109 protein-coding genes, 3 tRNA genes and 1 pseudogene (2 of these 113 running past the window's edge) are annotated in these 111,679 nt (G+C 67.7%); 36 read left to right on the forward strand and 77 right to left on the reverse strand.

The genetic code is table 11. The features are described 5' to 3' along the window. Both BLO63_RS04380 and BLO63_RS21055 read right to left on the reverse strand, forming a co-directional pair. Positions 1–1,377, reverse strand: partial view of an asparagine synthetase B family protein gene (locus BLO63_RS04380; protein WP_091437275.1) — the 5' portion only. It extends 495 nt beyond the left edge of the window; 1,377 of the gene's 1,872 nt are visible here — the first part of the coding sequence; it begins with the start codon at positions 1,375–1,377; the stop codon falls past the left edge of the window. A gap of 134 nt (positions 1,378–1,511) precedes the next feature. After that, entirely contained in the window at positions 1,512–1,667 is a 156-nt protein-coding gene (locus BLO63_RS21055) for a hypothetical protein (protein ID WP_162841755.1), read from the reverse strand. Between the two features lie 223 nt (positions 1,668–1,890). On the opposite strand from BLO63_RS21055, the gene BLO63_RS04385 reads away from it, so the two are divergent. The 6 genes from BLO63_RS04385 (at position 1,891) to BLO63_RS04410 (ending at position 5,953) form a co-directional block, all read left to right on the forward strand. After that, positions 1,891–2,442, forward strand: a complete 552-nt coding sequence (locus tag BLO63_RS04385; RefSeq protein ID WP_091437010.1) for a phage tail protein — start codon at positions 1,891–1,893, stop codon at positions 2,440–2,442. Positions 2,443–2,452: 10 nt separating this feature from the next. Beyond that, positions 2,453–2,992 (forward strand): phage tail protein, encoded by a 540-nt coding sequence (locus BLO63_RS04390; protein WP_091437012.1) that lies wholly within the window; start codon positions 2,453–2,455, stop codon positions 2,990–2,992. A gap of 9 nt (positions 2,993–3,001) precedes the next feature. Next, positions 3,002–3,562, forward strand: coding sequence for a phage tail protein (locus tag BLO63_RS04395; RefSeq protein ID WP_091437013.1), 561 nt, complete (start codon positions 3,002–3,004; stop codon positions 3,560–3,562). Positions 3,563–3,582: 20 nt separating this feature from the next. Next, positions 3,583–4,125, forward strand: a complete 543-nt coding sequence (locus BLO63_RS04400; protein WP_091437015.1) for a GNAT family N-acetyltransferase — start codon at positions 3,583–3,585, stop codon at positions 4,123–4,125. Positions 4,126–4,235: 110 nt separating this feature from the next. After that, entirely contained in the window at positions 4,236–4,493 is a 258-nt protein-coding gene (locus BLO63_RS04405; protein ID WP_091437016.1) for a hypothetical protein, read from the forward strand. 173 nt (positions 4,494–4,666) lie between these two features. Further along, positions 4,667–5,953 (forward strand): amidase, encoded by a 1,287-nt coding sequence (locus BLO63_RS04410; protein WP_162841756.1) that lies wholly within the window; start codon positions 4,667–4,669, stop codon positions 5,951–5,953. Between the two features lie 5 nt (positions 5,954–5,958). Here the strand turns inward: BLO63_RS04410 and BLO63_RS04415 are convergent, their stop codons facing one another. Genes BLO63_RS04415 through BLO63_RS04450 form a run of 8 tightly spaced genes read right to left on the reverse strand, consistent with a single transcriptional unit; the run spans position 5,959 to position 14,334 of the window. Then, positions 5,959–7,011: a threonine aldolase family protein gene (locus BLO63_RS04415; RefSeq protein ID WP_091437020.1), complete on the reverse strand. Its 1,053-nt coding sequence runs from the start codon at positions 7,009–7,011 to the stop codon at positions 5,959–5,961. A 47-nt stretch (positions 7,012–7,058) separates the two neighbouring features. Next, a complete protein-coding gene (locus BLO63_RS04420) occupies positions 7,059–8,594 on the reverse strand; it encodes a hydantoinase/oxoprolinase N-terminal domain-containing protein (RefSeq protein ID WP_091437022.1) in 1,536 nt (511 codons plus the stop codon). Continuing rightward, the gene (locus tag BLO63_RS04425) at positions 8,591–9,673 is read right to left on the reverse strand and encodes an S-methyl thiohydantoin desulfurase family protein (protein ID WP_205409247.1); all 1,083 of its coding nucleotides are present in this window, start codon (positions 9,671–9,673) and stop codon (positions 8,591–8,593) included. Before BLO63_RS04425 ends, BLO63_RS04420 begins: the two co-directional genes overlap by 4 nt. A 23-nt stretch (positions 9,674–9,696) precedes the next feature. Continuing rightward, positions 9,697–10,779: an ABC transporter ATP-binding protein gene (locus BLO63_RS04430; protein WP_091437025.1), complete on the reverse strand. Its 1,083-nt coding sequence runs from the start codon at positions 10,777–10,779 to the stop codon at positions 9,697–9,699. Positions 10,780–10,782: 3 nt separating this feature from the next. After that, positions 10,783–11,583: an ABC transporter permease gene (locus tag BLO63_RS04435; protein ID WP_205409248.1), complete on the reverse strand. Its 801-nt coding sequence runs from the start codon at positions 11,581–11,583 to the stop codon at positions 10,783–10,785. Further along, positions 11,580–12,458, reverse strand: coding sequence for an ABC transporter permease (locus BLO63_RS04440; protein WP_162841758.1), 879 nt, complete (start codon positions 12,456–12,458; stop codon positions 11,580–11,582). Before BLO63_RS04440 ends, BLO63_RS04435 begins: the two co-directional genes overlap by 4 nt. 5 nt (positions 12,459–12,463) lie before the next feature. Continuing rightward, the gene (locus BLO63_RS04445; RefSeq protein ID WP_162841759.1) at positions 12,464–13,195 is read right to left on the reverse strand and encodes an aspartate/glutamate racemase family protein; all 732 of its coding nucleotides are present in this window, start codon (positions 13,193–13,195) and stop codon (positions 12,464–12,466) included. 11 nt (positions 13,196–13,206) lie between these two features. Next, the gene (locus tag BLO63_RS04450) at positions 13,207–14,334 is read right to left on the reverse strand and encodes an ABC transporter substrate-binding protein (RefSeq protein WP_091437032.1); all 1,128 of its coding nucleotides are present in this window, start codon (positions 14,332–14,334) and stop codon (positions 13,207–13,209) included. A gap of 182 nt (positions 14,335–14,516) precedes the next feature. Here BLO63_RS04450 and BLO63_RS21260 point away from each other — a divergent pair, with 182 nt between their 5' ends. Next, entirely contained in the window at positions 14,517–15,542 is a 1,026-nt protein-coding gene (locus BLO63_RS21260; RefSeq protein WP_244517604.1) for a helix-turn-helix transcriptional regulator, read from the forward strand. A 148-nt stretch (positions 15,543–15,690) separates the two neighbouring features. Here BLO63_RS21260 and BLO63_RS04460 read toward each other — a convergent pair whose 3' ends face one another. From BLO63_RS04460 to BLO63_RS04490, 7 genes are all read right to left on the reverse strand, one after another. Next, entirely contained in the window at positions 15,691–17,916 is a 2,226-nt protein-coding gene (locus BLO63_RS04460; protein ID WP_091437034.1) for a fibronectin type III domain-containing protein, read from the reverse strand. Between the two features lie 290 nt (positions 17,917–18,206). After that, entirely contained in the window at positions 18,207–19,703 is a 1,497-nt protein-coding gene (locus tag BLO63_RS04465) for an HlyD family type I secretion periplasmic adaptor subunit (protein WP_091437035.1), read from the reverse strand. After that, positions 19,700–21,430: a type I secretion system permease/ATPase gene (locus BLO63_RS04470; protein ID WP_091437279.1), complete on the reverse strand. Its 1,731-nt coding sequence runs from the start codon at positions 21,428–21,430 to the stop codon at positions 19,700–19,702. The genes BLO63_RS04465 and BLO63_RS04470 overlap by 4 nt, the downstream gene beginning before the upstream one ends. A gap of 203 nt (positions 21,431–21,633) precedes the next feature. Beyond that, complete coding sequence (locus BLO63_RS04475) at positions 21,634–22,443, reverse strand: helix-turn-helix domain-containing protein (protein ID WP_244517606.1); 810 nt, start codon at positions 22,441–22,443, stop codon at positions 21,634–21,636. Next, positions 22,416–22,505: transfer RNA gene (locus tag BLO63_RS04480), tRNA-Ser, on the reverse strand. The genes BLO63_RS04475 and BLO63_RS04480 overlap by 28 nt, the downstream gene beginning before the upstream one ends. Positions 22,506–22,746: 241 nt before the next feature. Then, the gene (locus tag BLO63_RS04485; RefSeq protein WP_244517639.1) at positions 22,747–23,022 is read right to left on the reverse strand and encodes an Atu4866 domain-containing protein; all 276 of its coding nucleotides are present in this window, start codon (positions 23,020–23,022) and stop codon (positions 22,747–22,749) included. 98 nt (positions 23,023–23,120) lie between these two features. After that, positions 23,121–23,849: an SDR family oxidoreductase gene (locus BLO63_RS04490; protein ID WP_091437040.1), complete on the reverse strand. Its 729-nt coding sequence runs from the start codon at positions 23,847–23,849 to the stop codon at positions 23,121–23,123. 117 nt (positions 23,850–23,966) lie between these two features. Between BLO63_RS04490 and BLO63_RS04495 the strand changes: the two genes are divergently transcribed. After that, on the forward strand, positions 23,967–24,860 hold the full coding sequence (locus tag BLO63_RS04495) for a LysR family transcriptional regulator (protein WP_091437042.1): 894 nt from the start codon (positions 23,967–23,969) through the stop codon (positions 24,858–24,860). Between the two features lie 64 nt (positions 24,861–24,924). On the opposite strand, the gene BLO63_RS04500 is transcribed toward BLO63_RS04495, so the two are convergent. Continuing rightward, the gene (locus BLO63_RS04500; protein ID WP_091437044.1) at positions 24,925–25,692 is read right to left on the reverse strand and encodes a hypothetical protein; all 768 of its coding nucleotides are present in this window, start codon (positions 25,690–25,692) and stop codon (positions 24,925–24,927) included. A gap of 144 nt (positions 25,693–25,836) precedes the next feature. Continuing rightward, positions 25,837–26,112, reverse strand: coding sequence for a hypothetical protein (locus BLO63_RS04505; RefSeq protein ID WP_091437046.1), 276 nt, complete (start codon positions 26,110–26,112; stop codon positions 25,837–25,839). Positions 26,113–26,677: 565 nt separating this feature from the next. Between BLO63_RS04505 and BLO63_RS04510 the strand changes: the two genes are divergently transcribed. The 3 genes from BLO63_RS04510 to rimO all read left to right on the forward strand — a co-directional run bounded on the left by BLO63_RS04510 (position 26,678) and on the right by rimO (position 29,199). Beyond that, the gene (locus tag BLO63_RS04510; RefSeq protein ID WP_091437047.1) at positions 26,678–27,247 is read left to right on the forward strand and encodes a hypothetical protein; all 570 of its coding nucleotides are present in this window, start codon (positions 26,678–26,680) and stop codon (positions 27,245–27,247) included. Positions 27,248–27,397: 150 nt separating this feature from the next. Continuing rightward, entirely contained in the window at positions 27,398–27,727 is a 330-nt protein-coding gene (hmuQ, locus tag BLO63_RS04515) for a heme-degrading protein HmuQ (RefSeq protein WP_091437049.1), read from the forward strand. Positions 27,728–27,837: 110 nt separating this feature from the next. Next, entirely contained in the window at positions 27,838–29,199 is a 1,362-nt protein-coding gene (gene rimO, locus BLO63_RS04520) for a 30S ribosomal protein S12 methylthiotransferase RimO (protein ID WP_091437050.1), read from the forward strand. 25 nt (positions 29,200–29,224) lie between these two features. On the opposite strand, the gene BLO63_RS04525 is transcribed toward rimO, so the two are convergent. The 9 genes from BLO63_RS04525 to BLO63_RS04565 all read right to left on the reverse strand — a co-directional run bounded on the left by BLO63_RS04525 (position 29,225) and on the right by BLO63_RS04565 (position 39,320). Beyond that, entirely contained in the window at positions 29,225–29,989 is a 765-nt protein-coding gene (locus BLO63_RS04525) for a bestrophin-like domain (RefSeq protein WP_091437052.1), read from the reverse strand. A 16-nt stretch (positions 29,990–30,005) separates the two neighbouring features. Next, a complete protein-coding gene (locus tag BLO63_RS04530) occupies positions 30,006–31,223 on the reverse strand; it encodes an ArgE/DapE family deacylase (RefSeq protein ID WP_091437054.1) in 1,218 nt (405 codons plus the stop codon). Further along, positions 31,220–32,500: an allantoate amidohydrolase gene (locus BLO63_RS04535; protein ID WP_091437056.1), complete on the reverse strand. Its 1,281-nt coding sequence runs from the start codon at positions 32,498–32,500 to the stop codon at positions 31,220–31,222. Before BLO63_RS04535 ends, BLO63_RS04530 begins: the two co-directional genes overlap by 4 nt. A gap of 145 nt (positions 32,501–32,645) precedes the next feature. Continuing rightward, positions 32,646–33,725, reverse strand: a complete 1,080-nt coding sequence (locus tag BLO63_RS04540; RefSeq protein ID WP_091437058.1) for a BMP family ABC transporter substrate-binding protein — start codon at positions 33,723–33,725, stop codon at positions 32,646–32,648. A 98-nt stretch (positions 33,726–33,823) separates the two neighbouring features. Next, complete coding sequence (locus BLO63_RS04545; RefSeq protein WP_091437060.1) at positions 33,824–34,747, reverse strand: ABC transporter permease; 924 nt, start codon at positions 34,745–34,747, stop codon at positions 33,824–33,826. Next, entirely contained in the window at positions 34,740–35,816 is a 1,077-nt protein-coding gene (locus tag BLO63_RS04550; RefSeq protein WP_091437061.1) for an ABC transporter permease, read from the reverse strand. The genes BLO63_RS04545 and BLO63_RS04550 overlap by 8 nt, the downstream gene beginning before the upstream one ends. Beyond that, entirely contained in the window at positions 35,806–37,356 is a 1,551-nt protein-coding gene (locus BLO63_RS04555; RefSeq protein WP_091437281.1) for an ABC transporter ATP-binding protein, read from the reverse strand. Before BLO63_RS04555 ends, BLO63_RS04550 begins: the two co-directional genes overlap by 11 nt. A 208-nt stretch (positions 37,357–37,564) precedes the next feature. Then, positions 37,565–38,542 (reverse strand): quinone oxidoreductase family protein, encoded by a 978-nt coding sequence (locus BLO63_RS04560; protein ID WP_091437062.1) that lies wholly within the window; start codon positions 38,540–38,542, stop codon positions 37,565–37,567. A 46-nt stretch (positions 38,543–38,588) separates the two neighbouring features. Then, positions 38,589–39,320 (reverse strand): CDP-alcohol phosphatidyltransferase family protein, encoded by a 732-nt coding sequence (locus tag BLO63_RS04565; protein WP_091437064.1) that lies wholly within the window; start codon positions 39,318–39,320, stop codon positions 38,589–38,591. Positions 39,321–39,492: 172 nt separating this feature from the next. Between BLO63_RS04565 and BLO63_RS04570 the strand changes: the two genes are divergently transcribed. Continuing rightward, positions 39,493–40,704: a UbiH/UbiF family hydroxylase gene (locus BLO63_RS04570; protein ID WP_091437066.1), complete on the forward strand. Its 1,212-nt coding sequence runs from the start codon at positions 39,493–39,495 to the stop codon at positions 40,702–40,704. A 119-nt stretch (positions 40,705–40,823) separates the two neighbouring features. Here the strand turns inward: BLO63_RS04570 and BLO63_RS04575 are convergent, their stop codons facing one another. Continuing rightward, positions 40,824–41,786 carry an AEC family transporter gene (locus BLO63_RS04575; RefSeq protein WP_091437067.1) on the reverse strand — a complete coding sequence of 321 codons (963 nt, stop codon included), beginning with the start codon at positions 41,784–41,786 and terminating at the stop codon, positions 40,824–40,826. A 183-nt stretch (positions 41,787–41,969) separates the two neighbouring features. Here BLO63_RS04575 and hspQ point away from each other — a divergent pair, with 183 nt between their 5' ends. Next, complete coding sequence (gene hspQ / locus BLO63_RS04580) at positions 41,970–42,299, forward strand: heat shock protein HspQ (RefSeq protein ID WP_244517608.1); 330 nt, start codon at positions 41,970–41,972, stop codon at positions 42,297–42,299. Positions 42,300–42,402: 103 nt separating this feature from the next. Here the strand turns inward: hspQ and BLO63_RS04585 are convergent, their stop codons facing one another. Beyond that, positions 42,403–43,152, reverse strand: coding sequence for an invasion associated locus B family protein (locus BLO63_RS04585; protein WP_091437071.1), 750 nt, complete (start codon positions 43,150–43,152; stop codon positions 42,403–42,405). A gap of 341 nt (positions 43,153–43,493) precedes the next feature. Between BLO63_RS04585 and BLO63_RS04590 the strand changes: the two genes are divergently transcribed. After that, positions 43,494–45,194, forward strand: coding sequence for an extracellular solute-binding protein (locus BLO63_RS04590; protein ID WP_091437072.1), 1,701 nt, complete (start codon positions 43,494–43,496; stop codon positions 45,192–45,194). Positions 45,195–45,364: 170 nt separating this feature from the next. Further along, positions 45,365–45,673 carry a hypothetical protein gene (locus tag BLO63_RS04595; protein ID WP_091437074.1) on the forward strand — a complete coding sequence of 103 codons (309 nt, stop codon included), beginning with the start codon at positions 45,365–45,367 and terminating at the stop codon, positions 45,671–45,673. A gap of 224 nt (positions 45,674–45,897) precedes the next feature. On the opposite strand, the gene mfd is transcribed toward BLO63_RS04595, so the two are convergent. Then, a complete protein-coding gene (gene mfd, locus BLO63_RS04600) occupies positions 45,898–49,413 on the reverse strand; it encodes a transcription-repair coupling factor (protein ID WP_091437076.1) in 3,516 nt (1,171 codons plus the stop codon). A gap of 13 nt (positions 49,414–49,426) precedes the next feature. Next, a complete protein-coding gene (locus BLO63_RS04605) occupies positions 49,427–49,723 on the reverse strand; it encodes an FAD assembly factor SdhE (RefSeq protein WP_091437077.1) in 297 nt (98 codons plus the stop codon). A 159-nt stretch (positions 49,724–49,882) separates the two neighbouring features. Here BLO63_RS04605 and recG point away from each other — a divergent pair, with 159 nt between their 5' ends. From recG to mobA, 3 genes are all read left to right on the forward strand, one after another. Then, positions 49,883–51,964, forward strand: coding sequence for an ATP-dependent DNA helicase RecG (gene recG, locus BLO63_RS04610; protein ID WP_091437283.1), 2,082 nt, complete (start codon positions 49,883–49,885; stop codon positions 51,962–51,964). A gap of 106 nt (positions 51,965–52,070) precedes the next feature. Continuing rightward, on the forward strand, positions 52,071–52,412 hold the full coding sequence (locus BLO63_RS04615; RefSeq protein WP_244517612.1) for a YbaN family protein: 342 nt from the start codon (positions 52,071–52,073) through the stop codon (positions 52,410–52,412). Then, positions 52,409–53,026: a molybdenum cofactor guanylyltransferase MobA gene (mobA, locus tag BLO63_RS04620; RefSeq protein ID WP_091437080.1), complete on the forward strand. Its 618-nt coding sequence runs from the start codon at positions 52,409–52,411 to the stop codon at positions 53,024–53,026. The genes BLO63_RS04615 and mobA overlap by 4 nt, the downstream gene beginning before the upstream one ends. Here mobA and mobB read toward each other — a convergent pair. Further along, the gene (gene mobB, locus BLO63_RS04625; protein WP_091437082.1) at positions 53,011–53,547 is read right to left on the reverse strand and encodes a molybdopterin-guanine dinucleotide biosynthesis protein B; all 537 of its coding nucleotides are present in this window, start codon (positions 53,545–53,547) and stop codon (positions 53,011–53,013) included. The genes mobA and mobB overlap by 16 nt on opposite strands. 149 nt (positions 53,548–53,696) lie before the next feature. Here mobB and BLO63_RS04630 point away from each other — a divergent pair, with 149 nt between their 5' ends. Next, on the forward strand, positions 53,697–53,951 hold the full coding sequence (locus tag BLO63_RS04630) for a sulfurtransferase TusA family protein (RefSeq protein WP_091437084.1): 255 nt from the start codon (positions 53,697–53,699) through the stop codon (positions 53,949–53,951). Between the two features lie 2 nt (positions 53,952–53,953). Here the strand turns inward: BLO63_RS04630 and BLO63_RS04635 are convergent, their stop codons facing one another. After that, on the reverse strand, positions 53,954–54,244 hold the full coding sequence (locus BLO63_RS04635) for a DUF2218 domain-containing protein (RefSeq protein WP_091437086.1): 291 nt from the start codon (positions 54,242–54,244) through the stop codon (positions 53,954–53,956). Between BLO63_RS04635 and BLO63_RS04640 the strand changes: the two genes are divergently transcribed. After that, positions 54,243–54,962: an alpha/beta hydrolase family protein gene (locus BLO63_RS04640; RefSeq protein ID WP_244517614.1), complete on the forward strand. Its 720-nt coding sequence runs from the start codon at positions 54,243–54,245 to the stop codon at positions 54,960–54,962. The genes BLO63_RS04635 and BLO63_RS04640 overlap by 2 nt on opposite strands. A gap of 37 nt (positions 54,963–54,999) precedes the next feature. Here the strand turns inward: BLO63_RS04640 and BLO63_RS04645 are convergent, their stop codons facing one another. Both BLO63_RS04645 and BLO63_RS04650 read right to left on the reverse strand, forming a co-directional pair. Then, positions 55,000–55,485, reverse strand: coding sequence for a hypothetical protein (locus BLO63_RS04645; RefSeq protein WP_091437089.1), 486 nt, complete (start codon positions 55,483–55,485; stop codon positions 55,000–55,002). A gap of 48 nt (positions 55,486–55,533) precedes the next feature. Next, positions 55,534–55,610: transfer RNA gene (locus BLO63_RS04650), tRNA-Lys, on the reverse strand. Between the two features lie 230 nt (positions 55,611–55,840). Between BLO63_RS04650 and wrbA the strand changes: the two genes are divergently transcribed. Beyond that, positions 55,841–56,440: an NAD(P)H:quinone oxidoreductase gene (gene wrbA / locus BLO63_RS04655; protein WP_091437090.1), complete on the forward strand. Its 600-nt coding sequence runs from the start codon at positions 55,841–55,843 to the stop codon at positions 56,438–56,440. Between the two features lie 127 nt (positions 56,441–56,567). On the opposite strand, the gene tgt is transcribed toward wrbA, so the two are convergent. From tgt to gyrA, 7 genes are all read right to left on the reverse strand, one after another. Further along, positions 56,568–57,722 (reverse strand): tRNA guanosine(34) transglycosylase Tgt, encoded by a 1,155-nt coding sequence (gene tgt / locus BLO63_RS04660; RefSeq protein WP_091437092.1) that lies wholly within the window; start codon positions 57,720–57,722, stop codon positions 56,568–56,570. After that, positions 57,719–58,804: a tRNA preQ1(34) S-adenosylmethionine ribosyltransferase-isomerase QueA gene (gene queA / locus BLO63_RS04665; RefSeq protein ID WP_091437093.1), complete on the reverse strand. Its 1,086-nt coding sequence runs from the start codon at positions 58,802–58,804 to the stop codon at positions 57,719–57,721. The genes tgt and queA overlap by 4 nt, the downstream gene beginning before the upstream one ends. A gap of 78 nt (positions 58,805–58,882) precedes the next feature. Next, positions 58,883–59,341, reverse strand: a complete 459-nt coding sequence (locus tag BLO63_RS04670; protein WP_091437094.1) for a peptidylprolyl isomerase — start codon at positions 59,339–59,341, stop codon at positions 58,883–58,885. A gap of 36 nt (positions 59,342–59,377) precedes the next feature. Continuing rightward, complete coding sequence (locus BLO63_RS04675) at positions 59,378–59,944, reverse strand: peptidylprolyl isomerase (protein WP_091437096.1); 567 nt, start codon at positions 59,942–59,944, stop codon at positions 59,378–59,380. 40 nt (positions 59,945–59,984) lie between these two features. Further along, on the reverse strand, positions 59,985–60,494 hold the full coding sequence (gene coaD / locus BLO63_RS04680; RefSeq protein WP_205409249.1) for a pantetheine-phosphate adenylyltransferase: 510 nt from the start codon (positions 60,492–60,494) through the stop codon (positions 59,985–59,987). A gap of 78 nt (positions 60,495–60,572) precedes the next feature. Then, on the reverse strand, positions 60,573–61,622 hold the full coding sequence (locus BLO63_RS04685; RefSeq protein WP_244517615.1) for an alpha/beta hydrolase family protein: 1,050 nt from the start codon (positions 61,620–61,622) through the stop codon (positions 60,573–60,575). Between the two features lie 101 nt (positions 61,623–61,723). After that, complete coding sequence (gene gyrA / locus BLO63_RS04690; protein WP_205409250.1) at positions 61,724–64,528, reverse strand: DNA gyrase subunit A; 2,805 nt, start codon at positions 64,526–64,528, stop codon at positions 61,724–61,726. A gap of 291 nt (positions 64,529–64,819) precedes the next feature. Here gyrA and BLO63_RS04695 point away from each other — a divergent pair, with 291 nt between their 5' ends. Beyond that, on the forward strand, positions 64,820–65,446 hold the full coding sequence (locus tag BLO63_RS04695) for a MarC family protein (protein WP_091437101.1): 627 nt from the start codon (positions 64,820–64,822) through the stop codon (positions 65,444–65,446). Between the two features lie 33 nt (positions 65,447–65,479). Here BLO63_RS04695 and ssb read toward each other — a convergent pair whose 3' ends face one another. Further along, positions 65,480–66,052 (reverse strand): single-stranded DNA-binding protein, encoded by a 573-nt coding sequence (gene ssb, locus BLO63_RS04700; protein ID WP_091437287.1) that lies wholly within the window; start codon positions 66,050–66,052, stop codon positions 65,480–65,482. Positions 66,053–66,331: 279 nt separating this feature from the next. Between ssb and BLO63_RS21060 the strand changes: the two genes are divergently transcribed. Both BLO63_RS21060 and uvrA read left to right on the forward strand, forming a co-directional pair. Then, positions 66,332–66,487 carry a hypothetical protein gene (locus BLO63_RS21060; protein WP_162841760.1) on the forward strand — a complete coding sequence of 52 codons (156 nt, stop codon included), beginning with the start codon at positions 66,332–66,334 and terminating at the stop codon, positions 66,485–66,487. A gap of 97 nt (positions 66,488–66,584) precedes the next feature. Continuing rightward, the gene (uvrA, locus tag BLO63_RS04705; protein ID WP_091437102.1) at positions 66,585–69,488 is read left to right on the forward strand and encodes an excinuclease ABC subunit UvrA; all 2,904 of its coding nucleotides are present in this window, start codon (positions 66,585–66,587) and stop codon (positions 69,486–69,488) included. 135 nt (positions 69,489–69,623) lie between these two features. Here uvrA and BLO63_RS04710 read toward each other — a convergent pair whose 3' ends face one another. Next, positions 69,624–70,712, reverse strand: a complete 1,089-nt coding sequence (locus BLO63_RS04710) for a COX15/CtaA family protein (RefSeq protein WP_244517616.1) — start codon at positions 70,710–70,712, stop codon at positions 69,624–69,626. A 152-nt stretch (positions 70,713–70,864) separates the two neighbouring features. On the opposite strand from BLO63_RS04710, the gene BLO63_RS04715 reads away from it, so the two are divergent. After that, positions 70,865–71,107 (forward strand): DUF2842 domain-containing protein, encoded by a 243-nt coding sequence (locus BLO63_RS04715; protein WP_091437104.1) that lies wholly within the window; start codon positions 70,865–70,867, stop codon positions 71,105–71,107. A 113-nt stretch (positions 71,108–71,220) separates the two neighbouring features. On the opposite strand, the gene BLO63_RS04720 is transcribed toward BLO63_RS04715, so the two are convergent. Next, positions 71,221–72,678, reverse strand: coding sequence for a tyrosine-protein kinase family protein (locus tag BLO63_RS04720; RefSeq protein WP_244517617.1), 1,458 nt, complete (start codon positions 72,676–72,678; stop codon positions 71,221–71,223). 117 nt (positions 72,679–72,795) lie between these two features. Beyond that, positions 72,796–72,873, reverse strand: a tRNA-Pro gene (locus tag BLO63_RS04725). 133 nt (positions 72,874–73,006) lie between these two features. On the opposite strand from BLO63_RS04725, the gene BLO63_RS04730 reads away from it, so the two are divergent. After that, on the forward strand, positions 73,007–73,675 hold the full coding sequence (locus BLO63_RS04730; protein WP_091437105.1) for a nitroreductase family protein: 669 nt from the start codon (positions 73,007–73,009) through the stop codon (positions 73,673–73,675). On the opposite strand, the gene amaB is transcribed toward BLO63_RS04730, so the two are convergent. Continuing rightward, positions 73,648–75,189 (reverse strand): L-piperidine-6-carboxylate dehydrogenase, encoded by a 1,542-nt coding sequence (gene amaB / locus BLO63_RS04735; protein WP_091437107.1) that lies wholly within the window; start codon positions 75,187–75,189, stop codon positions 73,648–73,650. The two genes, BLO63_RS04730 and amaB, sit on opposite strands and share 28 nt — an antisense overlap. Positions 75,190–75,580: 391 nt before the next feature. Here amaB and BLO63_RS04740 point away from each other — a divergent pair, with 391 nt between their 5' ends. Further along, a complete protein-coding gene (locus BLO63_RS04740; protein ID WP_091437108.1) occupies positions 75,581–75,955 on the forward strand; it encodes a septal ring lytic transglycosylase RlpA family protein in 375 nt (124 codons plus the stop codon). An 844-nt stretch (positions 75,956–76,799) separates the two neighbouring features. Here the strand turns inward: BLO63_RS04740 and BLO63_RS21265 are convergent. The 6 genes and pseudogenes from BLO63_RS21265 to BLO63_RS04770 all read right to left on the reverse strand — a co-directional run. Then, positions 76,800–77,082 (reverse strand): annotated as a pseudogene (locus BLO63_RS21265) (MerR family transcriptional regulator); the annotation flags it as partial. Continuing rightward, positions 77,079–77,384 (reverse strand): integration host factor subunit alpha, encoded by a 306-nt coding sequence (locus tag BLO63_RS04750; protein WP_018390992.1) that lies wholly within the window; start codon positions 77,382–77,384, stop codon positions 77,079–77,081. The gene BLO63_RS04750 and the pseudogene BLO63_RS21265, both read right to left, overlap by 4 nt. Positions 77,385–77,482: 98 nt before the next feature. Then, on the reverse strand, positions 77,483–78,454 hold the full coding sequence (locus tag BLO63_RS04755) for a beta-ketoacyl-ACP synthase III (protein ID WP_091437112.1): 972 nt from the start codon (positions 78,452–78,454) through the stop codon (positions 77,483–77,485). Continuing rightward, a complete protein-coding gene (plsX, locus tag BLO63_RS04760) occupies positions 78,451–79,530 on the reverse strand; it encodes a phosphate acyltransferase PlsX (protein ID WP_091437114.1) in 1,080 nt (359 codons plus the stop codon). Before plsX ends, BLO63_RS04755 begins: the two co-directional genes overlap by 4 nt. Positions 79,531–79,651: 121 nt before the next feature. Further along, positions 79,652–80,191, reverse strand: coding sequence for a YceD family protein (locus BLO63_RS04765; RefSeq protein ID WP_091437115.1), 540 nt, complete (start codon positions 80,189–80,191; stop codon positions 79,652–79,654). Further along, positions 80,188–80,751 carry a ubiquinol-cytochrome C chaperone family protein gene (locus BLO63_RS04770; RefSeq protein ID WP_091437117.1) on the reverse strand — a complete coding sequence of 188 codons (564 nt, stop codon included), beginning with the start codon at positions 80,749–80,751 and terminating at the stop codon, positions 80,188–80,190. The genes BLO63_RS04765 and BLO63_RS04770 overlap by 4 nt, the downstream gene beginning before the upstream one ends. A 218-nt stretch (positions 80,752–80,969) precedes the next feature. On the opposite strand from BLO63_RS04770, the gene BLO63_RS04775 reads away from it, so the two are divergent. Further along, positions 80,970–81,506, forward strand: coding sequence for an outer membrane protein assembly factor BamE (locus BLO63_RS04775; RefSeq protein ID WP_091437118.1), 537 nt, complete (start codon positions 80,970–80,972; stop codon positions 81,504–81,506). A 20-nt stretch (positions 81,507–81,526) separates the two neighbouring features. Here the strand turns inward: BLO63_RS04775 and BLO63_RS04780 are convergent, their stop codons facing one another. The 9 genes from BLO63_RS04780 to glyA all read right to left on the reverse strand — a co-directional run bounded on the left by BLO63_RS04780 (position 81,527) and on the right by glyA (position 89,353). After that, the gene (locus BLO63_RS04780; protein ID WP_091437120.1) at positions 81,527–82,768 is read right to left on the reverse strand and encodes an NAD(P)/FAD-dependent oxidoreductase; all 1,242 of its coding nucleotides are present in this window, start codon (positions 82,766–82,768) and stop codon (positions 81,527–81,529) included. Positions 82,769–82,848: 80 nt separating this feature from the next. After that, on the reverse strand, positions 82,849–83,613 hold the full coding sequence (locus BLO63_RS04785; RefSeq protein ID WP_091437122.1) for an ABC transporter substrate-binding protein: 765 nt from the start codon (positions 83,611–83,613) through the stop codon (positions 82,849–82,851). Positions 83,614–83,721: 108 nt separating this feature from the next. Continuing rightward, on the reverse strand, positions 83,722–84,732 hold the full coding sequence (thiL, locus tag BLO63_RS04790; protein ID WP_091437124.1) for a thiamine-phosphate kinase: 1,011 nt from the start codon (positions 84,730–84,732) through the stop codon (positions 83,722–83,724). Positions 84,733–84,744: 12 nt separating this feature from the next. After that, positions 84,745–85,239, reverse strand: a complete 495-nt coding sequence (gene nusB / locus BLO63_RS04795) for a transcription antitermination factor NusB (protein ID WP_091437126.1) — start codon at positions 85,237–85,239, stop codon at positions 84,745–84,747. A gap of 5 nt (positions 85,240–85,244) precedes the next feature. After that, positions 85,245–85,739, reverse strand: a complete 495-nt coding sequence (ribH, locus tag BLO63_RS04800) for a 6,7-dimethyl-8-ribityllumazine synthase (RefSeq protein WP_091437128.1) — start codon at positions 85,737–85,739, stop codon at positions 85,245–85,247. 42 nt (positions 85,740–85,781) lie between these two features. Then, on the reverse strand, positions 85,782–86,372 hold the full coding sequence (locus BLO63_RS04805; protein ID WP_091437129.1) for a riboflavin synthase: 591 nt from the start codon (positions 86,370–86,372) through the stop codon (positions 85,782–85,784). Position 86,373: 1 nt separating this feature from the next. Beyond that, a complete protein-coding gene (ribD, locus tag BLO63_RS04810; protein ID WP_244517618.1) occupies positions 86,374–87,456 on the reverse strand; it encodes a bifunctional diaminohydroxyphosphoribosylaminopyrimidine deaminase/5-amino-6-(5-phosphoribosylamino)uracil reductase RibD in 1,083 nt (360 codons plus the stop codon). Between the two features lie 61 nt (positions 87,457–87,517). Continuing rightward, positions 87,518–88,036, reverse strand: coding sequence for a transcriptional regulator NrdR (gene nrdR, locus BLO63_RS04815; RefSeq protein WP_091437133.1), 519 nt, complete (start codon positions 88,034–88,036; stop codon positions 87,518–87,520). Positions 88,037–88,045: 9 nt separating this feature from the next. Next, positions 88,046–89,353, reverse strand: a complete 1,308-nt coding sequence (gene glyA, locus BLO63_RS04820; RefSeq protein ID WP_091437134.1) for a serine hydroxymethyltransferase — start codon at positions 89,351–89,353, stop codon at positions 88,046–88,048. Between the two features lie 243 nt (positions 89,354–89,596). Between glyA and BLO63_RS04825 the strand changes: the two genes are divergently transcribed. Further along, positions 89,597–90,628: a histone deacetylase family protein gene (locus BLO63_RS04825; RefSeq protein WP_091437136.1), complete on the forward strand. Its 1,032-nt coding sequence runs from the start codon at positions 89,597–89,599 to the stop codon at positions 90,626–90,628. 15 nt (positions 90,629–90,643) lie between these two features. On the opposite strand, the gene ldtR is transcribed toward BLO63_RS04825, so the two are convergent. The 3 genes from ldtR to BLO63_RS04840 all read right to left on the reverse strand — a co-directional run bounded on the left by ldtR (position 90,644) and on the right by BLO63_RS04840 (position 92,821). Beyond that, entirely contained in the window at positions 90,644–91,165 is a 522-nt protein-coding gene (gene ldtR / locus BLO63_RS04830) for a transcriptional regulator LdtR (protein ID WP_162841761.1), read from the reverse strand. Positions 91,166–91,302: 137 nt separating this feature from the next. Next, on the reverse strand, positions 91,303–91,734 hold the full coding sequence (locus BLO63_RS04835) for a DUF6163 family protein (protein ID WP_018390975.1): 432 nt from the start codon (positions 91,732–91,734) through the stop codon (positions 91,303–91,305). A gap of 25 nt (positions 91,735–91,759) precedes the next feature. Next, on the reverse strand, positions 91,760–92,821 hold the full coding sequence (locus tag BLO63_RS04840; protein WP_091437138.1) for an enoyl-CoA hydratase/isomerase family protein: 1,062 nt from the start codon (positions 92,819–92,821) through the stop codon (positions 91,760–91,762). 274 nt (positions 92,822–93,095) lie between these two features. Here BLO63_RS04840 and hemB point away from each other — a divergent pair, with 274 nt between their 5' ends. The 6 genes from hemB to BLO63_RS04870 all read left to right on the forward strand — a co-directional run bounded on the left by hemB (position 93,096) and on the right by BLO63_RS04870 (position 100,410). Beyond that, on the forward strand, positions 93,096–94,157 hold the full coding sequence (hemB, locus tag BLO63_RS04845; protein WP_091437140.1) for a porphobilinogen synthase: 1,062 nt from the start codon (positions 93,096–93,098) through the stop codon (positions 94,155–94,157). Between the two features lie 21 nt (positions 94,158–94,178). Next, entirely contained in the window at positions 94,179–95,525 is a 1,347-nt protein-coding gene (locus BLO63_RS04850) for a branched-chain amino acid ABC transporter permease (RefSeq protein ID WP_091437142.1), read from the forward strand. Positions 95,526–95,533: 8 nt separating this feature from the next. Continuing rightward, a complete protein-coding gene (locus BLO63_RS04855) occupies positions 95,534–96,760 on the forward strand; it encodes a threonine ammonia-lyase (protein WP_091437143.1) in 1,227 nt (408 codons plus the stop codon). Between the two features lie 105 nt (positions 96,761–96,865). After that, complete coding sequence (locus tag BLO63_RS04860; protein WP_091437145.1) at positions 96,866–97,381, forward strand: RDD family protein; 516 nt, start codon at positions 96,866–96,868, stop codon at positions 97,379–97,381. 99 nt (positions 97,382–97,480) lie between these two features. Then, positions 97,481–98,230 carry an arginyltransferase gene (locus tag BLO63_RS04865; protein ID WP_091437147.1) on the forward strand — a complete coding sequence of 250 codons (750 nt, stop codon included), beginning with the start codon at positions 97,481–97,483 and terminating at the stop codon, positions 98,228–98,230. 128 nt (positions 98,231–98,358) lie between these two features. Beyond that, entirely contained in the window at positions 98,359–100,410 is a 2,052-nt protein-coding gene (locus BLO63_RS04870) for a PhoX family protein (protein ID WP_091437149.1), read from the forward strand. 161 nt (positions 100,411–100,571) lie between these two features. On the opposite strand, the gene parC is transcribed toward BLO63_RS04870, so the two are convergent. From parC to rpoZ, 11 genes are all read right to left on the reverse strand, one after another. Then, the gene (gene parC / locus BLO63_RS04875; RefSeq protein ID WP_091437151.1) at positions 100,572–102,806 is read right to left on the reverse strand and encodes a DNA topoisomerase IV subunit A; all 2,235 of its coding nucleotides are present in this window, start codon (positions 102,804–102,806) and stop codon (positions 100,572–100,574) included. A 57-nt stretch (positions 102,807–102,863) separates the two neighbouring features. Then, a complete protein-coding gene (recO, locus tag BLO63_RS04880; RefSeq protein WP_091437153.1) occupies positions 102,864–103,592 on the reverse strand; it encodes a DNA repair protein RecO in 729 nt (242 codons plus the stop codon). A 9-nt stretch (positions 103,593–103,601) separates the two neighbouring features. Continuing rightward, positions 103,602–104,573: a GTPase Era gene (gene era / locus BLO63_RS04885; RefSeq protein WP_091437154.1), complete on the reverse strand. Its 972-nt coding sequence runs from the start codon at positions 104,571–104,573 to the stop codon at positions 103,602–103,604. Further along, positions 104,570–105,289, reverse strand: a complete 720-nt coding sequence (gene rnc / locus BLO63_RS04890; protein ID WP_091437156.1) for a ribonuclease III — start codon at positions 105,287–105,289, stop codon at positions 104,570–104,572. Before rnc ends, era begins: the two co-directional genes overlap by 4 nt. Then, positions 105,286–106,041, reverse strand: coding sequence for a signal peptidase I (lepB, locus tag BLO63_RS04895; protein ID WP_091437158.1), 756 nt, complete (start codon positions 106,039–106,041; stop codon positions 105,286–105,288). The genes rnc and lepB overlap by 4 nt, the downstream gene beginning before the upstream one ends. Before the next feature lie 131 nt (positions 106,042–106,172). Continuing rightward, positions 106,173–106,583: a holo-ACP synthase gene (gene acpS / locus BLO63_RS04900; protein WP_091437160.1), complete on the reverse strand. Its 411-nt coding sequence runs from the start codon at positions 106,581–106,583 to the stop codon at positions 106,173–106,175. A 13-nt stretch (positions 106,584–106,596) separates the two neighbouring features. After that, a complete protein-coding gene (locus BLO63_RS04905) occupies positions 106,597–107,373 on the reverse strand; it encodes a pyridoxine 5'-phosphate synthase (RefSeq protein ID WP_091437162.1) in 777 nt (258 codons plus the stop codon). Beyond that, positions 107,370–107,963, reverse strand: coding sequence for an orotate phosphoribosyltransferase (gene pyrE, locus BLO63_RS04910; RefSeq protein WP_091437163.1), 594 nt, complete (start codon positions 107,961–107,963; stop codon positions 107,370–107,372). The genes BLO63_RS04905 and pyrE overlap by 4 nt, the downstream gene beginning before the upstream one ends. An 80-nt stretch (positions 107,964–108,043) precedes the next feature. Next, the gene (locus BLO63_RS04915) at positions 108,044–108,232 is read right to left on the reverse strand and encodes a CsbD family protein (protein ID WP_091437165.1); all 189 of its coding nucleotides are present in this window, start codon (positions 108,230–108,232) and stop codon (positions 108,044–108,046) included. A 66-nt stretch (positions 108,233–108,298) separates the two neighbouring features. Beyond that, entirely contained in the window at positions 108,299–110,500 is a 2,202-nt protein-coding gene (locus BLO63_RS04920) for a RelA/SpoT family protein (protein WP_091437166.1), read from the reverse strand. A gap of 188 nt (positions 110,501–110,688) precedes the next feature. Further along, positions 110,689–111,078: a DNA-directed RNA polymerase subunit omega gene (gene rpoZ / locus BLO63_RS04925; RefSeq protein ID WP_018390957.1), complete on the reverse strand. Its 390-nt coding sequence runs from the start codon at positions 111,076–111,078 to the stop codon at positions 110,689–110,691. Positions 111,079–111,323: 245 nt separating this feature from the next. Between rpoZ and BLO63_RS04930 the strand changes: the two genes are divergently transcribed. Beyond that, positions 111,324–111,679 carry the 5' portion of a LabA-like NYN domain-containing protein gene (locus tag BLO63_RS04930; RefSeq protein ID WP_091437167.1) on the forward strand. It continues 262 nt past the right edge of the window, so 356 of the gene's 618 nt are visible here — the first part of the coding sequence; its start codon is at positions 111,324–111,326; the stop codon falls past the right edge of the window.

A 111,679-nucleotide genomic window follows, 5' to 3' on the forward strand; every position in this document is an offset into this window, starting at 1 on the left:
TCGTGCGAGGTTGCCGAGTTTGCAGGCCATGTCCATGGCACGCCCCTCCATGCCGGAGCGGTGAAGAAACGCGGGATGGATGGCGGAATAATCGAAAAGCCCCGGCGTCCCGCGCCCGACCGCGGCCCGCAGGCTGCGGCTGAAACGCGTCGGCAGCAGACTATCTGCCGCCTGCCCGGCAATGCCGAGCCAGGAGCGGCCACCACCGCGCCTGAGGTCGCGCACGGTTCGCAACGCGCCGAGCAGATCGCCACGTCGCAAGTGGCCCGCCAGTCGTTCGCCGCCATTATGGCTGATGGTCATATTACCCATCGCCCCCTGCAGAACGACATCGAGCCGCCGGCGCTTCGCCTCGCGGAAGATGCCGTTTATCCAGACGTTGTTGGAGGCGTTCAGCACCGGCCAGTCATTGCCCGCCTCGCGCAGATCCAGCGCGTCGAGCAGCGGCTCGGCGTCGTTGTCGATGCGCACATGCGTGATGTTTGGATAAAGCGTCGCCACCTCGGCGGCATAGGGCCATTCATCGGTAAAGCGGTTGCGGATGGCCGGTTGCGGATGGCGTGGAGCGGCGGTGAAGGCGGTCAGTTCCCGTCCCTGCGACGCCAGTTGCCGTGCGGCCAGCGCCGTGACGCTCGAACTGTCGAGCCCACCGGAGAGATTGCTGCCGATACGCTCGCCCGGGCCAATCCGGGCACGTACCGCTTCGTCAAGCGCCTCGCGCAACGCCTCTTCATAGTCTTCGTCGCAGGGCAGGTGGATCACCGGCAGCTCCTCCGGCCGCCACCAGCGCTCCAGCGTGGCCTCGCCCGCCACCCAGCGCACGACATGGCCGGGTGGCACCCGGTTGACCCCGCGAAAGAAGGTGCGCAGTGGCTCGCGCGGCAGCATGCAGAGCCAGGCCGCCATCTGGTCGCGGTCGATCTCGCGCGGCACGTCGGGGCAGGCGAACAGGCCACGCTGCTCGGTGGCGAACAGCAGGCGTCCGCGATCGGTCCAGAAGAACAGCGTGCGCAGGGCGCCGGGATCGGTGGCGAGGTAGAAGGTGCGCGCGTCCCTGTCCCAGATCGCGCAGGCATAGTCGCCGATGAGATGGGTGAAGCAGTCCCTGCCCCATCGATGATAGGCCGCGAGCAGGAGCGCGCCCGTATCGGTGGCCGCGGCGAGGCCGAGGCGGTTCAGGAGGGCGTCGCGGTTGTCCAGGCGGCCGTCGAAGCCGAGGATCGCCCGGCTGTCTTGCGCGGCAATCGCGTCCTCGCAGGCGGCGAGAGCACACTCTGTTGCGATCGTCGCAGAAGGGCCGCGCGCCGACCGCCTGAGGGCGGCGAGGCTACGATCGGCCGTTCCGGGCGCCAGATTCAGCCCGCCGCAAAATCCCATGAATGGAGCCTTGTGGCCGCCGGCGCCGCCCTTCAGGGCCACAACCGACGGCGCTGTCTCACGCCGCGCGCGAAATGGTCGATGCGCCGGGAACCCCGCCGAACGACGGTCATCATCACCTCCGGGTCGAGCCCCTAGGAGGTAACGGTCTCCTCCCCCGTGCCGGCTTCACTCACCTGCGCGCCGGCCATGGGCGCCACCTCGATCACCGGCGTCTCCCAGACGGGCTTCCCGACCGGCACTTTCCGAACGGCACCGGCATCGATGCCATCGCTCGCTTCGCTTCCCATTGCCGCTTACCTACTTGCTTCAGCTTCAACCCAAGGATGAAGCGGATCGTGCCGTGCCCCCGTGCGCGCGTCAAAGGGTTTTGCGCCGCAGAGTTGAGCAAATGAGCGAAATTTGGCACCCAAGCACCTATTTACAATTAAAGAGAGCAGCGCTAGCGTTTGACACAACTTAAGCGAGCACCCCTTGTAGCGGGGCGCCGCTTTTCAGTGGGGGCATGGAAGGATGGTAGAAGCGTATCTGGGTGAGGTTCGTTTTTTTGCTTTCAAGAAGGTGCCACGGGGTTGGGTGCGGGCGGAAGGTCAGGAACTCCTCATCAATAGTAATCAGGCGCTCTTCGCCTTGATCGGAGACGTCTATGGGGGCGATGGCAAGGTAACGTTCAAGCTGCCTGACCTGCGCGGCAGGGTTCCCCTCGGATTGGGCAGGGCGCTGTCCGGGAAAGAATACGAGCCGGGCAAAATGGGGGGCGACGAATCCGTTGTGCTCACCGCCCAAACCATGCCGGCACACCAGCATTACCTCGCCGCTTCCACCGACGTGGGCAAGTCGGCAAAGGCCACGGGTGCCACCATTGCTGCCGTCGATAATGATGGCATGACGCCGCCGAACGATCGTCTGCTTTATACCACGTCCTTCAACACAGCAGATCTGGTGAGCCTGAACCAAGCCTCGTTGTCGTCTACCGGCGGCGGCGCGTCTCACCCGAACATGCAGCCCTTCGCGGTCGGCAGCTATTGCATCTGTACCAACGGCGTTTGGCCCGATAGGTGGTGAGGAAGAAATCATGGAAAATTATTTTGGAGAGATTCGACTCTTCGCCGGCGATTACGCTCCGGACGGATGGCTGCTGTGCGACGGTCGCGTCTTAAGGATATCGGAATATGAAATACTCTTCAGCCTGATCGGCACCCTGTGGGGCGGGGACGGTAATCAGACCTTCAAGCTTCCGGATCTGAGGGGCCGGGTGGTCATCGGCAGCGGCACGGGTGTCGGCCTCGCCCCCCGCTCCATCGGCGAGGCGGGCGGCGAGGAAACGGTCAGGCTGTACGCGCACGCAATGCCTGGGCACACGCACGCGCTGAAGGTGTCCCAGGGGCCGGCGACAACCAACGTGCCCACCAACGCGGTCTTTGCGGCCACCCGTTCACCGACAGCACCGACTGGCAGGGAGGGCTTGGCCTATTGCAAGCAAGTTAATGACGACCGAACGCTCGCGGCCGAAACAATCACGTCAGTGGGCGGTGACCAACCCCATTTCAACGTTATGCCCAGCCTCGCGCTCAATTACATCATCGCGACGAGTGGCACCTATCCTTCGGAGTGAGGACGCCTCATGGAACCCTTTATCGGTGAAATCCGTCTCTTTGCCGGGACATATGCCCCCAAGGGCTGGGCAGAATGCGGGGGGCAAGAATTGACGGTGCGTGAGCACCCCACCCTTTTCTCCATTATTGGCAAAAAATATGGCGGTGACGGGCGGACGACCTTCGCTCTGCCGGATCTTCGCGGCTGCGCCGCCGTGGGCGCGGGCCAAGGCCCTGGCCTCTCCGCTTGGCCAGTTGGGTGGCGCGGAGGAGATGAAGACGTGACACTCGGCTTGCCGAACCTACCCTTACACACCCATAGCGTCGCGACCTACGCCAGCAACGCCGAGACGGATCTTGCCGAGGCCGGCGGCGACACGCTCTTTCTGTCGCGCTACAAGGTGAAAGGGCTCCCCAATCTCGCGGAGAACTTCCGGTCACCGAGCATAGGGGGGGATACCGTAAACGTGTACATGGCGGCCCAGAGCATCGGCGAAACCGGCGGCAGCCAGCCGCATGAAAACATGCAGCCCTACCTGACAATGCGCTACTGCATCGCCTTGGAAGGGGTCTATCCTCCGAAGCCATGAGACCTGCCGAGCGGCGCCCGATGCCAGACGACGTGTTCCGCATCGCCGGTGAGGAGGGGCTCACGCGCCACGGCCTCTCCCTCCGCCTTGAGACCCCCGAGGACGCGCCCTTCCTCGCCGCGCTGTTCGCCAGCGTGCGTGGGCCTGAATTCGAGGGCAATGGCTGGCCGGACGCGGTCCGGTCCGCTTTTCTGGCCGACCAGTTCCGCTTTCAGGTCGCCCATTACGCACGCTTCTACGCCGATGCGGACTTCCTGATCGTCCAGCGGCAGGGCTTCCCGATCGGCCGGCTCTATCTCCATCGCGGCCCGGGCGACCACCGCATTGTCGACATCAGCCTGCTGCCGGAGCTGCGCAACCAAGGCATTGGCGGCGCGTTGCTCGACATGGCCTGCGCCGAGGCCAGCCGCCTCGGACGGGTCGTCTCGCTCCATGTCGAGAAGAACAATCCCGCCCAGCGGCTCTATCGGCGTAAGGGGTTCACGCCGGCCGGCGAGAATGGCCCCTATTGGCTGATGATCCGCGCCCCGGCGCAGGATATGCCGGCCGAAGCCAAAGGCTAGGCCGGCGCCTGAGCCGACCTTTCCCCGGCAGGTTCTGGAACGATGCCCGCGCCTGCTCTATAGGGGGCGCCTGTGCCCTTCCCTAAAGGCATCTCGCGCGGAACCTTTTGATGATCGACCTGTTCGCCCTTTTCTCCGGTTTCGCCATTCTGTGCGTGTCCGCCCTCATCGCCTTCACGTTGCGACGGCTGGTGCCGGCGGTGCTTGTCATCACCGCCCTCGCGGTGGTGGCCGCTATGGCGGCGGTCGATTTCGGCCTGTTCGCGGAGCTGACGCCGCTGCTCGTCATCTATGGCAATGGCGCGCTGATGGGAGGCATAGGCGGGGCGCTCTACGCCCGCAAGCTTGCCGAGGCGCGCGAGGGATAGGCTCGGCCCCTCGCCCTTCGGTGGCGGCAACGCCGGCGGTTGTACCGTCGCTTTCCTGGCTGGGGTCCCGCGCCGCCCTGGTGACTGCAGTCCTCATTGCTGCCGCTCGGAGCCGGCCCTCATTATCGCGGCCCATAGTCGGAGCGCGCGCGATGGTCGGCCCTACATCCCTCATGGCGGTCCCCGCGCTGGCGCAGGGTTATCGCGCCGGCACCTTCACGCCGCTTGATGTCTGCCGTCAGGCGCTGGAGAGGCTGCGCGCGTGGGAACCGAGGCTCAACGCCTTCATCGATCCGATGCCGGATGAGGTGATGCGCCAGGCGGAGGAGGCAACACGCGAACTCGCCGCGGGTGAGGACAAGGGCCCGCTGCACGGCATTCCTGTCGCCATCAAGGACATCATCGACGTCGCGGGGATCGCGACCACCTATGCCACGAAAGCCGTCGCCCCAGTACCTGCCGCACGCGATGCCTCCTGCGTGCGCCAGCTCCGGCAGGCCGGCGCGATCCTCTTCGGCAAGACCAACCTGCTGGAATTCGCCTACGGCATCGCCCATCCCGCGTTCGGCCAAACCAACAACCCGTGCGACCCCTCCCGTACCGCCGGAGGTTCGAGCGGTGGATCGGCGGCGGCGGTCGCGGCGGGCATCGTGCCGCTAGCGCTGGGCACGGATACGGGCGGCTCGGTGCGCGCGCCGGCGGCCTATTGCGGGATCGTCGGACTCAAGCCCAGCTATGGCCTGCTGGCACTGGACGGCGTTTACCCCCTGTCGCCGAGCCTTGACCATCTCGGCATACTGGGCCGTAGCGCGGAGGACGTGGCACTCGCACTCGCCGCTCTGTCCCCATCGCCGTCCGGGGGAGCCGTGCCGCAGCGCCCGCGTCTCGGCTTGGTGCGCAACCAGTGGGAGCACCCGGCGGTCCAACCTGAGGTGCACGCCGCCATCGAGGCGGCGGCGGACCGTCTGCGCGAGGCCGGGGTGGAGATCGCCGAGATCGACCTTGCCGCACCGGAAGCGATGGCGGCGACCCTGCTCGACATCCTGCTGCCGGAGGCGGCGCGGGTGCATGCGGACATGTTTGATCGCGCGCAAGCCGGCTACGCGCCCGGCACCGCCGCGCAGATCCGCGCCGGCTTAAGCCTGCCGGCCGCGCGCTATCGCGCGGCGAAGGAACAGCAGCAACGGTGGACGGCGGAACTGGACGGCATCTTCGCGCAGGTCGATGCCCTCATCGCCCCGACCGTGCCGTTCGTCGCCCCGGATACCGACCCGGCGCTGAGCGCGGAGGGCGACGATGAGATCCTCACCCTCACCCACGCCAATCTCACCGGCGCGCCGAGCGTGTCGGTGCCCTGCCGGACCGAAGGCCGCCTGCCCGTCGGCCTGCAGTTCACCGGGCCGCGCGGGGGCGATTCCTCGCTGCTGGCTTTGGTGCGCCAACTGGCACCGCTGCTGTAACGTGGCTACGCCACGGCCACATGCAGCCGGGCGGCCGCGCGGATATCGGCCACAAGCTGTTCGACGCGCTGGGGCTCGGCATCCCAGGCGAACATGAAGCGCGCGCCACCGCCGATGAAGGTGTAGAAGCGCCAGCCGCGCGCGCGCAATTCCGCCAGCACTGGCTCCGGCGCCCGGATGAACACCGAGTTCGCCTCGACGGGGAACAGCAGTTCGACGCCCTCGATCGCGCCGACCGCCTCGGCAAGGCGCGCCGCGCAGGCATTGCCGTGTTCGGCGTTGCGCAGCCAGGCGCCGGTCTGCAGCAGGCCGATCCAGGGCGCGGAGAGGAAGCGCATCTTGGAGGCGAGCTGCCCTGCCTGCTTGCAGCGATAGTCGAAATCGGCGGCCAGCGTGCGGTCGAAGAAGATCACCGCCTCGCCGACCGCCATGCCGTTTTTGGTGCCGCCGAAGCACAGTACATCTACTCCGGCCTGCCATGTCATCTCGGCCGGCGCGCAGCCGAGGCTGGCGCAGGCGTGGGCGAAGCGCGCCCCGTCCATGTGCAGCTTCAGTTCCAGCTCGCGGCAGAGCGCGGCGATCGCCCGGATCTCGTCCAGGCTGTAGACCAACCCGGTCTCGGTCGGCTGGGTAATGGTTACCACGCGCGCCTTGGGGAAGTGGATGTCCGAGCGGCTGGTGGCAAGCGCGCGGATCATTTCCGGCGTCAGCTTGGAGGTGCCGGGCGGCGCGACCAGCAGCTTCGAGCCGTTGGAGAAGAACTCCGGCGCGCCGCATTCATCCGTTTCGACATGAGCCGAGGCGGCGCAGATCACGCTGTGAAACGACTGGCAGAGGGAGGCCAGTGCCAGCGAGTTGGCCGCCGTTCCATTGAAGACGAAGAACACGTCGCAATCGATCGCGAAGAGCTGGCGGAAGGCATCGGCCGCCTCGCTGGTCCATTCGTCCTCGCCATAGGCGACGCAGGAGCCGTCATTGGCGCGGGCCATGGCCGACCAGGCCTCCGGGCAGATGCCGGCATAATTGTCGCTGGCGAATTGCTGCGGTGACGGCGCCATGTCCTGTCCCTCCCCTTCACTCGTTTTGCCAAGCGCGGCGCGTGCGCTCATCCCGCCAGATCGCCGACGACACGAACCCGCACGCGCAGCGGATCGCCGGGAATGTACGACATCGGCGTGTCCTCGATATCGAGCACGCCGAGCGAGTCCGCCTCGGCGCCCGCCGCGATCGCGTGCGCGCGGGCGGCCGCCAGCGTCTCGGCGATCGCCGGCTCGCGCGCCACGCCGTAGAAGATGCGCTCGCACTCGCCGCTGACCTGCGACATCGCCGCGCCCACCGCATTGGCGACGCCGGCATGCTCGACCTTGACGACAGTAGAGACGCCGGGAAGGCGGTCCGGCACCAGAAAGGCACCGCCGCCCACCGCGATGACAGGCAGGTCGCCGGCGCTGGTCTTCATCCGGTCTACCAGCTCGGCGAGCCGGCGGGCGATCCAGCCGCGCGCCGCATCGGTGAGGGCGACGGGGACGTCCGCCAGCCGGCCGGCCTCGCCGAGCTCGATCAGCCCGAGCCGGACCCCGACATCGGTCAGGGTGAGCGTGTCGCCGCCGGTCACGCGAGCCTTCTCCAGCAGCCGGAAGCCGACGCTGTCGGGACCAATGGCGAAGGGCGCGTCGCGCACGATGGTGCCGCCGCCGAGCGCGACCGCTACCACGTCGGGCATGCGGAAGAAGGTGCGCACGCCGCCAATATCGACCTGGGTATTGGCCTGGCGCGGGAAGCCGGCGCGCAGCATGCCCGCATCGGTGGTGGTGCCGCCGACATCGAGCACGATCGCGTCGGCGAGCCCGGAGAGAAGATGGGCGCCGCGCATGCTGTTGGTCGGGCCGGAGGCGAAGCAGAGCACGGGAAAGCGCTCGGCCTCCTCGGCACGCATCACGGTGCCATCGTTCTGCGTGAGATAGAGCGGGCCTTCGAGCCCGGATTCCGCGATGGCCTGCCGGAACGCCGCCACCGTCTGCCGCGCCAGCCCGTGCAGGGCGCTGTTGAGGATGGTGGCGTTCTCGCGTTCGATCAGCCCGATGCGGCCGAGATGGCTGGAGAGGGTGACGGTCACATCGGGCGCGACCTCGGCGAGGATGGCAGCCGCCTCGGTCTCGCAATCGGCGATGAGCGGCGAGAACACGGCGGTGATCGCGGCGGCGGTCACGCCGCTGTCGCGGATCGCCTCCGCCGCCCGGCGCATGCCCTCGCGATCGAAGGCGGTGATGGGCCGACCGTCGAATTCATGGCCGCCCTCCAGCAGGAAGATCGGCCCGGCCACGGCGCGGTGCAGGTCTTCCGGCCAGTCGGCCAGCGGCGGGATCGAGGAGGCTGAAGGCAGGCCGATGCGGATGACGGCGACGCGCGACAGGCCGCGCCGTTCGATCACCGCATTGGTGAAGTGTGTGGTGCCGACCATCACGGCCCGCACATCCGGCAGCGCGCCCTGCGCGCCGCCGAGCACATGCGCCAGGGCGTTCTTCACCCCCGTTGTCACATCCGCCGTGGTCGGGGTCTTGATCGACCGCAGGATCGTGCTGCCGTCGAGCAGCACCGCGTCCGTATTGGTGCCGCCCACATCAATGCCGATGCGCTTCATCGGGCGAGTTCCTCGAACGGGCGGTAGTCGAAATCATAGCCGAAGGCGCGCGGGCCCACGACCGCCAGCCCCTCCGGGCTGCGCATGATCGGGTCGGCGGCGAGGACGACCACCGCGACGCGCTGGCCATAGCGGATCACCTCGGCCCCGATGGCCTCGGCCGTCTCCTCGTCGAGCACGGTAATGAGATCGGGCACGCTGGCGACCAGCGCGCCGTCGCATCGGGCGACGGAGAACTCGTTCTGGAAGTCGATCAGCATTTCCGTTCCGTGATGGGAGCCGCCGCCGGCGAGCCGCACCGTGCCGCGCACGAAGCCGCCTTCGGTCCGGCGCGAGACGTCCTCCACCTTGCCGGTGAAGCCGAGCCGGGCATGCGCGCCGTCGACAATCGCGGCCACCGGATCGCCGCCGGCCGCCCGGGCGGCCTGGATCGCGCGTCCAATGGCGATGGCGCGCGAGACCGAGCGCAGAATGGCGTGCGCCTTCACCTCGGCGCCGGAACGCGGCGCGGTGCAGGTGCCGGCGATCGAGCCGAGTTCCACCACGATGCGCCGGCCGATCCGCTCCACCCGCGTGGCACTCTCGGCGCGCGCGATCAGCACCTCATTGTCTCGGATGTCGGCGATGGCGAAGGGCGCGACCTCCAGCCCGCGAATGGCGAAGCTCGCCATCTGCGCTTCCGGAAAGGCGCGGCCCATCGTGTCAGCGTCCACCACCGGCAGGCCGAGTTCCATCCCCACCAGCATGGCGAAAAAGGCGTTCTCGCCGCCGATCTCGATCGACATGATGGCATCGAAAGGGGCGCCGGTATGCGCCTCCATCCGCCGCACGGCGCGGCAGATCGACTGCGGTTCCGGCAGCCGCTCCTTGGTCACCAGCGGCGCGCCCATGATGCACACCACCGCAACGCGGCCATCATCGGCCAATTCGTCGGGATCGACGAGGCGGATACGCCGGCCGCGCCGGTAGTCGGCCTGGGCGCACATGAGTTCGAGATGGGGATGGTTGCCCCCGCCCGTCCCGAGCACGCCCGCGCCGATGGCGAGCGCCTCCAGTTCGTCATAGTCGAGTTCACGCATGGAAGATGTGCCCTTGAAGGGGATCAGGCATCGACCAGCCAGACGGACTGGCTCGGCCATGAAAAGACGGCGTTGGCGCCCCGTTCGGGTGCCGGTAGCGCGGCGCTCTGATGCGCGGTGAGGCGCCGCCCGTCCGGCAGGCGGCCGACGATCTGCTGGTTCGCGCCGGAGAACATGATCTCCTCGACCCGCGCCTCGACGCGCCCATCATGGCTCTCGGGAGCGGCGGCACCGACGGCGATGGTCTCCGGCCGAACCACCAGCGCCACGGCCGCGCCGGCCGCCCGGCCGCCGCGCTGCGCCGGTGTGAGGAAGAGAGCGAGCGGCAGCCCCTGCGCCTCGACCCGGCCATCCGCGCCGAGCCGCGCCTCCAGCAGGTTGGCATTGCCGACAAAATCCGCGACGAAGCGCGTCGCCGGCCGGCGGTACAGGTTCTCCGGCGTGTCGAACTGCTCCAGCGCGCCGCCATTCATCACCGCGATGCGGTCGGAGAGCGTCAGCGCCTCGTCCTGGTCATGGGTGACAGCGACGAAGGTGAGGCCGAGGTCGCGATGAATGGTCTTCAGCTCAGCCTGCATCTGCCGGCGCAGCTTGAGGTCGAGCGCACCGAGCGGCTCGTCGAGGAGGAGGACGGCCGGGCGCACGATCAGCGCCCGCCCGAGCGCCACGCGCTGCGCCTGCCCGCCGGACATCTGGCTCACCCGTCGGTCGCCGAAGCCGCTGAGGTTGACGAGTTCGAGCATGGCCTCGACCCGTCGCTCGATCTCCGCCTTCGCCACCTTGCGCATGCGCAGCCCGAAGGCGAGATTCTGCGCCACCGTCCGGTGCGGGAACAGAGCGTAGTCCTGAAAGACCATCGCCGTGTCGCGCTCATAGGGCGCGGCGCCCACCACGGACACGCCGTCGATCAGCACATCGCCGGAACTCGGCGTAACGAAGCCGGAAATCATGCGCAGCAGGGTGGACTTGCCGCAGCCGGACGGGCCGAGAATGGTGACGAAGGCACCACGCGGTATCTCCATTGAGACCTCGCGCACGGCGGTGGACGCGCCATAGACCTTGCTGACGGCCCGCAGTTCCACGGCGTTGGGGGAAAGCTCAGTCATCGGTCACGGCTCACTTTCGCGCCGGCTCTGGCCGAGGATCCATATCTGGGCGGAGACGCTGACGGCGAGCGTCACCAGGATCACCACGGCGGAGAGCGCGTAGATCTTGGGGGAGATGACCTGCCGCAGCGAGGTCCAGATGGCGATGGGCAGGGTCTCGGTGAAGCCGGCCAGGAACCACGCGACGACGAACTCGCCAAAGGCGTCGGTGAAGGCCAGCAGCAGCACAGCGATGAGCGCCGGCGCGATCAGCGGCAATATGATCTCGCGGAAGGTGACGAACTCGTTGGCCCCGAGATTCATCGCCGCCTCGATATAGCTGCGCCGGAAGCCGAGGAAACGCGAATAGAGCATCAGCGTCGCATAGCTCGACGTCATCGTGGTGTGCGCGAGCACGATGGCCGGCTGGCCAACGAGATCGGGCGCGGCGCGGAAGAGGACGACCAGGCCGAGGCCGAGCACCAGCTGCGGCAGCACCACCGGCCCCAGCACGAGGCAGAGCACCAGCGACTTCATCCGCACCGGCCGCCAGGCCAGAACCATGGCGGCGGGCATGGCGAGCGCGGTGGAGAGCACCGCCGCCAGCAGCGCAAGCCGGATGCTGGTGAGCAGCGAACCGACCAGCCGCGCATCCCCGAGGCTGGCGGCGAACCAATCGGTGGTGAAGCCTTCGAGCGGCAGGCCGGGGATCGACTTCGCGTCGAAGGCGAACAGAACGATCACCACGATCGGCAGGTAGAGAAAGGCGTACAGCACCACCGAATAGGTCGGCAGCGCCCAGCCGAAGGAGAGGCGGTTCATCATGCCGCCTCCCCGCTGGCGCGCCGGATCCATTTCATCGACAGTGCCAGCGACGCGAAGACGAGAACCAGCAGCACCACCGCCATCGCCGCGCCGCTCGGCCAGTCCAGCCGGCGCTGGAACTCGTCCTGGATCACCTGCGAGAACATCAGCTGCTTGCCGCCGCCGAGCAGGGCCGGTGTCACGAACTCGCCGAGCCCGAAGACGAAGCAGAACACGGCGCCGACCACCAGGCCCGGCGCCGACAGCGGCAGGATCACCTCGAAGAAGGTGCGCGCCGGGCTGGCATTGAGGTCCATCGCCGCGTCGATCCAGCTGTCGTGAATGTTGCTGATGGCGGCGTAGAGCGGCAGCACATAGAGCGGCAGATAGGCGTAGATCAGCCCGATCGCCGTCGAGACCGGGGAATAGAGCAGGAAGCTGAGCGGCTCGTCGGTGAGCCCGAGCGCCATGATCATCTGGTTGATCACGCCGCGCTCGCCAAGCAGCAACCGCCAGGCGGCCACGCGCATGACGATGCTGACCCAGAACGGCGCGATGACCGCCACCAGCAGCAGCCCGCGCCACCGGCCGGCCTTCTTGGCGATGAAATAGGCGACGGGATAGGCGAGCACGGCGCAGACGACGGTGACAAAGGCCGCCGTCTCTGCCGAGAGCAGCAGCGCCCGCCAGATCGCCGGCCGGGCGAGGATCGCGGCGTAATTGTTGAAGGTGAAATCGGGAATCAGCCGGTAGTTCTCGCGGCGCCAGACGCTGAGTCCGACGATCAGCGCCACCGGGACGACGAAGAAGACGATCTGCCACAGCACCAGCGGCAGCAGGCCGGCGGTCGGCAGCAGCGCCGTGAGCGAGGTCCGCCGCCGCGGGGAGCCGGGCATGGCCATCACGCGAAATCGTATTCGGGGCGGGCGAAGGCCGGGGTGGGATAGGAGAGCTTGGACGGCTTCAGGCCGGTCGCCACCATCGCGCGGGCGAGATGCAGCGCCACCTTGCCGGGGTCGATCACCGGAATCGACACGCCGAAATGGCGGTGCAGCGCCTCTTCCACCACCTGCGCCATGTCGAAGCCGGTGCCGGTGCAGCCCATGACGAAGGCCTCCGCGCCGTCGCGCTCCACCGCGTCGATGCTCTCGGCGATGATATGGGCGAGGCAGCTTTCGTCCAGCGCCAGGACGCTGGCGCCGGCCGCCCGCACCGAGGCGAGGCTGCGCTCCAGCCCGTAGCGCGCGACGACCCGGCGGATGAGCGGGAACAGCGGCTTCTCGGTGATGAACACGGTGAAGCGGTTGGAGAGCATCGCCGCCATGTGCAGCGCGGCCTCCCCTTCGCCGACGATGGGGATCGAGACAAGCTCCCGCGCGCCCGACAGGCCCGGATCGGTGAAGCAGGCGATGGTGCAGGCGTCCACGCCGTCCGCCTCGGCCTCGCGGGCAAGCCGCATCACTTCAGGCGCGGCGAGCGCCGAATCGAACTCCGCCTCGATCGAGTTGGTGCCGCGCCCCAGCGGCACGGCTGAAATCTCGACGCCCTCGCCGGCGAAGGAGCGGTACTCGGCCTCGGCCTTGCCCACCAGTTCCTGGGAATCCAGCACCGGCACGATCACACGTATATGCATCGACCCGCGCCTCAGCCCATCTTGAAGGTTTGCCAGGCGTCCGCCCAGGCGTTTTCGTCGACCGGCGCCAGGCTCATCTGGCAGTTGGCGACCCATTCCTCCATCTTGTCGAGGCCGAGCGCCTTGACCTGCTCAGGCGTGAGCAGGTCCTTCACCTTGGCGTTGGTGACGGCGAACTTGTCGGCGCCCCAGGCCATCTGCTTCATCGCCTTGGCGCTGGTCATGTAGTCGAGATAGGCCATGGCCGAGGCGAGATGCTCGGTGCCGCGCACGATCTGCAGCGTCTCCATCCACATGGCGCCGCCCTGCTTGGGGATGGACAGCTCGACATCGGCACCGGCAAGGCGGGCCGTGGTCCGGACATTGTCGCTGGAAGAGCCCCAGACCATCCACGCCTCGCGGTTGATGAGGTCGGATTTCACCGTGCCCATGTCGGCCTGCAGCGCGCGCATGTTCGGCCGGAACGCGATCATCTTGTCGAGAATCTTCTGCAGCGCCTCGCCGGTGGCGTCCTCCGGCTTCTCCTGGCCGATCCACTTGCCGGTCATCCAGAGATAGAGCTCCGGCCAGTCGATGATCTCGACCCGTCCCTTCAGCGCGGGGTCCCAGGCGAGCGCGGCGTCGGATGCGGCGGCGGCGGAGATCTTGTCCGGCCAGTAGACGAAGCCGTTCACCCCGAAGCGGGTCGGGATGCTGTAGACCTTGCCGTCATAGATCGTCTCGGGACGGTTGCGGAAGGCGGGCAGCGTCTCGTCGAGCGAGGGTAGCTTGGCGGTGTCGATCGGCAGAGTGAGGCCGGCGGCGGCGAATTTTGAGGTCCACACCGCGTCCGGGTTGATGACGTCGAATTTGGTGGTGCCGGCCTGGACGAGGCTGAGCTGCGCGCCGTTGCTCTCGGCTTCCTTGATGTTCAGCTCGACGCCGGTGAGTTCGGTGAAGCCGCGCATCAGATCCGGGTCGTTATACCCGGCCCAGGCGAGCACGTTGAGGGGGCCGGTGAGCTTGGCCTCGCCGGCATAGGCGGGCCTGGCAAAATCGACCTGCGCCGCGATGGTCGCGAACATGGCGGCCTGCGCGCCGAGGCGCAGCACGTCGCGGCGGCTGGGCGAAAGGTGGGTGAGCAGGCGAGACCCGGACATGCGACCATTCCCTCTTGGAGCGGCGGATGACTACCATCGCAGCTCATCGGCGATGTATAAGGCGGGGGCTATCGGTTCTTCCATAGTGACCACAGTCACCGCCCGCCGCGCCGCTGCCCCGGCGTGCGGCCTTGGCACGGTTTCTGCTTCGACCGAGGGCCAACAACAGGGGGCAGGCCCGCATGGGATACCAAGGACGCGCGCACGATCTGCCGGCCGGTTTCGGCCGCGACATGGCGCGTGTGCTCTCCCGCATCGGCCGCGACGATTTCTATGAGAGCATGATCGACGCGGTCGCACCGCTGATCCCCTGCGATTTCTGGATCATGGCGCGGTACGAGACGGAGGCGAAGCCCCGTATCCTCTCGGAATCCGGCATGGCTCCCCGTGCCAAGTCCGCCTACACGGACAAGCTCTGGGAACTCGACCCGCTCGCCCGCGCGCCGTTCGCCGGCGAGGCCCACCGCGCCATCAGCCTGCGAACGCTATGTGCCGACGGCCCGCTCGATCGGACCTATGCCCGCTATCTCGACGTGGATCTCGGCATTGTCGACGAACTGGCGCTGCTGCTGCCGCTGAACGAGCGCAGCTTCATCGCCCTGTGCCTCGACCGCCACCGCGAGAACTTCCACGAGGGCGAACTGCGCCTTGCCTCTGAGATGCTCGACATCCTGCTGGAAATGCACCGTCAGCATGTCACGCGCACGGTGGAACTGCAGGTGGCGCGCACATCGGGGCTCTCGGGCGGCGCGCCGGCGGAGATACTGATCCTCACGGCCAGCGGCGCCTGCCTTTTCCAGTCCGAGGGCTGGACGCAGGCCGCCCGGCACGCCTTTGACCGCGACCAGCTGCCGGCGCATCTCGCCTCGACCGAGCGCCGCGTCATCCCCGCCAATGGCGGCTGGTGCCTGTTCCGCCCGGCCTGCGAGGGCACGGACGCGCTGCTGCATGATGTCGAGGTCTTCGTGCTGCGCAAGGAGGCGCCTGACTTCGGCAGCCGGCTTGACCGGCTGGCGCGGCTCTACGGTCTGACCGAGCGGCAGAAGCAGATCGTGCGGCTGTCCTTCGAGGGCCACCACAATGCCTCGATCGCACGGCAGCTCAACATCACCGTCGGCGGGGTGAAGAACCACAAGCTGCGGATCTACGACAAGCTCGACATCACCAGCGAGCGCGAACTGCTGCCGGCCTTCCTGATGGGCCTGTGACGGCGGCCGGCCCTGCGCGGCTTGCGACGCACCACGTTGCTCAATGCCGCCGCATGATCGTTCCGGGACCTTTTGTTCATACCGCAGCCCGTTATCGAGGGTCCGCAGGCGGCGCGCGGCCGCCTGCGGCTGTGTCGATGTCGGCGGTTCAGGCGAGGCCGTCCGACGCGTGCAGCACATTGGCGACGGAGACCGACTCCGCTGCGGCGTCATCGGCCGCATCGAGAAGGGCCTGCCATTCGGCCAGCGCCGACGCATCCTTGGCGGCGATGTCGTCGATCGACATGTCGGCCAGCGTCACGCCGTCAAGCGTATAGGTCTGGTTGTTGCCGGCGATGTCGATGACGACCGAGCCGTCGACTTCCGAGACCGAGAAGCTCTGGGCCGACATCCAGCCGAAATCGAGCGTATCGGTGCTCGGCTCGAAAGGCAGGACGGTGTCGGTGCCCCAGGCCCAGGTGATGGCAGTGGTGGTGCTGGCGCCGTCGCCGTCGTCGCCGTTTCCAGTATCGGTGTCACCGTCACCGTCGCCGTCTCCGGTGTCGGTGTCGCCTTCATCCGTATCACCGTCATCGGTGTCGGTGTCGCCATCGCCGTTTCCGGTATCGGTGTCACCGCCATCCGTGTCGCCATCACCGTCCGACGAACCGGAATCGGCGCTGTCGGTCACCGTCTTCAGGATCTCGGCGAAGGCATAGCTGTCCTGAACGATGCCGCTGCCCGTCGGCGAGACGTAGCCGGTGGCCGAGCCATTGTCGCGGCTGAGCGACCACATGGAGATGCCGGCGACCTTGTCATTGGCCTGGGCAAAGGCGACGAGCTGCTCGGCATCCTCCAGGGTGAACACTTCGGAGGTGACATCGTTGATGCCGATCATCACCGTGATGACGATCGGGCTGTCGAGGCCGATGGCCTCCATCTGGGCGAGGGTCGCGAGCGCGGCGGAAATCGCGTCGTTGCCCATGTCGCCCGTGTCGTAATACTCGCCATAGTCCATCGCCATGATGTTGACATTGGCGATCTCCACCCCCGCCGCCATGGCGGCGGTGAGCAGGTCGATGCCGTCTTGGGTCAGGCCGTCCGTGAGCACCGGCAGGGTGAACGAGATTTCCAGCTCGGGATTGGCCGCCTGCAACAGCGCCAGCGCCTCGTTGCGCATCGCGTTGGCCGCGTCATTGGCAATCGCCGATCCCTCGATGTCGAAGTCGAGCCGGGTGACGTGGTAGCGGTCGATGATCTCCTGATAGGCGGCGGCGAGAGCCTCGGCGCTGGAGAAGGTGAGCGCGCCCTCCCGACCGTTGGCGCCGCCCAGCGAGATCGTCACCTCGACCCCCCGCGCCTGCAGCGTCTCGATCTGCGACAGGATCGAGGTGCCGTTGGGCAGCGTGTCCGCGGCAATGGTGCCGGTGCCGCCCCAACCGAGCGTGTCCGTGCCCGAGGAGAGGACGAAGGCCAGTGTGACCGCGCTCAGCCGGGCGGCGTCGACGATCTCGACAAGGTTCTGGCTGCTGCTCAGCGACATGTCGATATAGGGCGAGAAGGTCTTGTCGCCCCCGCCCGTGCCCTCGGCGGCGGTGCTGACGCTGAGCACGTCGGAGGCCTGGGAGGCCCCCGCCTCGTCCACAGCGACGATGGTGAAGGCATAGGCGGTGGAGGGCTCCAGCCCCGTCACCTTGTAGTAGGTGGAGGAGGTCGTCGCGATCAGGACGCCGTCCTGATAGATCTGATAGGCGCTGACTGTGCCGACCCCGTTCACCTCGGCCGCATCCCACACCAGCACGGTGGTGGTGGCGGAGGTGCCGGCGGCGTAGAGATCCTCCGGTGCATCCGGCACCACGGGCGTGGTGTCCATGTAGCCGACCAGGGTCCAGACGGAGCTGCCGGCGGAGGGGTCTTCGCCCTGCGTCCACCATCCGGCCTGATACACCAGATTGCCGATGCTGACGCGGTCGCCGCCGGTGTAGATGTCGCTGGCCGACCAGGCAGCTGCATAGCCGGCATCGGGTTCCCCGCCGGTATCGCCCTCGCCGTCGGAATCGCCGTCGCCCCCCGCATCGCTGGGGTCGCCGCCGTCATCGGTGCCATCGCCGCTGCCCGCGGCCTCGAGCGCGGTCTGCCAGGCCATGAGGGCCGAGGCGTCCCGGGCGGTGATGTTGTCCAGCGTCAGATCGGCGAGCTTGACGCCTTCCAGCCGGTAGGTCTGGTTGTTGGAAGGAATGGAGATGACGACGTCGCCGCCGACTTCCGAGATGGTGAAATTGGTTGAGGAAAACCAGCCGAAATCGAGCACATCGGTGGCCGGGTCGAAGGCAAGCACCGTCGCCGTGCCCCACTGCCATGTAATCGTTGTCGTTGCACCGGAAACAGAAGACATAAAGACCTCTTGATCAGTAACATCACCCGCTGGGTCGGGCCGTCGGAAAGCCTGCCAATTCCAGCCCTCCCGATGCGCAGCCCACTTATGAATGCACCTTGCGCATCAACGTATCATGTCAAAAAGGTGGCTCGTCGGCCGTTTTCGATAGGTTATATTTTATAAGTGAAGAGCCCGCCAAATAATGGCGCTCACACTGCGCGCGACATACTCGTTTCTTGTCTTTGTAGTCAGAATAGCCGATTGCGCGGTTGGCATTCGCTCGCAGGTCCGGGACGCGGGGCGCGCCACTAATCCTCGCGGAACGCCCGCGCCATCTGGTCGGTCAGCGGCTTCGTCAGATAGCTCAGCGGCGTGCGCGCGCCGGTCACGACGAATACATCCGCCGGCATCCCCGGCACCAGCGTCTGCTCCGGGCGCAGCCGTGCCAGCTCGTTGGCATCGATGCCAACCTTCAGCGCATAATAGGGAGCGCCGGTCTGGGGATCGACCAGGCGATCGGGCGAGACGACGAGCAGCGTGCCGGACAGTTCCGGCGTGGAATGCTGGTCGAAGGCGGCAAGGCGGATGCGGGCCGGTTGCCCGGCGTGGATCCGGTCGACCGACGCCGGGTCCGCCCGCGCTTCCACAATCAGGCTCTCATTGTCCGGCACGATCTCCATCACCACGTCGCCCGGCTTGATGACACCGCCGATGGTGTGGAAGGCGAGGCCGTTCACCCGGCCGCTCACCGGCGCGCGGATGTCCGTGCGCGTGAGTTTGTCGATGGCGGCGATGCGCTCCTCGGTCTGCTCCTGCACATTGGCATCCGCCTCGCGCAGCTCGGTCAGCACCTTCTCGCGCGTGTCGCGCTCAAGCTCCAGGATCTGCAGCTGCAGCTGACCGATCCCCTGCTCGATGGCGGCCTTGTCGGCGACGCGTGCGGCGATGGCGCCTTCCAGCTCGGCCTGCTGGCGCTCCAGCGCCAGGAGCCGGGTGGTTGGCATCAACCCCCTCTCACTGAGCGCGCGCGCCGCCTCCAGCTCCCGGCCGATGAGATCGTGCTGGCGCAGCGCCGCCGCCCGCTGGGCCTCCAGGCCACCGATCTGCTCTCGGCTCTGGGCAATGCCGGCCTCCAGCCGCGCCACCTGCGCCTTCAGCGTCTCGCGCCGGGCCTGGAACAGCCGCTCCTGCCCGGTGAACACGCGGTCGGCGATTTCCGCCCCCGTCTCGGGTGGCGCGAGGCCGTCGGTTGGCACGGACGCGGCGACTGGCGGCACGGCATTCGCCCATTGCCGGTCCACCGCCACCATCGCATCGAGCATGGCGGGTCGCGTCATCGCTGGGGCATCGTCACGCTCGGCCTTGAGGCGGGCCTGCCGGGCGAGGGCCTCGTAGAGCCGGTTCTCGACGATTGCCCGTTCGGCGGCATGGCGGGTGGCGTCGAGGCGGACCAGCAGGTCGCCGGCCCTGACCGAGGCGCCATCGCGCACGGCCAACACGCTGATGATGCCGCCATCCAGATGCTGGACGGCGCGGGTCCTTCCCTCCGTGACCAGTATGCCGGAAGCGACCACCGCGCTTTGCAGCATGGCGAGGGCCGACCAGACGCCGAAGCCAAGGACGACGCCGACGCACACCGCGGCACCGAAGCGCAGAGGACCGGCAGGATCGGCCGGGTCTTCGCTTGCGCGGGGGCCGCGCGCGGCCCGTCGCCGCCGGCCGAACAGCGTCCACCGGGCGGAGGGCGCCGGAGACGGCTTGCCGGAGGACGGAGCCGGGCCGCTATTGGAGGGGTCGGTGCTCACGCGCCGCGCTCCGTCGCCAGAGCCGGCCGCGCCGCCGCGTCGACTGGGGGCTTCATCAGGTCGCGGAGGACCGCCTCCTTCGGACCGAGCGCGGCGATGCGTCCATCCTTCAGTACGAGCGCCCGGTCGCAGGCCGCGAGGCCGCTGGCGCGGTGAGTGATGACGATGACCGCCGCGCCGCGCTTGCGGGCCGCCAGCAACGCCGCCGTCAGCGCGGCATCGCCTTCCTGGTCGAGGCTGGCATTGGGTTCGTCGAGCACGATCAGGCAGGGGGCGCCATACAGGGCCCGGGCAAGCGCGATACGCTGGCGCTGGCCGCCTGACAGAGCCGCGCCGCCCGGACCGAGGCGGGTCATGTAGCCATCAGGCAGCTTCAGGATCATGGGGTGAGCCGCCGCCGCCTGGGCGGCGCGGACGATATCCTCGTCCCGCGCGCCGGGCTGGTGCCGGCTGATCGCCTCGCGCACGGTGCCGCCGATGAGCTCCACATCCTGCGGGAGATAGCCGATATGCCGGCCGAGCGTGTCGGCGTCCCACTGGTCGAGCGTGGCGCCGTCCAGCCGCACACTACCGCTCAGCGGGCGCCACAGCCCGACGATGAGGCGCGCGAGGGTGGACTTGCCTGAGGCGCTGGGCCCGAGAATGCCAAGGCCCTCGCCGGGTTCGACCTGGAAGCCGATGCCCTCCAGCACCGGGCGGCGGAGCCCGGGCGGCGCGGCTATGATGTTGGCGAGGGAAAGACGGCCGGTGGGCGTCGGCAGATCCATTTTCGGTCCGGCGCCGGCATCGAGGGCAAGCCGCCCCTCCAGTCGCGCCAGCGCGATCCGGGCGCCGGCCATGGCCTTCCACTGTGCCACGATCTGGTCGATGGGCGCCAGCGCCCGGCCCAGCATGATGGACGAGGCGATCATGATGCCCCCGGTCGCCGCCTGCTCGATGACCAGCACGGCGCCGACGGCCAACGTCGCCGACTGCAGAAAGAGCCGGAAGCCACGCGAGACGGCGGCGATGCGGGCGGCCGCATCACCGCCGGTGCGTTCGGTGGCCCGCGCGCGCGCCAGCGACCCGACCCAGAGCCCGGCCACATGGGGCCGCATACCCAGAGCCGTCACCGCCTCGGACGCGCGGCGGGAGGCTTCCAGCAGCGCGCTCGCCTGCGCCCCCTCCCCGGCCGCTCGGGCCATGGGCAGGCGCGTGAGGCGATCATTCAGGACGGCGAGCGAGACCACCACGGCGACGCCGAGCACACCCATAAGCCCGAGCGACCAGTGGAGAAGCCCCAGCACGACGAGATAGAGCGGCACCCAGGGCAGATCGAACAGCGCCAGCGGCGCGGGTCCGCCGAGAAAGCGGCGGATCGTGGCCAGGTCCGCGGTCGGCCGGCCCTCGGTCGCCTGCCCGTCGAAGGCGTCGGCAATCTCCCGGCGAAAGGCCCGCGCTGAGAACTTGGCCTCCAGCTGGTCGCCGAGACGTGCCAGAACCCGGCTGCGCGCATAGTCGATCATGCCGAAGGCGATGTAGAGCGCCGTCGCGATGAGACCGAGCACCCACAGGGTCGGCAGCGACCGGCTGACCAGCACCCGGTCATAGACCTGCAGCATGAACAGCGGGCCGGTGAGCATCAGCAGGTTGGTGACGCCACTGAAGAGCCCGACGCCGAGAAGGGCCTTCCGGCTGCCATCGAGGGCGGTGCCGGCCACGCTGCCGGGGGCACGGCGCGCCGTCATCGACGCGCCCTTGCCATCGGCCACGCAGCGCCCGTCTCGTGGCACCTCGAAGGGGTGAGCGCACTCATTCCTGGATGTTCGTCGCCTTGGTCAGCCAGGCAAAACTATGGCGTGCGCCGGCGGCGCGGAGCAAGGGCGCCAAGATCGCCGCGCCGCACGACAGCCGGTTATATTTCATAAGCGCCGCCCCGGCGCCGGCCGGCTCATTTCAGGTCGGTGAAGAGCTTGACCTCGTTGATGCCGACCGGATTCGTCTCGTCGCAGGGCTCAAAGGAGATCGACAGGAGCGTCTTGGGCCCAAAACGGCGGAAACAGATGTTCCATTCATGGCGAACGGCGGTGCCGACGACGATGTCGGTGTGCCGGTCGCTGACACCGCTGATCAGGGCCAGCTTGCCGGACAGGATGTCGCGCCGGATCGCCTCGTTCGCCAGCAGCGAGCCGGACTCGTCGACGAGATGGCGTGCAATCGACTTGCCCTGCAGCAGCGACATGCCCGGCCACTGAGCGAGATAACCGCGCGACGCCGCCATGAAGCGGATGCCGTCGAAATCGTACAGCGCCATGATGCCCGGCTGGCGCTGGGTGAACACGCGCTCCAGCGCGACCTCGCCAATGCGGGTGCCGGCGATCATGTCGTCGATCCGCCTCATCAGCTCGGCCGACGGCTTGTCGCGCCCGGTTTCCCAGTACGACACCGCCGCCTGCGACACCCCGAGAATATCCGCGAGGGCGAGCTGCTTGATGCCGACCAATCGACGCCAGGAGCGCAACCTCTGGGCGAAAAGAGTATCGTTTTCAGACATGTAGCCGGCAGTCCCCGCCGCGATCCCCAGTGCCCTCTCGCGGTAAGACCATGGCGGGGCCTGTCCCGGGGTGTCAATCCGCTTATGCGCTCTCGCGCTGAATTCCGTCGCCTGGCGCGGCGACGGGATCGGGGCGCGCGGGCGATGGCGCAAACGCCGTGCCCGCTCAGGGACTGAAATGGCGGAAGGGGTGGGATTCGAACCCACGGTGGGCTTGCACCCACGGCGGTTTTCAAGACCGCTGCCTTAAACCACTCGGCCACCCTTCCCTGCCGCGCCGCTCTGATCGAGCCGACGCGGGCGGCGCTCCGGCTGGGGGGGGGGGCACCGGAGAGGTGCCGGGCGCTCTCCACGTACCGGCAGGCGCCGCACCCGTCCAGGGCGGCGCTGGTGCCGGTGGAAGAACTGCCTCTCGACCCCGCGCGTGATCGCCGGCGAGCCATGCCCCACTCGGCGCCTGCTCGTCAAGCGGTCGTGCCACGCCACCACAGGGGAACAGGGCGCGCGCCGTCACTCCGCCCGGCGGAACACCATGCCGCCATGGTGCAGCGTGTCGGCGTCGACGAAGGTGCCGTCGGCAGTGAAGCCGGTGTCGTCCCAATAGTCGATATGGGTGCCGCGTACCTCGTAGCGGCCGCGATAGGCGCTCGGCCGGGAGCCGCGTGCCTCGTCATAGCGGCCATTGGGCAGAAGCTCATGCCTGATATGGCCGTCGGGCGTCACCCACATGCCGACATAGGGGTGGCTCTGGGCGGGTTGCGGCGGCGCCGCTTTGGTCGGGTTCATCGTGGGCTCGGCTCCGGCAAGGGGAGAGAAGAAGGAGGCGGCGAAAAGCGCGACAAGACACCCCCGGGCGCGGGGGAACGGGTTCATGGCCGGCCTCCTCAGCTGCTGGCGGTGGGACGGACGACGATCTCGCTGACATCGACATCATCCGGCTGCTCCAGCACGAAGCGCACCGCCCGGCCGATGGCGTCCGGGGTCAGGGCGATGGCGCGATAGGACTCCATCGCCTGCGCCGCGACGGGATCGGTGATGGTATCGGCCAGTTCGCTCTCGACCACGCCCGGATGGACGCAGGTGACGCGGATTTTCTGGTTCTCCTGCCGCAACCCGTCGGAGATGGCGCGCACGGCGTATTTCGTCGCGCAATAGACCGCCGCCGTCGGCACCACCGCGAGCGCGCCGATCGAGGCGATGTTGACGATGTGGCCGGTGCCGCGCGCCGTCATCTCAGGCAGCACGGCGGCGATCCCATGGAGCACGCCCCTGATGTTGACGTCGATCATCGCGTCCCATTCCGCCACCTTGAGTGAGGCCATGGGCGAAAGCGGCATGATGCCGGCATTGTTGATGAGCACGTCGATCCGCCCATAGTGCGCGCGGGCGGCCTCAGTGAAGGCGGCGACATCCGCCCGGTCGGTGACGTCGAGGTGGCGGGTCATCACCTCGGCGCCGAACGCGCCGCTGATCTCGGCCGCCAGCGCGTCGAGCCGCTCGGTGCGGCGCGCGCCCAGCGCCAGCCGGGCACCGGCCCGGCCGAGTTCGCGGGCGATGCCGGCGCCAATCCCGCTGGAAGCGCCGGTGATCAGAACCACTTTGTCGCGTGCCATCGCACTGCTCCTTTTTGATTGCTTACGCGTCGGTTTCGCGTTGGCAGGAAGGTAGCGAGCGGGCATTGTCGCGATAAGCGGTTCAAGCCAGGACACAGTGGAAAGTGTAGCTAATCAATGATGACGGATCTCAACGCACTGGCGGTGTTCACCCTGGTGGCGCAGGAGCGCAGCTTCCGTGCCGCCGCTGACCGTCTCGGCGTCACCCGCTCGGCGGTGAGCCAGACCATCGGGCGGTTGGAGGCCACGCTGGGCCTGGCGCTGGTGCGGCGCACCACCCGCAGCGTCAGCCTCACCGAGGCGGGCGAACGTCTCAATGCTGCGCTGGCGCCGGCCATGGCCGAGATCCATGCCGCGGTGGAGAGCACCGGCGACCTTACCGGACGGCCGCGCGGCCAGCTGCGGGTCGCCGTCTCCTCCATCGCCGAGCGGTTTCTCGCCGGACCGCTGCTGGCCGGCTTCGCCGCCGCATGTCCGGACGTGCAGATCGACATCACAGTGACGGATGAGGAGTTCGATATCGTCGCCGAGGGGTTCGATGCCGGGGTGCGGCTGGGCGAGGTGATCGAGCAGGACATGATCGCCGTGCCGGTTTCGGGCGAGCAGCGCCAGACCGTGGTCGGCGCGCCCGGCTATTTCGCCCGCGCCGGCGCGCCCATCCATCCGCGCGCGCTCGTCTCGCATCGCTGCATCGGCTGGCGGCCGGCGCCGCATGTGGCGCCCTATCGCTGGGAATTCACCGAGCAGGGCAAGGATTTCGCCGTGGCGGTGGCGCCGGAGATCACCACCAACGATATGGCCCTGATGATAAAGCTCGCCGTGGCCGGCGCCGGCATCACCTTCGGCATGGAAGAGACGTTCCGCCCCTTCGTCGCGCGCGGCGAACTGGTGCCGATCCTCGGCGCCTACTGCCCGCCCTTTGCGGGCTTCTATCTCTACTATCCCAACCGCCGCAACCTCGCCCCCAAGCTGCGGGCGCTGATCGATCACGTGCGGGACAGACGGGAGTGAGACACGGTCTGGCGAGGCCGGGATCGTCGGCCCGGACAGGCAGTGCCTGGCCGGCTCAGCGCGATCAGCCGCCCTGGCGCGCGCCGGGCCAATTCGGCACCGACCAGCCGGGAACGGACCAGCTCGGCATCGTCCACATCTTCGGCGCCGCCGGCGCCGGTGCCGGCGGGGACGCCGATTCCGCCGACTGGGGAGCGCGCTCCGGCTTGGAGCCTTTGCTCGCGACCTTCGGCTGGCTCGCTTTCCACTGTGCCATCCAGTCGCCGGTTTCCTTCAGGATGAGTTCCTGCACTGCGGCGTGGGTGGGAAGCTGCGCATGGTTGACGAAACGCGCGCCGGCGTCCCAGGCGCTGACGTTGCGGGCGCCGCGCACCCGGGTGAATCCGGGGCCGGCAATGTTCACGCAGCGCGGCACTGTGCAGGCAGGCGGGGCCGGCGCCGCGTCGATGGTGATGACCATCGGCGGCTTGTAGCCGGCGCGCGCCAGCTCGGTGGCATAGCGCAAGGCCGTCTCGCCGCCCATCGAATGGCCAATGATGACATCGGGAACGATTCCCTTGGTCTTCAGCATCAGATGCGAATCGGTGCGGGTCTGGAATCCCTGCCGCGCCAGCGGCCGGGTCAGGGCGGAGACGCCGATATAGTCGCTCTCGACATAGACGCCGAGCCCGTCGAGCAGCAGGGCGACGGGCGGCGTGGCAGCGACCGGCGCTTCCTGCGGCGTCGCCGTCCCCGGCGAATTTGAGCTGCCCAATGTCTGGGCACCTGCGGGCGGAACAACAAGTGTGGCGCCGACGGCAAGCGTGGCAAAGGCGGTCGTGACAGACTTCAAGGCGGTTGCTCGACGTAAGAAACGCTTATCCCCGCCCGCACGCATACCGCAACGTCGCGGCCGCCGCCATCAGCTTTGGCGTGACGCCGGCGCGCGGGGAGCGCATGGGTCTCCCCGCCTCCATCAGCCGCACCCTGCCGGACCTTACGCGGCCCGGCTCCAGTGATGGGCGTCGTTGCGCAGGTGGCAGGCCTCGGTCCAGGTGGCGAACGCGACCCAGGCGTCACTCTTCTGCTGGGGAATGCGGGCCGACTCCAGCTGGGTCAGCAGCATCTCGGCGAAACGGCCGAGCCGGTCATTGCGCAGCGAGCGGATGAAGCCGATCGCGCCGTCCAGCGAGTCGATGGTGATGTCTTCCTGGCCGATCAGCACATGCAGCGGCTCGGGGCGAAAGGCGGGTCCTTCAACAATGTTGGTCATGTGGAACCTCCCGTTTCGGCCTTTTGTGAAACCCGTCGGGGCGGGGCCGTATCCCTCGATGGGCAGGCACATCCTTGCCACCTGATCTTGGCACCCAAATGACGCAGTCAAGAAGTATCGGGGCACGCTTGCGGCAGGCAACGGCAAATGTGGCGCCCACGCGGCCACACTTTTACGTGAAGCCTTGTTGTCCTCCATGAAGAATACGGAACATCGTACATGGAATGCGGCATTCCAGAACGCGCGCAAGGGTGATGTCGGCGGTAGCGAGCAGAAGCCACGGCTTAGTTCGGCCGCCGGCTCGTCTTTCTTCCCCTTGGTCAGCCACTGCGACCTTGATTTCAGCCGCGGCGCCACCCCACCGACGCCCGAGTGCGACCTTGTGTTTTCGATCTTGGGTGAATAGTAAACACTATACTATTCCCGCCCCAATTATTTCGCTTGTGCGAATTGAATGGATTATTCATGCTGCTTTGCAGCGTCGAATACCTCTTGCGTTTCCGTAGTTACACCATGCTACGGTAGCCTCGGACGGCAGAAGATCGTCCATGAGGAGGAAACGCCAATGAACATCCACAGCAGGTTCGTCGCTCTCGCCGCGGCGGCGAGCATTCTCACGGTCGCCCCCGCCTTCGCGCAGGATCAGGCGGCGCATGTGAAGCCGGCGACGGCCTATGTGCAGGAGAAGATCACCCCGTGGCTCAGCGATCCGGTGGTGATCACCGCCATCGTCGAGTCGAACAAGAAGCACAAGCGGCTGATGCAGGAAGACATCATCGCGCTGGACAAGGCCTGGGTCGCCAAGGACCCGGCGGTGGTCGATCCCGTTCGCAAGAACACGCTGTCCGAGTTCCTGATCCAGAAGAAGGACGCTTCCGGTGGCGTGATCACCGAGGCCTTCGTGATGGACAATCGCGGCCTTAATGTCGGCCAGACCGACGGTACCTCCGACCTGTGGCAGGCGGATGAGGCCAAGTGGCAGAAGACCTATGCGGTGGGGCCCGGCACCATCTTCGTCGACAAGGTCGAGGAAGAGGACGGCAAGAAGATCGCCCAGGTCAGCGTCACCATTTCCGACAAGGACGTGGCCATCGGCGCCGTCACCTTCGGCATCGATGTCGACAAGTTGAAGTAAGCCCTGTTCCGGACGTGTCTCTCCAGGATAGGCGGGCGGCGCGAGCCGCCCCTTTTTTTTGTCCGCGACGGACCTGCGCCGGCATCGCGCATCGACCGCGGGAATTCCTTGGGTTAAGTGTGCTGCGCCGGGTCAACACAGGAGTGCGCCATGTTTCTCGCAATGAACCGCTTCAAGGTGAAGCTCGGGTCGGAAGCCGATTTCGAGACCGTCTGGCGCGAGCGCGACAGCCATCTGAGGACCGTGCCGGGCTTCAAGACCTTCAATCTGCTGCGCGGGCCGACCAAGGACGACCACACGCTCTACGCCTCGCACTCGGTGTGGGCGTCGCGGGCGGATTTCGAGGCCTGGACGCGCTCCGAGGCGTTCCGCAAGGCCCATGGCAGCGCCGGCGCCAACAAGCCGCTCTATCTCGGCCATCCCGAGGTTGAGCTGTTCGACAGCGTCCTCGCGCAGTCGGTGGAAGACCAGGCGGCCTGACGCCCCGATTCGGGGGGCATGACAGGACCGGGCGACCCCGGCGCAGTTGACGGATCGGGCGGCGTGCCGTAACGCCTCGCGATCCTGAAATGCCGGGTACCCCCACGATCATGGCCGACATCGCGTCCCCCGACGCCTTCTCCCCCGCGCGCGGTGAGGCGCCGCGCATCTCCTTCGTTTCGCTCGGCTGCCCGAAGGCGCTGGTCGACAGCGAACGGATCATCACCAGCCTGCGCTCGGAAGGCTATGAGCTGTCGCGCCACCACCAGGGCGCCGACCTCGTCATCGTCAACACCTGCGGCTTTCTCGACAGCGCCAAGGCGGAAAGCCTCGCCGCCATCGGCGACGCGCTGAAGGAGAACGGCAAGGTCATCGTCACCGGCTGTATGGGTGCCGAGCCCGATCAGATTCGTGACGTGCATCCCGGCGTGCTCGCCGTCACCGGGCCGCAGCAATATGAGAGCGTGCTCGCCGCCGTCCACCAGGCGGTGCCGCCGCAGCATGATCCCTTCGTCGATTTGGTGCCGCCGCAGGGTATCAAGCTCACCCCGCGCCACTATGCCTATCTGAAGATTTCAGAGGGTTGCAGCAATCGCTGTACCTTCTGCATCATCCCGAAGCTGCGCGGCGATCTCGTCAGCCGGCCGGCGGGCGATGTGCTGCGCGAGGCGGAGCGGCTGGTGAATGCCGGGGTGAAGGAACTCCTCGTCATCTCGCAGGACACCTCCGCCTATGGCATCGATCTGCGCTACGCGCCGAGCCAGTGGAAGGATCGGGAGGTGCGCACCCGCTTCTTCGACCTGGCGCGCGAGCTCGGCACGCTGGGGGCCTGGGTGCGGATGCACTATGTCTACCCCTACCCCCATGTCGACGAGGTGATCGGGCTGATGGCGGAGGGCGTCATCCTTCCCTATCTCGACATTCCGTTCCAGCACGCCTCCCCCACCGTTCTCAAGCGGATGAAGCGCCCGGCGGCGCAGGAGAAGACGCTGGCCCGGGTGCAGGCCTGGCGGGCCGCCTGCCCGGACCTCACCTTGCGCTCCACCTTCATCGTCGGCTTCCCCGGCGAGACCGAGGCCGAGTTCGAGGAACTGATCGCCTTCCTCGAAGAGGCCGAGCTCGACCGCGTCGGCTGCTTCAAATATGAGCCGGTGGACGGTGCCCCCGCCAACGCTCTCGGCGCCGAGATGGTGCCGGACGAGGTGAAGGAGGAACGCTGGAAGCGCTTCATGGAAGTGCAGCAGCGCGTCAGCGCGCGCCGCCTGAAGCGCAAGGTCGGCAGCCGCCAGCAGGTGATCATCGACAAGATCGGCCCCACCGTGGCGATCGGCCGCTCGAAGGCGGACGCACCGGAGATCGACGGCGTGGTCCATGTCGCGGCGCGCCGTCCGCTGCGCGTCGGCGAGATCGTCACGGTGAAGATCGAGCGCGCCGACGCCTATGATCTGCACGGCACGGCGGTGGGCTACTGACGCCCGCCGCCCGGTCCGCCAGCGCTCACTCCAGCACCCGCCGCAACTGCTCGGACGGGATGATGCTCTCGTCCACGGTCGGCCAGGCCAGCACGACCGTGTAGGCGACCGTCATCGAGAAGGCGATGGCGAAGGTGGATAGGCTGATGATGAGCTGGTAGCGCTTGCCCACATGCAGCGCCGCCAGGCCGATCAGCGACAGCATTCCCAGCACCATCACCACGATCCAGCGATGCGGCGCCAGGTCGGCGTGCAGGATGAAATAGCGGTCAGTCCGCAGCCGGCGCAGATCGAGCTGGCCGGAGAGCAGCACGTTGCGGATATAGGTGGGCACGCTGGCATCCGCCTCGGCGGTGGCGATGGTGTCGACCAGCGCCTCGAACGCCACCGAGACATCCGCGTGCGGCCGCACCCAGCCCTCGTCCCACTCGTAGCGGGAAAGCGCCCGCGCATAGCCGCCCACCGCGTCATCCACCGGCACGCAACTCTTCCCGCACACCCGGGAAATGTCGAGCATGGCGTCGAGCCGCTGCACCTCCTGCAGCACGGTCTTGGCGTAGAGCGTCTCGCGGTTCCAGATGTCGCTCACCATGAAGGCGAGGAACAGCGCGAAGGGCAGAGTCAGCGCGCTGAGATAGGAAGTCTGCAGATCCCGGGGCACGAAGACGGCGACGAGGCCCGGGCGCATCGCCAGCCAGTAACAGGCCCACCCCGCCAGCAGAGGGAGGGTTGCGACGAACACCACGAAGACCGAAAAATACTCGCTGACGAACAAGCGGCTCCAGGTCACGTGGTGCGCTCCGGCCTCAAGGTTTCAGCAGGTCGCGCAGCGTGGATTCGATCACTTGCGTCGCGGCCTTGAGGTCGCTGATCCGCACATGCTCGTCGGCGGCATGGGCGTTGGCTTCCAGAATGGAGCGCGGCCCGGCGCCATAGAGCACGGTCGGCACCCCTGCCGCCGTATAGTGTCGCGCATCGGTGTAGAGCGGCACGGCGGTGGCCGGCGGGGTCTCGCCCAGCACGGCGGCGGCGTGCTTCTGGATCGTCTCCACCAGCCGCTCGGTGCCCGGCAGCGTGCGCAGCGGCTCGGCGAGGATGATGCGGCGGCATTCGATCTCGATCCCCGCCCGCCCCGCGACCGCGCGCTCCACCAGCGCATGCAGCTCCGCCTCGACGCTCTCGCCATTCTCTTCCGGCGTCAGCCGGCGGTCGACGCGCATGACGATGCGGTCGGGCACGACATTGGTGTTGATGCCCCCCGAGATCAGACCCACCGTGATCTTCGGCGAGCCGATGCCGGGCGTGGCGCTGGTGATGCCGTTGAGGCGGCGGCGCTCGGCATAGATCGCGTCGAGAATGCCGGTCGCGGCCTCAAGTGCGTCCGCCCCGGTCTCGGGCATCGCGGCGTGCGCCTGCTTGCCGCGCACCACGATTTCGAGGTGCAGGCAGCCATTATGGGCGATGACGACGGCATAGGAGAAGCCGGCCGAGATGGCGAGGTCCGGCTTGCTGATGCCGTGCTCCAGCAGCCATTGCGGGCCGACAAAGCCGCCCGCTTCCTCGTCATAGGTGAAATGCAGCTCGACCGTGCCGTCTAGGCCGTCGGGACGTTCCTTCAGCGCCAGCAAAGCGAAGGCATAGGTGGCGAAGTCGGACTTCGACACCGCCGCGCCACGCCCATAGATCGCCCCGCCCCGCTCCTCGGCGCCATAGGGATCATAGGTCCAGCCCTCGCCGGGGGGCACCACGTCGCCATGCGAGTTGAGCGCGATCACCGGGCCATTGCCGGTGCCGAAGCGCTCGCGGACGATCAGGTTGACCACCGACTTCATCCCATGCGCCAGCACATAGGGTTCCGGCACCGCATGGCGCTCCACCTCGAAGCCAAGCTCTTCCAGCAGCTGGCCGGCAATCTCGGCGTGGGGCGCGCAGTCGCCCGGCGGGTTGTCGCTGGGTACGCGCACCAGTGCCTTGAGGAAATCGACCTCGCGCGCCAACCTGTCAGTGTCGCCGGAACTGCTCACGTCTGTGCTCCGCTTGTGCCGCCATTGTAATGGGGCTGTTGAAACCGTTCGATGAAACGGATGAGGGCCGCTGCCGCCATCCCCATGTCGCCGGGCGACGCATATTCCGCCGGGTTATGGCTGATGCCACCCTTGCAGCGCACGAACAGCATGCCGACCGGGCAGAGCTTTGCCATCGCCTGCCCGTCATGGCCGGCGCCGGAAGGCAGCAGCGGCGCCCGCGCCCCGAGCGAGGCGACGGCATCGCCCAGCCGTCGCTGAATGTCGTGGTAGCAGGGAACAGTTGCGACCTCATGAAAGGCCGAGATGACTACGCCGAGGCCGCGCTGTTCGGCGATGCGATGGGCGTCGGCCTCGAATCGGGTCAGCGCCGCGCGGCGCGAGGCGTCCGAGGCGGAGCGTAGATCGACGGTGAAGACCACCCGCGCCGGGATCACGTTCACCGAGCCGGGCTCGACATGCATGCGCCCGACGGTGGCCACCATGCCGTCCGTGCCGGCGCGGGCGATGCGCTCGACCGCGAGCGCCATTTCGGCGGCGCCCGCCAACGCGTCGCGGCGCAGGCGCATCGGCACTGTGCCGGCATGGCCGGCCTCGCCGGTGACGGTGATGGAGAGGCGCGAGGCACCGGCAATCGCGGTGACGATGCCCAGCGGCGCGTCCTCGGCCTCCAGCACCGGCCCCTGCTCGATATGAGCCTCGACATAGGCGATGACGCGCGAGGGGTCATAGGCGCTGGTCGCGATGTCGTCGGGGGTCTTGCCATAGGCACGCAGCGCCTCGGCGAGGCTGATGCCCTCGCCATCCATTGCGGCGAGGCTGGCGGGGAGAAACACCCCGGCGCAGGCGGCGGAGGACGACAGCGTGGTGGGAAAGCGCGTGCCCTCCTCGTCGCCGAAGGCGAGCACATCGATGCCATAGCCGGGCGTCAGCCCGCCCCGCGCCACCGCCTCGACGGCGAGAATGCCGAGTATGACGCCGAGCGCGCCGTCATATTTCCCGGCGTTCACCACGGTGTCGATATGCGAGCCGATGAGCAGGCGCGGCGCGTCCGGGCCGGCGGGATGCCAGGCGCCGCGCACCGTGCCGAGCGCATCCTCGCTCACCGCCAGCCCCGCCTCGCCCATCCAGCGGGCGACGAGATCGGCGGCGCGCCGGTGCTCGGGCGTGAGGAACAGGCGGGTGAGATTGTCCGGCGCCGAGGAGATCGCGCCCAGCTGCTCGATCATCGCCGCCGCGCGGGCGCCAAGGGCCGCGATGTCCACGGGGATCGTCATAGGGTCGACACGGCGCCTCCGGCCGCGCGGCCGGGCATGGGGGCCGCGCTCCTGTGCAAGCGCAATCGCATATGGCGCCACCTTTGGCAACGTGGGCGGCGTGAAAGGTCCACGCCGCCGATACGTTCCTGATGCCTGCGCCCTGTTACTGGCCGGGCACCTTGTCGTCGATGCCCTTCACATACCAGTTCATCGACAGGATGTCCTTGTCGGCCAGGACCTCGCCCTCCTTCACCATGAGCGTGCCGTCCTGCTTGTAGATCGGGCCCTTGAAGGGGTTGAGCGCGCCCGAGGTAATCGCCGCCTGCGTGGTCTCGGCCATCTTCTTCACGTCGTCGGGCATGTTGGTGTAGGGCGCCATGACGACCTCGCCATCCTTCATCCCGCCCCAGGTGTCGGTGGAGGTCCAGGTGCCATCGAGCACCGCCTGGACGCGCTCGATGTAATAGGGCGCCCAGTCGTCGACGATGGCGGTGAGCTGCGAATCCGGGCCGAACTTGATCATGTCCGAGGCCTGGCCGAACGCCATCACGTCGCGCCCCTCGGCCGCCTGCATGGCGGCGGGGCTGTCGGTGTGCTGGGAGATCACGTCGGCGCCTTGGTCGATCAGCGCCTTGGCAGCGTCCGCCTCCTTGGCGGGGTCGAACCAGGAGTTCACCCAGACAATCTTGATCTTCATGTCGGGATTGATCGACTGCGCGCCGAGCATCAGCGAATTGATGCCGGCGATGACCTCCGGGATCGGGAAGGAGGCGATATAGCCGATCGTGCCGGTCTTCGAGGTCTTCGCCGCGATCTGCCCGAGGACATAGCGGCCCTCATGGAACTTGGCGTTGTAGGTCGAGACGTTCTTGGCCCGCTTGAAGCCGGTGGCGTGCTCGAAGAACACGTTGGGGTGGCGCTTGGCCACCTTCAGCGTCGGCTCCATGAAGCCGAAGGAGGTGGTGAAGATCAGCTTGTTGCCGGCACGGGCCAGCTGCTCGATCACCCGCTCGGCGTCGGGACCCTCGTCGACATTCTCGACAAAGGTGGTCTCGACCTTGTCGCCGAAATGCGCCTCGACTGCCTTGCGGCCCTGGTCGTGCTGGTACGACCAGCCGAAATCGCCGACCGGCCCGACATAGACCCAGGCCGCCTTCAGCTTCTCCGCCGCCTGCGCCGGCGCCCCGCCGGCAAGGGCGAGGCCTGCGGCGATGGCGACCGCCATGGAGAGAATCTTCCGCATGAACGTCTCCGCTCCCTCATCGCGGCCTCGGGGATCACCGGCGGGCGCGACCGCCTCGCGCGCCGGGAGGCCGCCATGACGCGGCCCATATGTCGGGTTCAGCGATCGGGCACGAAAGGCACGCCGAGCGAGGCGGGCGCGCCCCGTCCGTGTTTCAGCGCCGAGATGACGACCAGCGCGATGATGGTCGCCAGGTAGGGCAGCGCCGACAGCAGCTGGGAGGGAATGCCCAGGCCGAAGCCCTGCACATGCAGCTGCAAGATCGAGACCGCGCCGAACAGATAGGCGCCGGCCAGCAGCCAGAGCGGCCGCCAGGCGGAGAACACCACCAGGGCGAGCGCGATCCAGCCGCGTCCCGCCGTCATGTCGGCGGCCCAGAAGGGGGTATAGGCGAGCGACAGATGCGCGCCCGCCAGCCCGGCGCAGGCGCCGCCGAACATCACCGCCAGCGTGCGGATGCCCCGCACCGGGTGGCCGAGCGCATGCGCCGCCGCGTGATTCTCGCCCACCGCCCGCAGCACGAGGCCGATCCGCGTGCGCGTCAGCGTATAGGCCACCGCCGCCAGCAGCAGCAGCGAGACGTAGACGAAGGCATCCTGCCCGAACAGCGCCTTGCCGAGGATCGGCAGGTCGGTCAGCCCGGCAATATGCAGCGGCGGGGCGCCCTCCAGCTGGGTGCCGACAAAACTGGCGCCGATCAGTCCGGCGAGACCGAGCCCGAGAATCGTGGTGGCGAGGCCCGACGCCACCTGGTTGGTGGCTAGCCAGATGGCGAGGACGGCGAAGACGAGCGAGAGCGCCATGCCGGCCAGCACCGCCGCCAGCGTGCCGAGCAGCAGGCTGCCCGATCCGTAGGCGGTGACATAGCCGACCGCCGCCCCAACGATCATCATCCCCTCGACGCCGAGATTGAGCGTGCCGGCGCGCTCGGCCACCAATTCGCCGAGCGAGGCCAGCAGCAGCGTGGTCGCCGCCGCCACGATGCTGGCGAGAACCGCCCCGATGATCGCCGCATCAAGCATGGGTCGTGCCCTCCACCCGGCGGATGCGGTAGCGCACCAGAATGTCGGCCGCCAGAATGGCGATCAGCAGCGTTCCCTGGAAAACCCGGGTCACGTCGAAAGGCATGCGCATGCTGATCTGTGCCGCCTCGCCGCCAATATAGGTCAGCGCCAGCACCAGGCTCGCCACCAGAATCCCCACCGGATGCAGCCGGCCGAGCATGGCGGCGATGATGGCGGTGAAGCCGTAGCCGGGCGAGATGGTCGGTTGCAGCTGGCCGATCGGCCCGGCGACCTCGATGATGCCGGCCAGCCCCGCCAGCGCCCCGGAAACCGCGAACACGCCATAGGTCACGCGCTTCTCGTCGAAGCCGGCGAAGGCAGCCGCGCGCGGCGCCGAGCCCGCCAGCTCGATCGAGAACCCGACCAGCGTGCGCCCGAGCACGAAGGTGGCGGCGATCACCGCCAGCAGCGCGATGAGGATGCCGCCATGCAGCCGCCCGTCCTCCATCAGCAGCGGCATCAGCGCCACATCGTCGAAGGTCACGCTCTGCGGAAAATTGAAGCCCTGCGGGTCGCGCCAGGGGCCGCGCACGAGATAGTCGAGCCCGAGCTGGGCGACATAAACCAGCATCAGGCTGGTGAGGATCTCGCTGGCGCCGAAGCGCACGCGCAGGAAGGCCGGGATCAGCCCCCACAGCGCCCCGCCAAGCGCGCCGAGCACCAGCATGGCCGGAAGCACCCACGGCCCCGCCTCCATGCCATGCGTCGCCAGTGCCAGCCAGGAGCCGAGCACGGCGCCGGCGACATATTGCCCCTCGGCGCCGATGTTCCAGCGATTGGCGCGGTAGCAGAAGGAAAGCCCTATGCCGATCAGCAGCAGCGGCGAGGCCTTCACCACCAGTTCCTGCAGCGTATAGGCGTCGCCCAGCGGCTCGATGAAATAGATGGTGAAGGCGCGCACGGGATCATGCCCGAGCACGACGAACATCACCGCGCCGACCACCAGCGTCACCAGCGCCGCCACAACAGGCGCCATGGCGTGCCGCAGCGGTGAGATATTTTCCTGCCGTTCGAGCCTAAGCGGCATGGTGGCCCTCCCCGCCGGCCGAATGAGAGCCGCCCATGGCGAGGCCGATCGCCTCGCGCGAGGTTTCCGCCACCGGCACGGGCGCGGTCAGCCGGCCCTCGCTCATCACGGCGATGCGGTCGGCGAACTCAAGCAATTCGTCGAGGTCCTGGCTGATCACCAGCACCGCGCAGCCCTGCGCGGCGCGCTCGCGCAGCGTGGTGCGGATGAAGGCGGCGGCCGCGGCGTCGACGCCCCAGGTCGGCTGGTCGACCACGATCAGCACCGGGTCGCGCAGCACCTCGCGGCCGATGACGAATTTCTGCAGGTTGCCGCCCGACAGCCGGCGCGCCTTCGGGTCCTTGCCGCCGAAGCGCACGTCAAACCCCTTCACGATCTGCTGGAAGCGGCTGAACAGCGTCGCGCGGCGGATCAGGCCGGCCTTGACGATATGGCCATCGCCATGGGTGGTGAGCAGCACATTGTCCGACAAGCGCATATCCGGGGCCGCCGCATGGCCGAGGCGCTCCTCGGGCACAAAGCCGGCCCCCAGCGCCCGCCGCTCGGTCGGGCCGAAGCCGCCGGCGACGACCTTGTCGATGACGATGCTCTCGTGATCGGCCACCTGCGTCTCGCCGGACAGCGCGTCGAACAGCGTGGTCTGGCCATTGCCCGCAACCCCGGCAATGCCGACGATCTCGCCGGCCCGGACCTCGATATTGATGTCGTGCAGGGCGGAGCCGCGCGATCCATCGCCGGCGACGCTGAGGTGGCGCGCCAGCAGGCGCGGCTCGCCAAGCGCATGGGCCGCGATCCGCGGCGTGCGCGGCACCTCGGCGCCGACCATCAGCCGTGCCAGGCTGGCGGAGGATTCCTGCTTCGGGTCGACCTCGGCGATGAACTTGCCGCCGCGAAGCACCGTCGCGCGGTGGCAAAGCCGGCGCACCTCGTCGAGCTTGTGGCTGATGAACAGCACCGCCCTGCCCTCATTGGTCAGCAGGTCTACGGTGCGGAACAGGTTTTCCGATTCGTCGGGGGTCAGCACCGAGGTCGGCTCGTCGAGAATCAGCACGCGCGGATCACCGAGCAGGCAGCGCACGATCTCCACCCGCTGGCGCTCGCCCACGGAAAGCTCGCCGACCCGCCGATAGGGTTCGACGCCGAGGCCATAGCGGCGCACGCAGTCGTCGATGCGCGCGGCGAGCACGGCAAGCGGCTGGTGGCCTGGCAGCCCGAGCGCTACATTCTCCACCACGGTCAGCGCGTCGAACAGGGCGAAATGCTGGAACACCACGCCAATGCCCTTGGCGCGGGAACTGGCGGGATCGGGGAAGACGATCGGCGCGCCCTCATAGAGCAGTTCGCCCGAATCGGCCTGCAGCAGGCCGCACATCATCTTCACCAGCGTCGACTTGCCGGCGCCGTTCTCCCCCAGCAGCGCATGGGTCTCGCCGGCGCGGATGGCGAGGCTGACATGGTCGTTAGCGACCAGCGAACCGAACCTCTTGGTCAGCTTGACGGCTTCGAGCAGCGCGTCCGGCGTGTCCTGCGCATCCCCCATGCCCATCACCCGCGCGGCTGTCGGCAGGCGTCGCCGGGGGCGCCTGTCAGGTCGGGATTTCGCCGGGAGCGGAGGTTCATACGGACGACGCTTCTGTGACGGACCACCGGCAGAATGGCATGGCCGATCTCGGGAGCAAGCCTAAAGTCTGGTCCGTCCGGTCCGGAAAATGGCGCGTTTTGCGTCAGAATCCGGGAGTAGGATACCGTCACGGCAGAAGCACGGTCGACCCGGTGGTCCGTCGCGCTTCGAGGTCGCGATGCGCGTCGGCGGCCTCGGCGAGGCGGTAGCGCTGGTTCACCGGGATCTTCACCACGCCCGACCCGACCACCTCGAACAGGTCGCTTGCATTGGCCAGCAGGTCGTCGCGGTTGGAAATATGGGTGAACAGGGTCGGGCGCGTCGCGTAGAGCGAGCCCTTCTGCGACAAAGCGAGCAGGCTGAAATCCTTGATCGCGCCGGAGGCATTGCCGAAGCTGGCGAACAGGCCGCGCGGCTTGATGCAGTCGAGCGAGGCCGGATAGGTCGCCTGCCCGACCCCGTCATAGACCACGTCGCAGAGTGCGCCTTCGGTGATGTCCTTCACCCGCTCGACGAAATTCTCCTCGCTGTAATTGATCACATAGGCGGCGCCGCATTCCTTGGCGATCTCCGCCTTGGCCGCCGAACCCACCGTGCCGATGACGGTGGCGCCCAGATGCGTCGCCCACTGGCAGAGGATCTGCCCGACGCCACCGGCGGCCGCGTGTACCAGCAGCGTGTCGCCGGCCTTCACCTTGTGGGTCTGGCGCAGCAGATAGCGCGCCGTCATGCCCTTCAGCATCATCGCGGCGGCGGTTTCGTCGGCGATCGAATCGGGCAGCTTCACCAGCGGCGCGGCGGGCATGATCCGCTCGCTGCAATAGGCGCCGAGCGACGAGCCATAGGCGACACGGTCGCCCGGCTTGAAGCCGCTGACCCCTTCGCCGATCTGCACGATCACGCCCGCCGCCTCATTGCCGGGTATGAAGGGCAAGCCGTTCGGCGGCGTGTAGAGGCCGCTGCGGAAATAGGTATCGATGAAATTGAGGCCGATCGCCGTGTGGCGCAGCTTGACCTGCCCCGGCCCGGGGGCGCCAAGCGCCACCTCCTCAAGGGTGAGGACCTCGGGTCCGCCGAATTCATGGACGCGAATCGCCGCAGCCATCGTGCTCTCCAGCCGGTTGGGAATGAGGTGGGGCGCCCGCCGGCGCTCAGGGGCGCGGCTCGGCCGCCCGCTTGCGCGAGGGGATCGCCCCGAACAGGGTGAAATAGAGCGCGCAGGCGCACAGCCCGACCGTCACCCACAGGTCCGGCCGCATGTCCTCCAGCACCGCGACGATCGCCAGCACCGCCCACAGCGCCAGCAGCGCCAGGGTGAGGAGGCGCAGGCGCACGACGCGGAACGGATGGACGAACTTGATCGGCAGGAAGGTGCCCACCGCCAGCAGGGCGATGATGCCGGCAATCACGAAGGGATTGAGCGGCACGAGGAAGAAATAGAACACCACGACGTTCCACACCGCCGGAAAACCCTGGAAATACAAATCGTCGGTCTTCATCGAGGTGTCGGCGAAATAGAGCGCGCTGGTGAGCAAAATGGTGGCGCTCGCCGCCACCGCCAGCCAGAACGGCATCAGCCCGCCGCTCGCCACCGCGAAGGCCGGCACCAGGCAATAGGTAAGATAGTCGACCACGAGGTCCAGCGTGTCGCCCGACCAGCGCGGCAGCACCTCGCCCACCTTCGCCCGCCGCGCCATGGTGCCGTCAATGCCGTCGACGAACAGGGCGAGGCCGAGCCAGGCGAACATCAGCGCCCAATGGCCTTCCACCGCCGCCATCAGCGCCAGCAACCCGCAGACCGCGCCCGAGGCGGTGAAGATGTGCACGGCGAAAGCCAGAGTGCGACGTCCAGCGGGACCCGCGCTGAGCGACTTGGTTGTCATCGCCACCGGCTTTCCTCCTGCGACCGCGCGTCCCGGGGGATCGCCGCCTGCCTCTTCCACATCTGACATATAATATGCGCCCGCCGCGATCTGCATTGCCAGACCACGTCGGCCTGCTTATCCCACACTCCACGCCCGGCTTATAGTCCCGGTGATGCACATGGAGGTTCACATGTCATCCGACCCGCACACAGGGCAGATCGCGGCGGTCGTCGGCGGCGGCGCGAGCGGCCTCATCGCCGCGCTGGCGCTGGCGTCGGGCGGCGTTGCCGTCACGCTGATCGCCCCGCCCCGCACCCACGATCCCCGCACCACGGCGCTGATGGACGGCTCGGTGAAGGCGCTGCAGGCGCTCGGCGTGTGGGAGGCGCTGCGCCCTGCGGCCTCGCCGCTGCGGGTGATGCGCCTCGTCGACGACACCGGCCGGCTGATCCGCGCGCCCGAGGTCGAGTTCCGTGCCGGCGAGCTCGGGCTGGAAGGCTTCGCCTGGAATGTCGAGAACGAAGCGCTGCTCGCCGCGCTCGACGCGGCGGTGGCGGAAACGCCCGGCATTGCGCGCCTGGCGGCCAGCGTCACCGGCGTGATCGAGGCGCCCACCCATGCCACGCTGGAACTGGAGGGCGGCGACCGTCTCGATGCGGCGCTGGTCGCCGCCGCCGACGGGCGCAACTCGCCCTGCCGGCGCGCGGCCGGAATCGAGGTCAAGACGCGCGCCTATCCCCAGGTCGCCGTCACCGCCACCCTTGCCCATAGCCGCCCGCACCGCGACATCTCGACCGAATTCCACACCCGCACCGGGCCGTTCACCCTCGTGCCGCTGCCGGGGAATCGCTCCAGCGTCGTCTGCGTCGTCTCGGCGGCGGAGGCGCAGGCGCTGGCGGAGCTGGACGATGCCGCCTTCGCCCTTGCCATGGAGCGCAAGGCGCATTCGCTGCTCGGGACCATGCGGCTCGTCTCGCCGCGTGGCAGCTTCCCGCTCAGCCAGCGCACCGCCGCGCAGTTCGCCCGGGGCCGGGTCGCGCTGGTCGGCGAGGCCGCGCACATCATCCCGCCCATCGGCGCGCAGGGGCTCAATCTCGGCATTCGCGACGCCGCCACTCTGGCCGAGATCGCCAGCGACGCCGCCCGCGCCGGGCGCGATATTGGCGGCACCGACGCGATGGAGGCCTATGAGCGCCGCCGGCGCGGCGACGTCGCCACGCGCGGCTTCGCCATCGACCTGTTCAACCGCTCGCTGCTGACCGATCTGCTGCCGGTCGCCGGCCTGCGCGGTCTCGGGCTGTGGATGCTCGGCCAGTCGTCCGGCCTGCGGCGGCTGGTGATGCGCGAGGGCGTCGGCCCGACCCGCGACGTGCCGCGCCTGCTGGCGGGGGCGCCGCTTTAGAGCATTTTCGAGCGAAGTGGATACCGGTTCGCGTGAAGAAAATGCGTCAAATCAAAAAGCTAGTGCACGTCCGGTGAACTGGCTTTCACCGGACGTGCACTAGGCTCCGGGCGCGGCTTTTACTGCAGCAGCCCGTGCGGCAGCATGTCGTGCTGCAGGGCGTAGAGCATGGCCGTCACCGTCGCCACCGAGACCACGGTGCCGACCAGCACGCCGCCGGAGGCGCCGGCGACATAGGTGTCGTACTGCTTGGCCATGATGAAGGCGTTCAGCGCCGGCGGCAGGCTCGCCATCAGCACGGCGGTGGCGATCCACACCGGATCGAAGCCACCGACCAGGCTCAGCACCAGCCAGACCAGCGCCGGGTGGATGACCAGCTTGATCGCCAGCAGCCACGGCACCTCACTCTGCATCTTCCCCATCGGCCGCAGCGCGACCGAGACGCCGAGCGTGAACAGCGCGCAGGGCGCGGCGGCGTTGCGCAAAAATTCCAGCGTCTTGTCCAACGCGGCCGGCGGATGGAATTCAAAATAGGCCGACAGCACCCCGAGAAAAGTCGCGACATTGAACGGGTGGGTGACGACACGGCGCACCACCAGCAGCAGGGTGTGACCGAGCCCGCGCCGGTCGCGCCCGCTCATCGCCATCAACACCGGCACGATGGTGAAAAAGAACAGGCTGTCGAAGACGAAGATCAGCGCGGTGGGCACGGAGGCGCCAGCCCCGAGCGCGCCCAGCGTCAATCCCGGTCCCATATAGCCGACATTGGCATAGGAGCCGACAATGGCGGCGATGGTGGCTTCCGGCAGGTTGCCGCGCCGCAGCCAGAGCCCGACCCCCAGCGAGAGGGTGAAGCACACCGCCGTCGTCGCCGTCGTCGCCAGGATGAAGGAGCCGTTGGTCAGCTCGTGAAACGGCGTGCGCGCCACCAGCGAGAAAAACAGCGCCGGCAGCGCCAGATAGATGATGAAGAAGCTGAGCCAGGCGAGGCCGCTTTCCGGGATGCGCACCAGCCGGCCGCATCCCAGCCCCAGGAAGATCACACCGAAGAAGGGAAGCGCGAGCGCGAGGACCTCGTCCATGACGGCTCGCTACCGGCTCGCCTCGCCCCGGTCAATCGTCATCTTCAGCCGCGCTGGGGTGAGGCGGGTGCGGCGTTCGGGCACGCGCGTTGCATGAGCGGCGGTTGACAGGCTCTGGCGTGGCCCGCTACGGGGGCGCCACCGCCTCTGGCGGACAAGTTCAGGATGGCGGACGAGTTCATGATGAAAGAGCGGAACGCCAAATACCGTATCGGTGAGATCGTCCGGCACCGCCACTACCCGTTCCGCGGCGTGGTGTTCGACGTCGACCCCGAATTCTCCAACACCGACGAATGGTGGGAATCGATCCCGGAACATATCCGCCCCACCAAGGACCAGCCCTTTTACCACCTGCTGGCCGAGAATGCGGAGACCGAATACGTCGCCTATGTCTCCGAGCAGAACCTCGAACTCGACACGACAGGCGAGCCGGTGCGCCATCCCCAGGTCCCGGAAATGCTGGCGGCCGATGGCGATGGCGGCTGGCGGGTGCGCAGCGAGCGGCTGCAATAGCACCGGCCCCTCGCCTCTTGCTCAAACGAACGTGCTCAAGCGAAAACGCCCGGCTCATCGCCGGGCGTTCTGCATTCTGGCCATGTCAGCCGGAGGGCGGGCCTTACTGGGCCGGGGCGTTCTTCAGCTTCTCGGCGCCAAGCTTTTCCAAACCGGCCTTTGTCTGCTGCTCGCGCTGCTCGGCCTCGGCCTTGAGCTGTTCCTGGCGGGCCTTCACCTGCTCCTGGATCTTGGCGATCTGGCCTTCAAAGACCTTCGGGTCGGTCTGCGGGCCGTCATAGACCTTGGCGAAGTCGCCGAGCCCGATCGGGTAGGAAATCAGGCGCCCGACCGAATTGGCGACCTGCAGCGTCAGGCCGGGGGCCTTCTTCATGCGGTCGACGAAGCCCTGGTCGACCTGGATGTCGCCGCGGCAGAACTGCTGGTCGCACATCACGAAGGTGCCGAGAATCGGCTGCTCATTGGCGAGCGCGACGCGAAAGCCGTTGCGCAGCAGCAGGCCGGTCGGGAAGGCGACGGTAAACGCCTTCTTCGGGTCGTCCTGCACCTCGAACACGCCGAAGCGGACGAGGAACTGCCCGGTATCGGTGATGATGGTCTGCTCCAGCTCGCAGACGTTCTTGTTGATCGAGGGCTCCTGGCGGCAGCGCTTCATCCACGGAATCGGGATCGCCGGAATCTGCTGCGGCGCGGCGGCCTGCTGGCCGGCGGCGGGCGCGGGCTGGGCGGCAGGGGCCGCCGGCTTGGCGGCGGGCTTGGCCGGCGCCGTCTGGGCGAGCGCGGCGCCGCTGGCGAAGGCCAGCGCCAGGGCGGCGCCAGCAAGGCTGCGCGCAAGAGTGGAGCGATGGATCATGTCGAGTTCCTGTCGAGCGAACCGGGTAGAGAGAACAGCGGACGCCTCGCCGCCATAACGCGATCGTGGGGCTGTCTCAAGCGCAATTGAGGCGACAGAGTGACCCCGGGAAATATCGGTGTCTGGTTCATGCTAGAACTCGGCGGCAAATACGAGCCGAATCTCTGACCAGGAGCCGATGCGTGAGCGGTATCACCCGGCGGGCCTTTGCGCGCAACGTCTTAATTGCCGGCGGAACGGCACTCGGATACCCACTACTGGCGCCCGCGCGGGCGCAGGACAGTGCCGCCGCCGGGTCCGGCGTCACGTCAAACCCAAGCACCGCGAGCCACGGCATCGCCATGCACGGCGCGCCGCGGTATCCGGAGGGGTTTTCTCATTACCGCAGCGTCAATCCCGACGCCCCGAAGGGCGGCCGGCTGATCCAGGGCGCGGTCGCCTCCTTCGACAGCCTGAACCCGTTCATCGTGCGCGGCTCCGCCCCGCCCTTTGTGCGCTGGAACATCGTCGAAAGCCTGATGGCGCGCAGCCCGGACGAGGCCTTCACCTGCTATGGCCTGCTGGCCCGCCAAGTGGAGACCGACGCGGCGCGTTCCTATGTCGCCTTCGAGATCGACCCGCGCGCGCGCTTTGCCGACGGCGCGCCGGTGACGGCGGACGACGTGCTGTTCTCGTTCGAACTGCTGCGCGCCAAGGGGCGGCCGAACCACCGCACCTATTACGGCAAGGTGGCGAAGGCGGAAGTCACCGGCCCGCTCGCCATCTGCTTCACCTTCGGCGTGGTCGACCGCGAATTGCCGCTGATCCTCGCGCTGATGCCGGTGCTGGCCCGCCACGCCACCGATCCCGAGACCTTCGAGCAGACCAGCTTCAAGGCGCCGCTCGGCAGCGGCCCCTACACCGTGGCCGAGGTGAAGCCGGGCGAGACGGTGCTGCTGGCAAGAGCGCCCGCCTATTGGGGCGCGGAACTGCCGGTCAATCGCGGCAATTTCAATTTCGATAGCCTGCGCTATGACTTCTACCGGGATGTGAATGCGCAGTTTGAAGCCTTCAAGCGCGGCCTCTACGACATTCGCTACGAGACCGACCCCGGCCGCTGGAAGACCGGCTACGACTTTCCGGCCGTGCGCGACGGGCGCATCGTCACCGAGGAAGTCGCCACCGGCACGCCCAAGCCCTATTCGGCGCTGATCTTCAACATGCGCCGCCCGTATTTCACGGACGCGCGGGTGCGCCAGGCGATGGTCGAGCTGTTCGACTTCGAATGGGCCAACCAGAACCTCTATTTCGGCCTCTACCGCCGCAATGGCAGCTTCTACGACGATTCCGAGCTGTCCTGCCTCGGCCGCCCGGCCGATCCGCGCGAGCAGGCCTTGCTCGCCCCCTATGCCGACGCCGTGCTGCCTGAGGTGATGGACGGCTCCTGGCACGCCCCGCGCTCGGACGGTTCGGGCCGCGACCGCACGCGCCTGCGCCAGGCGCTGGACCTGTTCGCCGCCGCCGGCTGGGAGCTGAAGGCCGGCACGCTGACCAGCCGCGCCACCGGCCAGCCCTTCGCCCCGGAACTTCTCGTCGGCACCAAGGACCAGGAGCGGCTGGCGCTGGCCTATCAGAACATGCTGCGCCGCGCCGGCGTGCGGCTGAACATCCGCCTCGTCGACAATGTGCAGTTCGAGGCCCGCAAGCAGACCTATGACTACGACGTGGTGCCCTATATCTGGGACCAGTCGCTCTCACCCGGCAATGAGCAGGCGTTCTATTTCGGCTCCGCCGCCGCCGACACACCCGGCACGCGCAACTTCATGGGGCTGAAGAGCCCGGCGGCGGACGCGATGATCGAGGCGCTGCTGGCGGCGCGCGAGCGGGAGCATTTCGTCTCGGCGGTGCGGGCGCTCGACCGGGTGCTGATTTCCGCCGGTTTCTCGGTGCCGCTGTTCTACACGCCGGGCCAATGGATCGCGCGCTGGCGCAAGGTGGAGCGGCCGCAGACGCTGGCGCTTTCCGGCACGCTGGCGGAAAGCTGGTGGCAGGCAAAGCCATAACGTCCCGCGCGCGGGTGCGGGGCCTGACCGCCACATCGGGCTAAAACCGCGTCATCGTGCGCATGAAGCGCTGGACAGCCGCGCCCGAACGCGGTCCTTAAGGGCAATGCGCACGGGCGGCCAGCGAAGATGGGCCGTCGGTGCCCGAATGAAGTGCTGGAGCGAAGTCCATGCGTTACGCCGTCCTTTCCGTCGCCGCTCTCCTCGTCGCGGGCCTTTCCCCTGCCGGCGCGCAGCAGCCGATCGAGGTGCATCCGAACAAGCCGGCCGGGGGCGGGCTGGAGATCAGCATTCCGCCGATCAACAACCCGAACTATCTCGATTACGGCCCGCTGCCGGACAAGCCGGGGGCGGACAAGAGCCAGGACTACATGGAGCAGGCCGGCGGCAATTACGAGAATCTGAGCGGCCCCGGCTCGGATGTCGATGCCGACGTGATGCCCGACAGCGACGGCGCCTATGAGAGCCCGCTCGACTGAACCGGCGCGATAGAGGCGAGGCGGTGTAAGCCGTCATCCCGGCCGCAGCCGCAGGCGGCGAGCCGGGGCCCCTCTCTGCTTGGTCATCCCGGAAGAACCGCAGGTCCTCTCCGGGATCGCGCCCCCATCCTGGGAACGATCCCGGCCCTCCGCCTTCGGCTGCGGCCGGGATCACGGCTGGCCCCGCGAGGGCGGCGGCCTACGCCGCCCTTCCCGCGAGGCGGCTAAGCCGCCTTCGCCCCCTGCTCGGCAATTTTCGCCAGCTCTTTCAGAATGCCGGCGCTGCCCTTGAGCCGCGCATTGGCGCTCGGCCAGTCCTCCGAGAACATCACCTTGCCGTCGGGCCGCATCTTCGCCACCACATGCGGCTTGCCGACATAGGTGATGAAGCCGGCCGGGTTGGGGAAGCGCCCGTCGCGGAAGGTCAGCACCATGCCGCGCGGGCCGGCATCCACCTTCTCCACATTGGCGCGGCGGCACAGCGCCTTGATCCCCACCAGCTTGAGCAGCTGCTCCACCTCTTCGGGCAGCGTGCCGAAGCGGTCGACCATTTCCGCGCCCATGGCCTCGATCTCGGCGTCGGTCTCCATGTCGGCCAGCCGGCGATAGAGGCTAAGGCGGACATGCAGGTCGGTCACATAGTCCTCGGGGATCAGCACCGGCGTGCCGATGGAGATGGTGGGCGACCACTTGTCGGCCACCGGCGCGGTGATTCCGGCCTTGAGGTTGGCGATCGCCTCCTCCAGCATCTCCTGATAGAGCTCGTAGCCGACCTCCTTGATATGGCCGGACTGTTCGTCGCCCAGCAAATTGCCGGCACCGCGAATGTCGAGGTCGTGGCTGGCGAGCTGGAAGCCCGCCCCCAGCGTGTCCAGCGACTGCAGCACTTTCAGCCGGCGGTCGGCCTGCGCCGTCACCTGCTTCTGCGCCGGCAAAGTGAAGATGGCATAGGCTCGGGTCTTGGAACGGCCGACGCGCCCGCGCAGCTGGTACAGCTGGGCGAGGCCGAACATGTCGGCGCGGTGGATGATCAGCGTATTGGCGGTGGGGATGTCGAGGCCGGATTCGACGATGGTGGTGGAGAGCAGCACGTCGAACTGCCCGTCATAGAAGGCGGACATGATCTCTTCGAGCTGCGTCGCCGCCATCTGGCCATGGGCGACGGCCACCTTCACCTCCGGCACCGCCTTGTCGAGGAAGTCCTTCACCTCGGCGAGGTCCTCGATGCGCGGGCAGACATAGAAGCTCTGGCCGCCGCGATAGCGCTCGCGCAGCAGCGCCTCGCGCACAATCAGCGGGTCGAACGGGGTGATGAAACTGCGCACCGCCAGCCGGTCCACCGGCGGCGAGGCGATGATGGAGAGTTCGCGCACCCCGGTCATCGCCAGCTGCAGCGTGCGCGGAATCGGCGTGGCGGTCAGGGTCAGCACATGCACCTCGGCGCGCATCTGCTTCAGCCGCTCCTTGTGGCTGACGCCGAAATGCTGCTCCTCATCGACGATGACGAGGCCGAGGTCGCGGAACGCGATCGCCTTGCCCAGCAGCGCATGGGTGCCGACCACGATGTCGACCGTGCCGTCGGCAAGGCCCTTCTTGGTCTCGGAAAGCTCCTTGCCGGTGACGAGGCGCGAGGCCTGCCGCACCACGACGGGCAGCCCCTTGAAGCGCTCGGAAAAGGTCTTGAAGTGCTGGCGCGCCAGCAGCGTGGTTGGCACCACCACCGCCACCTGCTTGCCGTTCAGCGCCACGGCGAAGGCGGCGCGCAGCGCCACCTCGGTCTTGCCGAAGCCGACATCGCCGCACACCAGACGGTCCATCGGGTGGCCGGAGCCGAGATCGTCGAACACCGCCTCGATGGCGGCTTCCTGGTCCTCGGTCTCCTCATAGGGGAAGCGGGCGCGGAACTCGTCATAGAGGCCCGGTGCCGGCACCAGCCGGGGCGCCTCCTGGGTATGGCGCTGCGCCGCGACCTTGATCAGCTCGGCCGCCATCTCGCGGATGCGGCTCTTCATCCGCGCCTTGCGCGCCTGCCAGCCGCCGCCGCCCAGCCGGTCGAGCTGCGCCTCGGTATCCTCCGAGCCATAGCGCGAGAGAAGTTCGAGGTTTTCTACCGGCAGGAAGAGCTTGGAGCCTTCCGCATAGTGGATTTCCAGGCAGTCATGCGGCGCGCCCATCGCCTCGATGGTCTTCAGCCCGATGAAGCGGCCAATGCCATGGTCGACATGCACGACGAGGTCGCCGGCGGTCAGCGCGCCCAGTTCCGCGATCACGTCCTGCGGCCGGCGGCCCTTGCGCTTGGGCCGCACGAGGCGGTCGCCGAGAATGTCCTGCTCGCCGATGATGGCGAGGGAATCGGTCTCGAACCCGTTCTCGATGCCAAGCACGGCGAGCGCGATGGTGCCCTTGGGCAGCGCTTCGGCAGCGTCGCGCGAGCCCACCGTCTGCGTGCCCTTGAGGCCGTGATCGGCCAGCACGGTGGCAAGACGGTCGCGCGAGCCATCCGACCAGGCGGCAAGGATGGTGCGTTTGGATTTCGCCAGATCGCGCAGATAGGCGGCGGCGATGTCGAACAGCGCCGCCTCAGGGTCGGCCCGCTCCGGCGCGAAGGAGCGCGCGGTGCGGCCGTCGAGGTCGATCACGTCCTTCGATTCCGGCAGCGCATAGGCGGAAATCGCGAGGTTGCGCGCGCTCTCGCGGTGGGCCTTCCACTCCTCCGCCGTGAGATAGAGCGCGTCCGGCGGCAGCGGCTTGTAGGGCACCGCCCCGCCACCATGCTCCAGCCCGTGCCGGCGGGCGTCGTAATAATCGGCGATCTGTTCGAGCCGCGAGGCGGCGGCCTCGTCGCCCTGCGCCTCCATCACCACCGGGGCGTCGGGGGCGTAGTCGAACAGCGTGTCGAGCCCTTCATGGAACAGCGGCAGCCAGTGCTCCATGCCGGGATAGCGCCGGCCCTCGCTCACCGCCTCATAGAGCAGGTCGCCGCGCGGCGCCGCGCCGAAGGCGGCGACATAGGCCATGCGGAAGCGCTTCATCGTCTCGCTGGTGAGCTGCAATTCGCTCATCGGCACGAGGTCGAGCGACCGCATCTGCATGGCGGTGCGCTGGGTCTCGGGATCGAAGGAGCGGATCGATTCCAGCGTGTCGCCGAAGAAGTCGAGCCGCACCGGCAGCGGCATGCCCGGTGGGAACAGATCGACAATGCCGCCGCGCACCGCATATTCGCCGGTGTCGCGCACGGTGGAGGTGCGCTGGAAGCCGTTGATCTCCGCCCAGCCGACCACCTCGTCGAGCGACAGCGCATTGCCCGGCGCCGCCGAGAAGGACTGGGTGGCGATGAGGGCGCGCCGGGGCACGCGCTGCAGCGCGGCGTTGACCGTGGTCAGCACGATGGTGCCGGCCTCGCGGCCCTTCACCCGGGCGAGCCGGGCCAGCGTCGTCATCCGGCGGGCGATGATCGCGGCGTTGGGCGAGGCGCGGTCATAGGGCAGGCAGTCCCAGGCCGGGAAGGGCAGCACCTCGACGCCCGGCGCGAAGAAGCCGAGCGCGCGCTCCAGCTCCGCCATCCGCTCGGTGTCGCGGCAGATCACCATCAGCGTCGGCCAGGGCGCGTCGTCCTGCGCCGCCAGAGCGCGGGCGAGATCGGCGACGACCAGCCCCTCCATGCCGGCGGGCACATTGGCGAGGGTCAGCGTCCGGCCGGGGGCCAGCCGTTTGGTCAGCGAGGCAAGGGGCGTCTTCATGTCGTCGGGGTCTTCATATCTCGGGAACGCCCTCTCCCGACAGGTGGAACTGGCGGAAGCGGTGGAAAAGCGGGGTGTCGAATTCAGGCGCCGGCGGGGCGCCGCCGAGCCAGCCATAGAGGTCGGGGTCCTCGACCTCGATCAGCAGCTCGAAGGCGGCGACGTCCTCCTCGCTCAACTCGCCGATGCAGGCATCGGCGAAGCGGCCCATCAGCAGGTCCATCTCGCGGGTGCCGCGATGCCAGGAGCGGTAGAGAATGCGGCGGCGGCGGGCATCAAGGCCCGCGCTGGAGCGCGTGGTGCCGGTCATGTCGAGACCTCGGTGGCGGGGCGCCGGAAATGCGACGCGCGGAAGGCGGTGGTTCTAGCGCGCAAGGGCGCCGCTGTCAGGTGGCTTGTCGGAATGGCTGATGCGAGGGCCGACAGGACGATTGCGAAGCGCCCGCCCTTCGTCCACCTTCCCGGCATCATGCGGCCCGACATCCTCAATTCCTATTTCGCCGAGATCACCGGCCTGCCCGGCATCGGCCCGAAGCTCGCCCGGCCGTTCAACCGCCTGCTCGGGCGGGAGGACGGCGCGCGGGTGCTCGATCTTCTGCTGCACCTGCCCGCCTCCACCATCGACCGACGGGCGCGCCCCACCCTGTCGGAGGTCGTGCCCGACACGGTGGTGACAGTGAAAATCCATGTCGACCGCCATGTCCCCACGCCCCCCGGTTCCCGCGCCCCCTATCGCGTCTATGGACACGACGCCACCGGCGACCTGACGCTCGCCTTCTTCAAGGCCGAGCGCAGCTGGATGGAGCGCCTTCTCCCGATTGGCGAGACGCGCTGGGTGTCGGGCACCGTGACGCTGTACGACGGCATGGCGCAGATGGTTCACCCCGACAGGGTCGTGGATGCCGCCGGCCTTGCCAGGCTGCCGCCGATCGAGCCGCTCTATCCCCTCGTCGAGGGGCTGGGCCAGGGCCATGTCCGACGCGCCATCGAGGCGGCACTGGCACAGGTGGGCGATCTGCCGGAATGGCGGGCGGAGGCGCCCGACATCGGCTTCCTCGCCGCGCTGCGCAAGGTGCACCAGCCGCGCGACGCGCTGGATGCCAGCCCGCTCGGCCCGGCCTGGCAGCGCCTCGCCTATGACGAATTGCTCGCCGGCCAGCTCGCCCTCGCTTTGCTGAGGGCCAGCACGGTGAAGCAGGCCGGGCGGCCGAGCCTCGGCGACGGGGCGGTGTCGGCGCGCATCCTTGCCGCCCTGCCCTTTTCGCTCACCGGCTCGCAGACCGAGGCGCTCAAGGCCATCCGTGCCGATCTGGGGTCAGAGGACCGCATGCTGCGGCTGCTGCAGGGCGATGTCGGCTCCGGCAAAACCGTGGTGGCGCTGCTGGCGGCCGCCACCGTCATCGAGGCCGGCCGGCAGGCGGCCTTGATGGCGCCGACCGAAATCCTCGCCCGCCAGCACATGAAGACCATCGCCCCGCTGGCGGAGAAGGCGGGCCTCACCGTCGCCCTGCTCACCGGCCGCGAGAAGGGCCGCGCCCGCGCCGAGCTGCTGGCCCGGCTCGCCGACGGCGCGGTCGACCTCGTCATCGGCACCCATGCGCTGTTCCAGGAAGGCGTCGACTTCCACGACCTCGCGCTGGCCATCGTCGACGAGCAGCACCGCTTCGGCGTGCATCAGCGCCTCGCCTTGGCGGCCAAGGGCGAGGCGGTGGATGTGCTCGTGATGACCGCGACGCCGATCCCCCGCACGCTGGTGCTGACCTATTTCGGCGACATGGATTCCAGCGAATTGCGGGAGAAGCCGGCCGGTCGCCAGCCCATCGACACCCGCGCCATCCCCACCGACCGCATCGACGAGATTGTCGCCCGCCTCGGCCGGGCGCTGGAGGAAGGACGGCGCGCCTATTGGATCTGCCCGCTGGTCGAGGAATCGGAGACCTCCGACCTCGCCGCCGCGCAGGCACGCTTTGGCGAATTGCAGGCGCATTTCGGCGCCCGCGTCGGCCTCGTCCACGGCAAGATGAAAGGCGCGGAGAAGGATGCGGCGATGGCCGCCTTCGCCGCCGGCGAGACCCAGCTTCTCGTCGCCACAACGGTGGTCGAGGTCGGCGTCGATGTGCCCGAAGCCAGCATCATCGTGATCGAGCATGCGGAACGTTTCGGTCTGGCACAGCTTCACCAGCTGCGGGGCCGGGTCGGGCGCGGCTCGGAGGCTTCCACCTGCGTGCTGCTCTATCGCCGCCCGCTGGGCGAGATTGCCCGTCAGCGGCTGGAGGCGCTGCGGTCTTCCGAGGACGGGTTCTTCCTTGCCGAGCAGGATCTGAAACTGCGTGGCGAGGGTGATGTGCTCGGCACGCGGCAGAGCGGCTTTCCCGGCTTCCGGCTGGCGCGGCTCGACGTACACGGGGATTTGCTGGTTCAGGCGCGGGCGGAAGCACTTGCAGCAGTCCAGAACGATTCCGATCTTCAGGGCCCGCGTGGCGCGGCGCTGCGGCTGTTGCTACATGTCTTCGAGCGCGACGTGGCGGTGAAGCTGCTCAGCGCGGGATAATGACTACAGGTTGAGGAACGAACGACTTGGCGATGCGGTGATGCACCCCTGCATGACGGAGCAAGAGCAAAAGACATCTTCCCTTGCGGCACCTGTGCGCTGGGCGATGTTTGCCCTTGCCTGGGTGTGCGTCGGGCTGGGCATTGTCGGCATCGTCACGCCTGTCATGCCCGGCACCGTGTTCCTCATCCTCGCCGCCTGGCTGTTCACCCGCTCCTCGCCGCGCTTCGAGCGCTGGCTGCTCACCCATCCCCGCCTCGGCCCCTCGGTGGTGGCGTGGCGGGCGAGCGGGGTGGTGCCGCGCTGGGCCCAATTCACTGCCGCTGCCAGCATGGCCGGCAGCTTCGCGCTGCTGGTGTTCATCGGCCTGCCCATTCCGGTGCTGGCGATAATTGGGGCGATCTTCGTCGGAGTGTCGGCCTATCTGCTGACCCGGCCAACCGCATGATTTCCGCCGCGCCGGCCGGCCTCATCCTTGCCGGCGGCCTGTCGCGGCGCATGGGCGGCGGCGACAAGGGCCTTCTCAGGCTCGGCGGCGAGACCATCCTCGCGCGCATTGCCAACAGGCTCGCCCCGCAGGTCTCCCCGCTCTTGCTGAACGCCAACGGCCCGGCGGAGCGGTTCGGGCTTGCCTTGCCTGTGGTGCCGGACACGCTGCCCAATCATCCCGGCCCGCTCGCCGGCATCCTCGCCGGCCTCGACCATCTCGCGCGCACCGCGCCGGCAACCCGATTTCTGCTGACCGTGCCGGGCGACTGCCCTTTTCTCCCCCGCGACCTCACCGCGCGGCTGGCGGCGGCAGCGGGCGAGACGGGCGCCGCCTATGCCGTCTCCGGCGGGCGGGAGCATCCGGTGGTCGGCCTGTGGCCGCTGGCCTCCCGGGACGCCTTGCGCCGCCTGCTGGTGGAGGAGGACGAGCGCCGGATGATGCGCTGGGCCCGGCACATCGGCGCCGCGCCGGTCGAGTGGCCGCAGGCGCCGGTCGATCCGTTCCTGAACCTCAACACGCCTGAGGACCTTATCGCGGCCGAGCGCCTGCTCGCCGCCTATCCCGCGCTCTGATCCGCCGGCCGCCAGGCGATGCCGGCGACCGGGGCGGCATGCTGGTCGGCGAAATCGGCGATGGCCTCGATATCGGCGAGGTCGATCACCGGGCGCGGGCAGCCCGGCACCACCCGGTCGCAGGCGAGGCCGACGATGAACGGATCATCGGGATAGAGGAACGGCTTGCCGACCTCGACCCGGTGAATCTCGATCTTGGGGTGGCGGTCATGCTTGAAGCCTTCCACCAGCACGAGATCGACCGGCGACAGCCGGGCGACGAGTTCCGGCAGATCGGGCTCGGGAGCGCCGCGCAATTCATGCATCAGCGCCCAGCGATTGGCCGAGGAGATCAGCACCTCGCTGGCCCCGACCGTGCGGTGGGTGTGCGAATCCTTGCCCGGCTTGTCGACGTCGAAATTGTGATGGGCGTGCTTCACCGTGGAGACGCGGTGCCCGCGCGCCACCAGCACGGGAATCAGCCGCGCCAGCAGCGTGGTCTTGCCCGCACCGCTCCACCCCGCGAATCCGATCAGCCGCATGCACGCCCCCCTGCCCATTCCGCCACTGGCTTTGCCCGCACTTCGCGTCCCGCCGGCGGCCACGTCAAGCCGGGAGGCGGCATCGCCCGATCACGCTTTCCGCTTGCCCGCGCCGAGCCCGCGTCCTACCCCGGCGCGGGAGGTGTGCCATGGACCACGACGACAGCCTGCAGCGGCTCGACCTCAAGGGATTGAAGTGCCCGCTGCCGGCGCTGCATACGAGGCGGGCGCTGGCGCGCGCCCTGCCGGGGGCGGTCATCCTGGTCGAGTGCACCGACCCGATGGCGGCGATCGACATTCCCCACCTCGCCCACCAGGACGGCCATGTGCTGGAAGCGCAGGCGCAGGAGGCCGGCGTGCTCTCCTTCCGCATTCGCAGGGGCAGCGGAGGCGCGGGCGGCTAGCGTCAGGCGTCGCGCCAGTCGAAGGACAGCGGCGCCTCGCGGAAGGCGAAGCGGTCGAGATGGCGGGCGACGACGCCCTTCATCTGCTCCAGCGTCTCCGCATCGGGCGCCGCGATCCCTACCGCGAGACCGTCCGGCACCGCCTCCATCGTGGCGACCGTTCCTTCGGAAAAGGTCACGACGCCCCGCTCGGCGGTGATGCTCACCTCCAGCTTGTGCGCCCAATGCTTGCAGAGCTGCTGCAGATAGCGGCTGGCGTGCGCGGTCGGCACAGTGGCGAGGGTGCTGGGCATGGTGAGCCTCATCAATGGATGGCAAATCGGCGGCAAGCTGGTTTATCTAGCGGAGCCTTTTATGCTCCGGGATCACAGAATGAAACGGCTGCGACGCCTGCTCACCCTTCTCGCTCTCATCGCACCGATCGTCCTCCTCACCGCACTGGCCGGCCACGCCAATCGGGCGCATGCGCCGCATCACGGCCAGAGCGCCGCCGCGCCCCTGCCGGCCCGCGCCGATACCCATGTCTATCTGCTGCGCGGGCTATTTGGCGTGTTCTCGCAAGGACTTGACGCGCTGGAGCAGGAGCTGGCGGCGCAGGGTTATCACGCGGAGATCTATGGCTGGGACGAGGCGCAGCAGGTCATTGCCCTGATCGAGCAGCGCGAGCGTGACGGCCATGAGGGCCCGACGATTCTCATCGGCCACTCCCTCGGCGCCAACGCCGTGATAACGGTCGCTAACGCCTTGCAAACGCAGGGTATTCCGGTCGATCTCGCGGTCACATTCGATGCCACGGCGCCCGATCCGGTGCCGCAGAATGTCGCGATTCTGATCAATTTCTGGGCGGCGGACGGCTTCGGCGTGCCGGTCACGGCGGTGCCCGGCTACACGGGTGACCTTGAGAATATCGACCTCTCCGGCCAGCCCGGCATCGACCATACGAGCATCGACTCGATGGATCAGTTCCACCAGAGCGTCATTGCGCGGCTGGAAAGCCTGACCGGAAACTAAGGCGCCGACCCTCTAAAACGAGAGCCGGCGCAAGGGCTTACTTCAGGGCGGCGTCGACCGCGCCACGCACCCAGGCTTCCGGCGACACCTTGGCGGCGGCGGCCTTGGCGTTGATATCGTTGAGAATCGACGGCGGGAAGGCGACGTCGAGGATCACCGCATCGGCGCTGTCGAGCGCATAGACCGTGCGGGTGACGCGCGACGCGAAGGTCGCGAGCTTCTCGGTCTTGGCCGCATCGCTCAGCCCGCCCTGCGCCGCAACCGATGGGCAATAGGCGGTGATCACACCATCGATGATGAGCCCGGAGCCGATCCCCTTGGCACGCAGCGAATCGACCGCCGCGTCCAGCGCGTCCGGCGCGTCGAGGCCATCGCCGGCCGGCAGCGCCGCCTTGATGGTGGCGGCCTGCGACGCTTCGAGCGTGCTCTTGGGGCATTCGAAGGCGCCGGCCGCCAGTGCCGGCTGGGCGCCGCAGAGAGCAAGGGCGAAGGCCGTGGCCGGAATGAACTTTGCGTATGACATCTCAACACCCGCTGCTGAAAACCGCTTCAGGAACAACGCCTTTGCGCGTGGTGAGCCCGCTGGGACTCGAACCCAGGACCTCATGATTAAAAGTCACGCGCTCTAACCAGCTGAGCTACGGGCCCCCACGGGATGGGGCTTAAGGGTTTCGGTCGGCGAAGGCAAGACTCAGTGGCCACTCATGCGCGCGGTTTCCAGAAGCCAGCCGACGCCACAACGCCGCATTTTTGATTGCGCGGATGCAATATCGCTCCGTCTAACATGCCGCTTCCGCAACATCACCGGCGGCCCTAGCTTCACGCCACGATTTCCGGCGGGCCGCAAGCTCCGCCACCTGAACCGAGGAGTGAGGAACATGGCGAAAGTCCTGGTACTTTATTATTCGACCTATGGTCACATCGAAGCGATGGCCGAAGCCGTTGCCCAGGGTGCCCGCGAGGCGGGCGCCGACGTGGCGGTGAAGCGGGTGCCGGAAACGGTTCCCGAGGAGATTGCCAAGGCTGGCCATTTCAAGCTCGACCAGACGGCGCCGATCGCCACTGTCGACGAGCTGAAGGACTATGACGCCATCATCTTTGGCGCCCCGACTCGCTTCGGCACGGTGGCCTCGCAGATGCGCAGCTTCATCGACCAGACGGGCGGTCTGTGGTTCACCGGCGCGCTGGTCGGCAAGGTCGGCTCGGTCTTCACCTCCTCCGCCACCCAGCATGGCGGGCAGGAATCGACGATTCTCGGTTTCCTGCCGACCCTGCTGCATCACGGCATGGTGGTGGTCGGCCTACCCTATGCCTTCCAGGGCCAGATGGGCGTGGACGAGATCAAGGGCGGCTCGCCCTATGGCGCCGCCACCATCACCGATGGCGATGGCTCGCGCATGCCGTCCGAGGTCGAACTCGCCGGCGCCCGCTTCCAGGGTAAGCATGTCGCCACCCTCACCGGCAAACTGGCGGCGTGATCGCATAAGCAAGCGCATGCCCGGGCCCGTCCCGGGCATGCGCTCTCATGCCGTCATCCCGGTCGAAGCGATGCGCAGAGCCGGGATCGGCCCACGGCCGTCCAAGATGATGGCAGGTGAAACGGCTTCACCGCGCGGCAATGTCCCCGCGTGCCCAGCCTTCCTTTACCTCGGCCTTGAACGCCTCGAACCGCCCCTCGGCAATGGCGGCGCGGATGCCGGCCATCAGGCTTTGGTAATAGGCGAGGTTCACCCAGGTGAGCAGCATGGAACCCAGCATCTCGTCGCAGCGCACGAGGTGGTGGAGATAGGCACGGGAATAGTCGCGCGCCGCCGGGCAGTCGCTTGTCTCGTCCAGCGGGCGAGGATCCTCCGCATGGCGGGCGTTCTTCAGGTTGATCTTGCCGAAGCGGGTGAAGGCCTGCGCGTGGCGGCCGGCGCGGGTCGGCATCACGCAGTCGAACATGTCGACACCGCGCGCCACGCTCTCGATCAAATCGTCCGGCGTGCCGACCCCCATGAGGTAACGCGGCTTGCCCGCCGGGAGGATCGGTGTCACCACCTCCAGCATCGCCAGCATCACCTCCTGCGGCTCGCCGACGGCGAGGCCGCCGATGGAATAGCCGGGAAAGTCGATATCGATGAGGCCGCGCGCGGATTCTGTCCGCAGTTCCGCATCGTCGCCGCCCTGAACGATGCCGAACAGCGCCCGGCCCTTCGGCTGGGCCTCGAACGCCTTCTTCGAACGCTCCGCCCAGCGCAACGACAGGCGCAGCGCCCGGGCGATTTCATCCTGGCTGGCGGGCAGGCGCACGCACTCATCCAGCTGCATCTGGATATCGGCGCCGAGCAGGCCCTGAATTTCGATTGAGCGCTCCGGCGTCAGTTCGTGATAGGCGCCATCGATGTGGGAGCGGAAGGTCACGCCCTTCTCGCTCATCTTGCGCAGGCTCGCGAGCGACATCACCTGGAAGCCGCCGGAATCGGTCAGGATCGGGTGCGGCCAGCGCATCAGCGTGTGCAAGCCTCCCAGCCGGGCCACCCGCTCGGCACCCGGGCGCAGCATCAGATGATAGGTGTTGCCAAGCAGGATATCGGCGCCAAGCTCGCGTACCTGCTCGGGATACATGCCCTTCACCGTACCGGCAGTGCCGACCGGCATGAAGGCGGGCGTGCGGATGACGCCGCGCGGGGTGACGACCTCGCCGAGGCGGGCCGCGCCGTCGGTGGCGTGCAGGCTGTAATGGAAATCGGTCTGTTCGCGAAAGTCGGGAGTGTTCATGGCCGGGCTTGTGGCAGCAAAAGGCAGGCATCGCCATAGGAATAGAAGCGGTAGCCGCTGGCGATGGCGTGGGCATAGGCGCCCTTCTGGGTGTCGTGGCCGACAAAGGCCGCCACCAGCATCACCAGCGTCGAGCGCGGCAGGTGGAAATTGGTAAGCATCCCGTCGATGAAGCGGAAGCGCGTTCCGGGGGTGATGAAGATGTCGGTCTCGCCGCGCCACGCGCTGAGCCGCCCGTCTCCCGATGCCGCGCTCTCGATGAGGCGCGTCGCCGTGGTGCCGACGGTCACGACCTTGCCGCCGCGCGCCTTCACCGCGTTCAGCGACGCCGCCGCCTCGGGCGAGACCTCGCCCCATTCGGCATGCATGCGGTGGTCTTGCGTGTCGTCGGCCTTCACCGGCAGGAAGGTGCCGGCGCCGACATGGAGCGTCACCCGGTGGGTCTCGACCCCGCGCGCGGCGAGCCGCGCGATCAGCTCCGGCGTGAAATGCAGCCCGGCCGTGGGTGCGGCGACCGACCCCTCATGGGCGGCGAACATGGTCTGGTAGTCCGCGCGGTCCTGCGCGTCGTCCGCGCGCTTGGCGGCGATATAGGGTGGCAGCGGAATGTGGCCGATGGCGGCGATGGCGGAATCGAGCGCCGGGCCGGCGGCCGCGAAGCGTAGTGTCACCTCACCGCCCTCGCCTTTCCCCTCGACGCGAGCGGCGAGGACCGCCCCGCCATTGGGGGAAGCGAATTCGATGGTGTCGCCCGGCGCCAGCCGCTTGCCGGGGCGGGCCAGCGCTAGCCAAGCATCGGGGCCGAGCCTTTTGTGCAGCATGGCCTCGACCTTTACGCCCTCACCCTGCGACGAGCTGCGTCGGCGGATGCCGTCGAGGCGGGCGGGGAAGACGCGCGTGTCGTTGACGACGAGCGCATCGCCCGGCGCCAACAGCTCGGGAAGGTCGCGCACCTGCGCGTCGGTCAGCTCGGGCACGGAACCGGGGCGCACGACGAGCATACGCGCCGCGTCGCGCGGCGAGACGGGTCGGAGCGCGATGCGCTCGGGCGGCAGATCGAAGTCGAACAGGTCGACGCGCATGCGACTAAGCCTGAAATAGCGATCCCGGCGCGCGCCTAGGCGCGGCCGGGATGACGCAGGATCTCAACGTGAAGGCGATCAGGCGGATACGGTCGCCTTGACGATCTTGTCCGGGTTCTGCACCGGCTCGCCGCGCTTGATCTTGTCGACATTCTCCATGCCTTCGGTCACTTCGCCCCACACGGTGTACTGACCGTCGAGGAAGCCGGCGTCGCCGAAGCAGATGAAGAACTGGCTGTCGCCCGAATCCGGGTGCTGGGCGCGGGCCATCGAGACGGTGCCGCGGACATGGCGACCCTTGTTGAATTCGGCCTTCAGGTTCTTGCCCGAGCCGCCACGGCCCGTGCCCGTGGGATCGCCGGTCTGGGCCATGAAGCCTTCGATGACGCGGTGGAAGACCACGCCGTCATAGAAGCCCTGCTTGGCCAGTTCAGCGATGCGCGCGACATGGCCGGGGGCGAGGTCGGGACGGAAGCGGATGGTGACCGGCCCCTGCGTCGTTTCGAGCAGCAGCGTGGTTTCGGTGGTGTCGGTCATCGGGTTCTCCTTGCAATGGGTCGGGGTGGGGCGGCGTCACTTGACGTCGGCGGCCACCTTCATCGAGACGATCTTATCGGGGTTCTGCACCGGCTCGCCGCGCTTGATCTTGTCCACATTCTCCATGCCGGAGACGACCTGACCGATCACGGTGTACTGGCCATTGAGGAACGAGGCATCGCCGAAGGTGATGAAGAACTGCGAATTGGCGCTATTCGGCGCGGAGGCGCGGGCCATGCCCACCGTGCCGCGCTTGAACGGCACGTTGGAGAATTCGGCCGGCAGGTTGGGATAGCGCGAGCCGCCGGTGCCGTTGCCGAACTGGCCGTCGCCGGTCTGGGCCATGAAGCCCTCAATGACGCGGTGGAACGGCACGTTGTCGTAGTAGCCCTCGCGCGCCAGCGTCTTGATGCGCTCGGCGTGCTGGGGCGCGAGGTCCGAACGCAGCACGAAAATCACCGGACCCTTGGTGGTCTGCATGATGATGGCGTTCTGCGGATCGACATTCGGCGGCAGCTTGGGCGCCTGGGCCGACGCCGGCGCGGCGGCGATCATGGCCAGCGCGCAGGCGACGGAGAAGGCGGCGAGAAAGCGTCGGATCATGGGCATGAACTCCGTTGAGCGATGGCGGGCGGGGCCGCTGCTAGGCCTCGCGCCGGAACCGGCCGGTGAGGCGGGTCAGAACGGCATTCGGCACGAAGGCGGACACATCGCCGCCCATGGCAGCGATCTGCCGGACCAGAGTGGCGGTGATGGGGCGGGCTATGGGCGAGGCCGGCAGAAACACCGTCTGTACGCCGGGTTTCAGCGTCGCGTTCATCCCTGCCATCTGCATTTCATAGTCGAGATCGGTCCCGTCGCGCAGGCCCCGGATCAAAAGGCTGGCACCATGGGCCTCGGCCGCGTCGACCACCAGATTGTCGAAGGTGATGCAGTCGAGCTGAGCGCGCTCCTCCCGCGCAATGGGGGCGAAGATCTCGCGCAACATCTCCAGCCGCTCCGCCGGGGCAAAGAGCGGGGCCTTGCCGGGATGGACGCCGACGCCCACCACCAGCCGGTCGACCAGACGGGCCGCCGCGCGGGCGACCTCGACATGGCCGTTGGTCGGCGGGTCGAACGAGCCTGGATAGAAGGCGGTGCGCATGGCGCTCATCATGGGCCTCAAGAGTGCGCGGCAAGGGTTAGCCGCCTCCCGCAGCGGACGCAAGCGCCGGGCCGGTGTTGAAGACGCTCACTGCGGCGGAAGCGAGGCGTCAAGGAAGCCGGCGATCTCGTCCGCCACCTGTTGGTGAATGGCCGCGCGCGAGGCGCCCTCGGCTTCCAGGCAGACCATGCCATCCCCGGGGACTTCCCGCTCCAGCATCTCGCGGCCACCCGGCTTGCACAGGTTGAGGAAGCTAAAATGCGTGGCGCCCGGGACCTTGATATAGCGCGTCGACGCCGACGGCAGCCCGTCGGCGAGGTGACGGGATTCCAGCGTAGCAGGCAAACGCGCGTCGCCACCATCGGCCGTCATCACCAGGACCGGCACACCCACGTGGCCGAGGCTCTCCGGCTCAAAGCCCCGTGCCAGCCCCAGATCGAGCGAGACGACCGCCTTGACGCGCGGGTCGGACAGATCCTGCTCGAGCGCGGCCCTCGATTCACTGTCGGCGCCGGCGCCTAGCCGGCCGTAGACCTCGCAGGCGGCGAGCGCCGCGTTGGCGCGGCAATCGGCGTCAAACCGCGCGGCGTTGAACCGCGCACCGGCGATCTCCAACACGGTCCATCCACCAAGCGAATGACCAATCGCCGCGACCCTGTCCGGGGACACGACGCCGGCCCATGCTGGATCGCGTGTCAGTTCGTCGATGACGTGCGATATGTCGCGCGGGCGCTCCCACAAACGCCTGCCGATCGCCTTGTCCATATTGCGTGACGTGGTTCCAGGATGGTTCACCGCCGCGACCACATAGCCGCGTTTAGCCAGATCAACCGCCAGCCACGCCTGATTGAGCAGGTTGCCACTAAATCCGTGCGACAGCACCACAAGCGGATGCCTGCCCGGTGCCGGGGGGGCGTCCGGCAGGACCTCCTGTCCGACGAAGACCACATTGTCGCCGATCAGCCGGGCGTCGCCGCCCATCTGAGTCGGGTACCAAACGGCGATGTCCAGCTTCCGGCTGCCGTCTCCCGCCGCGACCTGAAACTGACGGAACCCGATCGCATCGCCGGCAAAGGCCGGCATGCCCAGTTGAAGCATGGCCGCCAGCCACGCCACAGCAACAAGGGTGATGCGCATCGTGCGCTTTCCTATCTGGAGGTGGTCACCCCAGCGGGAGCCAGAGCCGAAAGTCTGGCGGCGCGGGTCGATCCGCGCCGCTCAGGTAGATAGCGTCACCACTAAACTGAGGCGTCGCCGACGTCGCCGGCCTCACCGCCGTCGACAACCGCGTCCTCAGCCTCTTCCTCGCTGACCCGCTCGACCGAAACCACCTTCTCGTCTTCGGCGGTGTCGAACACGATCACGCCCTGGCTGCCGCGCCCGACGGTGCGGATGCCGTTGACCGGGCAGCGAATGAGCTGTCCGCCGTCGGTGACCAGCATGATCTGGTCGGCCTCTTCCACCGGGAAGGAGGCGACCAGCGGCCCGTTGCGATCATTGACCGCCATGGCGACGATGCCTTTGCCGCCGCGGCGGGTGGTGCGGTACTCGTAGGACGAGGTGCGCTTGCCGTAGCCATTCTCGGACAGAGTGAGGATGAACTGTTCGGCCGCGCCCATGGCGACATAATGCGCCTGGTCGATCTCGGCCGGGAGCGCGGTGCCCTCCTCGGCCTCGGCATCCATGATCTCGGCCTCGACGATCTCGGCTTCCTCGCCCCCCGCCTCGGCGCCGTTCTCCGCGCCGTTCTGGCTGCGGCGAATGGCATTGGCGAGCTTGATATAGGCGGCGCGCTCCTCGGCCGTGGCATCGACATGGCGGATGATCGCCATCGAGATGAGGCGGTCGCCCTCTTCCAGCTGAATGCCCCGCACGCCCATGGAATCGCGGCCCTTGAAGACGCGGACCTCGGTAACGGGGAAGCGAATGCACTGGCCGCGGGCGCTGGTCAGCAGCACGTCGTCGGCCTCGGTGCAGAGTTGAACGCCGGCGATCGACTCGCCCTCTTCCAGCTTCATGGCGATCTTGCCGTTCCGGTTCACATTGGTGAAATCGGACAGCTCATTGCGCCGCACCGTCCCGGAATTGGTGGCGAACATGATCTGCAGCCGGTTCCAGGCCTCCTCGTCCGGCAAGGCCATGATCGAGGTGATGCGTTCGCCCTCCGTCAGCGGCAGGATGTTGACCAGCGCCTTGCCGCGGGACTGCGGGGCGGACATCGGCAGGCGCCAAACCTTGAGCTTGTAGACCTGGCCCTTGGAGGAGAAGAACAGCACCGGGGCGTGGGTAGACGCGACGAAGATCCGGGTGACGAAATCCTCGTCCTTGGTCTGCATCGCCGAGCGACCCTTGCCGCCGCGCCGCTGCGCCCGATAGGTGGAGAGCGGGACCCGCTTTACATAGCCGGCGTGGGACACGGTGACGACCATGTCCTCCCGCGCGATCAGGTCCTCGTCCTCGAAGTCGCCTTCGGCCTCGATGATCTCGGTCTTGCGCGGGGTACCGAACTCCGCCTTCACCGCCAGCAATTCATCCTTGACGATGGTGCGGATGCGTTCGCGGCTGCCGAGAATGTCGAGATATTCGCGGATTTCGAGCGCGATCTTGTCGAGCTCATCCGCCACCTCCTCGCGGCCCAGCGCGGTGAGGCGCTGCAGGCGCAGGTCGAGAATGGCCCGCGCCTGCTCGGCCGAGAGCCGATACGTGCCGTCTTCGGCCAGACGGTGGCGGGGATCGTCGATCAGCGCGATGAGCGGCGCAACATCTATCGCCGGCCAGTGGCGGGTCATCAACGCCTCGCGCGCCGTTGCCGGGTCCGGCGAGGTGCGGATGGTGTGGATGATCTCGTCAATATTGGCGACGGCGATGGCGAGGCCCACCAGCACATGCGCCCGGTCGCGCGCCTTGCGCAGCAGGAATTTCGTACGCCGGCTAACGACATCTTCGCGGAAGGCGACAAAAGCGGTCAGCAGATCGAGCAGGTTCATCAAGGCGGGCTTGCCGCCATTGAGCGCCACCATATTGGCGCCGAACGAGGTCTGCAGCGACGTCATGCGGTAGAGATTGTTCAGCACGACGTCGGCCTGGGCGTCGCGCTTGATCTCGAAAACGACGCGCATGCCCTCGCGCGAGGACTCATCGCGCATCTCGGCGATGCCTTCCAGCCGCTTCTCGCGCACCAGCTCGGCGATGCGCTCGATCATCGTCGCCTTGTTCACCTGATAGGGAATGGCGGTGACAATGATGGCGTCGCGGTCCTTGCGGATTTCCTCGATCGTGGCGCGCGAGCGCATGACGATGGAGCCACGGCCGGTGAGATAGGCCTGTCGGATGCCGCTTCGCCCGAGAATGAGCGCCCCGGTGGGGAAGTCGGGGCCGTGGATGTAGTCCAGGAGCCGCTCGATATCGAGCGCGGGATCGTCGATCAGCGCCACGCAGGCATCCACCACCTCGCCGAGATTGTGCGGCGGGATGTTGGTGGCCATGCCGACGGCGATGCCGCCGGCACCGTTGACTAGCAGATTGGGATAGCGCGCCGGAAGAACCGTCGGCTCCTGCTCGCGGCCGTCATAGTTGGCCTGGAAGTCGACCGTGTCCTTGTCGAGGTCGTCCAGCAGCGTCATCGCCGGCTTGGCGAGCCGCACCTCGGTGTAGCGCTCGGCCGCCGGGGGATCGCCGTCGACGGAGCCGAAATTGCCCTGGCCGTCGATCAGCGGCAGGCGCATCGAGAAGTCCTGCGCCAGCCGCACCAGCGCGTCATAGATCGCCTGGTTGCCGTGCGGATGGTACCGGCCCATCGTGTCGCCGGTGACGCGGGCGGATTTGTTGTAGGCCCGGTCCGGCGTGTAATTGTTCTCGCGCATCGAGAACAGAATGCGGCGATGCACCGGCTTGAGGCCGTCGCGCACGTCGGGGAGTGCGCGCGAGACGATGACGCTCATGGCGTAATCGAGATAGCTACGCGAGAGCTCTTCGGTGATCGAGACGGGCCGGATGTCCGAGGGGCCGCCGCCCTCCGGAGTCAAAGTATCGGAATCGGACAAGGAATCGTCTTTCCGTGGTTGCGGAACATGTTCGTCTGTTTAGCCGATTCCGCTCGGAAAGGCCAGCAAGGCGACGTTTTCGGCGTCGCGAAAAACGCTTATACGTCAGAAACTTACAGGGGCATTTCTGCAGCATTGCCGGAACATGGCACAAGCGTGGCGGCGCAATGCGCACGGCGGGCGCGATGGCCCCTTGGCAGCGCGTCGCGCAGGCGATCTTATAACGAGGTACCGCAGGCACCGGCGCGCGCGCCTCCCGCCGCGCAGCAAGGACGGCAGCGAGGACGCAGCGTGCTCGACTATCTCTTCTCGGCGATCGTGACCATGGTGGTGGTGATCGACCCGATCGGCCTCGCTCCGCTATTCCTGGCGGTGACGTCGGACCTGACCAGCGCCGAGCGCCGGCTGGTGGCGCTGCGTTCGGCCGCCATCGCCCTCGCCATACTGGTCGCCTTCGGGCTCGTCGGCGCGCCGCTTCTGGCGGCGCTGGGCATCACCCTGCCCGCCTTCCGCATCGCCGGTGGCCTGCTGCTATTCGCCATCTCGTTCGAGATGGTGTTCGGCCGCCGCACCGAGCGCAAGTTCGACGCCTCGGAAGTCGCCCAGCGCGACAAGCTGCTGCGTACGCTCGCCGTATTCCCACTCGCCATCCCGCTGATGGCGGGGCCCGGCGCGATCACCGCCATGCTGCTGCTGGCGGGAGAGGCGCATGGCGACCCCTCCCGCCTTGCGCTGCTCTTCGCCATCACCGCACTGGTGATCGGCAGCTGCCTCGCCGTATTTCTTGCCGCCGAACGCATGGACAAGGCGCTCGGCGTCACCGGCAACGTCATCCTCTCGCGCCTGCTCGGCATCGTGCTGGCGGCGCTTGCCGTACAGTTCGTGATCGACGGGATAAGAGCGTCGTTCCTGACCTGAAGCCAGCAGGAACGCTCCCCGCGCGCCTGGCCGTCAGAACGGGATCTCGTCGTCGAGGTCGCCGCCACCCGAACCGCCGCCGAACTTGCCGCCACCGCCGCCCGCGCCACCGCTGACCGGCGCCGGCTTGCGATCGCCGCCGAAGGAGCGCCCGCCCCCCGAGCTGCCGGCGAAATTGCCGCCGCCGGAGCCGAAATCGCTGCCGCCGCCAGCGCTGTAATCATCGCCGCTGCCGCCCTCGGCACCGCCGCCGCGGCTGTCGAGAATGGTCAGCTCGCCGCGGAACTGGCGCAGCACCACTTCAGTGAAATACCGCTCCGGCCCACCGGACTGGTCGCTCGCCTTGCGGGTCTCGAGCTGGCCTTCGATATAGACCTTGGTGCCCTTGCGCAGATATTGCTCGGCGACACGCAGCAGGTTCTCGTTGAAGATGACAACGCTGTGCCACTCGGTGCGCTCCTTGCGCTCGCCCGTGGCTTTGTCGCGCCAGGTTTCCGACGTGGCGATGCGCAGATTGCACACCCGCCCGCCATTCTGGAAAGTGCGAACTTCCGGATCGCGGCCGAGATTGCCGATCAGGATCACCTTATTGACGCTGCCCGCCATCTTGTCCTCCGAAAACTGCCGGACGCCCGACATGCGCGCGCTCGTGAAAGGGAGCGCATCCTAGACCAAACGGCCCTGCATCGCGCCCCGCTTGCGCGCCGAGCTGTCGCTTTGTCCACCATTTTGCCGCCGCCGGTTCGGCGGTCGGGCATCAACAGAATGTTCTTGGTCTGTTCCTAACATTAAGGCTAAGCTGTCGCAAGTCATCGAGTCGGACATTGCGAAGTGCCGGAGCCGGACTATGTTTACCCTGTGTTCTCAGAGGGAGTCTGTCCCATCATGACCCATATGCCCCGCCGCCCGCGCGCCCGCGCCATCGCCATCCGTGCCGAGGAGGCCCGTCAGGCGCTGATCCGCCGCGCCATTCTCGCCGTAGCCGGCGGCATGGTGGTGGCAGCCGGTCTCGCGGCCGTGCTGAACGGCGGCGGGGGCTGACCCCCTCGCCGGGCGGTCCTCTTCTCGGGATTGCGCCGCCCCGATGCAAATGAGCTGGCGTAGCTGCCCGTAAAGAACCGGCGAGAGAAGAGTTGGAATGAAGGACCGCGTGGATATCCCGCGCCGCGATGCCCGCACGATTGCGATCCGCGGTGCCCGCGAGCACAACCTCAAGAATGTCGATCTTGAAATCCCGCGCGACAGCCTGGTGGTGTTCACTGGCCTGTCGGGTTCGGGAAAGTCGTCGCTCGCTTTTGATACCATCTATGCCGAAGGTCAGCGCCGCTATGTCGAGAGCCTCTCGGCCTATGCCCGCCAATTCCTGGAAATGATGCAGAAGCCGGACGTCGACCAGATCGACGGCCTGTCCCCCGCCATCTCCATCGAGCAGAAGACCACCTCTAAGAACCCGCGTTCGACGGTCGGCACCGTTACCGAGATCTATGATTACATGCGCCTGCTCTGGGCGCGGGTGGGCGTTCCCTACTCCCCCGCCACCGGCCTGCCGATCGAGAGCCAGACGGTCAGCCAGATGGTCGATCGCGTGCTGGCTCTGCCCGATAAGACCCGCCTTTATCTCCTTGCCCCCGTGGTGCGCGGGCGCAAGGGCGAGTACCGCAAGGAACTGGCCGAGTTCCAGAAAAAGGGCTTCCAGCGCGTCAAGATCGACGGCGAATTCCACGAGATCGCTGACGCGCCAGCGCTCGACAAGAAGTTCAAGCACGACCTCGACGTGGTGGTCGACCGGCTCGTGGTCCGCCCGGACATCGCCAGCCGGCTGGCGGATTCGTTCGAAACCGCGCTGGGCCTCGCTGATGGGATCGCGGTGATCGAGTTCGCCGACGAGAAGGAAGAAAGCGGCGAGGCCCGCCGCATTGTGTTTTCGGAGAAGTTCGCCTGCCCGGTTTCCGGCTTCACCATTGCCGAGATCGAACCGCGCCTGTTCTCCTTCAACAACCCGTTCGGCGCCTGCCCGACCTGCGACGGGCTGGGGCATGAAAGCAAGATTGACCCCAACCTGATCGTGCCGGACCAGTCGCGCACGCTCAAGCAGGGGGCCATTGCGCCCTGGGCCAAGTCGACCTCGCCCTATTACGGCCAGACGCTGGACGCCATCGCCCGCCATTATGGTGTGAAGCTCACCACGCCATGGGCTGACCTGCCGGAAAAGGTCCAGAACGTCATCCTGCACGGCTCCAGGTCGGAGACGATCCGCTTCGTCTATGATGACGGCATGCGCGCCTATGAGACGGTGAAGACCTTCGAGGGCATCGTCACCAATCTGGAGCGGCGCTGGCGCGAGACGGAAAGCGACTGGGCGCGCGAGGAGATCGGCAAGTATTTCTCCGCCGTGCCCTGCGCCGCCTGCCACGGCTATCGGCTGAAGCCCGAAGCGCTGGCGGTGAAGATTGCCGGCCGGCATATCGGCCAGGCGGCGGAGCTATCCGTGCGTCATGCGTTGGATTGGTTCGGCACCCTGCCCGGCCAGCTTACCGACAAGCAGAACGAGATCGCGGCGCGCATCCTCAAGGAAATCCGCGAGCGCCTCGCCTTCCTGCTCGATGTCGGGCTGGACTACCTCACCCTCGCCCGCGCCTCGGGCACGCTGTCGGGCGGCGAGAGCCAGCGCATCCGCCTCGCCTCGCAGATCGGCTCAGGCCTCACCGGCGTGCTGTACGTGCTCGACGAGCCCTCGATCGGCCTGCATCAGCGCGACAATGAACGCCTGCTCGGCACGCTGCGCCGGCTGCGCGACCTCGGCAACACGGTAATCGTGGTCGAGCATGACGAGGACGCCATCCTCGCTGCGGACTATGTGGTCGATGTCGGCCCCGGCGCCGGGGTGCATGGCGGGCGCATCGTCGCCCAGGGCACTCCGCAGGAAATTCTCGCCAACCCGAACTCGCTCACCGGCAAGTACCTCACCGGCGAGATGGCCGTGCCGGTGCCCAAGCGCCGCAAGCCGGACCGCAAGCGCCTGCTGCGCGTGGTCAATGCGCGGGCCAACAACCTCAAGAACGTCACGGCCGAGATCCCGCTCGGGCTGTTCACCGCTGTCACCGGCGTGTCCGGCGGCGGCAAGTCGACCTTGCTGGTGGATACGCTCTACCGGGCCGTCGCCCGCCGGCTCAACGGCGCGTCCGAGCCGCCCCTGGCGCATGACGGGCTGGAGGGACTGGAGCACCTCGACAAGGTGATCGACATCGACCAGTCGCCGATCGGCCGCACCCCGCGCTCGAATCCGGCAACCTACACCGGCGCCTTCACCCCGATCCGCGAATGGTTTTCCGGCCTGCCGGAGGCGAAGGCGCGCGGCTATGGCCCTGGGCGCTTCTCGTTCAACGTCAAGGGCGGGCGCTGCGAGGCCTGCCAGGGCGATGGCGTCATCAAGATCGAGATGCACTTCCTGCCCGACGTCTACGTCACCTGCGACGTCTGCAAGGGCAAGCGCTACAATCGCGAGACGCTGGAAGTCACCTTCAAGAACAAGTCCATCGCCGACGTGCTCGACATGACGGTCGACGAGGGGGCGGAGTTCTTCAAGGCGGTCCCCGCCGTGCGCGACAAGCTGGAGACGCTGGCCCGCGTTGGCCTCGGCTATATCCATGTCGGCCAGCAGGCCAATACCCTGTCGGGCGGCGAGGCGCAGCGGGTCAAGCTTTCCAAGGAACTGTCCAAGCGTGCCACCGGGCGCACGCTCTATATTCTCGACGAGCCGACCACCGGGCTGCATTTCCACGATGTGGCGAAGCTGCTGGAAGTGCTGCACGAGCTGGTCGAGCAGGGTAACACGGTGGTGGTGATCGAGCACAATCTCGAAGTCATCAAGACCGCAGACTGGGTGCTCGATCTTGGTCCGGAAGGCGGCGATGGCGGCGGCGAGATCGTCGCGGCCGGCCCCCCGGAAGTGATCGCGAAAGCCGAGCGCAGCCATACCGGCCGCTTCCTCGCCGAGGTTCTGGCCCGCCGCCCGCTGAAGCCCCGCCGCGCGGCGGAATAGCCGAAGCCCCTACCCCGATCGCACACGTCATCCCGGACGGTCCACTGGACCGATCCGGGATCGCGCCCCCTGTCGTTGAAACCGGCGACGGTCGCTTCAGCCGTTTCTCCGAAGCGAACCTGCAGCCGGAAGGCGTCAGGCGCCTTCCTTCAGCCGCACCAGATTCACCGTCACCGCGATCAGCACGAGGGTCGCACCGAACTGATGGGCCAGCGCAAGGTCGATCGGCACCTGATAGACCAGCGTCAGGATACCCAGCACCGCCTGCGCCGTCACCAGCGCCACAATCAGCGTCGCCCGCTGGCGAACGGCGCCGCCGACCCGCCGCGCGCTGAGCCAGTGCCCCACCGCGAGCGCGAACAGCACATAGGCAAACAGGCGGTGATTGAACTGAACGGTGAGCACGTTCTCGAAGAAATTCCGCCAGACCGGTTGCTGGACCAGCAGATTTTCCATTGGCGGGACAAGGTGCCCGTCCATCAGCGGCCAGGTCGTGTAGGTGAGACCGGCGTCGAGGCCGGCGACCAGCCCGCCGAGGAAGATCTGCACGATCACGGCGACCAACAGGATGCGCGCATAGCCACGCAGCCAGTCGGGCGAGGCTCGCAACTCCCGTGCTGGCTTCAGCGACACGGCGACCGCCACCGTGGCAGCCAGGATGACGCAGGCCAGTGTCAGATGGGTGGCCAGCCGGTACTGGCTGACATCGACCCGGTTCACCAGGCCCGACGCCACCATCCACCAGCCGACCGCCCCCTGCAGGCCACCGAGCACGAACAGGCCGGTGAGCTTCCAGCGGAGGGGACGATCGATCAGGCCGCGCCACAGGAAAAACAGGAAGGGCAGAAGAAAGGCGAAGCCGATCACGCGCCCCAGCAGCCGGTGCCCCCACTCCCACCAGAAGATGTATTTGAACTCGCCGAGGCTCATGCCTCTATTGACCTGCTGGTACTGCGGAATCTGCCGATATTTGTCGAATTCCGCCTGCCAGGCAGCGTCGCTGAGCGGCGGCAGCGTGCCTGTTACCGGCTTCCACTCGGTTATCGACAGGCCGGATTCGGTCAGCCGGGTGGCACCGCCGACCACCACCATCAGCACGACGAGCGCAGCGACGGCGTAGAGCCAGAGCCGCACCGGCCGCAGCCGGTCGCCTTTAACCCCCTCGTCGGCGCGCGGGATCCCACTGTGGGTGGGAATGCTGGTAGCGACGTGATCCTGGACCATAGTTGGGCGCTCCCTGTAGTGGTGGCCGCCTGCCCCGCCGGCCACCCGCGCCGGGCAGCTTCCTCCCGGGCGCGGCGAGCGATATAGAGGGCCGAGCGCGGGCGCAACGAGACTCATTGTCTCGCGCCCGACCGTCCAGCCCGGAGCTGCCCATGTCCGCCCCCCGTCCCGACCTTTCCGCCCGCTCGCGCAAATTCGTCGGCACGGTCCTGATGGTGTTTCTGGTGCTCGGCTGGGCACTGGCCGCGATGGCGCTGGCGCAGGGCCGGGTGACCACCCTGCCCGCCTTCTGGCAGTTCCTTGCCTATGTCGTCCTCGGCGCGGGCTGGATCTTTCCGGCGGCGGTACTCATCCGCTGGATGCAGCGGCATGATCGGCGTCCCGACACCCTCTAGGGTCGGCGCGGTGCCGCAACCTGTTCGCTATCAAGGTGTCGAAACGCCTAGCCGCTGAGCGGCAGCGTCGGTGATGGCGCCGTTTGCGCCGCCGATCTGAGAGACGCGCGGGGTCAGGCCGCCTGCGAGAACGCCTTTTCCGCTGTCTCCGGCGTGAAGGTGATCATGGCGATGTCGGCAAAGCCGAGGGAAGCGAGCGCGTCAAAGGCCTGCACCGCATCGGTCGCCAGACCGCCGGGCTGGGTGACGAGGATCGTCGTCGGGCTCAGTCCCGCGAGCCGCTCGGCACCGACCATGCCGCCGAGCGGCGGCGCGGCCACAATGACGTGATCATAGGTCTGTTTCAACGCAGTAAGAATCAGCGGCAGCCGGTCGGCCGCGACAAGCCCGTCCGCCTCGCGCGCGCCGCGTCCGGGCGGAATGACGTGGCAGCGGGAGGCGCTTTCGCGATGAATGGCGTCGGAGAAGCCGCACACGCCGGTCAGCAGGTCGGTAACGCCCGGGGCGCGCGGGTCGGCGGTCAGCCCTTCGAGCGCCGGGGAGGCAACATCGAGGCAGACAACCACGACCCGCCGCTCGGCCGCGCCGGCCAGCGAGCGTCCCAGAGCGAGGGCGCAGCGGGCGATCGATTCGTCGGGACGGCCGCCGGTGACGGTGACCAGACGCGCCGCGCCGCCGCGCAGTTCGATCAGCCGCGAAAGATCAGCGTGCTCCCGCTCACGCGAAAGCAGGCGCAGCGAGCGGGCCATCTCGGCGCCATCTCCGGGCTCGCCGTTCGCCCCGCCGATCCAGGGTAGATGCTGAAGCGGGTGCGGTGTCGTTTCAGGCATCGGCACGGCGCCGAATTCATGTCCCGCCGCCCCTGTGCGCCGGCGGACCCAGCTCTGGAGTCCGAACACCAGCAAAAAGGTGCCGAAGCCGGCCACGAGGCTGGAGATGAGCGGCGTCGGCCAGCGCGCTGCGCCGGCCGGCACGGCGGTCGCGATGATTCGCGCAGGTGCCGCCGCTGGCGCGTCCGCCTCCACCGCATGAAGGCCGCGTGCCTGGCGCAGTTCGACATAGGTTGCGGCGAAGGCATTGGCGACATCGGCGGAGAGGCGCGGATCGGGCGAGACAAAATCGATCGCCACCTGTCCCCCACCCACCTGCCGGACGTCGAGACCTCGCTCGACCATGCGGAGCGCGCGCGCCTCACGCGATAGTGTCGCGGGATCGGGGAGCACGCTGAAGCCAGCCAGGTGCAACGCCGCTCCCGACAGCACCCCGGCGCTCGCGCCGGCCGGCGCAGCAAGACGACCTCCCAGGCGGCGGGTCTCGATCACCTGGCGGGCGAAGTCACGCGACGAAAGAACCTTGACCCCGTCACGCCCGGCAGCTGAGTCGCGCCCATCGATCCACAGCCGGGCCCGGGATTCGTAGCGTGGCACGGTAATCTCGCTGGTGGCCGCGGCGATGGCGAGGCCGGCAAAGGCCGGCACGAGCAGTTTGCGCAGGAGACGTACCGCCGACGCAGGCCGAATCCCCCGGCCCGGCGCCGCCGCCTGATCGGCGGTGCTGGCGGCCGTCTGCACAGAGCTTTCGCACGGGTCCATCATGGGGCCTATTAGGCACCGTCATGGTTTCCACCGTGTTAAAGCGGGCTGGCTTGGGGATAAGAACCACCGGCCACTTGGGGGCGCCGGTGAAAATGGTCGGAGCGAGAGGATTTGAACCTCCGACCCCTAGTCCCCCAGACTAGTGCGCTAACCGGGCTGCGCTACGCTCCGACGCCGTGAGGCGCCGTCTGTCTAGCCATTTGCCGGCCCGGATGCAAGCCGGCCCGTGGCCTGTGGACGAAGGATCCGGCACGGGCGTGACGAACCGTCTATGATGACGGCCTCACCTAATGGATGCGTCTCGATGAACCACACCGCGCACGGGCATGGCCTGCCCGCCCATACCGAGCCCGCCGCGCCGATCGATTTCCCCGCCAGCCCGGAGATGCTGGCCCGGCTGGAGGCTCGCCGCTCCTCGCCGTTGCGAGGGTTGGTGGAGCCGGGCCCGACGGAGCAGGAACTGCGGCGGATGCTGCGGCTAGCCATGCGCGTACCCGACCACGGAAGGCTCAGCCCCTGGCGTTTTATCGTGCTGGCCGGCGACGCAAGGCGGACCGTCGGGGAGCGGCTGGACACGCTCTATGCGCGGCAGAACCCGGGCCTGCCGCCCGCCAAGACCGATATGTGGACGCTGTATCTCAGCCGGGCGCCGGTAACGGTCGTGCTGGTCAGTCGGCCGGATCTGACGTCGAAGGTGCCGGAATGGAATCAGGTGCTTTCCGCCGGGGCGGCGGGCATGGCGCTCACGGTCGCGGCCTCGGCGATGGGCTTTGCTACCCAATGGCTGCTGAAATGGCCCGGCCGCGACCCCGAGGCCGCCGCGCTGCTCGGCGTCACTGCGGCGGAGCGGATTGCCGGCTTCATCCATATCGGACGGCCAGCGGCGCTGAGCGAGGACCGGCCGCGGCCGGCCCTCGACGAGGTGGTGCGATTCTGGTCGCCCGATCAGTCGATATCGAACGACACGCCCTGAGCGAGCGGCAGAGCGCGGGAATAGTTGATGGTGTTGGTCGCCCGCCGCATATAGGCCTTCCACGCGTCCGAACCGGATTCGCGTCCGCCGCCGGTTTCCTTCTCGCCGCCGAACGCTCCGCCAATCTCCGCACCCGAAGGGCCGATATTGACATTGGCGATGCCGCAATCCGAACCCTCCGCCGACAGGAAGGCTTCTGCCTCGCGCAGATCATTGGTGAAGATCGACGACGACAGCCCCTGCGGCACCTCGTTGTGCAGCTTGATCGCCTCCGGCAGGCCGGTGCAGCGCAGCACATAAAGGATCGGCGCAAAGGTCTCGTGCTTCACGATGTCGATCTGGGCGTCGAGCTCAACCAGTGCCGGGCGGACATAATAGGCGTCCGCGTGCCCGCCGATGGCGACACGCTCGCCGCCATGGACACGTCCGCCAGCGGCACGGGCCGCGTCGAGCGCGTCCTGCATCACCTCGAAGGCCGCCTGGTCGATGAGCGGGCCGATCAGCGTGCCCGCCTCGCGCGGGTCGCCAATGCTGACCGAGCCATAGGCCTTGGCGAGGCGCGGCACCAGCGTGTCATAGACGCCCTCATGCACGATGAGCCGGCGCAGCGTGGTGCAACGCTGGCCAGCCGTGCCCATGGCGGCGAAGGCAATGCCACGCAGGGCGAGATCGAGATCGGCCGAGGGGCTGACGATGGCGGCATTGTTGCCGCCAAGCTCCAGGATCGAGCGGCCGAAACGGCGCGCCACCCGCTCGCCGACGATGCGGCCCATGCGGGTCGACCCGGTGGCCGAGACCACGGGGATGCGGGTGTCGTCGGTGAGCGCGGCTCCGACCTCGGCGCCGCCGATCAGCAACTGCGAGAGCCCCTCCGGCGCACTGCCAAAGGCATGAGCCGCGCGTTCGAACAGGGCCTGCACGGCCAGAGCGGTCAGTGGCGTCTTCTCCGACGGCTTCCACAGCACGCTGTTGCCGCAGACCAGCGCGAGGGCGGCATTCCACGACCAGACGGCGACCGGGAAGTTGAAGGCGGTGATAATGGCAACCGGACCCACCGGATGCCACGTCTCCATCATGCGATGGCCGGGGCGCTCCGAGGCGATGGTGAGACCATAGAGCTGGCGCGACAGGCCGACGGCGAAGTCGCAGATGTCGATCATCTCCTGGACTTCACCTAGTCCCTCCGAAAGGACCTTGCCCACTTCCAGCGTCACCAGCCGGCCGAGTTCGGTCTTGTGGGCGCGCAGTTCCTCGCCCAGCAGGCGTACCAGCTCGCCGCGTCGGGGCGCCGGAACGGCGCGCCAGGCCTCGTAGGCCGCAACCGAGCGTTCGACCGCCAACGCGGCACCGGCGGCATCCGCCTCGGGAACCTGGGCGATGACTTCGCCGGTGATCGGCGAGCGAACCGGCCTCGTCCCGTTGCGCCAGCTGGTTTCCGGCACACCGAGGCTGTGCAGGAGGGAGAGGACCTCGTCCTCGACCGGCGTGAGCGCCCGGGTTTCGTTCGTCGCCATCTCAATGCTCCTCGACAAATGGCCGCAGCCCGTCGCGCTCAATAGCACCGGGACCCCGGCCGAATCCATCGGGGCTTTCGGCGAAGGACACCGTCGCCGCACGTCCCCAGATGAGCGGCTCGGCTGCCGCACAGCTGGGAAATACCGCCTGCCATCAAGGCGTTGCGTGCGAGGCTACAACTCGACACACCGCGTCGGCATATCGCGTTTCATCTGGGATAAGTTGAAGTCGAGCGTGACTATGCTGTCGATGTTTATTACCATGCGAACGACGACATGCTTCGCCCCTGCGCGTTATAGCCACAATGTCGTGATGCCCCTGCCACATTTCCTTCCCATGCATCGCTCCCTCACCAACAGGAGAAGGACTGAGGTATTGACGGCTTGGGGAATGGGACGGGTTGCCGGAGCGGCATTCGCGACGGGGATCATCTTTATCGCCGGCGGCAATGCTGCCCTTGCAAGTTCAAAGAAAACCAATGCAACCGCGACGTCCGGAATGGCGTCCTATTACGGCTATGGCGGACGTACCGCCAATGGGGAGAGGCACAGTGCGCAAGCCATGACGGCGGCGCATCGCAGCCTTCCCTTCAACACCAGGGTTCGCGTCACCAACAAGGCCAATGGCCGTTCTGTCGTGGTGCGGATCAACGACCGTGGCCCCTTTGTGAAGGGCCGCATCATCGACGTGTCCACCGCCGTTGCCGATGAACTCGGCTTCCGCAAACGCGGCGTGGCGAAGGTTGATATCGCGGTCGTCGACTGACGTCGCGACCGATCGCCGGCCGGGACGCGCCTTCAGCCGTCCCGGTCCCGCGCGGCATCAAGCAGCCGCTGACAATCCTGCAATTCATAGAGCGCCGCCTGAAGCCGCTGCACGTCCTCGCGGCTCAGTCTCGTCAGGGCGGGGGTCTCGTCAGTATGTACCCCGCCCGCGCGCGACACCGCGGCCGACGGCAGGATCGGCCGTGCTGCGGACGTCGCCGCCTGAAAGGGCGCCTCCGGCGGCAGAGCGGCACGGGCCCGCTCCGGCACGAAGCTCACCTCATCATCGGGCAATTGCGAAGCCGGCCCCGGCCCGACCGGGCGAAACGGGAACGTGGTCCGTGTCTCCTGCGGGCGCGGCTCCGGCACCGGCATCGTCTGTGGGCGAAGCTCCATTGGGGGCGGCTCGCCAACGCCCGGACTCGGCGTGGCCGGACGCAGGTCCGGCGTTCCCCGATCCATCGGCGGCATCGGCTCGAAGCGCGGCAGCGAACCCGTCGCCAGCGGCGGCTCGCTGCGAGCGGGCGCGTCGATCCGGGAGGGGCGCGCCGGCGGCTCGAGATCGGCGAGCAGCGGCAGATCGAGATGATCGGGATCGCTGTCGGGCCGGCGACGGGCCCGGCGGGTCGCGCTTTCCTCGGCCGGCTCGCGCTGGCGGCCGGGCAGCAGGTTGAGAATACCGCCCAGCGGGCCGCTGCTGGGCAGGGTGCGCGGGGGCGGCGCATCGGCGGCTGCGCCGGAAGCGTCGTCGACGGGCAGCGGTGCCGGCGCAAAGGTCGCGCGCTCGTCGCGCTCGTCCCGTTCGGCTAGGGCCTGCTCATCCCCTTCAATGTCGCGCCAGATGGCCTGCACATAGCGCGGGCCCTCTTCCTTCAGGATGCGCTGGACGCCGCGGATCGTGTAGCCTTCCCCGTAGAGAAGGTGGCGAATGCCGCGCAGCAGCTCCACATCGTCCGGCCGATAGTAGCGCCGGCCACCACCACGCTTGAGCGGGCGGATCTGCGGGAAGCGGGTTTCCCAGAAGCGCAGGACATGCTGGGGGAGATCGAGGTCCTCGGCGACCTCGCTGATCGTGCGAAAGGCGTCAGGCCCCTTCTCTCCCCCCGGCGGTTCCTGTCGCGCGCTCACGACTCGGGCGAGGCCCCGTTGATCTGCTGCTTGAGAATGTTGGAGGGCTTGAACACCATGACTCGACGCGGCGCGATCGGCACCTCTTCGCCGGTCTTCGGGTTGCGTCCGACGCGCTCGCCCTTCTGCCTCACGACGAAGGAGCCGAAGGACGAGAGCTTCACCGTCTCGCCGCGCGCCACGCAGTCGGCGATCTCGGAGAGAACCGTTTCGACCAGCGCCGCCGATTCCGTGCGTGAGAGCCCGACCCGCTGATAAACCGCCTCGCACAGATCGGCGCGCGTGATGGTGCGACCTGCCATTGCCGTGTTCCCTATCCCATCGGTACCGTTGTTTATGAACGCCAAACTAGGCGCCGTGGCCGTCGCCGGTCAACGGCACTTCGTGTCCGGGGCGCCGATTACCAGCGTATGAGCGCCGAAGCCCAGGTGAAGCCGCCACCCATGGCCTCCAGGAGAACCAGATCGCCGCGCTTGATCCGCCCATCTGCGTGCGCGGCAGCAAGGGCGAGCGGGATCGAGGCGGCCGACGTGTTGCCGTGCTTGTCCACGGTGATGACCACTTTCTCGGGCGCGATGCCGAGCTTGACGGCGCTGGCGTCGATGATCCGCCGGTTCGCCTGGTGCGGCACGAACCAGTCGATCGTGTCGGCCGACTCGCCCGTCGCCTCGAAGGCATCGACGATCACATCGGTGATCATGCCGACGGCGTGGCGAAAAACCTCGCGGCCTTCCATGCGCAGAAAACCGACGCTGCGCGTCGAAGAGACGCCGCCATCGACATAGAGCTTGTTCTTGTGCCGCCCGTCGGAACGCAGATGCGAGGTCAGGATGCCCCGTCCCTCGTCCTCGTCACGCACCGCCTCCAGCACCAGCGCGCCGGCACCGTCGCCGAACAGCACGCAGGTGGTGCGATCCGACCAGTCGAGAATGCGCGAGAAGGTCTCCGCGCCGATCACCAGGCAGCGGCGATAGGCGCCCGATTTGAGGAAATTGTCCGCCGTCGCCAGGGCGAAGACGAAACCCGAACAGACGGCCTGAAGATCGAAGGCGGCACCATGGGTGATGCCGAGGCCCGCCTGCACGCTGACCGCCGTGGCCGGAAACGTATTGTCCGGGGTCGAGGTGGCAAGGACGATCAGGTCGATGTCGTCGGGCACCAGCCCGGCATCCGCCAGCGCTGCCCGCGCGGCGTGGATGGCGAGATCGGATGTCACCTCGCCCTCCGCCGCGATGTGCCGCGTGCGGATGCCGGTCCGCTGGACGATCCATTCATCAGAAGTGTCGACCATCTGCGCGAGGTCGGCATTGGTCAGACAGCGGGCCGGCAGATAGGAGCCGACGCCACGCACCACGGAACGGATTGCACTCACGATGGAACCTGTAGCTCGTCAGAGGCGGAGGCATCCGCAACGGCAGCTTGGCCGACCTGCGGACGGTCATTCATCCCCGCTTCGATGCGGGACAGAAGCTGGTAGCGCACCATGTCGTAACCGATATCGACCGCCGAGGCGAAGCCCTCGGCATCGGTTCCCCCATGGCTCTTGATCACGACGCCATTGAGGCCGAGAAACACGCCGCCATTCGATTTGCGCGGATCGAGCTTGTCGCGCAGCGCGCGGAACGCGCCGCGTGCAAAGAGATAGCCGATCTTCGCCATGAAGCTCCGGCTTATGGCGCCGCGCAGGAATTCCGAGATCTGCTTGGCGGTGCCTTCGGCTGCCTTTAGCGCAATATTGCCGGAAAAGCCCTCGGTAACGACCACATCGACGATGCCCTGGCCGATGCCGTCGCCTTCGACGAAGCCGTGATAGGCGAGACCCGGGTGGTTGGCCGCGCGCAAGGCGGCGGCCGCCTCCTTGACCTCTTCCCCACCCTTGATTTCCTCGACGCCGATATTGAGCAGCCCAACCGTCGGCCGTTCGATGTCGAACACGATACGGGCCATGGCCGCGCCCATCACCGCCATGTCGACAAGGTGCTGCGCGGTCGCTCCAATGGAAGCGCCGACATCCAGCACCACGCTCTCGCCGCGCATGGTCGGCCACAGGCCGGCAATGGCGGGCCGGCTAATGCCGGACATCATGCGCAGATTGACCTTGGCCATCGCCATCAGCGCGCCGGTGTTGCCGGCGGAGACGGCGCAGTCGGCTTCCTTCATCCGCACCGCGTCGATGGCGCGCCACATGGAGGAGACCCGCCGGCCCTGCCGCAGGGCCTGGCTCGGCTTGTCGTCCATCCGCACGACAACATCGGTGTGCACAACGGTGCTCGCCGCCGCCAGACGCGGGCGATCCTTGAGCAACTGCTGGATGCGGGCAGAGTCGCCATACAGCAGGAAGGCGATGTCCGGATGGCGGGTGAGCGCGATCTCGGCACCGGGGAGCACCACGTCGGGCCCATGGTCGCCGCCCATGACGTCGAGCGCTATTCGAACGGGCGAGGACATCTAGCGGCGAGGTCTCATTGGTCTGGGGGACGGCGATGCGACGCCTGCGCCGCGCTGACGGCATGCCCGAGTTGAGCCGCCATGACAATAGCGTCGTTGCATTTACCCGCCCCGCTCCGGCCTATTCGGCATCCCCGCCGGCGCTCCCGCGCAGCTTTGCCAACGCCGCAAAGGGCGAGGCTTCCTCGGGCCCCGGCTCGGCCAAACCTTCAAATTGCGCGTCGGGCTTACGCGGATAGGGATCGAGGCCGAGCGCAAGAAATTCCGCCGCCACCGCGCCGGCATCGATGCTTCCATCAATGATCGGATCGGGCAGGTCGAGTTCGGAAACGTCGATTTCGGCGCCGGGGCGGATCTCGGGGAGTTTCTCGGCGGGGGCGAAGGTGACGTCGATCTCCTCGGCCACCCGCGTGTCGAACGCCTCCAGCGTGACCACGCAGGTCTGTGTGACGACGGCATCGACCTTGCCGGTGACATGCACGGTGCCGCCGCGCCCGGGGGTCAGAACGACGAGGGCGGTCAGCGAGGGAATGCCGGGAATGCCGAAATCCTTCGCCAAAGCGGCGCGGGTGGCCGCATCCGGAGCGAGCTTCAAGGTCAAGCCATCATCCGGCAGGCTTGCGACGAGCACGGGCTTGGAAAGGGGCGAAGCGTCGGTCATGACGGGTGTGTCTCCGTGGAGCCGATGGCGGCCGGCGGGGCCAGCGGGAACTCGCCAGCAGCAAGGCTGGCGAAGGGCACCGCCTGCAGCGCGGCCGCCGCTCCTATCATATAGTGCGCAAAGGCGCGCGCCTCACGCGCAAAAGCCGGCCGGGAGCCGTGGACATTGCGTAGCACCGCCTCCGAGAGCGCATCGAGGTCGCCCGCCTCTAGTGGGCCCTCATAGGCACCGATGCGGCCATAGAAGGCCTCGGCCACCTTCTTCATCTTCTTCGGCACGGTCAGGTCGCCGACCCCCATCTCCCTGAGATTGGCGTCCATGTCGGTGCAGAAGGCGTCGAACACACCCTGGCCAAGCCCGCGTCGCTCCTCGCTCTCCACCTTGAGGCGGTGAAACAGCAGGAAGGCATGGGCGAGGATCATCTCGAAGCGTCCCTCAATCGTGTCGGGCACGCCGTAATCGGTGTAAAATACCGGCTGGCGCGAATGCGCCACGATCGCGCCATAGAGCCGCTGAATGGTCTCGCCTCCGTCATTCCGGCGGAAGAAACGCAGAATCATGGACGGCTCCTGCCTCGTTGCCGCTGTCGCCTTGGCGGCGCGGCCGTGCTGGCGGGTTAACGCGGGTGGCGGTCGCTGGCAAGCCCGCGGTCTGCCGCAGCCCTGTGACGGGGCGACCGGGCGGCGTTCGATGGTTGCATCAGGGGCCCGCCCTGTGCTTTCTGCCCACTGCCGCAGCGCCTTCCGGCGGACGCGGCACGAGCTTCGGAGTTGAGTGGATGGCATCGACGCGCGCGACGCGGAACAAGGCTCCCGGCACCCGGATCACCGCCCGGGCCTCGCTAGCCGTTGCTGGCGTGACGATGGTGGGCCTCACCGGCTGTTCCGGCGACATGCCGATGGCGACGGCCAACATGGGCCTTCCTCGCTCGCCGACTGGCTTCGTTCAGGAACAGCAGCGCGGCTATGTCATCGCGCCGGAAGCGCTGGAGCAGATTCCGGTCGGGTCGAGCCAGGAGCAGGTATTGCTGGTGCTCGGAACGCCGTCCACCGTCGCCACCGTCGACGGCGAAGTGTTCTATTACATCTCGCAGAAGGCGCGGAAAGTGATGTTCCTGCGGCCGGAAATCACCAACCAGCGGGTGATCGCGGTCTATTTCGACCCCAAGGACAAGCGCGTCACCCGGATCGCCGATTATGGCCTGAAGGACGGCAAGGTGTTCGACTTCATCAGCCGGACAACACCGACCGGCGGCCAGGAGGTCTCGCTGATGGGTCAGATCTTCAACGCCACCACGTTCACTCCCGGCCTGTGATCCGGTCGTAGCGCGCCCGTTCAACCGAAACGTTCGGCCGAGAACGGTGCCGGGTCGGTGCAGGGCACCTCGCCATTCATCATCTCCGCCAGAAGGCGGCCGGTGATCGGCCCCAGCGTGAAGCCCAGATGCTGGTGGCCGATGGCCAGCCACATGCCGTTCTGGCCAGGCGCCGGCCCGATCACCGGCAGCATGTCCGGAAAAGCCGGACGGCTTCCCATCCACGGCTCGGGCTCCGCCCGCGCGCCGAGCGGAAACAGGCCGCGCGCCAGGACTTCGGTCTTGTCCAGCTGCACCGGGGTCTTGGGCGCGTCGCGGCGCGCGAACTCGACGCCCGTTGTCAGGCGGATGCCGCCGACCATCGGCGTGATGACATAGCCGCCCTCCTCGTCCAGCACGGGACGCGACAGACTGGCATTACCTTCGGCATGGTAGTGCATGTGGTAGCCGCGCTTGACCTGAAGCGGCAGGCGAATGCCGAAGGGGTTCAGCAGGTCCATGGCCCAGGGACCGAGCGCGACCACGACCTCCGGCGCCTCGACACTGCCTTCGTCGGTCATCACCGACCAACCCGAGCCGAGACGCGCCAGGGTGCGCGCATCGCCCCGCCGCACCTCGCCGCCAAGTTCGGCGAAGTGCGCGGCATAGGCTTCGGTGACCCCGCCGGGGCTGGAAACCGAATGCGGATCCGACCAGATCACCGCGCCGGTGAACACCGGCCGCAGCGAGGGCTCCATCGCCAGCGCCTCGTCGACGCTGATTTCGCGCGCGGAAAGCCCATAGGATCGGGCGAGCGGGAACTCGCTGCGCTCCACATCGAGGCCGCCCGCCGTGCGGTAGAGCTTCAGCCAGCCGCCGTCGCGGAAGAAATGGGTGGCGCCGGCGGCACGGGCCAGGCGGTCATGCTCGTCCACCGTGAAGGCGAGCAGCTTCTCCATATGCCGGGCATAATCGAGCAGGCGCGCCGGCGCGGAGGCGCGCCAATAGGCGAACATCCACGGCGCCAGGCGCAGCAGCGCGTCCCAATGGTAGTTCGCGCCCGGATTGCGCCCCAGCGCCACCTCGACAAGCGCCGAAATCTTGCGCGGGAAGGCGACGGGGTAGATCGACGCCCGCTCCACCAGCCCGGCATTGCCGTAGGAGGTCTCCTCGCCGGGACCGCGTCGGTCGACCAGAACGACGGAGCGTCCCCGCTGCGCAAGGTGATGTGCGACGCTGGTGCCGACGATGCCGGCGCCGAGCACGATGGTGTCGGTCTTCATGATGAACCTGCGGGAGGGTGGGGGCGGTCGAACGGGCACGGAATGCGTCGGGCGGCGCGCAAACGCCGCCCGACGGGTGGTCAGTTGATTGGGAAAGGAAAGTACTTGGCGTTGATCTTGGCGAAGGTGCCGTCGGCGTTGATCTCCTGGATCGCCTTGTTCAGCGCCTCGCGCAGCTCGTTGTCTTCCTTGCGCACGGCGATGCCGGTGCCCTGGGGATTCACGTCCTTCAGGTCGGGGCCCACGAACTTGCAGCACTTGCCGTCGGTGGACTTCTCCAGCCATTCATAGAGCACGAACTTGTCGGCCAGCACGGCGTCGAGGCGGCCGGCGGCGAGGTCGGCATTGGCCTCGTCCTGCGTCGGGTAGAGCTTGATCTCGGAATCCTTGTACTTGTCTTCGAGATAGGTCGCGCCGGTGGTCGAGGACTGCGCGCCGATGGTCTTGCCCTTCAACGCCGCCGGGGCGATGTCGGTGATGGCGGTGTCCTTGGGGGCGATGAAGCTGCCGGGCGTCAGATAATAGGGAATGGTGAAGGACACCTTCTCCTTGCGCTCGTCGGTGATCGACATCGAGGCGAGGATAAGGTCGTACTTGTTGGCGAGCAGCGCGGGGATGATGCCATCCCAATCCTGAGCGACGAAGGTGCACTCCACCTTCATCTTGGCGCAAAGCGCTTCGCCGATCTCGATGTCGAAGCCGACGAGCTTGCCGGCCGAGTCGACCGAATTGAAGGGCGGATAGGCCCCCTCGGTGCCGATGCGCACCTTCTTCATCTCGGCCTGGGCGGCACCCGCGCCGATGGCGAGAGCGGCGGCCGCGAGCAGTATCCTGGCGATTTTCATTTGGCTGTTCCCGTAACCAGCGCCGGATGGTCCAGCGTCTGGTTGCGAGGCTAGGTCTATGCCGCGCCGCAGGCAATCGTGGAAACACCCCACCTTCGGCGGGGCTTGTCAGAAATGGCTGAAGCTGCCTTGGGCGAAGGACAGCGGCGCGCCCTCGCCGTCGCGCACGGTCAGGCCCTGCCCCTCCACCGTGTGCCCGATCACCGACACGCCAATGCCGGCCGTGGTGGCCACAGTTTGGAACCGGCTGAGCGCGTGATGCGGCACCACGGCGAGGATTTCGTAGTCGTCGCCGCCGGTGAAGGCCACCTCCAGCAGCGCCGGCTCCGCCTCCACCGCATGCCGGGCGGCGAGACTGAACGGCACGCGCGCGGCGTCGATCTCGCCGCCGATGCCGGACGCCGCCAGCATCTTGGCGAGATCGCCGACCAGCCCGTCGGAGACGTCCATCGCCGCGCTGGCATGCTCCCGCAGGGCGCGGATGAGCGGCAGACGCGGGCGCGGCAGCAGGTAGCGGTCGAGCAGAAAAGCGCGCTCCTCAGCGCTCAATGCCGCGCATCCCGGGCGCTCCGGCGCCAGCCGCAAGGCAAGGCCGAGTGCCGCGTCGCCAATGGTGCCGCTGACCACGATGGCCTGTCCGGCCCGGGCGCCGGTGCGGCGAACCATCTCGCCCGTCGGCACCGCGCCGATGGCGGTTAGGGAAATGGTGAACGGCCCGGGGGTCCGCACCGTGTCGCCGCCCAACAATGGCGCCTCATAGAGCGCGGCGTCGGCGCCGATGCCGCGGGCAAAGGCTTCGAGCGCGCCGGCCTCCATGTCGGGGGGAATGGCGAAGGCGAGCATCACGCCCAGCGGCCGTGCACCCTTGGCGGCGAGATCGGAGATGTTGACCCGCATCGCCTTGCGGGCGATCGCTTCGGGCGGATCGTCGGCGAAGAAATGCACGCCAGCCACCAGCGCGTCCTTGGTCAGCACCAGTTCATGGCCGGGCGGAACGCTCAGGAGGGCCGCGTCATCCTTCAGGCCCAGCGCGCCGGGATGGGTGGCAATGGGCGCGAAGAGCCGGGCGATCAGCGCATCTTCGCCGGAGGGCTTCGCCGCGCTGGAACCGTCCGCCATACATACCCCCGTCTAGCCGGCGAAATCGGCCGGCCGCTTCTCCCGCGCAATGCCGTCGAGCACCGCATTGACCATGCCAGTCTCCTCGCGATCGAGGAAGGCCGCTGCCACGTTCACGTATTCGGCGATGACCACACGTGCAGGAACGTCCGGGCGCTCGGAAAGTTCATAGGTCCCGGCCCGCAGGGTGGCACGCAGCACCGCCTCGATGCGCTTCAGCGGCCAGCCATTGACCAGCGCGGCGTCCAGCAGCGTATCGACGCTCCTTTGCTCGCGCACCACGCCACCGACGATGTCGCGAAACAGGTTGAGGTCGGCGCTCGCGATCTCGTCGCCTTCGATCTCCTGCCCGATCCAGTGGCTCTCGAACTGGGCGAGGATCTCCGACAGAGGCGTGGCGGCAAGGTCCATCTGGTAGAGCGCCTGCACGGCGTTGAGTCGCGCGGCGCTCTTGCGCACCGGCTTGTGGCCGGCGGATTTGGCGGTCGGTTTTTCGTCGGCGGTCATGGTGCTCACCCGACCCGGCGCTTGAGGCGAAGCAGCGCCAGTGCCGCCTCGGCCGCGCCGGCGCCCTTGTTGCCTTCCGAAACCCTGGCCCGGACCCAGGCCTGCTCGTCGGTCTCCACGGTGAGGATGCCGTTGCCGAGCGGCACCTTGCGGGCGACCGCCAGATCCATCAACGCGCGCGACGATTCCCCGGCGACGACCTCGAAATGGTAGGTCTCGCCGCGCACCACGCAGCCAAGCGCCACGACAGCGTCGTAGGGCTTGCCGGCCGCCAGCGCCGCGTCGAGCGCAATGGCGGTGGCGACGGGGATTTCGAGCGCGCCGGGCATGGAGATGACCTCCGCCTGCGCGCCAGCGGCCTTGATGGCGCCAAGGGCGCCGGCCAGCAGCTCGTCGGCGATGTCGTCGTAGAAGCGCGCTTCGACGATGAGAACCCGTTCGCCGGCAAGCGGCATGGTATCGGCGGCATCAGATGCGCGCGGCGGGCGGGGGCTCGCCATGGTGTTACCTCATGAACTGACAGAGCCGACGACGTACAGGCGTCAACGGAACTCCGCAAGCCGCGCGGCGTAACGGGCCATCATGTCGACTTCGATATTGACACGCCCTCCCGCCGTCACCGCCTCCCAGGTGGTGTTGGCAAGGGTGTGCGGGATGAGCAGGCAGGAGAAGCGCGTGCCGTCAACCTCGTTGACCGTCAGCGAGGTGCCGTCGAGCGTCACCGAGCCCTTGGTGGCGATGAAGCGGGCGAGCGCCACCGGCGCCTCGAAGGTGAAGCGTGTCGTCGTGCCGAGATCCTCGCGCGCCACGACCTGCGCCACGCCGTCGACATGGCCCTGCACGATATGGCCGCCCAGTTCGTCGCCGATCTTCAGCGCCCGCTCCAGATTGAGCCGGCCGCCGGCCACCCAGTCGCCCGCCGTCGTCACCGCCAACGTTTCCGGCGCCGCCTCGACCTCGAAGGCGTCCGGCTGTAGCGCGACGACGGTGAGACAGACGCCGGAACAAGCGATGGAGGCGCCGAGGTCGATGCCCGAGGTGTCATAGCGCGTGGCGATGGTGAGCCGCCGCACCTCGTTGCGTGGCTCCACAGCGCGCAGGGTTCCGATGTCGGTGACGATCCCGGTGAACATTCTAGAGACGCCTCATGATGCGCAGATGGTCCGCGCCATACCGTTTCTCTTCCACCACGCAGAGATAGTCGTTCAGGGCGGAAAGCGGCAGTCCCCCCAGCGCATCGAGCGCATCGGGCCCAAGCGACAGCGGCGCCTCGAACAGCTTCACCTCGTCGACCAGCCCCGCGCCGAGGAAGGACGCCGCAATGCGCGGCCCGGCTTCCACCATCACCCGCGTCAGACCCCGCAGCGCCAGCAGCTTCAGCGCGTCGTTGAGATCGAGCCCGCCATCGGGGCGGCGGCGCACTCGCATCACCTCGATGCCCATGGCGCCCAGCATCGCTTCGGGCGCCCCCGGCGCGTCCTCGGCGGCGACGATCCACAGCGAGGCGACGCTGAGGCTGCGCGCGAGCGCGCTGGTCGGCGGCAGGCGCAGATCGGCATCCAGCACGATTCGCAGCGGTGAGCGGTCCTGCATCCCCGGGAGACGGCAGGTGAGCAACGGGTCGTCGGCCAGCACCGTGCCGATGCCGGTGAGCACCGCGTCATGGGTGGCGCGCAGCATGTGGACACGGTCGCGCACCGCCGACCCGGTGATTGCCACTGGCCGCCGCCCGGCCAGCCCGACCTTGCCGTCGGCGGAAACCGCCATCTTCAGCATGATGTGGGGACGGCCTTCGGTAACGCGGCGGATATGCCCGGCATGGTCGATCAAAGCCTGCGCCGCCCCGGTGCCGACCTCAACAGCGATTCCGGCCTCGCGCAGAATCGAAAATCCCCGGCCGGCGACGCGGAAATCGGGGTCCTGGACGGCGGCGACCACGCGGGCGATGCCGGCGGCCCGTATCGCGTCGACGCAGGGCGGCGTGCCGCCATGGTGGGAGCAGGGTTCCAGGGTGACATAGAGCGTGGCGCCGCGTGCGCCCTCCCCGGCCTGGGCCAGTGCCTGCGGCTCGGCGTGGGGGCGCCCTCCCATCGCCGTCCATCCCCGGCCCAGCACACGCGGCCCGCCCGGCCCGTCGCGCACGACCAGCGCGCCGACGGCCGGGTTCGGCCAGGTATGGCCACGCTCGCGCCGGCCGATGCTCAGCGCCGCCGCCATCAGGGAAGCGTCCGTGGCAGGTCCGGTCATAGCGTGGGAAAGTGGAGCCGGCTGCGGGGCATCAATCGTCGAGTCCGGGGTCACGGGGGCGGCGCGCGGCCAGTTCGTCTGTCGCATCCGCCTCGCCGGGCCGGGGCTCGAGTTCGCCCAGCAGGGTCTCGAAATCCTTGGCTTCGCGGAAATTGCGGTAGACGGAGGCAAAGCGGACATAGGCGACGTCGTCGAGCTGCTTGAGGCTCTCCATCACCCGCTCGCCGATCATCTCGGAGGTGATCTCGCTCTCGCCCATGCTCTCCAGCCGCCGAACGAGGCCGGAGACCAGCCGCTCGACCCGCTCGGGGTCGACGGGGCGCTTCCTCAGCGCCACCTCGATCGAACGGGCGAGCTTGTCGCGGTCGAACGGCACGCGCCGGCCGGAGCGCTTCAGCACGGTCAACTCGCGCAGCTGTACCCGCTCGAAGGTGGTGAAGCGGCCGCCGCAATCGGGACAGATGCGGCGGCGGCGGATGGCGGCGCTGTCCTCGGTCGGACGGGAATCCTTGACCTGGGTGTCGAGGCTTCCGCAGTAAGGACAGCGCATCGTTTCGCCTCAGCTGTAGATCGGGTAGCGAGCGAGCAGATCGGCGACCTTGCCCCGCACCGCGCCTTCCACGAGGCTATCCTCGTCGGCGCCCTTCTGCGAGAGCACGTCGAGCACTTCCGCGATCATGTCGCCCACCTGCTGGAATTCGGCCACGCCGAAACCGCGCGAAGTGCCGGCCGGTGTGCCGAGGCGCACGCCCGACGTCACCATCGGCTTTTCCGGGTCGAAGGGAATGCCGTTCTTGTTGCAGGTGATGTGGGCGCGGCCCAGCGCCGCTTCCGACACCTTGCCGGTGAGCTTCTTCGGGCGCAGGTCGACCAGCACCAGATGGGTGTCGGTGCCGCCGGAGACGATCTCGAAGCCGTGGCCCTTGAGGTTTTCAGCCAGCGCCTTGGCGTTCTCGACCACGTTCTTCGCGTAGAGCTTGAACTCGGGCTGCAGCGCCTCGCCAAAGGCCACCGCCTTCGCCGCGATGACATGCATCAGCGGGCCGCCCTGCGTGCCGGGGAAGATGGCGGAGTTGAACTTCTTCGCCAGGTCCTCGTCATTGGTCAGAATCATGCCGCCGCGCGGGCCGCGCAGGGTCTTGTGGGTGGTGGTGGTGGTCACATGGGCGTGCGGCACCGGGTTCGGGTGGGCGCCGCCCGCCACCAGGCCGGCGAAGTGCGCCATGTCGACCATCAGATAGGCCCCGACCGAATCGGCGATGGCGCGCATCTTCGCGAAGTCGATATGGCGCGGATAGGCCGAACCGCCGGCGATGATGACCTTCGGCTTGTGCTCGTCGGCGAGCTTGGCCACCTCTTCATAATCGATGCGCTGGTCGTCGCGGCGTACATTATAGGGCACCGGCTTGAACCACTTGCCCGACAGGCTGACCGGCGCACCGTGGGTCAGATGACCACCTGCCGCGAGGTTCAGGCCTAGGAAGGTATCGCCCGGCTGCATGAGGGCGAAGAACACGGCGGTGTTGGCCTGCGCGCCGGAATGGGGCTGCACATTGGCGAAGCCGGCGCCGAACAGCTTCTTGGCGCGGTCGATGGCCAGCTGCTCGGCCACGTCGACATACTGGCAGCCGCCATAATAGCGGCGCCCCGGATAGCCCTCGGCGTATTTGTTGGTGAGCACCGAGCCCTGCGCCTCAAGCACGGCGCGCGAGACGATGTTCTCCGACGCGATCAGCTCGATCTCGTCGCGCTGGCGGCCGAGCTCGGCGGAGATGGCGCCGGCGAGCTCCGGATCGGTCTCGGCCAGCGGCGCCGAGAAGAAACGGTTGATGAAGTTGTGGCTAGAAGCATGAGCTTCGGACGACATAGACCGGCCTCCCTGGGCGGTGGCGATGCCTCCCGGCCGGCGGCGTGCCGACCGCGAAATCGAGGCGGGTCGCTTAGCACAGCACCCCGGGCTTTCAAAGCATGCCGGCCGCAAGGGTGCCTTGCATCGAGGCGGCAGCCGCAACGGAAGGGCGCGACACCGGCGCAGGAGACGAGGTGATGACAGCGCACGGGGGCGGCGCGTATCGTCGCGCCCTCACCTTCTCGCGAATCCGGGCCCGTCATGAAGATCATCCACTCGCCGCGCCATCTCGGCCATTCCGGCCATGTCGAACTGATGAACGGACAGGTCGTTCCGGCCTTCGAGAAGCCGGAACGGGTCGCGATGATCCTCAACGCCATCGGTGAGCGGCCGTTCGGCACGCTGATCGAGCCCGCCGCCCATGGCCTCGATCCGTTGCTGAAGGTCCATGATGCCGCCTATGTCCGCTTTCTCGCCAATGCCTGGGCGATGTGGACGGCGGACGGGCGCGACTTCCCGGCCCTGCCGAGTTTCTGGCGGGCACCCGGCATGCGCACGGACATCGAGCCGGAAACGATCGACGGCAAGCTCGGCCATTTCTCCTTCGATGCCGGCTGCTGCATGGTCGCGGGCACGTGGGATGCGGTGCAGGCCGCCGCCGACATCGCCCTGACCGGCGCCGACCTCGTCGCCAGTGGCGAGAGGGCGGCGTTCGCCTTGTGCCGGCCGCCGGGCCATCACGCCCATGCCGGCACGATGGGCGGCTACTGCTTCATCAACAATGCCGCCGTGGCGGCGCAGAGCCTGCGGGACCGGGGCGCCGCGCGCGTCGCCATCCTCGATGTCGACTACCATCACGGCAATGGCACGCAGGCGATCTTCTATGATCGCCCGGACGTGCTGGTGTGCAACATCCACGCCGATCCGCTGCAGGAATTTCCCTATTTCCTCGGCTTTGCCGATGAGATCGGCGCCGGCGCCGGCGAGGGCTTCAACGCGAATTATCCGCTGCGCTGGGGCACCGATTATGCCGGCTGGGGCGCAGCGCTCGACGCGGCCTGCGCGCGGATCGAGGCGTTCGGGGCGGATGTGGTGATCGTCTCGCTCGGCGTCGACACCTACAAGGACGACCCGATCTCGCAGTTCCAGCTCAACAGTCCGGATTATCTGAAAATCGGCGCCCGCATCGCCGCCCTCGCCCGCCCGACCTTGTTCGTGATGGAAGGCGGCTATGCCGTCGAGGCGATCGGCGTCAACGTTGCCAATACGTTGGAGGGGTTTCTTCAGCGCTAAGGTGCGGAAGGCAGCTCAGAGCCGGTAGAGGATCTGGTCGGTCCAGAACCGCTCCAGCCGGCTCAACGCCTTGTTGAGCTGCTGGAAATCCTGCGGCCCGATCCCGCCGATCTGCTCGATGGTGGCGAGGTGCTTGGCGTGGAGGCCTTCGACAAGGTCGCGGACCTCCTCGCCCTTGGCGGTCAGCCGGATCCGTACCGAGCGCCGGTCCACCCGCGAGCGGCGATGGTCGAGAAAGCCGGTCTCGACCAGCTTCTTGAGATTGTAGGAGACATTGGCCCCGAGATAGTAGCCGCGCGTGCGCAGTTCGGCGGCGGTCAGTTCGGCGTCACCGATATTGAACAGCAGCAGCGCCTGCACGGCGTTGATGTCCTCGCGCGCGCGCCGGTCCAGCTCGTCCTTCACCACATCCAGCAGCCGCCGATGCAGCCGCTCCACCAGCGTGACCGCCTCCCGATAAAGCGGGCGGATCGCATCCCGCCGCTCGTCTTCGGCCTCATGGATGTTGACGACGTTGACCGCCTGAGCTGCGCGCATGGATCGTATCCCGGTCTCAGAATGGAGGATTGGTTCCCTCTCATGAGGCGGCAAGTCTCACGCCGGCGGGGCTAAGATCGGTTTAAGCGACAGGCTGAATCCTTCGTCACCGCAACGGGTTAATGAAAGATGAAGACTCAGCGTTCGCTCTCGCGCGCGGCCTTGTAGGTAAGGAAGGCATAGGCGGCGACCAGCACCGTCTCAATGGCGGCGACGATCATCAGCCGGCCGACGCCCTCCGGTGCCGAGGCGTTGATGAGGATCTGCACCATCGCCGTCACCAGCCAGAGCACCACGCCCCAGGACGCGCCGAGCCAGAGGCCCACGGCCGCAACCGGGTTCATGATGGCGGCCCAGATCACCGCCGACTGAGCGGCGAGGGAAAGCATTTCGAAGCGGCTGGTGTCCCCGTCCCAGACGCCGCAGACGAGGGTCCAGCTGTAAACCGTCTTCACCATCAGGAAGCCGGCGAGGCAGCGCAAATACAGAATCACACGCGATTGCCACAGCGGCATGCGTGCCCCGGCCGGGCCAAGGGTGGCGTCTATGGGATCGTAGGGAGAACTCATGGCGCCTGCATACTCCAAAACGCGGTCAGGCCAGCAGCAATTCGTCGTCAAGCGGCGTATCGAACAGGGCGGCGATGGCGGCGGGGTCGACCTCCTCCAGCCGCGCCGGGCGCCAGGCCGGCTTCTGGTCCCTGTCCACCAGCACCGCGCGCACGCCCTCGAAGAAGTCGGACTGGTCGAGCAGGCGCGTCACGAGGCGGAACTCCAGCCTCAGACAACCCGCCAGATCAAGAGCCGGGCCACGCTGCATCTGCTGGAAGGCGATGTGCACGCTGGTCGGCGAGGCGCGGCGGATGGTCTCCAACTGCAACCGGGCGAAGGCGGCGACGTCGCCCTCGCCTTCCCCCACCTTCTCCAGCGCGATGAGAATGGCCGCCACCGAGCCGCCGGCGAAGATGCGGTCGATGTGCGGGTAGAGGCCGGCAAGATCGGGGGCTGGCGGCCGAACCGCCAGGCGCGCGAGGCGCCCGTCCATCGCCTCACCCGCCGCCAGCGCGTCGATCAGCTCCGGCCAGCGGGCGGTCGGGACATAATGGGTGTAGAGGCCGAGCGCCAGCGCGTCCGCCATGCCGATCCGGGCACCTGTCATGGCGAGCCAGGTGCCGCTCCAGCCGGGAAGGCGCGGCAGCACGAATGTGCCGCCGACATCGGGAAACAGGCCGATAGCGACTTCCGGCATGGCGAAGCCGAGATTCTCTCCGGCCACGCGGTAGCGTCCATGGCCGGTGAGGCCGAAGCCGCCGCCGAAGCACAGGCCGTCGACCAGCGAGGCGAAGGGCTTGGGGTAGCGGGCAATGAGATAGTCCAGCGCGTACTCGTCGCGCCAATACTGCCGGGCCTCCTGCTTGCGCCCGGAACGGCCAAGCTCCGCCATGGCGCGCACGTCGCCGCCGACGCAGAACGCGCGCTCATGCGCCGAACGGAGCACCACATGGGCGATGCGGGAATCGCTGATCCAGGCTCGCAATTGCGCGTCCATCGCCCGCACCATCGGGTGATCGAGCGCGTTCAGCGCGCGCGGCCGGTCGAGCGTCACGATGCCAAGGGCGCCGCGCTCCTCGAAGCTGATGCCGATCTCTGCTGTCATGTCACTCATGCCGCGTTGCTGTCCCCGCCCTGCCACTTAAGCTTTTCTCCGCCGCCGGCAAAGCCGCATCGCGGATCCCGCACGCCAGGTCGCGGCCGCCGCAGGGGTTGCCGCGTCAACATGCCCCGCGACCCAGGGACCGGCGCATACGCAATCAACCGGGTGAAGAGGTCGCGCGCGGCGTCGTATGGAGCTATAACCATTCGAAAGTGCCGCGCCGGAGGCGACGCGGCGGGATCCCGCCCTCCTGGCGAGTGTCTTTGCGAGCGTGTCCATGACCATTCCCTTCGCCCGTCCGCGCCCTGTCCATCCCGAGCCCTCCGGCCGGCCGGATGCGTCGTCGAAGCTTGAGCTGGTGCAGCGCCCCCGGCGCAACCGCAAGTCCGAATGGGCACGCCAGCTGCTGCGCGAAAACACGCTCACCGTCGCCGATCTGATCTGGCCGATCTTCGTCAAGGACGGCCATGGCGAGCGGACCGCAATCGGCTCGATGCCGGGGGTCGATAGGCTTTCCGTCGACGAGGCGGTGCGCGAGGCGGAACGGGCGGCGCGGCTCGGCATTCCGGCCTTGGCGCTTTTTCCCTACACCGACCCGGCGCTGCGTTCGGCCGACGGGCGCGAGGCGCTGAATTCCGGCAATCTCGTCTGCCGCACGCTGCGGGCGATCAAGGACGCGGTGCCGGAGATCGGCCTCATCACCGATGTGGCGCTCGATCCCTATACCAGCCATGGCCATGACGGGCTGCTCGATACGCAGGGGCGCATCCTCAACGACGAGACGGTGGCCGTGCTGGTCGAGCAGGCACTCGTCCAGGCGGAAGCCGGCGCCGACGTCATCGCTCCCTCCGACATGATGGACGGGCGCGTGGGTGCGATCCGGCGGGCGCTGGATGGCGAGGGCTTCCACGATGCCCAGATCCTCGCCTACAGCGCCAAATACGCCTCGGCCTTCTACGGTCCGTTCCGCGACGCGGTGGGCTCCACCGGTTGCCTCAAGGGCGACAAGCGCACCTACCAGATGGACCCGGCCAACGGGATGGAGGCGCTGCGCGAGGCGGCGCTCGACATCGAGGAAGGGGCGGACATGCTGATGGTCAAGCCCGGCCTGCCCTATCTCGACATCGTCTACCGGCTCAAGGAAACCTTCGGCCTGCCGACTTTCGCCTATCAGGTCTCGGGCGAATACGCGATGATCGAGGCCGCCGCCCGCAATGGCTGGCTCGACGGCGACAAGGCGATGATGGAAAGCCTGATGGCCTTCAAGCGCGCCGGCGCCGACGGCATCCTCACCTATTTCGCGCCGCGCGTGGCGGAAAAGCTGGCGCGCGAGGGCTGACGACGGCAGGCGCAAGCGGCCATGCCCGGCGGCGCGCGCGGCGGCCATCGCCTGCTCCAACGTGCCCTGATCGGCCTCGCGTTGCTGCTGCTTCCCGGCTGCGGCTCGGTGATCGACGCCGACCAGGCCCGCCTGTGCCGGGCGGTGGCTCCCGCTCTCCATGATGAGGCGGCTGACATCGTCGAGACTCAGCTTGCGCCGGTGCCGAATGATCCCACGGCGCTGCGCTATCGCTACCGCGTGCGCTCCTCCCACGGCAGCGGACCGCATGAACTGATCTGCCACTTCGCCGCCCAGGCCGGCGCCGGCCGGTTCCACCTTGTGGCGCTCCTGCAGGATGGCACGCCGCTGGGCGATGTGAAGCTCTATATCCTCCGGCGCTGGTGGCTGCAGGAAAGTCACGGCGAGACGCGGGGCGCGCCGCTCTTCCACCTGGGCAAGAGCGGGGCCTATTGGCTCCAACAGGCCCTTGGCGGAATCGTCTTGATGGGGGTCTACGGTCTCATCGCCACCGGCTTTGCCCTGGTCCACGGCCTTTACGGCCGGATCAACCTCGCTTTCGGGGAAGTGGCCGTGGCCGGCGGCGTCTATATGCTGGTCGCGATCAGCCTCGCCGGCGCGGCGGGGCGGCTCGGACCGGCCGGGCTGGCGATGGCTCTCCTGGCCGGCATTGGCGGAGCGGCGCTGCTGAGCTGGGCGATTGGCAGGACGGTGATCGTGCCCATCCTTGCCCGTGCCCGCTCGCCGCAGCCGGTGCTTATCGCCACGCTGGCCGTCGCCATCGTGCTGGCCGAACTCTTCCGCCTCACCTCTCCCTATCGTGAAAACTGGCTGCCTGCGCTCATCAACCGGCCGATCCTCATCGCCGGGCAGGACGGCTTCATCGCCACCGTGACGCCGGCGCAGCTGCTCGCTGCCGGGCTGACGCTCAGCGGCATTTCGCTGCTGCTCGGCCTCATCCGCTTCACCGGATATGGGCGCAGCTGGCGCGCCCATGCCGACGACCCGCTGATGGCGGCGCTGACCGGCGTGCGGATTCCCAGGCTGGTGGGCGTCACTTTCGCGCTGGCGGGAGGCTGCGCCGGGCTTGCGGGAGTGGCCATGGTGATGGCCTATGGAACGATAACGCCCGGTGACGGGCTTTCGATGACGCTCAAAGCCTTGATTTCGGCTATTATTGGCGGCATTGGCTCCGTACCGGGTGCCTTGCTCGGCGCCGCCCTCGTCGCCAGTGTCGAAATCGTGTGGTCGTCCGCCTTCGATATCGGCTATCGCGACGTGGTGATCTATTCCCTTCTGGTGGCCGTTCTAGTCCTGCGGCCGGGAGGCCTTTTCCAGCGTGCGGCACATTCGCCGCGAGAATTCTGAGTGGTTCGATGACCTTGCCCGTAACCCCCGCCGATGTCGCCGCCGCACGCAAGTTGCTGGATGGCGCGGTGCTGCGCACGCCTACCCTGCCGGCGCCGCGCCTCTCGGCGATTACGGGCGCGCATGTCTATGTGAAATATGAAAACCTCCAGGTCACGGCGAGCTTCAAGGAACGCGGCGCGCTGACCAAGCTGGCCAGCCTCTCGGCGCAAGAGCGCGCCGCCGGCGTCGTCGCCATGTCGGCCGGCAATCACGCGCAGGCATTGGCCTATCACGCCGCCCGGCTCGGTATCCGCGCCACGATCGTCATGCCGAAGTTCACGCCGATCGTGAAAGTGGCTGCCACCGAGGCACATGGCGCCCGGGTGGTGCTGCACGGCGAATCGGTCGGCGACGCCTCCGAAGAGGCCGACCGCATCGCCCAGGCCGAGCATCTCGTCTGGGTTCACCCCTATGATGACCGCCATGTGATCGCCGGCCAGGGCTCGATCGCTTCGGAGATGCTGGAGGACGCGCCGGACCTCGACGCCCTGCTCGTGCCCGTCGGCGGCGGCGGGATGATCGCCGGCATGGCGGTGGCGGCGCGCGACATGCGGCCCGATATCGAGATCGTCGGCGTCGAGACGCAGCTTTACCCCTCCATGTGGAACGCGCTTCACCAGCAGTCCCTGCCCTGCGAAGGCGCGACGCTGGCGGAAGGCATTGCGGTAAAGCAGGCCGGCACGCTGACGCGCGAGCTGGTGTCGGCGCTGGTGTCCGACGTAGTGCTGGTGAGCGAGCCGACGATCGAGCGCGCGGTGAACCTGTTCCTGACCCAGCAGAAGACGCTCTCCGAAGGCGCGGGCGCCGCCGGCCTTGCGGCCCTGCTCGCCGATCCCGACCGCTATCGCGGCCGCAAGGTTGGGCTCGTCGTGTCGGGCGGCAATATCGACCCGCGCATCGTCGCCTCCATCATGATGCGCGAACTGGAGCGCGAGGAGCGGATCGTTTCGTTCCGCTTTTCCATGCTGGATCGGCCGGGCGAACTCGGCATCATCGCCGGTCTGCTGGGCGGGCTTGGCGCCAACATCCTCGAAGTGGAGCACAAGCGCCATTTCCTCGACGTGCACGCCAAGGGAGCCCGGCTGGACGTAACGGTGGAGACCCGCGACCGCGCCCATGCCGACACGGTCTATCATACGCTGATCGAGAACGGCATGGATGTGGTGCGGGTCGACTGGCAGGCCGCCGGCTAGCACGGTTTGAGCGAGAGAACGTCTGTCTCGGCGGGTTGCCGAGGCGGGAACGCTCTTGTCCGCGCCGGAGGGCGCCCCCACCTGACGGGGCAGGAGGAGACCGGCATGTTCGATACACGCAATGGCGAGGAAGAGAGGCCCTACGCCTTCGATCCGCTCGTCGAGCCGGAATATTTTCGCGGCGTGCTCTCCCGCCGGTTCATGGCGTTCCTCATCGACACCGTCATCATCTGCGTGCCCGTCGGCATGGCGGCACTGCTGATCTTCATCTTCGGCTTCCTCACGTTCGGGCTCGGCTGGTTCCTGTTCAGCCTGCTGGGGCCGGGCTATGTGGTGTGGGCGCTGGTCTATGTCGGGCTCACCCTGGGCGGACCGCGCTCGGCCACGCTGGGCATGCGCGCGATGGGGATCGAGATGCGGGTGTGGCACGGCGCGCCGATGACGCCCATGCTGGCCGTGGTCAGCCTCGTCCTGTTCTGGGTGTCGATTAGCGTCTTCACCCCGTTCGTCACGATCATCGGCCTGCTCAACCGGCGCAAGCGGCTGGCGCATGATTTCATCATCGGCACGGTCGTGACCAATAATGACGAGCGGGCGGGCGAGCTTCGCGGCTATCGCTGATCCCGCCGCCCTTGCGGATCGTAATGCTCCGCATAAAAGCAGGCTTTGACGTCGCGGCCGGGGCGCGCGATCCTCAGCCATTCGCAACGTGAACATGCCGTGACCGAACATTCGCGCGACACACCGCAATTCTACCTGACCGCTCCCTCACCCTGCCCCTATCTGGCGGGGCGCTCGGAGCGGAAGGTGTTCACGCATCTGGTTGGCGAGCGGGCCACCCAGCTTAATGACGTGCTGACCCATGGCGGGTTCCGGCGCAGCCAGTCCATCGCCTATCGCCCGGCCTGCGAGCAGTGCCGCGCCTGCGTCTCGGTGCGGGTGTGCGTCGACGATTTCCGCGAGACGCGCGGCTTCCGCCGCGTGCGCCAGGCCAATGCCGACCTCATCGGCGATATCCGCGCCGCCATCCCGACTGCCGAGCAATATTCCCTCTTCCGCCTCTATCTCGACAGCCGGCACTCCGATGGCGGCATGGCCGACATGACGGTGCTCGACTATGCGATGATGGTGGAGGACAGCCATGTCCGCACCCGGCTGATCGAATATCGCCGCCACGGGCCAGCCACGGCGGTCAGCGGGCGCGGCCAGGGGCCGCTCTATGGCGTGGCGCTGACCGACGTGCTCGCCGACGGCCTGTCCATGGTCTACTCGTTCTACGATCCCGACCAGGCCGGCCGCTCGCTCGGCACCTACATGATCCTCGACCATATCGCCAAGGCGAAGGCGATGGGCCTGCCCTATGTCTATCTCGGCTACTGGGTCGAGGGGTCGGACAAGATGAACTACAAGCGCCGCTTCCTGCCGCAGGAGCGCCTCGCCCCTGCGGGCTGGATCCGGACGGAGGAATAGGTCGTCGCGCCGTCACATGACACGTTGTCGACCGCCGGCCCGCACGCCCGTCATAGCGCTGTGACGTCGGAGGGGTAGCACACTGGAACGCTTCCAACTCGGAGCGGGACAGATTGCCGGAGCCCCCCATGACCGACGACCTTCATCGCCCGCCGCAGGAATCCGCCCACCAGGAAACCGCCGATCAGGCATCGCCCTTCCGCACCAGCCTGCTGGAAGAGGCCGACGGCGCCGGTAGCAACCCGACGCTCAACCCCACCATGGGCGAGCTGATCTCGATCCGCTTCTCCCGCCGTGGCCTCCTCAAGGGCGCCCTCGCCGTTTCCGCCATTGCCGCCTCCGTCGGCCCCGCCGCGCTGATGTCAGCCGAAAAGGCGCAGGCCGCCAGCGACGGCAGCGCCGCCGCGAATGGTTCGGCCTTTAGCTTCATCGAGGTCGAGGCGGGCGTGGACGAGACCCACCATGTCGCCGAAGGCTATGATGCCGAGGTGCTGCTGCGCTGGGGCGATCCGCTTTTTCCCGACTCGCCCGCCTTCGATCCGAAGAACCAGACGGCCGAGGCCCAGCGCCGGCAGTTTGGCTACAATAACGACTATGTCGGCTTCATCCCGCTCGACGGCTCCTCCGAGCACGGGCTTTTGGTGGTGAACCACGAATACACCAATGAGCACCTGATGTTCCCCGGCATCGTCACCCTTGCCGAAGGCAAGCTGAAGGTGGCGCCGGCGGACAAGACGCGCGTCGATATCGAGATGGCCGCGCATGGCGGCAGCATCGTCGAAATCCGCAAGGTGGACGGCAAGTGGCAGGTGGTGCGCGACGGCAAGCTGAACCGCCGCATCACCTCCACCACGCCGATGCAGCTCACCGGCCCGGCCGCCGGCAGCGACCGGCTGAAGACGGCGGCGGACGCGACCGGCACCCAGGTGATCGGCACCCTCAATAACTGCGCCGGCGGCGTCACGCCCTGGGGCACCTATGTGATGGCCGAGGAGAACTTCCACGGCTATTTCCTCGGCAAGCTGCCCGAGGGCCACAAGGAAGCTGCCAACTACAAGCGCTATGGCGTGCCGGAAGCCTCCTATGAGTGGGGCAACATCTATGACCGCTTCGACGTCGCCAAGGAGCCGAACGAGCCGAACCGCTTCGGCTGGATCGTCGAAGTGGACGTGAACGACCCGAACGCGGTGCCGAAGAAGCGCACCGCCATGGGCCGGTTCAAGCATGAGGGCGCCGAGTCGATCGTCGCCAAGGACGGGCGCGTCGTGTTCTATCTCGGCGACGACGAGCGCTTCGACTATGTCTACAAGTTCGTCACTGCGGGCACGTTCAACCCGAACGACCGCGCCGCGAACATGGACCTGCTCGATTCTGGCACGCTCTATGTCGCCAAGTTCGACGCCGACGGCGCGCTGGAATGGCTGCCGCTGGTGTTCGGCCAGGGCCCGCTGACCGCCGCCAACGGCTTCGGCAGCCAGGCCGACGTGCTGATCGAGACCCGCCGCGCCGCCGACCTGCTCGGCGCCACCAAGATGGACCGGCCCGAGGACGTCCAGCCGAACGGCGTCAACGGCAAGGTCTATGTGATGCTGACCAACAACACCAAGCGCAAGGACGACCAGGTCGACGCCGCCAATCCCCGCGCCAAGAACGCCTTCGGCCATATCATCGAGATCGCCGAGGCGGATGGCGATTTCGCCGCCACCAAGGGCAAATGGGAAGTGCTGCTGAAGTGCGGCGACCCCTCGGTCGCGGCGGTTGGGGCGTCCTTCTCCACCGACACCACCCGCAATGGCTGGTTCGGCATGCCCGACAACTGCGCCGTCGATGCCGCCGGCCGGCTCTGGGTCTCCACCGACGGCAACAACCCGAAGGATACCGGCCGCACCGACGGGCTTTGGGCGGTGGACACCGAAGGCGGCGCGCGTGCGACCTCCAAGCTGTTCTTCCGCGTCCCGGTGGGCGCCGAGATGTGCGGCCCGCTGTTCACGCCGGACGACCGCACCGCCTTCGTCGCCGTGCAGCACCCCGGCGATGGCGGCACGGACTGGGCGCCCTTCGGCCGGCCGTCCTATTACGAAGACCTGTCCACCCGTTGGCCCGACTTCAAGGATGACATGCCGGTGCGCCCGGCCGTGGTCGTCATCACCAAGAAGGATGGCGGCAAGATCGGCGTCTGACGTCGGCGGAAAACGAGACCGTCGCGTTCTCATCCCTCATCCCCGGGCTTGACCCGGGGACCCAGCCCGTCCGCACGCGGTTGGTCACAAGCCTGGGTGGCCAGGTCACACCCGGCCATGAGGGGAGCGCGAGGACACTGCCCTCGCCCTCCGGGCGCGTCTCAGCCGAACTTGTTGTTGCGCGGAAAACCCTTGGGCGGCAGGCGGCCGGCACCGGCGCGCTCGCCGCGCCATTCGGTGAGGTCGGTCACGGTCCAGGTGCGGCCGGACGTATCGGTCCAGGTGAGGCCATCGGCGGCGCTGAACACCTTCACGTCGCTCATCGCGCCGTCCTTGTAGCGCTGGAGCCGCACGCCGCGCCCGCGTGCCATTTCGGGGATCTGCGACAGCGGGAACACCAGCAGCTTGCGGTTCTCGCCGATCACCGCGACGCTGTCGCCCGTGGCCGGCGTAACCTTCACCGCTTCCTGCGCATCGACACCAAGGATCTGCTTGCCCTTGCGGGTATTGGCGAGGCAATCGTCCTCGGCAACGAGGAAGCCCCGCCCTTCCTTCGCCGCCACCAGCAGCCGGCGTCCGCCGAGATAGGGCAGCACGTCGAGAATGTCGGCTTCCTGCTCCAGCTCGATCGACAGGCGCAGCGGCTCGCCATGGCCGCGCCCGCCCGGCAGCTTCGAGGCGTCGAGCGTGTAGAAGCGGCCATTGGTGGCGAACACCAGCAGCTTGGCCGTCGTCTCGGTGAAGAAGGTGATCTTGAGCCGGTCGTCGCCCTTGAAAGCCAGGGCGGTGAGATCGGCCACATGGCCCTTCAGCGCCCGGATCCAGCCCTTCTCGGAGACGACGATGGTGATCGGCTCGCGTTCCACCAGCGCCTCGATCACCGCGTCCGCCTTGTGCACCGAGGCTTCCCCGAAGGTGGTGCGGCGGCGGCCGAGCGGCGTTTCGGGCGCAAACATCTTGCGCGTCTCGGCCAGCTGCCGGGCCACCGTCTTCCACTGCAGCGCCTCGGAGCCGAGAAGCTTCTCGATACCGGCCTTCTCCTTGGAAAGCGTGTCGTGCTCCTTGCGGATCTCAAATTCCTCAAGCTTGCGCAGGCTGCGCAGGCGCATGTTGAGGATGGCTTCGGCCTGAACATCGGTCAGTTCGAAGCGCGCGATAAGGGCGGGCTTGGGCTCGTCCTCCTCGCGGATGATGGCGATCACCTCGTCGAGATTGAGATAGGCGATGAGGTAGCCGCCGAGCACCTCCAGCCGGTGCTCGATCTGCCCGAGCCGGTGGCGCGAGCGGCGCAGCAGCACCTCGCGGCGATGGTCGACCCATTCGCGCAGCGCTTCCAGCAGGCTGACGACCTTCGGCACCTGCCCGCCGACCAGCACGTTCATGTTGAGCGGAAAGCGCGTCTCCAGCTCGGTCAGCCGAAAAAGGCTCTCCATCAGCAGTTCGGCATCGACACTGCGCGCGCGCGGTTCGAGCACGAGCCGCACATCCTCGGCGCTCTCGTCGCGCACATCGGCCAGAAGCGGCAGCTTCTTCTCGTTCAGCAGGTCGGCGATCTTCTCCACCAGGCGGGACTTGGGCACGCCATAGGGAATCTCGGTGACGACGATCACATAGGTGCCGCGCCCGGTCTCTTCCTTCTCCCAGCGCGCCCGCAGGCGAAAGCCGCCCCGCCCGGTGGCATAGGCATCGGCGATCGAGGACGGGGATTCGATGATGACGCCGCCGGTCGGGAAGTCCGGGCCTTTCACGAACGTCAACAGGTCGTCGGTGGTGGCCTGTGGGTTCTCGATCAGGTGCAGGCTGGCGTCGATCAGCTCGGCCGCGTTGTGCGGCGGGATCGAGGTCGCCATGCCCACCGCGATGCCGGTCGAGCCATTCGCCAGCAAATTGGGGAAGGCTCCCGGCATGACGACGGGTTCTTCCGTCGTGCCGTCATAGTTCGGGCGAAAATCGACCGCGTCCTCGTCGATGCCGTCGAGGATGAGCCGCGCGACCTCGGTCAGGCGGGCCTCGGTGTAGCGTTCGGCAGCGGCATTGTCGCCGTCGATATTGCCGAAATTGCCCTGCCCGTCGACCAGCGGATACCGCTGGGAGAAATCCTGCGCCAGACGCACCATGGCGTCGTAGATCGCCGCATTGCCATGCGGATGGAATGAGCCCATCACGTCGCCGACGATCTTGGCGCTCTTGCGGAAGCCGCCGCCGGGATCGAGCCGCAGCAGCCGCATGCCGTAGAGAATACGGCGATGCACCGGCTTCAGGCCGTCGCGCGCGTCCGGTAGCGCCCGGTGCATGATGGTGGACAGCGCATAGGCGAGGTAGCGCTCTTCAAGCGCCGCCTTGAGCCCGATCGGTTCGATCGTGCCGTCATCGGTCGGAATCGGTGGCTCACCCATGCCCTGTGCTACCGCGAAGCGCGGGCGGGAACAAGACGCGAACGCACGCGCGCAAAGCTATCCACCGGGCCGTTTCAGCGCGGCCAGCAGCGAAGCGCGGGCATCGGGAAGCGGCAGCCCCCGGGGGTCGAACACGCGGCGGGCCAGAAAATATCCCGTCAGCGCGAAGGCGGCCTCGATATCTTCGGGCAGCGGCGGCTCGGCCACTTCCGCGATGAGGAAATAGGGCAGCGTGAAAAGCTGCGCCTGCCAGGGCGCGCCGGCGTCTCGGCTCACCGCGCGGCCGGATTTCGGCGAGACATAGAGCAGATCGTTGCGCCCGCCGGTGGCGGCGCAGCTCTCCAGATCGAGACCGAAACCCAGTTCGGTCAGGAGTGTCAGTTCGAAACGAGCGATCATCATGCCGGTCAGGCGCTCATGGTGCAGATGCTCGACCATGGTGGCCAGATCGCCGTGCAGCACGGGATGGGGGTCGCGCTCGGGCAGCAGCCGGATCAAGCTGCCCAGATGGCTCAGCGCGAAGGCGGAATGGGCCTGTGCCATCAGCCGGCCGGCATGCGCGGCCGTCACTTCAAGCGTATAGGCGCCGAGCTGTTCGTCGAGACGGGCGCGCCAGGTCACGCGCACCCCGTTGCCCGCCTGCAGCGCCGCCGCCTGCCGGCGCGAGCCGCCGCCGCGCACCAGGCCGAGATGGCGGCCATGGCCGGCGGTCATCACTTCGACGATGGCATTGGCCTCACCGTGGCGGCGCACGCCGAGAATGATGCCCTCGTCGGACCACTCCATCGGGCGGCCTCACTCCTGCGGGAAATCCAGCCCCATCTCGCGGTAGCGCGCCGGGTCGTCGGCCCAGTTCTCGCGCACCTTGACGAACAGGAACAGGTGGACCGGCGCCTCGACGATCTCAGTCAGTTCCTTGCGGGCGGCCATCGAGATCGCCTTGATCGTGTCGCCGCCCTTGCCGAGCACGATCTTCCGCTGGCTTTCGCGCTCGACGAAAATGGTCTGCTCGATACGGACCGAGCCGTCCTTGCGCTCCTGCCAGGAATCGGTCTCCACCGTCGAGCGGTACGGCAGTTCCTCATGCAGGCGGTGGAACAGCTTCTCGCGGGTGATCTCGGCGGCCAGCGAGCGCATCGGCGCGTCGGAAATCTGGTCCTCGGGATAGAGCCAGGGGCCGAAGGGAAGGATCTGCGCCAGCCAGGCGCGCAGGTCCTTCAGCCCGTGCCCGGCGAGCGCCGACACCATGAACAGCCGGTCGAAGCTGGTGAGTTCGGCCACCTTGGCGGCAAGCTCCAGCAGGCTCTCGCGCTTCACCAGGTCGATCTTGTTGAGCAGGATCGCCCGCGGGCGGCGCACATCGGCCAGGCCCCGGATGATGGATTCGACCTCGTCATTGAGGCCGGCGCGGGCATCGATGAGCAGCACCACGGCATCGGCATCACCCGCGCCGTTCCAGGCGGAGCGCACCATCGCCTTCTCCAGCCGGCGCTTGGGAGCGAAGATGCCGGGGGTGTCGACGAGCACGATCTGCGTCGCGCCCTCGATGGCGATGCCGCGCACCAGCGAGCGGGTGGTCTGCACCTTGTGCGAGACGATCGAGACCTTGGTGCCGACCAGCGTGTTGGTCAGCGTCGACTTGCCGGCATTGGGCGTGCCGATGAGGGCGACGAAGCCGCAGCGTGTGTTTTCGCGCGCCGCCTCGGGGGCCGCGCCAGAGCCCTCCTCGCGGCCCTCGTCGGGTGTCTCGTCGATGATGTCGTTCATTGCTTAACCCGTTGGAGGAACGCCGCAGCGGCGATCTTCTGAGCGTTCTGCTTGGAGGAGCCCGTCGCCTCGACCGGCTCGAAACCCGGCACGTCGACGGCGATCCGGAACTCCGGATTATGATCGGGACCGGAGCGGTCGACCAGCCGGTAATGCGGCGGCGGCAATCCGCGCCCCTGCGCCCATTCCTGCAGCGCGGTCTTGGGGTCGCGGGCTGAACTGCCGGGCACGGCGAGGCGGGCGCGCCAGAAGCGATCGACCATGGCCTCGGCGGCGGGATAGCCGGCGTCGAGATAGACCGCCGCCAGCACCGCTTCCACCACATCGGCGAGAATGGCCGGGCGCTCGCGCCCGCCGGAACGTTCCTCGCCGGCGCCGAGCCGCAGATGCGGGCCGAGCCCCATGGCGAGCGCCACCTCGGCGCAGGCATCCTCGCAGACGAGATCGGCGAGGCGCCGCGAGAGTTCCCCCTCCTCGGCGTGCGGAAAGGCGCGGTAGAGCATGTCCGAGACCACGAGGCCGAGCACATGGTCGCCGAGAAATTCGAGCCGCTGATAGGAGCGCACACGCGCCCTGGAGCCCTGCACACCCGTCACCGAGGAGATATGCGTCAGCGCGAGGCGCAGATGGGCGCGGTCGGCAAAGCTGTGCCCCAGCGCGCTTTCCAGCGCATCGAGGCCGGCGTCGTCGGGGACGCGGTTCTTGCCGCGCGTCATCGCACGAAGGAGAAGAGGCGGTTCCAGCGCACCGTCCACGGCCATTTCCAGAACTGCCACGCCGCATCACCTTCCTTCACCGAGAAGAAGATGATCTGGGCCCGGCCGATCAGGTTCTCATAGGGCACATAACCGACCTGGCTGAGCACGCGGCTGTCGGTGGAATTGTCGCGGTTGTCGCCCATCATGAAATAGTGGCCGGGCGGCACCTTGTAGACGTCGGTATTGTCGTAGAAGCCGTTCTCGACGAGATCGAGCGTGTAGTAGCTCACCCCATTGGGCAGGGTCTCCGTCCAGCGCTTCACGCGCTCGACCCGGCCATTGCCCTCGTCGTCCATCCAGTAGCCGGCATCCTCGCGCTTCACCGGCACGCCATTGATGTGCAGCAGGCCACCGATCATCTGGATCTCGTCGCCGGGAAGGCCGATCACCCGCTTGATGTAGTCGGTGCTTTCGTCGCGCGGCAGCTTGAACACCACGACGTCGCCGCGATTGGGCGTCGAGCCGAGGATGCGGCCGTCGAACAGCGGCGGCGAGAGCGGCAGCGAGAAGCGGCTGTAGCCATAGCTGAACTTCGAGACGAAGAGGTAGTCGCCGACGAGCAGCGTCTCCTTCATCGAGCCGGAAGGGATGTTGAACGGCTGGAACAGGAAGGTGCGGATCAGAAGCGCGATCAGGAACGCCTGGAGAATGACCTTGACGGTTTCGCCGAGGCCACCTTCCTGCTTCTTCGGTTCGGTGGTGGACGTCATGTTGCCTTCCGGTGCGCTCAGCGGCACGGCATGCGCCGCGCAGGGCGGCCGTGCGGCTCCTATAGCCGCTCAGTGCGGCGGCGGCAACGCGCGCCGCTCACGATCGCACGAGGTGACGGGGCGGAAGCTCTCTACACGTCCGGCGTGGCGGGAACGGCGCTGATGATGACGAAGGCCTGCGCCAGCGGACCATCATCGGTGATGGTGAGGTCGATCCGCGCCTCGAAGCCGGCGGGGGTGAGGGCGTCGAGCCGCGCCTTCGCGCCGCCGGTGAGCGTCAGGGTCGGCCGCCCCGAGGGCAGGTTGACCACACCCATGTCGCGCCAGAACACGCCCTGCGCCAGCCCGGTGCCGAGCGCCTTGGCGCAGGCCTCCTTGGCGGCGAAGCGCTTGGCATAGCTCTCCGCCCGGCGGGCGCGGCGATCGGATTTGGCGCGTTCCACCGGGGTGAACACCCGGTCGAGAAAGCGCTCGCCATGGCGCTCCAGCACCTCGGCGACGCGCCTGACGTCGGTGATATCGGAGCCAATGCCGAGGATCACGCCCTGCCCTCCCTCACGCCGCCTGCGGCGCGCCGAGGCGGGCGCGGCCGCGCGCCATCGCGGTACGCATGTGGCGGATGGCGCCTTCCAGCCCGACGAAGATCGACTCGCCGATGAGGAAATGGCCGATATTGAGCTCGCGCACCGCCGCCACGCCGGCCATCACTTCCGCCGTGGCGAAGTCGAGCCCATGCCCGGCATGGATTTCCAGCCCGAGTTCGCTCCCCTGCCCGGCCGCCGCCAGCAGCCGCGCCAGCTCGGCCTCGGCCTTGTCGCTCTGGCCGGCGGCGATGAACTCGCACCAGGCGCCGGTGTGAAGCTCGATCACCGCCGCGCCGATATCGGCGGCGCGGGCGATCTGGTCGGCGTCCGGCGCGACGAACAGCGACACGCGGATGCCGCCATGGGCGAGCTTCTCCACTTTGTGGGCGAGGTCGATGCCACCGCCGATGACGTCGAGGCCGCCTTCGGTGGTGCGCTCCTCGCGGCGCTCGGGCACTAGGCAGGCGGCGTGCGGGCGCTGCTCCAGGGCGATGGCGACCATTTCGTCGGTCGCCGCCATCTCGAAATTCAGCGGCACGGTCAGCTGCTCGCGCAGACGCCGCATGTCGCTGTCGCGAATGTGGCGGCGGTCCTCGCGCAGATGCGCGGTGATGCCGTCGGCCCCGGCGGCGCAGGCCAGCTGGGCCGCGCGCACCGGATCGGGCAAATCGCCGCCGCGCGCGTTGCGAATGGTGGCAACGTGATCGACATTCACGCCGAGGCGGATGGGGGGAATGAGCGTGGTCACGCCTTCACCCCCTGGATGCTGCGCGAGCCGGGCTTGACCGGCGGCAAGGCGGCCAGCTCCGGCGGCAGCGCGTCGGCGGGATAGGCGGGGATATCGAGCCGGGCGAGCGCCACCAGCGGGACGCCGAGATCGGCCTTACCGTTCGAGCGGTCGATCAGGCAGGCGGCGCCGACGACATTCGAGGTGTGCTCGGCGATGGAGGCGAGGCATTCGCGCGAGGAAAGCCCGGTGGTGACGATGTCCTCCACCATCAGCACCTTGGCCTCGGGCGGAATGGTGAAGCCGCGCCGCAGCTGGAAAGTGCCGCCCTCGCGCTCGACGAACACCGCCATGGCGCCGAGCTGGCGGGCGGTCTCATAACCCGGCACGATGCCGCCGACGGCCGGCGACACGACATAGTCGATCTTGCCGAAGGCGGCCTCGGCCTTCTCCGCCAGCGCCTTGCACAGGCGCGCGGTGCGGACCGGGTCCTGGAAGATGAACATCTTCTGCAGGAAAATCGGGCTGCGCAGGCCGGAGGAGAGGATGAAATGCCCCTCCAGCAGCGCACCCGCCGCACGGAACTCGGCCACGACCTCGTCTTGTGTCATCTCGAACGCCTGGAGCAGGTTGCTGAATGGGTGGCGTGATAGCCCATCCCGGGGGCCACGTCACCCATTCGCCGCTCCGATCAGGCGCGGGCGACGGCCCCCTCGCGCACGGCGCGGCTGCGGGCACGGGCGCAGGCCAGCGCCGCTTCCCCGGCCAGCTGCTCGACGCGGCCGCTGGCGATCATGTGGCCGTCGCCGGAGAGCCGACCCCACAAGGCCTTGGCAGCGCCGGAGACGATGCGGACATTGGCGTGGATCTGTTCGGTCATCGGTGTCTCCTGCGAACGCTGCGTGGAACTGCCGATGAAACGCCGAACAGGGTTAACGGTTCCTTGTCAGCCGTTCACCCGCTCGACGCTGGAGACGACCGGCCGGGCGCGCAGATCGGTGAGGATGCCGTTGAGGTGGCGCAAATCATAGACGCCGATATCGATCACCATCCGGGTGAAATCGGCCGAGCGCGAGGACATGCGCAGATTCTCGATATTGCCGTCGCGCTCGCCGATCACCTGGGCGACCTGGGCCAGCGAGCCAGGCTCGTTGGTGGCGACGACGACGATCTGCACCGGGAAGCGCTGCGGGTCGTCCTCCTCGACATCCCAGCGCACGTCGAGCCAGCGCTCCGGCTCCTCCTCGAAATCCTGCAGCGCCGGCGACTGGATCGGGTAGATGGTGATCCCCTCCCCGGGCGAGAGGATGCCGACGATGCGGTCGCCCGGCACGGCGCCGCCATTGGGAGCGAAGCGCACCGGCAGCTCGCGGTTGATGCCGCGAATCGGGATGGCGGTGAGCGGATCGGGGTCGCTCTCAATGCCGGGAATCTTGAACTTCAGGCTCTGGCCCTGCTCCAGCTCGAACCAGCCCTCGCCCTTGAGCGCGGCGCGCTCTTCCGGGCGCGGGCCGGTCCATTCCGGATGCACCGCCTTCACCACATCGTCCGAGCGCATCTCCCCGCGCCCGACGGCAGCATAGACGTCCTCCAGCGAGGCGCGGGCCAGGCGGCCGACCGAAGCCGCCAGCTTCTCCTCGGAGAACACCTTGCCGGCGCGCACGATGGCCCGCTCGACGATCTTCTTGCCGAGCCCGGCATATTGCGCCCGCACGGCGGCGCGGGTGGCGCGACGGATGGCGGCGCGCGCCTTGCCGGTGACGACGATCGATTCCCAGGCCGCCGGCGGCGTCTGGCCGGAGGCGGTGATGATCTCCACCTCGTCGCCATTCTGCAGTTCCGACACCAGCGGCGAGATCTTGCCGTTGATCTTCGCCCCCACCGCCCGGTCGCCGACGCCAGTATGCACGGCATAGGCGAAGTCGATCGGGGTGGCGCGGCGCGGCAGGGTGATGAGACGGCCCTTGGGGGTGAAGCAGAACACCTGGTCGTGGAACAGTTCGAGCTTGGTGTGCTCCAGGAATTCCTCGGGGCTGGAGCCTTCGGCCAGCAATTCGATGGTGCGGCGCAGCCAGGCATAGGCGTTAGAATCGCGGGTCAGCGGATCGGAGCCGCCGGTGTCCTTGTAGAGCGCATGCGCGGCGATGCCGTATTCGGCGATCTCGTGCATCTGCCGGGTGCGGATCTGCAGTTCGACGCGCTGCCGGCCGGGGCCGACCACGGTGGTGTGGATCGAGCGGTAGTCGTTCTGCTTGGGGGTGGAAACATAGTCCTTGAACCGCCCCGGCACGAGCGGCCATTTGGTATGCACCACACCGAGCACGGCGTAGCAGTCCTCCACGGTGTCGACGAGAATGCGGAAGCCGTAAATGTCGGAAAGCTGCTCGAACGCCACCGATTTGCGCTCCATCTTCCGCCAGATGGAGTGCGGGCGCTTCTGCCGGCCGGTGACGACGGCCTCGATACCCTTCTGTGCGATGGCATCGGACAGTTCGCGCTCAATGGCGGCGACCAGCTCGCCATTGTTCTCCTTGAGCGCCTGCAGCCGGCCGAGGATGGAATCATAGGCTTCCGGCGACAGCTGGCGGAACGACAGGTCCTCCAGCTCCTCGCGCATGTCGTGCATGCCCATGCGGCCGGCGAGCGGCGCATAGATATCCAGCGTCTCCTGGGCGACGCGGGAGCGCTTTTCCTCCGGCACCCATTTCAGCGTGCGCATGTTGTGCAGGCGGTCGGCGAGCTTGACCAGCAGCACGCGCACATCGTCGGCGATGGCGAGCAGCAGCTTGCGCAGGTTTTCGGCCTGCTTGGCCTGCTTGGACACCAGATCGAGCTTCTTGATCTTGGTCAGGCCCTCGACCAGCGCCCCGATCTGCGGGCTGAAGATGCGGTCGATCTCCTCGCGGGTGGCGTCGGTGTCCTCGATCGTGTCGTGCAGCAGCGCCGCCACGATGGTGGCGTCGTCCAGCTTGAGGTCGGTCAGGATCGCGGCGACTTCGAGCGGATGCGAAAAATAGGGATCGCCCGAGGCGCGCTTCTGCGTGCCGTGGGCGCGCATCGCATAGACGTAAGCGCGATCGAGCAGCGCTTCGTCGGTATTGGGATTGTACCGGCGCACGCGCTCGACGAGCTCGTACTGCCGCATCATGACAGGGACTCGCGAGAAGGATCGACCGAGGCGGCCGCTGGGCTAGATATCGTCCGCAAGCCCGGCCAGCGCAAGCCGCATGTGGCGGAAAAGGCAGGCTAAACGGAAACGGCCCGGCACAGGGCCGGGCCGTTCGCGTGATTTGTGATCAGGTGACAAGCCCGAAAACCGATCCACCCAAAAGGGCGTCAGCCCTCGTCGTCGTCGCTCGGCTCGGGGGGCACCAGCCCCTGCAGGCCGGCCAGCAGCTCTTCCTCGGTCATGCGGTCGAGCATGACGTCGGAATCGTCGCCGCCCGACGAATGCGACGAGGCGATCATCGGAACAGTCTCCGGCTCCGGCTCGTCCACCTCGGTGAACTTCTGGAGCGAGTGGATCAGTTCCTCGCGCAGATCTTCCGGCGAGACGGTCTCGTCGGCGATCTCGCGCAGGGCCACAACCGGGTTCTTGTCGTTGTCACGGTCAACCGTGATCGGCGCGCCGGACGCGATGGCGCGCGCACGGTGGCCGGCAAGAAGGACCAGCTCGAAGCGATTGTCGACCTTGTCGATGCAGTCCTCGACGGTGACGCGAGCCATGCTTCGGCACTCCTGACGGGATAAGGGAAGCGGCGTCCTTAAACCAATCCGCCCTCAGGGGCAAGCTTTCCCGGGAGAGGCCTGTGTCGGGCCGCTCACGATCAAGCGATTAAAACCGGCTGATAACAGGCCGCTTCGTCTCGCCGTCGCCATAAATCGGTTATGTCTATAGGCGGCGGACGCGGCCCTGCGTCGTTGGGGCGTCTGCGACCTAACCAGATTGTCAGTCCAGGTATTTTATCATTATGGCCAACGGCATGGAAAAGATCGCCCTCTTCATTGATGGGGCAAATCTGTACTCCGCCACCAAGTCGCTCGGTTTCGATATCGACTACAAGCGCCTGCTCAAGGACTTCCAGGGGCGCGGCTACGTTCTGCGGGCATTTTATTACACGACGCTGGTCGAAGACACCGAATATTCGTCGATCCGCCCGCTGCTCGACTGGCTGGATTACAATGGCTATTCGGTAGTGACGAAGCCGGCGCGGGAGTTCACCGACAGCCAGGGCCGCCGCCGGGTGCGCGGCAACATGGATATCGAACTCGCGGTCAACGCCATGGAGTTGGCCGACCATGTCGACCACATCGTCATCTTTTCCGG

The organism is Ancylobacter rudongensis, from assembly GCF_900100155.1.
Lineage (GTDB): Bacteria > Pseudomonadota > Alphaproteobacteria > Rhizobiales > Xanthobacteraceae > Ancylobacter > Ancylobacter rudongensis.

Coding starts and splice junctions, on each gene's coding strand:
- BLO63_RS21055 (WP_162841755.1), bottom strand. CDS start 1,667: ATGGGAAGCGAAGCGAGCGATGGCATCGATGCCGGTGCCGTTCGGAAA.
- BLO63_RS04385 (WP_091437010.1), top strand. CDS start 1,891: ATGGTAGAAGCGTATCTGGGTGAGGTTCGTTTTTTTGCTTTCAAGAAG.
- BLO63_RS04390 (WP_091437012.1), top strand. CDS start 2,453: ATGGAAAATTATTTTGGAGAGATTCGACTCTTCGCCGGCGATTACGCT.
- BLO63_RS04395 (WP_091437013.1), top strand. CDS start 3,002: ATGGAACCCTTTATCGGTGAAATCCGTCTCTTTGCCGGGACATATGCC.
- BLO63_RS04400 (WP_091437015.1), top strand. CDS start 3,583: ATGCCAGACGACGTGTTCCGCATCGCCGGTGAGGAGGGGCTCACGCGC.
- BLO63_RS04405 (WP_091437016.1), top strand. CDS start 4,236: ATGATCGACCTGTTCGCCCTTTTCTCCGGTTTCGCCATTCTGTGCGTG.
- BLO63_RS04410 (WP_162841756.1), top strand. CDS start 4,667: ATGGCGGTCCCCGCGCTGGCGCAGGGTTATCGCGCCGGCACCTTCACG.
- BLO63_RS04415 (WP_091437020.1), bottom strand. CDS start 7,011: ATGGCGCCGTCACCGCAGCAATTCGCCAGCGACAATTATGCCGGCATC.
- BLO63_RS04420 (WP_091437022.1), bottom strand. CDS start 8,594: ATGAAGCGCATCGGCATTGATGTGGGCGGCACCAATACGGACGCGGTG.
- BLO63_RS04425 (WP_205409247.1), bottom strand. CDS start 9,673: ATGCGTGAACTCGACTATGACGAACTGGAGGCGCTCGCCATCGGCGCG.
- BLO63_RS04430 (WP_091437025.1), bottom strand. CDS start 10,779: ATGACTGAGCTTTCCCCCAACGCCGTGGAACTGCGGGCCGTCAGCAAG.
- BLO63_RS04435 (WP_205409248.1), bottom strand. CDS start 11,583: ATGATGAACCGCCTCTCCTTCGGCTGGGCGCTGCCGACCTATTCGGTG.
- BLO63_RS04440 (WP_162841758.1), bottom strand. CDS start 12,458: ATGCCCGGCTCCCCGCGGCGGCGGACCTCGCTCACGGCGCTGCTGCCG.
- BLO63_RS04445 (WP_162841759.1), bottom strand. CDS start 13,195: ATGCATATACGTGTGATCGTGCCGGTGCTGGATTCCCAGGAACTGGTG.
- BLO63_RS04450 (WP_091437032.1), bottom strand. CDS start 14,334: ATGTCCGGGTCTCGCCTGCTCACCCACCTTTCGCCCAGCCGCCGCGAC.
- BLO63_RS21260 (WP_244517604.1), top strand. CDS start 14,517: ATGGGATACCAAGGACGCGCGCACGATCTGCCGGCCGGTTTCGGCCGC.
- BLO63_RS04460 (WP_091437034.1), bottom strand. CDS start 17,916: ATGTCTTCTGTTTCCGGTGCAACGACAACGATTACATGGCAGTGGGGC.
- BLO63_RS04470 (WP_091437279.1), bottom strand. CDS start 21,430: ATGACGGCGCGCCGTGCCCCCGGCAGCGTGGCCGGCACCGCCCTCGAT.
- BLO63_RS04485 (WP_244517639.1), bottom strand. CDS start 23,022: ATGAACCCGACCAAAGCGGCGCCGCCGCAACCCGCCCAGAGCCACCCC.
- BLO63_RS04490 (WP_091437040.1), bottom strand. CDS start 23,849: ATGGCACGCGACAAAGTGGTTCTGATCACCGGCGCTTCCAGCGGGATT.
- BLO63_RS04495 (WP_091437042.1), top strand. CDS start 23,967: ATGATGACGGATCTCAACGCACTGGCGGTGTTCACCCTGGTGGCGCAG.
- BLO63_RS04505 (WP_091437046.1), bottom strand. CDS start 26,112: ATGACCAACATTGTTGAAGGACCCGCCTTTCGCCCCGAGCCGCTGCAT.
- BLO63_RS04510 (WP_091437047.1), top strand. CDS start 26,678: ATGAACATCCACAGCAGGTTCGTCGCTCTCGCCGCGGCGGCGAGCATT.
- hmuQ (WP_091437049.1), top strand. CDS start 27,398: ATGTTTCTCGCAATGAACCGCTTCAAGGTGAAGCTCGGGTCGGAAGCC.
- rimO (WP_091437050.1), top strand. CDS start 27,838: ATGGCCGACATCGCGTCCCCCGACGCCTTCTCCCCCGCGCGCGGTGAG.
- BLO63_RS04535 (WP_091437056.1), bottom strand. CDS start 32,500: ATGACGATCCCCGTGGACATCGCGGCCCTTGGCGCCCGCGCGGCGGCG.
- BLO63_RS04540 (WP_091437058.1), bottom strand. CDS start 33,725: ATGCGGAAGATTCTCTCCATGGCGGTCGCCATCGCCGCAGGCCTCGCC.
- BLO63_RS04545 (WP_091437060.1), bottom strand. CDS start 34,747: ATGCTTGATGCGGCGATCATCGGGGCGGTTCTCGCCAGCATCGTGGCG.
- BLO63_RS04550 (WP_091437061.1), bottom strand. CDS start 35,816: ATGCCGCTTAGGCTCGAACGGCAGGAAAATATCTCACCGCTGCGGCAC.
- BLO63_RS04555 (WP_091437281.1), bottom strand. CDS start 37,356: ATGGGGGATGCGCAGGACACGCCGGACGCGCTGCTCGAAGCCGTCAAG.
- BLO63_RS04560 (WP_091437062.1), bottom strand. CDS start 38,542: ATGGCTGCGGCGATTCGCGTCCATGAATTCGGCGGACCCGAGGTCCTC.
- BLO63_RS04565 (WP_091437064.1), bottom strand. CDS start 39,320: ATGACAACCAAGTCGCTCAGCGCGGGTCCCGCTGGACGTCGCACTCTG.
- BLO63_RS04570 (WP_091437066.1), top strand. CDS start 39,493: ATGTCATCCGACCCGCACACAGGGCAGATCGCGGCGGTCGTCGGCGGC.
- BLO63_RS04575 (WP_091437067.1), bottom strand. CDS start 41,786: ATGGACGAGGTCCTCGCGCTCGCGCTTCCCTTCTTCGGTGTGATCTTC.
- hspQ (WP_244517608.1), top strand. CDS start 41,970: ATGAAAGAGCGGAACGCCAAATACCGTATCGGTGAGATCGTCCGGCAC.
- BLO63_RS04585 (WP_091437071.1), bottom strand. CDS start 43,152: ATGATCCATCGCTCCACTCTTGCGCGCAGCCTTGCTGGCGCCGCCCTG.
- BLO63_RS04590 (WP_091437072.1), top strand. CDS start 43,494: ATGCACGGCGCGCCGCGGTATCCGGAGGGGTTTTCTCATTACCGCAGC.
- BLO63_RS04595 (WP_091437074.1), top strand. CDS start 45,365: ATGCGTTACGCCGTCCTTTCCGTCGCCGCTCTCCTCGTCGCGGGCCTT.
- mfd (WP_091437076.1), bottom strand. CDS start 49,413: ATGAAGACGCCCCTTGCCTCGCTGACCAAACGGCTGGCCCCCGGCCGG.
- BLO63_RS04605 (WP_091437077.1), bottom strand. CDS start 49,723: ATGACCGGCACCACGCGCTCCAGCGCGGGCCTTGATGCCCGCCGCCGC.
- recG (WP_091437283.1), top strand. CDS start 49,883: ATGCGGCCCGACATCCTCAATTCCTATTTCGCCGAGATCACCGGCCTG.
- BLO63_RS04615 (WP_244517612.1), top strand. CDS start 52,071: ATGTTTGCCCTTGCCTGGGTGTGCGTCGGGCTGGGCATTGTCGGCATC.
- mobA (WP_091437080.1), top strand. CDS start 52,409: ATGATTTCCGCCGCGCCGGCCGGCCTCATCCTTGCCGGCGGCCTGTCG.
- mobB (WP_091437082.1), bottom strand. CDS start 53,547: ATGCGGCTGATCGGATTCGCGGGGTGGAGCGGTGCGGGCAAGACCACG.
- BLO63_RS04630 (WP_091437084.1), top strand. CDS start 53,697: ATGGACCACGACGACAGCCTGCAGCGGCTCGACCTCAAGGGATTGAAG.
- BLO63_RS04640 (WP_244517614.1), top strand. CDS start 54,243: ATGGTGAGCCTCATCAATGGATGGCAAATCGGCGGCAAGCTGGTTTAT.
- BLO63_RS04635 (WP_091437086.1), bottom strand. CDS start 54,244: ATGCCCAGCACCCTCGCCACTGTGCCGACCGCGCACGCCAGCCGCTAT.
- BLO63_RS04645 (WP_091437089.1), bottom strand. CDS start 55,485: ATGTCATACGCAAAGTTCATTCCGGCCACGGCCTTCGCCCTTGCTCTC.
- wrbA (WP_091437090.1), top strand. CDS start 55,841: ATGGCGAAAGTCCTGGTACTTTATTATTCGACCTATGGTCACATCGAA.
- tgt (WP_091437092.1), bottom strand. CDS start 57,722: ATGAACACTCCCGACTTTCGCGAACAGACCGATTTCCATTACAGCCTG.
- queA (WP_091437093.1), bottom strand. CDS start 58,804: ATGCGCGTCGACCTGTTCGACTTCGATCTGCCGCCCGAGCGCATCGCG.
- BLO63_RS04670 (WP_091437094.1), bottom strand. CDS start 59,341: ATGACCGACACCACCGAAACCACGCTGCTGCTCGAAACGACGCAGGGG.
- BLO63_RS04675 (WP_091437096.1), bottom strand. CDS start 59,944: ATGATCCGACGCTTTCTCGCCGCCTTCTCCGTCGCCTGCGCGCTGGCC.
- coaD (WP_205409249.1), bottom strand. CDS start 60,494: ATGAGCGCCATGCGCACCGCCTTCTATCCAGGCTCGTTCGACCCGCCG.
- BLO63_RS04685 (WP_244517615.1), bottom strand. CDS start 61,622: ATGCGCATCACCCTTGTTGCTGTGGCGTGGCTGGCGGCCATGCTTCAA.
- ssb (WP_091437287.1), bottom strand. CDS start 66,052: ATGGCGGGCAGCGTCAATAAGGTGATCCTGATCGGCAATCTCGGCCGC.
- BLO63_RS21060 (WP_162841760.1), top strand. CDS start 66,332: ATGACCCATATGCCCCGCCGCCCGCGCGCCCGCGCCATCGCCATCCGT.
- uvrA (WP_091437102.1), top strand. CDS start 66,585: ATGAAGGACCGCGTGGATATCCCGCGCCGCGATGCCCGCACGATTGCG.
- BLO63_RS04710 (WP_244517616.1), bottom strand. CDS start 70,712: ATGGTCCAGGATCACGTCGCTACCAGCATTCCCACCCACAGTGGGATC.
- BLO63_RS04715 (WP_091437104.1), top strand. CDS start 70,865: ATGTCCGCCCCCCGTCCCGACCTTTCCGCCCGCTCGCGCAAATTCGTC.
- BLO63_RS04730 (WP_091437105.1), top strand. CDS start 73,007: ATGAACCACACCGCGCACGGGCATGGCCTGCCCGCCCATACCGAGCCC.
- amaB (WP_091437107.1), bottom strand. CDS start 75,189: ATGGCGACGAACGAAACCCGGGCGCTCACGCCGGTCGAGGACGAGGTC.
- BLO63_RS04740 (WP_091437108.1), top strand. CDS start 75,581: ATGGGACGGGTTGCCGGAGCGGCATTCGCGACGGGGATCATCTTTATC.
- BLO63_RS04750 (WP_018390992.1), bottom strand. CDS start 77,384: ATGGCAGGTCGCACCATCACGCGCGCCGATCTGTGCGAGGCGGTTTAT.
- plsX (WP_091437114.1), bottom strand. CDS start 79,530: ATGTCCTCGCCCGTTCGAATAGCGCTCGACGTCATGGGCGGCGACCAT.
- BLO63_RS04765 (WP_091437115.1), bottom strand. CDS start 80,191: ATGACCGACGCTTCGCCCCTTTCCAAGCCCGTGCTCGTCGCAAGCCTG.
- BLO63_RS04770 (WP_091437117.1), bottom strand. CDS start 80,751: ATGATTCTGCGTTTCTTCCGCCGGAATGACGGAGGCGAGACCATTCAG.
- BLO63_RS04775 (WP_091437118.1), top strand. CDS start 80,970: ATGGCATCGACGCGCGCGACGCGGAACAAGGCTCCCGGCACCCGGATC.
- BLO63_RS04780 (WP_091437120.1), bottom strand. CDS start 82,768: ATGAAGACCGACACCATCGTGCTCGGCGCCGGCATCGTCGGCACCAGC.
- BLO63_RS04785 (WP_091437122.1), bottom strand. CDS start 83,613: ATGAAAATCGCCAGGATACTGCTCGCGGCCGCCGCTCTCGCCATCGGC.
- thiL (WP_091437124.1), bottom strand. CDS start 84,732: ATGGCGGACGGTTCCAGCGCGGCGAAGCCCTCCGGCGAAGATGCGCTG.
- nusB (WP_091437126.1), bottom strand. CDS start 85,239: ATGACCGCCGACGAAAAACCGACCGCCAAATCCGCCGGCCACAAGCCG.
- ribH (WP_091437128.1), bottom strand. CDS start 85,739: ATGGCGAGCCCCCGCCCGCCGCGCGCATCTGATGCCGCCGATACCATG.
- BLO63_RS04805 (WP_091437129.1), bottom strand. CDS start 86,372: ATGTTCACCGGGATCGTCACCGACATCGGAACCCTGCGCGCTGTGGAG.
- ribD (WP_244517618.1), bottom strand. CDS start 87,456: ATGGCGGCGGCGCTGAGCATCGGCCGGCGCGAGCGTGGCCATACCTGG.
- nrdR (WP_091437133.1), bottom strand. CDS start 88,036: ATGCGCTGTCCTTACTGCGGAAGCCTCGACACCCAGGTCAAGGATTCC.
- glyA (WP_091437134.1), bottom strand. CDS start 89,353: ATGTCGTCCGAAGCTCATGCTTCTAGCCACAACTTCATCAACCGTTTC.
- BLO63_RS04825 (WP_091437136.1), top strand. CDS start 89,597: ATGAAGATCATCCACTCGCCGCGCCATCTCGGCCATTCCGGCCATGTC.
- ldtR (WP_162841761.1), bottom strand. CDS start 91,165: ATGCGCGCAGCTCAGGCGGTCAACGTCGTCAACATCCATGAGGCCGAA.
- BLO63_RS04835 (WP_018390975.1), bottom strand. CDS start 91,734: ATGAGTTCTCCCTACGATCCCATAGACGCCACCCTTGGCCCGGCCGGG.
- BLO63_RS04840 (WP_091437138.1), bottom strand. CDS start 92,821: ATGACAGCAGAGATCGGCATCAGCTTCGAGGAGCGCGGCGCCCTTGGC.
- hemB (WP_091437140.1), top strand. CDS start 93,096: ATGACCATTCCCTTCGCCCGTCCGCGCCCTGTCCATCCCGAGCCCTCC.
- BLO63_RS04850 (WP_091437142.1), top strand. CDS start 94,179: ATGCCCGGCGGCGCGCGCGGCGGCCATCGCCTGCTCCAACGTGCCCTG.
- BLO63_RS04855 (WP_091437143.1), top strand. CDS start 95,534: ATGACCTTGCCCGTAACCCCCGCCGATGTCGCCGCCGCACGCAAGTTG.
- BLO63_RS04860 (WP_091437145.1), top strand. CDS start 96,866: ATGTTCGATACACGCAATGGCGAGGAAGAGAGGCCCTACGCCTTCGAT.
- BLO63_RS04870 (WP_091437149.1), top strand. CDS start 98,359: ATGACCGACGACCTTCATCGCCCGCCGCAGGAATCCGCCCACCAGGAA.
- parC (WP_091437151.1), bottom strand. CDS start 102,806: ATGGGTGAGCCACCGATTCCGACCGATGACGGCACGATCGAACCGATC.
- recO (WP_091437153.1), bottom strand. CDS start 103,592: ATGGAGTGGTCCGACGAGGGCATCATTCTCGGCGTGCGCCGCCACGGT.
- era (WP_091437154.1), bottom strand. CDS start 104,573: ATGAACGACATCATCGACGAGACACCCGACGAGGGCCGCGAGGAGGGC.
- rnc (WP_091437156.1), bottom strand. CDS start 105,289: ATGACGCGCGGCAAGAACCGCGTCCCCGACGACGCCGGCCTCGATGCG.
- lepB (WP_091437158.1), bottom strand. CDS start 106,041: ATGACGTCCACCACCGAACCGAAGAAGCAGGAAGGTGGCCTCGGCGAA.
- pyrE (WP_091437163.1), bottom strand. CDS start 107,963: ATGACACAAGACGAGGTCGTGGCCGAGTTCCGTGCGGCGGGTGCGCTG.
- BLO63_RS04915 (WP_091437165.1), bottom strand. CDS start 108,232: ATGACCGAACAGATCCACGCCAATGTCCGCATCGTCTCCGGCGCTGCC.
- BLO63_RS04920 (WP_091437166.1), bottom strand. CDS start 110,500: ATGATGCGGCAGTACGAGCTCGTCGAGCGCGTGCGCCGGTACAATCCC.
- rpoZ (WP_018390957.1), bottom strand. CDS start 111,078: ATGGCTCGCGTCACCGTCGAGGACTGCATCGACAAGGTCGACAATCGC.